The sequence below is a fragment of the Arthrobacter cupressi genome (assembly GCF_900099975.1).
GTDB lineage: Bacteria > Actinomycetota > Actinomycetes > Actinomycetales > Micrococcaceae > Arthrobacter > Arthrobacter cupressi.
The window spans coordinates 55,368-170,710 of sequence record NZ_FNEI01000002.1 but is presented as its reverse complement, the minus strand read 5'-3'; the positions used below and the strand labels follow the sequence as shown (position 1 = coordinate 170,710).

102 protein-coding genes and 1 pseudogene (2 of these 103 cut by a window edge) are annotated in these 115,343 nt (G+C 66.4%); 51 read left to right on the top strand and 52 right to left on the bottom strand.

The features are described 5' to 3' along the window. The 3 genes from BLP88_RS03185 to BLP88_RS03175 form a co-directional block, all read right to left on the bottom strand. A protein-coding gene (locus tag BLP88_RS03185) for an XdhC family protein (protein ID WP_074586853.1) crosses the window boundary here: on the bottom strand, positions 1-682 show its 5' portion. It extends 566 nt beyond the left edge of the window; the window shows 682 of its 1,248 coding nt (coding positions 1-682); it begins with the start codon at positions 680-682; the stop codon falls past the left edge of the window. Between the two features lie 147 nt (positions 683-829). After that, the gene (locus BLP88_RS03180; protein ID WP_218872283.1) at positions 830-2,383 is read right to left on the bottom strand and encodes an NCS2 family permease; all 1,554 of its coding nucleotides are present in this window, start codon (positions 2,381-2,383) and stop codon (positions 830-832) included. Between the two features lie 15 nt (positions 2,384-2,398). Beyond that, on the bottom strand, positions 2,399-2,893 hold the full coding sequence (locus tag BLP88_RS03175; protein ID WP_074586849.1) for a nucleoside deaminase: 495 nt from the start codon (positions 2,891-2,893) through the stop codon (positions 2,399-2,401). A gap of 349 nt (positions 2,894-3,242) precedes the next feature. Between BLP88_RS03175 and BLP88_RS03170 the strand changes: the two genes are divergently transcribed. Continuing rightward, positions 3,243-4,616 carry an 8-oxoguanine deaminase gene (locus BLP88_RS03170; protein ID WP_074586847.1) on the top strand — a complete coding sequence of 458 codons (1,374 nt, stop codon included), beginning with the start codon at positions 3,243-3,245 and terminating at the stop codon, positions 4,614-4,616. A gap of 49 nt (positions 4,617-4,665) precedes the next feature. On the opposite strand, the gene BLP88_RS03165 is transcribed toward BLP88_RS03170, so the two are convergent. After that, on the bottom strand, positions 4,666-8,331 hold the full coding sequence (locus BLP88_RS03165) for an ATP-binding protein (protein WP_074586845.1): 3,666 nt from the start codon (positions 8,329-8,331) through the stop codon (positions 4,666-4,668). 152 nt (positions 8,332-8,483) lie between these two features. On the opposite strand from BLP88_RS03165, the gene BLP88_RS03160 reads away from it, so the two are divergent. Then, positions 8,484-8,873 carry a hypothetical protein gene (locus tag BLP88_RS03160; RefSeq protein WP_074586844.1) on the top strand — a complete coding sequence of 130 codons (390 nt, stop codon included), beginning with the start codon at positions 8,484-8,486 and terminating at the stop codon, positions 8,871-8,873. A gap of 9 nt (positions 8,874-8,882) precedes the next feature. Then, on the top strand, positions 8,883-9,323 hold the full coding sequence (locus BLP88_RS03155; RefSeq protein WP_074586842.1) for an SRPBCC family protein: 441 nt from the start codon (positions 8,883-8,885) through the stop codon (positions 9,321-9,323). Between the two features lie 119 nt (positions 9,324-9,442). Here the strand turns inward: BLP88_RS03155 and BLP88_RS18895 are convergent, their stop codons facing one another. Next, entirely contained in the window at positions 9,443-9,619 is a 177-nt protein-coding gene (locus tag BLP88_RS18895; protein ID WP_162943758.1) for a hypothetical protein, read from the bottom strand. Between the two features lie 369 nt (positions 9,620-9,988). Between BLP88_RS18895 and pucL the strand changes: the two genes are divergently transcribed. From pucL to BLP88_RS03135, 4 genes are all read left to right on the top strand, one after another. Then, a complete protein-coding gene (gene pucL / locus BLP88_RS03150) occupies positions 9,989-10,900 on the top strand; it encodes a factor-independent urate hydroxylase (RefSeq protein ID WP_074586840.1) in 912 nt (303 codons plus the stop codon). A 208-nt stretch (positions 10,901-11,108) separates the two neighbouring features. Beyond that, positions 11,109-12,593, top strand: coding sequence for a nucleobase:cation symporter-2 family protein (locus tag BLP88_RS03145; protein ID WP_074586838.1), 1,485 nt, complete (start codon positions 11,109-11,111; stop codon positions 12,591-12,593). A gap of 90 nt (positions 12,594-12,683) precedes the next feature. Beyond that, positions 12,684-13,502, top strand: a complete 819-nt coding sequence (locus tag BLP88_RS03140; protein ID WP_074586836.1) for a MurR/RpiR family transcriptional regulator — start codon at positions 12,684-12,686, stop codon at positions 13,500-13,502. Positions 13,503-13,628: 126 nt separating this feature from the next. Beyond that, positions 13,629-15,170, top strand: a complete 1,542-nt coding sequence (locus BLP88_RS03135; RefSeq protein WP_074586834.1) for an NCS1 family nucleobase:cation symporter-1 — start codon at positions 13,629-13,631, stop codon at positions 15,168-15,170. A gap of 99 nt (positions 15,171-15,269) precedes the next feature. Here BLP88_RS03135 and BLP88_RS03130 read toward each other — a convergent pair whose 3' ends face one another. Beyond that, the gene (locus BLP88_RS03130; protein ID WP_074586832.1) at positions 15,270-16,025 is read right to left on the bottom strand and encodes an IclR family transcriptional regulator; all 756 of its coding nucleotides are present in this window, start codon (positions 16,023-16,025) and stop codon (positions 15,270-15,272) included. 210 nt (positions 16,026-16,235) lie between these two features. On the opposite strand from BLP88_RS03130, the gene BLP88_RS03125 reads away from it, so the two are divergent. The 4 genes from BLP88_RS03125 to BLP88_RS03110 are packed head-to-tail and all read left to right on the top strand — an operon-like array spanning position 16,236 to position 21,392. Continuing rightward, positions 16,236-17,672 (top strand): NAD-dependent malic enzyme, encoded by a 1,437-nt coding sequence (locus BLP88_RS03125; RefSeq protein WP_074586830.1) that lies wholly within the window; start codon positions 16,236-16,238, stop codon positions 17,670-17,672. Between the two features lie 14 nt (positions 17,673-17,686). Continuing rightward, positions 17,687-19,282 (top strand): malate synthase A, encoded by a 1,596-nt coding sequence (aceB, locus tag BLP88_RS03120; protein ID WP_074586828.1) that lies wholly within the window; start codon positions 17,687-17,689, stop codon positions 19,280-19,282. Positions 19,283-19,284: 2 nt separating this feature from the next. Beyond that, positions 19,285-20,550, top strand: a complete 1,266-nt coding sequence (locus BLP88_RS03115) for a DUF6986 family protein (protein WP_074586827.1) — start codon at positions 19,285-19,287, stop codon at positions 20,548-20,550. An 11-nt stretch (positions 20,551-20,561) separates the two neighbouring features. Further along, positions 20,562-21,392 (top strand): bifunctional allantoicase/(S)-ureidoglycine aminohydrolase, encoded by an 831-nt coding sequence (locus BLP88_RS03110; RefSeq protein ID WP_074586826.1) that lies wholly within the window; start codon positions 20,562-20,564, stop codon positions 21,390-21,392. A 101-nt stretch (positions 21,393-21,493) separates the two neighbouring features. On the opposite strand, the gene BLP88_RS19065 is transcribed toward BLP88_RS03110, so the two are convergent. Continuing rightward, on the bottom strand, positions 21,494-22,045 hold the full coding sequence (locus BLP88_RS19065) for a hypothetical protein (RefSeq protein ID WP_245679750.1): 552 nt from the start codon (positions 22,043-22,045) through the stop codon (positions 21,494-21,496). Between the two features lie 338 nt (positions 22,046-22,383). On the opposite strand from BLP88_RS19065, the gene BLP88_RS03100 reads away from it, so the two are divergent. Together BLP88_RS03100 and BLP88_RS03095 are read left to right on the top strand one after the other, a co-directional pair. Next, positions 22,384-22,848 carry a cupin domain-containing protein gene (locus BLP88_RS03100; protein ID WP_074586824.1) on the top strand — a complete coding sequence of 155 codons (465 nt, stop codon included), beginning with the start codon at positions 22,384-22,386 and terminating at the stop codon, positions 22,846-22,848. Positions 22,849-22,983: 135 nt separating this feature from the next. Then, complete coding sequence (locus BLP88_RS03095) at positions 22,984-24,354, top strand: ATP-binding protein (protein ID WP_074586822.1); 1,371 nt, start codon at positions 22,984-22,986, stop codon at positions 24,352-24,354. Positions 24,355-24,376: 22 nt separating this feature from the next. Here the strand turns inward: BLP88_RS03095 and BLP88_RS03090 are convergent, their stop codons facing one another. The 3 genes from BLP88_RS03090 to BLP88_RS03080 are packed head-to-tail and all read right to left on the bottom strand — an operon-like array spanning position 24,377 to position 27,100. Beyond that, positions 24,377-24,622, bottom strand: a complete 246-nt coding sequence (locus BLP88_RS03090) for a hypothetical protein (RefSeq protein ID WP_074586820.1) — start codon at positions 24,620-24,622, stop codon at positions 24,377-24,379. Between the two features lie 4 nt (positions 24,623-24,626). Continuing rightward, on the bottom strand, positions 24,627-26,519 hold the full coding sequence (locus BLP88_RS03085; protein ID WP_281186782.1) for a glycoside hydrolase family 15 protein: 1,893 nt from the start codon (positions 26,517-26,519) through the stop codon (positions 24,627-24,629). After that, positions 26,516-27,100, bottom strand: a complete 585-nt coding sequence (locus tag BLP88_RS03080; RefSeq protein WP_074586818.1) for an adenylate kinase — start codon at positions 27,098-27,100, stop codon at positions 26,516-26,518. Before BLP88_RS03080 ends, BLP88_RS03085 begins: the two co-directional genes overlap by 4 nt. 305 nt (positions 27,101-27,405) lie before the next feature. On the opposite strand from BLP88_RS03080, the gene BLP88_RS03075 reads away from it, so the two are divergent. Beyond that, positions 27,406-27,885 carry a hypothetical protein gene (locus BLP88_RS03075; protein ID WP_074586816.1) on the top strand — a complete coding sequence of 160 codons (480 nt, stop codon included), beginning with the start codon at positions 27,406-27,408 and terminating at the stop codon, positions 27,883-27,885. A gap of 93 nt (positions 27,886-27,978) precedes the next feature. Here BLP88_RS03075 and BLP88_RS03070 read toward each other — a convergent pair whose 3' ends face one another. From BLP88_RS03070 to BLP88_RS03060, 3 genes are all read right to left on the bottom strand, one after another. Then, positions 27,979-28,686: a response regulator transcription factor gene (locus tag BLP88_RS03070; protein WP_074586815.1), complete on the bottom strand. Its 708-nt coding sequence runs from the start codon at positions 28,684-28,686 to the stop codon at positions 27,979-27,981. After that, positions 28,683-30,557: a histidine kinase gene (locus BLP88_RS03065; protein WP_139163284.1), complete on the bottom strand. Its 1,875-nt coding sequence runs from the start codon at positions 30,555-30,557 to the stop codon at positions 28,683-28,685. Before BLP88_RS03065 ends, BLP88_RS03070 begins: the two co-directional genes overlap by 4 nt. An 83-nt stretch (positions 30,558-30,640) precedes the next feature. Then, positions 30,641-30,982 (bottom strand): hypothetical protein, encoded by a 342-nt coding sequence (locus BLP88_RS03060; RefSeq protein ID WP_074586812.1) that lies wholly within the window; start codon positions 30,980-30,982, stop codon positions 30,641-30,643. Between the two features lie 283 nt (positions 30,983-31,265). Between BLP88_RS03060 and BLP88_RS03055 the strand changes: the two genes are divergently transcribed. Continuing rightward, positions 31,266-32,594, top strand: coding sequence for an MFS transporter (locus BLP88_RS03055; protein ID WP_074586811.1), 1,329 nt, complete (start codon positions 31,266-31,268; stop codon positions 32,592-32,594). A gap of 22 nt (positions 32,595-32,616) precedes the next feature. Here BLP88_RS03055 and BLP88_RS03050 read toward each other — a convergent pair whose 3' ends face one another. The 3 genes from BLP88_RS03050 to BLP88_RS03040 form a co-directional block, all read right to left on the bottom strand. Beyond that, complete coding sequence (locus BLP88_RS03050) at positions 32,617-33,231, bottom strand: DnaJ family domain-containing protein (protein WP_074586809.1); 615 nt, start codon at positions 33,229-33,231, stop codon at positions 32,617-32,619. A 93-nt stretch (positions 33,232-33,324) separates the two neighbouring features. After that, complete coding sequence (locus tag BLP88_RS03045) at positions 33,325-33,822, bottom strand: SRPBCC family protein (protein ID WP_074586808.1); 498 nt, start codon at positions 33,820-33,822, stop codon at positions 33,325-33,327. Beyond that, entirely contained in the window at positions 33,819-34,178 is a 360-nt protein-coding gene (locus tag BLP88_RS03040) for an ArsR/SmtB family transcription factor (RefSeq protein WP_074586807.1), read from the bottom strand. The genes BLP88_RS03045 and BLP88_RS03040 overlap by 4 nt, the downstream gene beginning before the upstream one ends. Before the next feature lie 77 nt (positions 34,179-34,255). Between BLP88_RS03040 and BLP88_RS03035 the strand changes: the two genes are divergently transcribed. Continuing rightward, positions 34,256-34,822, top strand: a complete 567-nt coding sequence (locus BLP88_RS03035) for an MOSC domain-containing protein (RefSeq protein WP_074586806.1) — start codon at positions 34,256-34,258, stop codon at positions 34,820-34,822. Between the two features lie 21 nt (positions 34,823-34,843). Here BLP88_RS03035 and BLP88_RS03030 read toward each other — a convergent pair whose 3' ends face one another. Next, entirely contained in the window at positions 34,844-35,275 is a 432-nt protein-coding gene (locus tag BLP88_RS03030; RefSeq protein WP_074586804.1) for an SRPBCC domain-containing protein, read from the bottom strand. 286 nt (positions 35,276-35,561) lie between these two features. Between BLP88_RS03030 and BLP88_RS18890 the strand changes: the two genes are divergently transcribed. Next, positions 35,562-35,735, top strand: a complete 174-nt coding sequence (locus BLP88_RS18890) for a hypothetical protein (protein WP_175453480.1) — start codon at positions 35,562-35,564, stop codon at positions 35,733-35,735. Positions 35,736-35,868: 133 nt separating this feature from the next. Here the strand turns inward: BLP88_RS18890 and BLP88_RS03025 are convergent, their stop codons facing one another. Next, positions 35,869-37,794, bottom strand: coding sequence for an ABC transporter ATP-binding protein (locus BLP88_RS03025; protein WP_074587184.1), 1,926 nt, complete (start codon positions 37,792-37,794; stop codon positions 35,869-35,871). 107 nt (positions 37,795-37,901) lie between these two features. Then, entirely contained in the window at positions 37,902-39,635 is a 1,734-nt protein-coding gene (locus BLP88_RS03020) for an ABC transporter ATP-binding protein (protein WP_074586803.1), read from the bottom strand. A 157-nt stretch (positions 39,636-39,792) separates the two neighbouring features. On the opposite strand from BLP88_RS03020, the gene BLP88_RS03015 reads away from it, so the two are divergent. From BLP88_RS03015 to BLP88_RS02995, 5 genes are all read left to right on the top strand, one after another. Beyond that, positions 39,793-40,629, top strand: a complete 837-nt coding sequence (locus BLP88_RS03015) for an alpha/beta fold hydrolase (RefSeq protein WP_074586802.1) — start codon at positions 39,793-39,795, stop codon at positions 40,627-40,629. Positions 40,630-40,834: 205 nt separating this feature from the next. Next, positions 40,835-42,301 (top strand): MFS transporter, encoded by a 1,467-nt coding sequence (locus BLP88_RS03010; RefSeq protein WP_245679749.1) that lies wholly within the window; start codon positions 40,835-40,837, stop codon positions 42,299-42,301. Then, positions 42,291-43,007, top strand: coding sequence for an aspartate/glutamate racemase family protein (locus tag BLP88_RS03005; protein WP_074586801.1), 717 nt, complete (start codon positions 42,291-42,293; stop codon positions 43,005-43,007). Before BLP88_RS03010 ends, BLP88_RS03005 begins: the two co-directional genes overlap by 11 nt. A gap of 130 nt (positions 43,008-43,137) precedes the next feature. Next, on the top strand, positions 43,138-44,721 hold the full coding sequence (locus BLP88_RS03000; protein ID WP_074586799.1) for an alkaline phosphatase D family protein: 1,584 nt from the start codon (positions 43,138-43,140) through the stop codon (positions 44,719-44,721). 180 nt (positions 44,722-44,901) lie between these two features. Further along, on the top strand, positions 44,902-47,217 hold the full coding sequence (locus BLP88_RS02995) for a SulP family inorganic anion transporter (RefSeq protein WP_074586798.1): 2,316 nt from the start codon (positions 44,902-44,904) through the stop codon (positions 47,215-47,217). A 1,362-nt stretch (positions 47,218-48,579) separates the two neighbouring features. Here BLP88_RS02995 and BLP88_RS02985 read toward each other — a convergent pair. Further along, positions 48,580-49,317, bottom strand: coding sequence for a glutamine amidotransferase (locus BLP88_RS02985; protein ID WP_074586796.1), 738 nt, complete (start codon positions 49,315-49,317; stop codon positions 48,580-48,582). Positions 49,318-49,612: 295 nt separating this feature from the next. On the opposite strand from BLP88_RS02985, the gene BLP88_RS02980 reads away from it, so the two are divergent. Beyond that, positions 49,613-50,899, top strand: coding sequence for an ammonium transporter (locus tag BLP88_RS02980; protein ID WP_074586794.1), 1,287 nt, complete (start codon positions 49,613-49,615; stop codon positions 50,897-50,899). Between the two features lie 113 nt (positions 50,900-51,012). Here the strand turns inward: BLP88_RS02980 and BLP88_RS02975 are convergent, their stop codons facing one another. The 4 genes from BLP88_RS02975 to BLP88_RS02960 are packed head-to-tail and all read right to left on the bottom strand — an operon-like array spanning position 51,013 to position 54,735. After that, on the bottom strand, positions 51,013-51,345 hold the full coding sequence (locus BLP88_RS02975) for a putative quinol monooxygenase (RefSeq protein WP_074586793.1): 333 nt from the start codon (positions 51,343-51,345) through the stop codon (positions 51,013-51,015). A gap of 23 nt (positions 51,346-51,368) precedes the next feature. Continuing rightward, positions 51,369-52,988 carry an amidohydrolase gene (locus tag BLP88_RS02970; RefSeq protein WP_074586792.1) on the bottom strand — a complete coding sequence of 540 codons (1,620 nt, stop codon included), beginning with the start codon at positions 52,986-52,988 and terminating at the stop codon, positions 51,369-51,371. Then, complete coding sequence (locus tag BLP88_RS02965) at positions 52,985-54,490, bottom strand: sodium:solute symporter family protein (protein ID WP_084110730.1); 1,506 nt, start codon at positions 54,488-54,490, stop codon at positions 52,985-52,987. Before BLP88_RS02965 ends, BLP88_RS02970 begins: the two co-directional genes overlap by 4 nt. Next, positions 54,487-54,735, bottom strand: coding sequence for a hypothetical protein (locus BLP88_RS02960; RefSeq protein WP_074586790.1), 249 nt, complete (start codon positions 54,733-54,735; stop codon positions 54,487-54,489). The genes BLP88_RS02965 and BLP88_RS02960 overlap by 4 nt, the downstream gene beginning before the upstream one ends. A 204-nt stretch (positions 54,736-54,939) precedes the next feature. On the opposite strand from BLP88_RS02960, the gene BLP88_RS02955 reads away from it, so the two are divergent. Continuing rightward, positions 54,940-55,926: a LacI family DNA-binding transcriptional regulator gene (locus BLP88_RS02955; protein ID WP_084110728.1), complete on the top strand. Its 987-nt coding sequence runs from the start codon at positions 54,940-54,942 to the stop codon at positions 55,924-55,926. Positions 55,927-56,003: 77 nt separating this feature from the next. Here the strand turns inward: BLP88_RS02955 and BLP88_RS02950 are convergent, their stop codons facing one another. Continuing rightward, on the bottom strand, positions 56,004-56,651 hold the full coding sequence (locus BLP88_RS02950; RefSeq protein ID WP_074586789.1) for a TetR/AcrR family transcriptional regulator: 648 nt from the start codon (positions 56,649-56,651) through the stop codon (positions 56,004-56,006). A 106-nt stretch (positions 56,652-56,757) separates the two neighbouring features. On the opposite strand from BLP88_RS02950, the gene BLP88_RS02945 reads away from it, so the two are divergent. Further along, positions 56,758-57,810, top strand: a complete 1,053-nt coding sequence (locus BLP88_RS02945; RefSeq protein WP_074586788.1) for an agmatine deiminase family protein — start codon at positions 56,758-56,760, stop codon at positions 57,808-57,810. Next, positions 57,810-59,522 carry an amidase gene (locus BLP88_RS02940; protein ID WP_074586786.1) on the top strand — a complete coding sequence of 571 codons (1,713 nt, stop codon included), beginning with the start codon at positions 57,810-57,812 and terminating at the stop codon, positions 59,520-59,522. Before BLP88_RS02945 ends, BLP88_RS02940 begins: the two co-directional genes overlap by 1 nt. A 51-nt stretch (positions 59,523-59,573) precedes the next feature. On the opposite strand, the gene BLP88_RS02935 is transcribed toward BLP88_RS02940, so the two are convergent. The 3 genes from BLP88_RS02935 to BLP88_RS02925 form a co-directional block, all read right to left on the bottom strand. Then, entirely contained in the window at positions 59,574-60,605 is a 1,032-nt protein-coding gene (locus BLP88_RS02935) for an aldo/keto reductase (RefSeq protein WP_074586785.1), read from the bottom strand. An 18-nt stretch (positions 60,606-60,623) separates the two neighbouring features. Next, the gene (locus BLP88_RS02930) at positions 60,624-61,496 is read right to left on the bottom strand and encodes an NAD-dependent epimerase/dehydratase family protein (protein WP_074586784.1); all 873 of its coding nucleotides are present in this window, start codon (positions 61,494-61,496) and stop codon (positions 60,624-60,626) included. Between the two features lie 67 nt (positions 61,497-61,563). Then, positions 61,564-63,057 carry a PucR family transcriptional regulator gene (locus BLP88_RS02925; protein WP_074586783.1) on the bottom strand — a complete coding sequence of 498 codons (1,494 nt, stop codon included), beginning with the start codon at positions 63,055-63,057 and terminating at the stop codon, positions 61,564-61,566. 186 nt (positions 63,058-63,243) lie between these two features. Here BLP88_RS02925 and speB point away from each other — a divergent pair, with 186 nt between their 5' ends. The 6 genes from speB (at position 63,244) to BLP88_RS02895 (ending at position 69,546) form a co-directional block, all read left to right on the top strand. Beyond that, the gene (speB, locus tag BLP88_RS02920) at positions 63,244-64,239 is read left to right on the top strand and encodes an agmatinase (protein ID WP_074586781.1); all 996 of its coding nucleotides are present in this window, start codon (positions 63,244-63,246) and stop codon (positions 64,237-64,239) included. Next, complete coding sequence (locus BLP88_RS02915) at positions 64,236-65,702, top strand: purine-cytosine permease family protein (protein WP_074586780.1); 1,467 nt, start codon at positions 64,236-64,238, stop codon at positions 65,700-65,702. The genes speB and BLP88_RS02915 overlap by 4 nt, the downstream gene beginning before the upstream one ends. Positions 65,703-65,769: 67 nt before the next feature. Next, complete coding sequence (locus tag BLP88_RS02910) at positions 65,770-67,281, top strand: aminobutyraldehyde dehydrogenase (RefSeq protein WP_175453479.1); 1,512 nt, start codon at positions 65,770-65,772, stop codon at positions 67,279-67,281. A 29-nt stretch (positions 67,282-67,310) separates the two neighbouring features. Beyond that, a complete protein-coding gene (locus BLP88_RS02905; RefSeq protein WP_245679748.1) occupies positions 67,311-68,597 on the top strand; it encodes a D-arabinono-1,4-lactone oxidase in 1,287 nt (428 codons plus the stop codon). A 97-nt stretch (positions 68,598-68,694) separates the two neighbouring features. Beyond that, complete coding sequence (locus BLP88_RS02900) at positions 68,695-69,120, top strand: helix-turn-helix transcriptional regulator (protein ID WP_074586778.1); 426 nt, start codon at positions 68,695-68,697, stop codon at positions 69,118-69,120. 21 nt (positions 69,121-69,141) lie between these two features. After that, a complete protein-coding gene (locus BLP88_RS02895) occupies positions 69,142-69,546 on the top strand; it encodes a VOC family protein (protein WP_074586776.1) in 405 nt (134 codons plus the stop codon). A 166-nt stretch (positions 69,547-69,712) separates the two neighbouring features. Here the strand turns inward: BLP88_RS02895 and BLP88_RS18885 are convergent, their stop codons facing one another. The 3 genes from BLP88_RS18885 to BLP88_RS19020 all read right to left on the bottom strand — a co-directional run bounded on the left by BLP88_RS18885 (position 69,713) and on the right by BLP88_RS19020 (position 71,185). Continuing rightward, a complete protein-coding gene (locus BLP88_RS18885) occupies positions 69,713-69,871 on the bottom strand; it encodes a hypothetical protein (RefSeq protein WP_175453478.1) in 159 nt (52 codons plus the stop codon). 101 nt (positions 69,872-69,972) lie between these two features. Continuing rightward, complete coding sequence (locus BLP88_RS02890; protein WP_074586775.1) at positions 69,973-70,182, bottom strand: DUF6458 family protein; 210 nt, start codon at positions 70,180-70,182, stop codon at positions 69,973-69,975. Between the two features lie 199 nt (positions 70,183-70,381). After that, complete coding sequence (locus BLP88_RS19020; protein WP_217635130.1) at positions 70,382-71,185, bottom strand: DUF2637 domain-containing protein; 804 nt, start codon at positions 71,183-71,185, stop codon at positions 70,382-70,384. Between the two features lie 152 nt (positions 71,186-71,337). On the opposite strand from BLP88_RS19020, the gene BLP88_RS02880 reads away from it, so the two are divergent. Next, on the top strand, positions 71,338-73,650 hold the full coding sequence (locus BLP88_RS02880; protein ID WP_084110726.1) for a transglycosylase domain-containing protein: 2,313 nt from the start codon (positions 71,338-71,340) through the stop codon (positions 73,648-73,650). Between the two features lie 56 nt (positions 73,651-73,706). Further along, entirely contained in the window at positions 73,707-74,642 is a 936-nt protein-coding gene (locus tag BLP88_RS02875; RefSeq protein WP_074586774.1) for a hypothetical protein, read from the top strand. Here the strand turns inward: BLP88_RS02875 and BLP88_RS02870 are convergent. From BLP88_RS02870 to BLP88_RS02855, 4 genes are all read right to left on the bottom strand, one after another. Beyond that, positions 74,626-75,315: a GntR family transcriptional regulator gene (locus BLP88_RS02870; protein WP_074586773.1), complete on the bottom strand. Its 690-nt coding sequence runs from the start codon at positions 75,313-75,315 to the stop codon at positions 74,626-74,628. The genes BLP88_RS02875 and BLP88_RS02870 overlap by 17 nt on opposite strands. Before the next feature lie 172 nt (positions 75,316-75,487). Continuing rightward, on the bottom strand, positions 75,488-76,552 hold the full coding sequence (locus BLP88_RS02865) for a DUF6282 family protein (RefSeq protein WP_074586772.1): 1,065 nt from the start codon (positions 76,550-76,552) through the stop codon (positions 75,488-75,490). Between the two features lie 30 nt (positions 76,553-76,582). Beyond that, complete coding sequence (locus BLP88_RS02860) at positions 76,583-77,263, bottom strand: aspartate/glutamate racemase family protein (RefSeq protein ID WP_217635129.1); 681 nt, start codon at positions 77,261-77,263, stop codon at positions 76,583-76,585. Further along, positions 77,260-78,624: an MFS transporter gene (locus BLP88_RS02855; RefSeq protein WP_074586770.1), complete on the bottom strand. Its 1,365-nt coding sequence runs from the start codon at positions 78,622-78,624 to the stop codon at positions 77,260-77,262. Before BLP88_RS02855 ends, BLP88_RS02860 begins: the two co-directional genes overlap by 4 nt. 343 nt (positions 78,625-78,967) lie before the next feature. Between BLP88_RS02855 and BLP88_RS02850 the strand changes: the two genes are divergently transcribed. The 4 genes from BLP88_RS02850 (at position 78,968) to BLP88_RS02835 (ending at position 82,012) form a co-directional block, all read left to right on the top strand. Further along, complete coding sequence (locus tag BLP88_RS02850; RefSeq protein ID WP_245679747.1) at positions 78,968-79,321, top strand: hypothetical protein; 354 nt, start codon at positions 78,968-78,970, stop codon at positions 79,319-79,321. Between the two features lie 76 nt (positions 79,322-79,397). Further along, complete coding sequence (locus BLP88_RS02845; protein ID WP_074586768.1) at positions 79,398-79,979, top strand: AAA family ATPase; 582 nt, start codon at positions 79,398-79,400, stop codon at positions 79,977-79,979. 109 nt (positions 79,980-80,088) lie between these two features. Beyond that, positions 80,089-81,180, top strand: a complete 1,092-nt coding sequence (locus tag BLP88_RS02840; protein WP_074586766.1) for a type I restriction endonuclease — start codon at positions 80,089-80,091, stop codon at positions 81,178-81,180. A gap of 55 nt (positions 81,181-81,235) precedes the next feature. Beyond that, entirely contained in the window at positions 81,236-82,012 is a 777-nt protein-coding gene (locus BLP88_RS02835) for a nuclease-related domain-containing protein (protein WP_074586764.1), read from the top strand. A 13-nt stretch (positions 82,013-82,025) separates the two neighbouring features. Here the strand turns inward: BLP88_RS02835 and BLP88_RS02830 are convergent, their stop codons facing one another. The 4 genes from BLP88_RS02830 to BLP88_RS02815 form a co-directional block, all read right to left on the bottom strand. Further along, positions 82,026-82,883 (bottom strand): prephenate dehydratase, encoded by an 858-nt coding sequence (locus tag BLP88_RS02830; protein WP_074587172.1) that lies wholly within the window; start codon positions 82,881-82,883, stop codon positions 82,026-82,028. Positions 82,884-82,953: 70 nt separating this feature from the next. Further along, positions 82,954-84,177 (bottom strand): metal-dependent hydrolase family protein, encoded by a 1,224-nt coding sequence (locus BLP88_RS02825; protein WP_074586762.1) that lies wholly within the window; start codon positions 84,175-84,177, stop codon positions 82,954-82,956. Beyond that, the gene (locus BLP88_RS02820) at positions 84,174-84,644 is read right to left on the bottom strand and encodes a GAF domain-containing protein (protein WP_074586761.1); all 471 of its coding nucleotides are present in this window, start codon (positions 84,642-84,644) and stop codon (positions 84,174-84,176) included. Before BLP88_RS02820 ends, BLP88_RS02825 begins: the two co-directional genes overlap by 4 nt. Then, complete coding sequence (locus tag BLP88_RS02815; RefSeq protein WP_074586759.1) at positions 84,641-86,032, bottom strand: MFS transporter; 1,392 nt, start codon at positions 86,030-86,032, stop codon at positions 84,641-84,643. Before BLP88_RS02815 ends, BLP88_RS02820 begins: the two co-directional genes overlap by 4 nt. A gap of 101 nt (positions 86,033-86,133) precedes the next feature. Between BLP88_RS02815 and BLP88_RS02810 the strand changes: the two genes are divergently transcribed. Then, positions 86,134-87,012, top strand: coding sequence for a MurR/RpiR family transcriptional regulator (locus BLP88_RS02810; RefSeq protein WP_074586758.1), 879 nt, complete (start codon positions 86,134-86,136; stop codon positions 87,010-87,012). Between the two features lie 125 nt (positions 87,013-87,137). Here the strand turns inward: BLP88_RS02810 and BLP88_RS02805 are convergent, their stop codons facing one another. From BLP88_RS02805 to BLP88_RS02770, 8 genes are all read right to left on the bottom strand, one after another. After that, a complete protein-coding gene (locus BLP88_RS02805) occupies positions 87,138-88,409 on the bottom strand; it encodes a choice-of-anchor P family protein (RefSeq protein ID WP_139163283.1) in 1,272 nt (423 codons plus the stop codon). Between the two features lie 166 nt (positions 88,410-88,575). After that, complete coding sequence (locus BLP88_RS02800) at positions 88,576-89,526, bottom strand: patatin-like phospholipase family protein (RefSeq protein ID WP_074586755.1); 951 nt, start codon at positions 89,524-89,526, stop codon at positions 88,576-88,578. A gap of 238 nt (positions 89,527-89,764) precedes the next feature. After that, a complete protein-coding gene (locus BLP88_RS02795) occupies positions 89,765-90,595 on the bottom strand; it encodes an endonuclease/exonuclease/phosphatase family protein (RefSeq protein WP_074586753.1) in 831 nt (276 codons plus the stop codon). Between the two features lie 72 nt (positions 90,596-90,667). After that, positions 90,668-91,933 (bottom strand): glycosyltransferase, encoded by a 1,266-nt coding sequence (locus BLP88_RS02790; protein WP_074586751.1) that lies wholly within the window; start codon positions 91,931-91,933, stop codon positions 90,668-90,670. After that, entirely contained in the window at positions 91,933-92,535 is a 603-nt protein-coding gene (locus BLP88_RS02785; protein WP_074586750.1) for a TetR/AcrR family transcriptional regulator, read from the bottom strand. The genes BLP88_RS02790 and BLP88_RS02785 overlap by 1 nt, the downstream gene beginning before the upstream one ends. Before the next feature lie 61 nt (positions 92,536-92,596). Continuing rightward, positions 92,597-93,778: an ABC transporter permease gene (locus BLP88_RS02780; RefSeq protein WP_074586748.1), complete on the bottom strand. Its 1,182-nt coding sequence runs from the start codon at positions 93,776-93,778 to the stop codon at positions 92,597-92,599. 19 nt (positions 93,779-93,797) lie between these two features. Beyond that, positions 93,798-94,460, bottom strand: a complete 663-nt coding sequence (locus tag BLP88_RS02775; protein WP_074586747.1) for an ABC transporter ATP-binding protein — start codon at positions 94,458-94,460, stop codon at positions 93,798-93,800. Next, positions 94,457-96,043, bottom strand: coding sequence for a hypothetical protein (locus tag BLP88_RS02770; RefSeq protein ID WP_139163282.1), 1,587 nt, complete (start codon positions 96,041-96,043; stop codon positions 94,457-94,459). The genes BLP88_RS02775 and BLP88_RS02770 overlap by 4 nt, the downstream gene beginning before the upstream one ends. A 320-nt stretch (positions 96,044-96,363) precedes the next feature. Between BLP88_RS02770 and BLP88_RS02765 the strand changes: the two genes are divergently transcribed. Both BLP88_RS02765 and BLP88_RS02760 read left to right on the top strand, forming a co-directional pair. Beyond that, positions 96,364-96,600, top strand: coding sequence for a hypothetical protein (locus BLP88_RS02765; protein WP_074586743.1), 237 nt, complete (start codon positions 96,364-96,366; stop codon positions 96,598-96,600). Positions 96,601-97,257: 657 nt separating this feature from the next. Next, entirely contained in the window at positions 97,258-97,935 is a 678-nt protein-coding gene (locus BLP88_RS02760) for a GntR family transcriptional regulator (RefSeq protein WP_217635128.1), read from the top strand. A gap of 74 nt (positions 97,936-98,009) precedes the next feature. On the opposite strand, the gene BLP88_RS02755 is transcribed toward BLP88_RS02760, so the two are convergent. The 3 genes from BLP88_RS02755 to BLP88_RS02745 are packed head-to-tail and all read right to left on the bottom strand — an operon-like array spanning position 98,010 to position 101,707. Then, positions 98,010-99,332, bottom strand: coding sequence for an MFS transporter (locus BLP88_RS02755; RefSeq protein ID WP_074586741.1), 1,323 nt, complete (start codon positions 99,330-99,332; stop codon positions 98,010-98,012). After that, a complete protein-coding gene (locus BLP88_RS02750) occupies positions 99,329-100,927 on the bottom strand; it encodes an acetate--CoA ligase (RefSeq protein WP_084110724.1) in 1,599 nt (532 codons plus the stop codon). Before BLP88_RS02750 ends, BLP88_RS02755 begins: the two co-directional genes overlap by 4 nt. A 12-nt stretch (positions 100,928-100,939) precedes the next feature. Continuing rightward, positions 100,940-101,707, bottom strand: coding sequence for an enoyl-CoA hydratase/isomerase family protein (locus BLP88_RS02745; protein ID WP_074586740.1), 768 nt, complete (start codon positions 101,705-101,707; stop codon positions 100,940-100,942). Between the two features lie 99 nt (positions 101,708-101,806). On the opposite strand from BLP88_RS02745, the gene BLP88_RS02740 reads away from it, so the two are divergent. Continuing rightward, a complete protein-coding gene (locus BLP88_RS02740; RefSeq protein WP_245679745.1) occupies positions 101,807-102,712 on the top strand; it encodes a LysR family transcriptional regulator in 906 nt (301 codons plus the stop codon). A gap of 259 nt (positions 102,713-102,971) precedes the next feature. Further along, positions 102,972-104,294, top strand: a complete 1,323-nt coding sequence (locus tag BLP88_RS02735; RefSeq protein WP_084110722.1) for a DNA adenine methylase — start codon at positions 102,972-102,974, stop codon at positions 104,292-104,294. Here BLP88_RS02735 and BLP88_RS02730 read toward each other — a convergent pair. Next, on the bottom strand, positions 104,291-105,226 hold the full coding sequence (locus BLP88_RS02730) for a phospholipase D family protein (RefSeq protein ID WP_074586736.1): 936 nt from the start codon (positions 105,224-105,226) through the stop codon (positions 104,291-104,293). The genes BLP88_RS02735 and BLP88_RS02730 overlap by 4 nt on opposite strands. 181 nt (positions 105,227-105,407) lie before the next feature. Then, positions 105,408-106,598 carry a site-specific DNA-methyltransferase gene (locus tag BLP88_RS02725; protein ID WP_074586734.1) on the bottom strand — a complete coding sequence of 397 codons (1,191 nt, stop codon included), beginning with the start codon at positions 106,596-106,598 and terminating at the stop codon, positions 105,408-105,410. Between the two features lie 661 nt (positions 106,599-107,259). On the opposite strand from BLP88_RS02725, the gene BLP88_RS02720 reads away from it, so the two are divergent. The 8 genes and pseudogenes from BLP88_RS02720 to BLP88_RS02685 all read left to right on the top strand — a co-directional run. Next, the gene (locus tag BLP88_RS02720) at positions 107,260-108,063 is read left to right on the top strand and encodes a hydroxypyruvate isomerase family protein (RefSeq protein WP_074586732.1); all 804 of its coding nucleotides are present in this window, start codon (positions 107,260-107,262) and stop codon (positions 108,061-108,063) included. Positions 108,064-108,109: 46 nt separating this feature from the next. Beyond that, a pseudogene (locus BLP88_RS02715) lies at positions 108,110-109,003 on the top strand (2-hydroxy-3-oxopropionate reductase); the annotation flags it as partial. Between the two features lie 213 nt (positions 109,004-109,216). Then, entirely contained in the window at positions 109,217-110,995 is a 1,779-nt protein-coding gene (gene gcl / locus BLP88_RS02710) for a glyoxylate carboligase (RefSeq protein WP_074586729.1), read from the top strand. Positions 110,996-111,023: 28 nt separating this feature from the next. Further along, positions 111,024-112,208 carry a glycerate kinase gene (locus BLP88_RS02705; RefSeq protein ID WP_074586728.1) on the top strand — a complete coding sequence of 395 codons (1,185 nt, stop codon included), beginning with the start codon at positions 111,024-111,026 and terminating at the stop codon, positions 112,206-112,208. Then, positions 112,201-113,541, top strand: a complete 1,341-nt coding sequence (gene allB, locus BLP88_RS02700) for an allantoinase AllB (RefSeq protein ID WP_074586726.1) — start codon at positions 112,201-112,203, stop codon at positions 113,539-113,541. The genes BLP88_RS02705 and allB overlap by 8 nt, the downstream gene beginning before the upstream one ends. 10 nt (positions 113,542-113,551) lie before the next feature. Beyond that, on the top strand, positions 113,552-114,208 hold the full coding sequence (locus BLP88_RS02695; RefSeq protein ID WP_074586724.1) for a winged helix-turn-helix domain-containing protein: 657 nt from the start codon (positions 113,552-113,554) through the stop codon (positions 114,206-114,208). Between the two features lie 66 nt (positions 114,209-114,274). Further along, on the top strand, positions 114,275-114,742 hold the full coding sequence (bcp, locus tag BLP88_RS02690) for a thioredoxin-dependent thiol peroxidase (RefSeq protein ID WP_074586723.1): 468 nt from the start codon (positions 114,275-114,277) through the stop codon (positions 114,740-114,742). 407 nt (positions 114,743-115,149) lie between these two features. Further along, positions 115,150-115,343: the start of a PP2C family protein-serine/threonine phosphatase gene (locus BLP88_RS02685; RefSeq protein WP_074586721.1), read on the top strand. 943 nt of this gene lie beyond the right edge of the window; the window shows 194 of its 1,137 coding nt (coding positions 1-194); the start codon lies at positions 115,150-115,152; its stop codon lies beyond the right edge, outside the window.

Sequence of the window (115,343 nt, the reverse complement as noted above, 5' to 3'; positions counted from 1 at the left end):
GCATGCGGGCAGCTGGCAAGCGGCTTTCGACGAACAAGGTGATGGGCTGCGGTTCGGGTTCCTCACGGGGGTTATCCCAGCGATCCAGAGTGACCCAGCCGTCGATGCAGCCTTCAGGCGGCGCCAGCCGGATCAGGCCCGCGCGGCCGCCTTGAAGCAGCGGCTCCACCTGCGCAGCTGCTGCGAAAAGGGTTGCGGGATTGTCGCCCACCAGTTTGGCGAGTTCCGGCGACTCCATGGCCCGGAAACGCACGGGATCGTTGATCACCACCACGCCTCCCCCGGTATCGAGCCGGCGGATGAGGGCCAGGGCCGTTGGGGCCTCGCTGGGTTGTCCGGTTATCAATGCAAGCTCGCTGGATCCTGCGACGAGCGGCTGGATGTGGACCTCCAGTTCCCCTCCACAGGTGAGTCCGACGGCGAACGCGTCCTCGGAGCTGTAGCCGAACGACTCAAGGCGGGGGCCGCCGTCGCGCATTGCTTCCAGGGCCGCTTCAACCACGGCGCCTTCCACGCAACCGCCGGACAAGCTGCCCAGTATTTGGCCGTCTTCGGAGACCATCATGGACGTCCCCATGGGCCGCGGCACGGAGCCGCCTGTCCCCACGATCGTGGCCACAGCGCATCGTTGGCCGGAGACCGCAGGCCGCCAGCTGCCCAGTGAAGGCATCAGATCCAGCATGGAAATCACTTCCTTTACCGTGACGTTCCGGGCGGGAGGGCCCGCCCGGAACGTTTCGCGATCCTGCCCCTAGTCTTGTTCTTCCCTTGGTTTCTGGGAAGAAGGCGCACTGAGGCAGGCGGGACAGGGCATGTAAGGCCGGGGCGGCTAGATGCCCATCAGCGAGTTGATGGGACCACGGGCGAAGTAGATGATGAAGCCGGCGGTGACCGCCCACATGAGCGGATGAACCTTTTTCGCCTTGCCCGACGCCGCGTTGACCACTGCGAAGGAGATGAAACCGACGCCGATGCCGTTGGCGATCGAATAGGTCAGCGGCATGGTCACAATCGTGAGGAACGCCGGCAACGCGATGGAGAACTTGGTGAACTTGATCTCCCGGATCTGCGCCATCATCATCGCGCCGACCACCACCAGGGCGGCCGCCGCAACTTCCAGCGGAACCACGGAGGTCAGCGGCGTGAAGAACATCGAGCCCAGGAACAGAACACCGGTGACCACGGAAGCCAGGCCCGTGCGGGCGCCCTCGCCGATGCCGGCCGCGGAGTCGATGTAGACGGTGTTGGACGAGCCGGAGGTTCCTCCGCCCACCACTGCGCCCATGCCCTCAACGATGAAGGCCGACTTCAGCTTGGGGAACGTGCCGTCTTTGTGCGCCACGCCGGCGCTCTTGGCCAGGCCGGTCATGGTGCCCATGGCGTCGAAGAAGTTGGTGAACACCAGGGTGAAGACCAGCATGGTGGCGGCGAGGCCGCCGATCCGGGCGAACGAGCCGAAGGGGTCGAACTGGCCCACCAGGCCCAGGTCGGGGACGGACACCAGGTGACCGGAGAGCACCGGGGTGTTCAGGTGCCACCCGCCCGGGTTGTCCGCGCCGCCGGGACCGATCCGGAACACGGCCTCGGCAACGGCGGCGAGGACGGTTGTAGCGACGATGCCGATGAGCAGGCCGCCCTGGATCCTGCGTGCCACGAGGATACCCATGACCAGCAGTCCGACGATGAAAACGAGTGTGGGGATGGACGTGATGGATCCATCGTTGCCGAGCTGGACCGGCGGGCCACCCTTGGTGGCACGGACGAAGCCGGAGTCGACGAAGCCGATGAAGGCGATGAACAGGCCGATGCCGACCGTGATGGCGGCCTTGAGCTCCTTGGGCACTGCCTTGAAGATCGCCGTCCGGGCGCCCGTAGCGCCGAACAGGACGATCAGGATGCCGTTGATGACCACCAGGCCCATGGCTTCGGGCCACGTGACCTCCTGGATCACCGCGACAGCGAGGAAGGAGTTGATGCCCAGGCCGGCCGCGAGGCCGAAGGGCAGGTTGGCTACCAGGCCGAAAACAATCGTCATGACCCCGGCGGTAAGGCCTGTGACGGCGCCGACCTGCGCGGCCGAGAGCCAACCCCCGGCGACATCCGTGGGCGCGTTCTCTGCCGAGAAGCCGCCCAGGATAAGCGGGTTGAGGATGACGATGTACGCCATGGTGAAGAACGTGACCAGGCCGCCGCGGAATTCGCGGGCCAGCGTGGACCCACGCTTGGAGATCTGGAAGAACTTGTCCAGGAAGGCCGGCGGCTTCTTGCCGTTACCGGCGTGCGAAGTCTTGGGCTTTGCGTGTGCCGCTGTGGGCTCTGCGCCGTTGTTCCCGTTGGGGAGCAGCGCAGCCTGCTTTTCAGCGGAATTGTCCAGGATTGTCATTTCAGCCACCGGGCCCTAGTAATCGATCCTGGAATCGAGGGTGTTCCACGTGGTGAACGGCTGGATGACGGGCGGGGCCCCTGTGTCTCCGAGTTCCAGCCGGGCGACCGGCATCAGTTCGTCCCGGTTGTCATTCTCGAAGTATTCGTAGAAGACGGCGTCGTCGAAGCCGACGGAGGCGGCGTCGTGGCGGTCCGCGGCGAAGAACACGCGGTCGATGCGGGCCCAGAGCGCGGAAGCCAGGCACATGGGGCATGGCTCGCAGCTGGTGTAGAGGGTGGCGCCGCTCAGATCGAAGGTTCCGAGTTCGCGGCAGGCGTTGCGGATGGCGGTGACTTCAGCGTGGGCCGTGGGATCGTTGCTGGCCGTGACACGGTTGACGCCTTCGAAGGCCCTGCCGTCCGCGCTGACCACGACGGCGCCGAACGGGCCCCCGCTGTTCAGGACGTTGGCAGTTGCCAATTCAATGGAGGTGGCCAGGAACTTTTCGGCCGTGACGGTTGTACTCATTTGTGCGACTTCCTTTTGCTGTGGAAGCGCTGGCGACCGAAAAACACCAAGGGAACGGAACTGTGCCGCGGTTACCAGGCTTCAGCATTTGCGATGAAGGTTGAGTTACGCCTGGTAGATAGCTTCCCGGAAGACCGGGTGCCCGCCTTTGGCAGTTAGAGATTAGCACCACGCTGTGAGCCGCGCCATAGTTTTTTGAAAAATAAATATCGCGATGTGAAATCTTTGTTTCGCCGGTCTCACTAGGCAGACAGGAGCGCGCGACCCTACGCTGTCCGTACACCTGGATCAGCAGACAGGGCCTAACTGAGCTGGAACGCATACCGTCAACAGCCAAAAGGAGTCCCTCATGGCCCGTACCGCGTCAGTCCCTTCCCCGTCCAGGCTCTGGATCAGGAACCCGCTCGCCGTTTTCACCGCCAACGGCCTCGAGGCCGGCGGCGGCCTGGTGGTCAGCGAGGGAAAAATCGCCGAACTCGTACCCGCCGGCGGGCAGCCGTCCGCGCCGTGCGATGAGACCTTCGACGCCGGCCGGCACGTCCTGCTTCCGGGCCTGGTCAACACGCACCACCACTTCTACCAGACCCTCACCCGCGCCTGGGGGCCGGTGGCCAACGCTCCGCTTTTCCCCTGGCTGCAGAACCTCTACCCCGTCTGGGCGCGACTGACCCCCGAGAGCCTGGAACTCGCCGTCGAGGTGGCCCTCGCGGAACTGCTGCTCTCGGGCTGCACCACCGCAGCGGACCACCACTATTTGTTCCCCGCCGGCCTGCAGGACGCCATCGACGTCGAAGCGGCCGTGGTGCGCCGCATGGGCATGCGGGCCACCCTCACCCGCGGTTCCATGACGCTCGGCGAGGACGAGGGCGGGCTGCCGCCGCGGTCCACGGTGCAGGACCCGGAGACGATCCTGGCCGACAGCGAACGGCTCATCCGCCAGTACCACGAGCCCGGCGAGGGCGCCGTGATCCAGATTGCGCTGGCGCCATGTTCCCCGTTCTCGGTCACCAAGGAGATCATGGCCGAAAGCGCCGCCCTGGCTGAGAAGCACGACGTCCGCCTGCACACGCACCTGGCCGAAACCCTGGACGAGGAGGACTTCTGCCGGGAAATGTTCGGGCTGCGCACCGTGGACTACCTGGAGAGCGTCGGTTGGCTCGGCAGCCGCACGTGGCTGGGCCACGGCATCCATTTCGACGACGGCGAGATCGCCCGGCTGGGAGCCGCGGGCACCGCCGTCGCGCACTGCCCGACGTCGAACATGCGGCTCGGGTCCGGCACCGCACGGGTGCTGGAACTCGAGGCCGCCGGGGTTCCGGTGGGACTGGGCGTGGACGGATCGGCATCCAACGACGCGTCGAACATGGTCCTGGAGGCCAGGCAGGCGCTGTACCTGCAACGGCTGCGATACGGCGCGGACGTTCCGGTGGAGCGGGCGCTGGGCTGGGCCACCCGGGGTTCGGCGGCGGTGCTGGGCCGTGCGGACATCGGGCAGCTGGCGCCGGGCCTGCAGGCGGACGTGGCCATGTTCACGCTGGACGAGCTGCGGTTTTCCGGCAGCCACGATCCGGTGGCGGCCCTGTTGCTGTGCGGCGCGGACCGCGCGGACCGGGTGATGGTCGGCGGAACCTGGCGGGTGGTGGACGGCGCCATCCCCGGCCTGGACGTGGCAGGACTGGCGGCGAAGCACACGGCTGCGGCACGGAAGCTCATCGCCGGTTAGGCCGTGCTTGCGAAAGCGGCGATCCGGATCCTTCTGCGCACATGAGGTTTCAGTGCAGATGAGCCATCGCGGCCAGGTTTCCCTTGGCCCGATAGCAGCGCGCAGCTTCCGCCAGAGCGGCGTCACCCCTGGCACTGTCGCCGCGGGCGAAGCAAACGCCGGCCACTGTACGGTGCACGTCGCCGCGCAGGTTCAGCATCTCGGCCGGCGCCCATCGAAGCGCCTCAAGGGCAAGGACTAGTGCCTTGTCCGGATCTTTCGAGGCCATTGCAGACGCCGCCGCCGAGAGGGCCCTGGCCTCCACGCCCTCGGCAGGTGCGGTCGCGGCCGCCAGCGCGGCGAGCTCGGCAGCCTCTTCGGGACGCCCCATCTCGTGGAGCAGCAGCGACAGGCGGGCGGCGGACGTCGGCAAGTTTTGCCGCTCGCCAGTACGCCTGGCAGCGTCGAGCTGGGTCCGCAGGGCTGCCTCTGCGGTGGGGAAATTGCCGGCGAGGAGCTCGGCAGTTCCCCGGACTGCGGCCACGAACATAAGGAGGCGCGGTGCGTGCAGGGTTTCCTGCACGGCTCGTTGGGCCCGGTCGAACAGCTCCCGGCCCTCGTCGAAGCGGCGCTCCATTGCGTGAAGCCAACCCGCGTGGATCAACAATCCGGGGTGCTCAACACCCGGCAGGGCGATGGCCTCGATCTCCGGCAGGCACTGCCGCACCGGTACCGGGCCCGCGGCGAGCGCCTCCGCGAGCAACCAACGGTTCGCCATTTGTTCCCGGACACTCTTCGCCCGGTCTGCAAGTTCGATGTTGGCCCGGAAAGCCCGCTCCGCCTCGGTGAGGCGGCCCTGCCGCACCCGGACGCAGGCTTGCAGGAAGATCGCGCGGCAGCGGCCGCTGTCGTCATGGTGTGCGGTGAAGAATGACTCCGCCTCGGCGGCTTCCCGCCCGATCGACGATAGCGGCACGGGATCCGGACCGACGATGAACTGGATGCGGGCGTGCTCGAGGAGTGCCGCCCGTGCGGCGACGTCGTTGCCCGCGGCGGCTGAACGCTGGGCCAACTCCAGGAGGAGTTGCTGTGCCTCGGGGAACCGGCCGAGCACGAGATCGACCTCGGCCAGGCGCTGGGTAAGCGTCCCGCTCGCGGAATCGTCCCCGGCCATCATGGCCCGCGCCCGGGACAGAAGATTCCGGGCCGCGGTCTGATCGGATCTGGCGGCGGCGCGTTCTCCCGCGCGGGACAGGTGCGCGCCCGCCCGGGCCGCCAGGGACTCGTCGCCGGCGCCGATAGCCCGAAGGCTGAGTACGGCCTGCTCCAGGTGGTAGCCCACAATCTCGTCGAGCTCGGGTGGCCGCTCCGGCCCGCCGTCCTGGAGCCATTCGGCGTAGCGCCGATGCAGTGCGGCGCGGTCCGGGTGGGTCATGGAGCGGTATGCCGCGAGGCGGATGAGCACATGTCCGAAGCGGACCACGCCGTTGCTCCCACCCGTCAACAGGCGCCGGGCCTTGAGAGTGGAGAGATGCCGCTCAATGTAGGCCCGCGCCCCGTCCGGTAACAGCGCCGCCAGCGCGTCGCGGCCACAGTCGTCACCGGCCACCGCCGCGACTCTCAGCAGGTCCCGCTCGCCGGGACCGAGCCGGTCCAGACGCGCCGCGAGGAGGGCACGGAGCGAATCCGGGAGCGCGTCAAGGTCCGCCTCCTCGTGCGCCGCGAGGAGTTGTTCGGCGAACAGCGGATTCCCACGGGCGCGGTCGACGATGGCAGTGACGGCCTCGACGTCGATCCCGGGTGCCCGGCCCCGCAGCAACGCCGCCACGTCATCGGCGGGGAGCGGCTCGAGGACGAGCGCATCGGTCCATTCCGGCCGCTGGTCCAGCAGTTCGGGACGCCCCAGGCAGAGCACGAACAGCCGTCCTTTCCCGGAGCCTACTGCCTGGTCGACGAGGTCTAGCAGTGTCGGCTCCGCCCAGTGCAGGTCGTCGAGCACCAGCAGGAGGGGTTGCCTGGCGGAGAGTGCTTCCAGCAGCCGCACCGTTGCACGCAACATGGCGGGCACAGTCTCCGTGCCCTCGGCCAGACCCAGCCCGGCGGCCACTACCGCGGCGTCTTCCGGCACGAGCTCGGCAAGCGCCGGCCAGCCACGTTCGCCTGCGGCGTCGAGGAGGGCCTCGCGGAGCGGCAGGAACGTGATGCCCTCGCCGTACGACGCACAGCGGCCCCAGGCCACCAGGGCCTCGCCGTCAACGCTGTCGGCGAAGTCTGCGGCGAGCCGGGTTTTGCCGATGCCGGCCTCCCCCACCACGGTGAAGCGCCCCGGCACACCGGCCCGGCCGGCCGCCCGGAATGCGGTACGGATTCTGACCAGCTCCTCCGCCCGTCCCACGGTCGTGGAATCAAAGCGGAGCCTGCCGCGGGAGTCGTCCATCATCCCGATGACCCGCCACGCAGCGGTCTCACCTGGCACGGATACCACAACCGCCGCGCCGCGCACGAGCTGCAGGGTGCGCGGGCCCACCAGGACGTCACTGTCGCGTACGAGCCGCTGGAGCCGGAAAGCGGAGGTGACCGCCGGACCCGACACCATGTCAGCGAGCGACCCGCCCGATCCGCTGACCACGATGTCGCCGGTCTCGACGACGGCCCGCGCGGCATGCCGAACGACGGGCTCGTCGACAGTCGCGAGCCGGTCGCAAACCTCGACGGCGGCACGCACGGCCCGCACGGCGTCGTCCTCATGCGCCACCGGGAACCCGAAGAACGCGACCATCAGGCCACCCACGACCTGTTCCACGCGTGCGCCATGGGTGCGCAGCACCGCAGCGGCAACCTCGTTGGCACGCGTACCCGCTGCGGCCAGGGCTTCGGCGTCCGCGTCGTCGTCGGACGCCGGCACGATCTCAAGACCGACCACCGTGACCATGCGGCGCTCACGGGGCAGCCAGCCTTCGGTCACGACCCGCGTCGGGGAACGTTCCCCCAGCGAAGGATCCTGCCGGAGAACCGCTGCTTCGATCTCACGCAGCCCGGGGCCGGGCTCGACGCCAAGTTCGTCCACCAGACGGTTGCGGGCGTCGCGGTAGGCAGCGATCGCATCCGCCTGCCGGCCCGCACGGTAAAGGGCAAGCATCAGCAGGCCGGAGAGCCGCTCCCGGAAGGGGTGCTCGGCGACGAGCAGGTCGAGCTCGGCGACCAAACCATGATTCCGGCCCAGCTCGAGGTCTGCCTCGATGCGCGCCTCGAGCGCGGACAGCCTCAGTTCTTCCAAGGCGGTGATGGTGCCCTGGGCGAACGGGTGGAAAGCGAAGTCGGCCAGTGCCGGGCCGCGCCAGAGGGCCAGCGCCTCCGTAAGGAGCCTGGAGCGCGGCTCCGCAGGCTGGCCGGCGGCCTGGTCGAGGAGCTGCTTGAAACGACCGGCGTCAACGTCCCCCGGACTTATTGCCAGCCGGTAGCCGCTTCCTTGAGTGACCAACAGCGTCGGGTGGCCAAGGGCTTCGCGGTCAGGCTCGAGCAGCTTGCGCAGCTTCAAGACGTGCATCTGCACCACGGTGTTAGCGGTGGGAGGGGGCTGCTCGCCCCACAGCTCGTCGACAAGACGCTCGGAAGGGACGGCGTCACCCGCATGCAGGACCAGCATCGCGAGGAGGGCACGGGCCCGCCCGCCCGGTACGTCGAGGCGCCGGGTCCCTTCGCGAACCTCCATCGGTCCGAGGATGCGGAATTCCACCGACAGCCGCCTTCGCCAGATCGCCCCGTGCACCAATCTAGCACCGCCGGATCCCGGCCGGATCCGGCTTTAGCGAGGCGTTAGCGGCCGGGCGGACCATGGAAAAAGCCCCAGAGGGGACCCCCAACAAGAGAGAGCAAGGAGTGAGAACCATGAATGGAACATTCGTATTCGTCGGCAATTGGACGATCAAGGAAGGCAGGGTCGAGGACGCGAGGAAGGCACTGTCTGAGCACACCGATTTTGTCGAGATCAACGAGCCGCGGCTCATTTCATTCAACTTCTACATCGACGAGGACACCCGCCGCGTGACCTGCGTCCAGGTCCACCCGGACGCAGACTCCATGGCGACTCACATGCAGCTCATCAGCAAGCACCTTTCAGACGGCGTGGAGTGGATGGACACCACCGAACTCGAGCAGTACTACGGCCAGAAGTCGCCGCGGCTGGCCGAACTCCTGGAGCCGTGGTCGAGCCCGCACGTCCCCGAACGATACCTTCCGGAACACTTGGCGGGCTTCACCCGCAGCACGGTCCGCTAAGGAGGAGTGATGATCAGCATTGAGAGCAGCGAGTGGATCGGCCGACCCACGGAGGAAGTGTTCGCGTTCGTGTCCGACATACGCAACGACCCGCAATGGCACACCGACGTCCTCGAGGCGGAATACGAGGCGCCAGGACCGCTCGCCACCGGTACCGCCTTCCGGGCAAAGTTCAAGCCGTTCATGGGACTGTCCGAAGGGACGGGCACAATCACGGCGTACGAACCCCCGCGTCGGGTCGTGCTCACGGAGCGGATGGGCAAGTTCGAGCCGGTGCTGACGCTCACGGTGGAGCCCGACGGCGGCGGCTCGCGGATCACCCGCCGCCTCGACATGGAGCCACACGGGATGCTCAGGATCATGGCGCCGTTTACCGGTGGAATGATGCGCAGGCGTAACGAGGGCTTTCTCAGCAACCTCAAGCGGGTCCTCGAGACCGGACGCCGTTGAGCCGGCACACCCGGCACCGGCCGGGCTTCCGGGCACGGAAAAGCGGGCGGCACCTCCCCAGGTACCGCCCGCTTGATGGCTCTGTTGCGCAGAGTCCGTACGTCTCCTAAGGCAGGATCTCAGGGACGTTGCCGGCCGAACACCGGGAGCGCACGCAGCCACCGGGAGAACCCGCCTTTGGTGCGGTCGCAGTCGGCCGGAATGTAGAAGTCCGGGTCCGTGGAGCCGAACGGCAGGTACAGCTCCTGGCCGGGAGCCGGAAATTCCACGACGTTCTTATTCTCCTGCTGGTCCATCTGTTCCTCCTCGTTCGCAGTCCATCGTTTCCGTATTTCGGAAAACTTTTATTGTTATGTGGAAATCGTAAACAGGTTCCCGTGGCCCGTCAAGAGCCGGACCCGGCCGGATCCGTGCCGGCCGGTCACATTCGGAAAATTGCCGCTGATTGCGTGGACCTCTTCACAAGGTCCGAAACCCGCGCTAGTCTTTTCAGCAACTCGTGACTCAGGTCACGAAACCTGGGAGCAGCAGGCAGGGTCGTAATGAGCTGGCATCGATGGATGCCGGCTCTTTTTTGTTGCCGGCGTCCGCCAAAACAGGCGCCGCACGGCGCACGACACCACACGGTGGACGGGCTCCGCCCACCAGGAAAGTTGAGACAGACCATGAGCAGCAAGATCGTCCTCGGCAAGAACCAGTACGGCAAGGCGGAAAATCGCGTCGTCAAGATCACCCGCGACACCGACCGCCACGAGATCGAAGACCTCAACGTCACTTCCCAGCTCCGCGGCGACTTCAGCGCCGCCCACTTCGAGGGCGACAACGGCCGCGTGGTTCCCACAGACACCCAGAAGAACACCGTCTACGCCTTCGCCCGCGACGGCATCGGCTCCCCGGAGGAGTTCCTGCTCCGCCTGGCCAAGCACTTCACCAGCGAATTCGACTGGGTGACCGGCGGCCGCTGGGAAGCCGAGCAGTACGCCTGGGAGCGGATCATCGCCAACGGCAAGGAGCACGACCACTCCTTCGTCCGCAAGGGCCAGGAAGTCCGCAACGCCGTGGTGGTCCGCGAAGGCGATTCCACCTACGTCATCTCCGGCCTGAGCGACCTCACGGTCCTCAAGTCCACCCAGTCCGGCTTCGAGGGCTACCCGAAGGACAAATACACTACCCTGCAGGAAACCTCGGACCGCATCTTGGCCACCGCAGTCTCGGCCCGCTGGCGCTACAACAACGACGCCGTCGCCGAAGGCAGGATCGATTACAACGCCGCCTACGAATCCGTGAAGGCGCTCCTGCTGGAAGGCTTCTCCGAGCAGTATTCCAAGGCCCTGCAGGAGACCCTCTACCAGATGGCCCAGAAGGTACTGGACGCCCACCCGGAGATCGACGAACTGCGCTTCTCCACCCCGAACAAGCACCACTTCGTGGTGGACCTGAGCCCCTTCGGCCTGGACAACCCGAACGAAGTATTCTTCGCCGCGGACCGCCCATACGGCCTGATCGAAGCCAACTTCGAGCGCGACCTCATCTCCGACCCGGGCAACGCCTGGGACGGCATCGCCGGCTTCTGCTAAGCCGCTCATCAAAAGACCGGGGCGCCGGAGCCAGGGCTGAACATCGCCTGGCCCCGGCCGCCCCGGAACTCAGCCATACCCCAATAGGCCCCGGCCCTGCCGATCAGTGCCCGAACAGGCCCCCGCCCACAAGCCGTTCTTCGGCCCGGATTGTTAGCCAGACATATCAGCCAGACAAAGGTGTCTGCCCCAAATCAGGAAGTCTGCCATGAACACCAAGAAGAAAACCCGTCCCACAGGGAATGCCAGCACCCGGCCCGAAGACCAACGCCTGTCAATCGGCAGCTCCTTCGCCTACGGATTCCAGCACGTCCTGACCATGTACGGCGGAATCATCGCCCCGCCCCTGATCATCGGCGCGGCCGCCGGCATGTCTTCGCAGGACATCGGCCTGCTGATCGCCGCCTGCCTCTTCGTCGGCGGGCTCGCCACCATCCTGCAGACCGTGGGCATCCCCTTCTTCGGATCCCAGCTCCCGCTCGTCCAGGGCGTCTCCTTCGCCGGCGTGTCCACCATGGTGGCGATCGTCAACGGCAGCGGCGGCATCCAGGCGGTCTTCGGTTCCGTGATTGTCGCCTCCCTGATCGGCCTGGCCATCACCCCGCTCTTCGCGAAAATCATCAAATTCTTCCCGCCCGTGGTCACCGGCACCGTGATCACCACCATCGGCCTGACCCTGATGCCCGTGGCCGCCAACTGGGCCATGGGCGGCAACGCCAAGGCCGAGAACTACGGCAGCGTGGCGAACATCGGCCTCGCCGCCGCCACCACCGCCGTCGTCCTGCTGCTAAGCAAAGTAGGCAACGCCGCCATCTCGCGCCTGTCCATCCTGCTGGCCATGATCATCGGCACCGTCATCGCCGCGGTCACCGGCATGGCCGACTTCTCCAAGGTGGGCCAGGGCGAGATCGTCGCCTTCCCCACCCCCTTCGCCTTCGGCCCGCCCACCTTCGAGATCGCCGCCATCGTCTCGATGCTGATCGTCATCCTGGTCACCCTGACCGAAACCTCGGCGGACATCATCGCCGTCGGTGAAATCGTGGACACCAAGGTGGACTCCAAGCGCATCGGCAACGGCCTGCGCGCGGACATGCTCTCCAGCGCCATTTCCCCGGTCTTCAACTCCTTCACCCAGAGCGCCTTCGCGCAGAACGTCGGACTCGTGGCCATCACCGGCGTCAAAAGCCGCTTCGTGGTCAGTGCCGGCGGCCTCATCCTGGTGATCCTGGGCCTCCTGCCCGTCCTCGGCCGCGTGGTCGCCGCGGTTCCGACCCCCGTCCTGGGCGGCGCCGGCGTCGTCCTCTTCGGCACCGTGGCCGCCAGCGGCATCCGCACCCTGGCCAAGGTGGAATACCGCAACAACATGAACCTGATCGTGGTGGCGGCGTCCATCGGCTTCGGCATGATCCCGATCGCCGCCCCCAAGTTCTACGACCAGTTCCCGTCCTGGTTCTCCACCATCTTCCACTCCGGCATCAGCTCGGCGGCCGTCATGGCCATCCTGCTGAACGTGCTCTTCAACCACTTCAAGAAGGGCAATTCGGACAACCAGTCGGTGTTCGTGGCCGGAACGAACCGCGTGGTCACCGAAGCCGACCTCGCATGCCTCGCAGAAGGCGACCGCTTCGAAAACGGCAAGCTGATCGACTGCGACGGCAACGAGGTCCCCATCAAAACATCTGCCGGCCATTAGGAGGTTTCAACGACGACGCTTCATTTTTGAATGGTAAGAGCCGCCGGACACCAAGGTGTCCGGCGGCTCGCTTCGTGAGACGGTTGTTTCATGAGGATCGACGAGCGCATCGGACACCATTATCCGGAGCTGGGGCCGCAGGAGCAGAAGGCCGCAGACACCCTCCTGGACCACCTGGGCGACCTCGCCGTGTACAACGCCGCCGAACTCTCCCGCCTGAGCGGCGTCTCCAAGGCCACGATGAGCAGGCTTTTCCGCCGCCTCGGCTTCGCCGACTTCAACGAGGTCAAGGAACACACCCGGACGCTGCGCGCGAGCGGGGTCCCGGTGGCCGCCCACGAGGAGGGCGACCTCGCCGCGCACCTGGCGTATGAGCTGGACAACCTGCGCCGCACCTTCGAACAGCTCGACGCCGGCCAGCTCACCGCCGCCACGGAGGCGCTGGCCTCCGCCGGGCAGCTGCTGCTGATCGGCTTCCGCAACAGCTTTCCGCTCGCGCTGCACCTGCGACAGCAGCTGCTTCAGTGCCGCGGAAACGTCGCCGCCGCCCCGCAGCCGGGCCAAAGCATCGGCGAGGAACTGGCAGGGTACGGCGCGGGCGACGTCGTACTGTTGCTGGGATTCCGACGGCGGCCGGCGGCTTTCGCGGCCGTCCTCGAGGCGGCTGCCGCGGGCGGCTCCACCACCGTGCTGATCGGCGATCCGAGCGCCCGCCGTTTCGCGGCCAAGGCCGATATCTGGCTTGAGTGCCCGGTGGACAGCGTCTCGGCCTTCGACAGCTACGCCTCGGCCATGAGCCTCATGAGCGTTCTCGCCAACGGGGTGCTGGCGGTCCGTGCCAAGGCCGGCCGGGACCGGATCCGCGAGGCCACCGGACTCTTCAGCGCCCTCGGCGAACTGGAAGAGTGACCCGAGTCACATTCGGCGCGTAATACACAGGGTCTTCTTCCAGCAGAAACAGCTATGTAACATCCGTTCCACAAACTTGGGTTCATGAAACGGCCGATCCGGCCGCGAACTTACCGGAGGAACAACATGGCTGAACTTGAGACCGCGGCCGGCACCGGCGCCGGCGCCGTCAAGCACGGGTATGACCACCGCCTCGCCAACGAGGACCTCGTCCCCCTGGAGAAACAGGGCTGGGGCGCCTACAACATTTTCGCTTTCTGGATGTCCGACGTGCACAGCGTGGGCGGCTACGTCACCGCCGGCAGCCTCTTCGCCCTGGGCATCGCGAGCTGGCAGGTGCTCCTGTCGCTGATCATCGGCATCGTGATCGTGCAGGTCTTCACGAACCTGGTGGCCAAACCGAGCCAGAAGACCGGCGTCCCCTACCCCGTGATCAACCGCGCGATCTTCGGCGTCAAGGGCGCCAACATCCCGGCAATCATCCGCGGCCTGATCGCCATCGCCTGGTACGGCGTGCAGACCTTCCTCGCCGCGGAGTCGCTGAACATCATTTTCCTGAAGTTCATCCCCGCCACCCACGCCCTGGCCACGGACTACTCCTTCCTGGGCTTGTCCGCCCTGGGCTGGATTTCCTACGCGATCCTCTGGGTGGCGCAGGCCGCCGTCTTCTGGAACGGCATGGAGACCATCCGCAAGTTCATCGACTTCGCCGGACCCGCGGTGTACGTCGTCATGATCATCCTGGCGATCTACCTGGTCTCCCAGGCCGGCTGGGACAAAATCAGCCTTGACCTGGCGGCGGGCGAGCCGCTGGACTTCTGGGCCTCCATTCCGGTGATGCTCAGCGCGATCGCGATCGTGGTGTCCTATTTCTCCGGCCCCATGCTGAACTTCGGCGATTTCGCCCGTTACGGCAAGTCCTTCAAGGCCGTGAAGAAGGGCAACCTGCTCGGCCTGCCGGTCAACTTCCTGTTCTTTTCGCTCCTCACCGTCATCACGGCGTCGGCCACCGTACCGGTGTTCGGCGAGCTCATCACGGACCCCATCCACACGGTGGAGCGGATCGACACCCCGTTCGCGATCCTGCTGGGCGGCCTGACCTTCGTCACCGCCACGGTGGGCATCAACATCGTGGCCAACTTCATCTCGCCGGCGTTCGACTTCTCCAACGTTGCCCCGCACCGGATCAGCTGGCGCACGGGCGGCATGATCGCCGCCGTCGGCTCCGTGATCCTGCTGCCGTGGAACTGGTACAGCAACGCCACCGCCATCCACTACTCCCTGGGCATCCTCGGCGCACTGATCGGCCCGCTCTTCGGCATCCTGATCGCCGGGTACTACCTGGTCAGCCGGCAGAAGGTCTGGGTGGACGAGATGTACACCATGGATCCGGGCGGCAAGTACTGGTTCAGGAACGGTTACAACCCCAACGCCCTCAAGGCCGTGGCCATCAGCGGCGCCGTGTCCATCGCCTCGGTCATCATTCCCAAGCTGCTCCTCGACACCGGCGCCACCACGGTGGATGCCACCTGGCTGGGCAACTACAGCTGGTTCATCGGCTGCGGCCTGGGCCTGGTGGTATTCCGGTCCCTGGAGAAGAGCTCACCCATGATCAACCTCGACGCCGACGGAGTGGACGTCAACGACGGCTCGCTCAGCGACGACTAGGCATCCGATTCCATGACCGAGCGTACAGTTGAGGCCCTGAATCCGCGGATTCCAGGGCCTCAGCTGTACGTTCGCGCCGGGTTGGCTGCGGTTTCGGGCTCAGTTGCGGTTCAGCTCCACGGAGATCGCGTTGGCCGCCTCGCGCAGCATGGGCACGGCACGCTCGCCGAAGCCCTGGTCCACCCGGGTGACCGGGCCGGAGACGGAGATCGCCGTGGGGGTCGGGGCGTTGGGCACGGCCATGGCGAAGCAGCGGACGCCGAGCTCCTGCTCCTCTTCGTCGATGGAGTAGCCGCGTTCGCGGATCAGCTTGAGGTCGTGCAGCAGGGCGTCGATGTCGCCGATGCTCTTGGAGGTGGGGGTGGGCATCCCGGTGCGGGCCACGATCCCGCGGACCACCTCATCATCCAGCTGCGCCAGGATCGCCTTGCCCACGCCGGTGTCGTGGGTGTGGGCGCGGCGGCCCACCTCGGTGAACATGCGCATGGAGTGCGGCGAGGGAACCTGCGCCACGTAGATGACCATGTCCGAATCCAGCACGGCCATGTTCGAAGTTTCGCCCAGGCGGTCCACCAGGGACTTCAGCTGCGGGCGCGCCAGTGCGCCGAGCTGCTTGTTGGCGCCGTCGCCGAGGCGGATCAACCGCGGCCCCAGGGCGTAGCGGCGGTTGGGAAGCTGCCGGATGTAGCCCAGCGCCACCAGCGTGCGCAGCAAGCGGTGGATGGTGGGCAGCGGAAGGTCGGTCGACGACGACAGCTCGCTAAGGGTGACGTCACCACCGGCGTCCGTGATGAGTTCCAGCAGTTCGAAGACGCGCTCGACGGACTGCACGCCTCCCGAGGGCTTTTCGGCCATTCCGTTGTCTCCTATGGCTCGGAATCCGACAACTCTTATCCGCATCGTGAAAGAAGTTGTATAGGTCTTCAAGATACCGCACCAAACCCCCATGCGGTCACCTTCGGCGGAAAGCTTGTGTTTCCACTTTGTAGATAATAATATCCATAATACGAAAAAGCACTAGCGAGGCACACCGGTCCTTAAGGACCTGCAACAGGAGGACATTCAATGGCGAACCCGGGCCCCGGAAACTCAATTACCCTGCGCGTCGCCGCGCCGTCGAGCTTCACTGCCACCAGTGAGATCGCAGCGGCAGTCGCCGCCGCCGGCGCAGCCGTCACCGCACTGGACGTCACCGAGTCCCACCACGACACGATCGTCGTCGACGTCACGTGCAACACCACCGGCGAGGAGCACGCCGAAGAGGTCAAGAAGGCCCTGAACGCGCTCGACGGCGTCACGGTCCAGCACGTTTCGGACCGCACCTTCCTCATGCACCTGGGCGGCAAGCTCGAGGTGGTTCCGAAGGTGCCGCTGCGCAACCGCGACGACCTGTCCCGCGCCTACACCCCCGGCGTCGCACGCGTCTGCCTGGCCATCGCCGAGGATCCGGCAGCGGCCCGCAACCTGACCGTCAAGCGCAACACGGTCGCCGTCGTCACCGATGGCTCCGCCGTCCTGGGCCTGGGCAACATCGGACCCGCCGCCGCCCTGCCGGTCATGGAAGGCAAGGCCGCCCTCTTCAAGCAGTTCGCCAACGTGGACGCCTGGCCGGTCTGCCTGGACACCCAGGACACCGAGGAAATCATCCGCACCGTCAAGCTCCTGGCTCCCGTCTTCGGCGGCGTGAACCTCGAGGACATCGCCGCTCCCCGCTGCTTCGAAATCGAGGCCCGCCTGCGCGAGGAACTCGACATCCCCGTCTTCCATGACGACCAGCACGGCACCGCCATCGTCACCCTCGCGGCGCTCGTCAACGCGCTGCGCGTGGTGGACAAGAAGATCGCCGACGTCAGGATCGTCGTCTCCGGCGTGGGCGCCGCCGGCTCCGCCATCATCCAGCTCCTCAAGGCCCAGGGTGCCCAGCACATCATCGCCGCGGGCCGCTCCGGCGCAATCCACGCGGGCGAGAGCTACAACGACCAGCACCGCACCTGGATCGCGGAAAACACCAATGTCGAAGGATTCTCCGGCACCCTGCACGAAGCCCTGGTGGGCGCGGATGTGTTCATCGGCGTCTCCGCTCCGAACATCCTGGGCGAAGAGCAGGTCGCTTCCATGGCCGATGACGCCATCGTCTTCGCCATGGCCAACCCCACTCCCGAGGTGGACCCGTCCATCGCGTCCAAGCACGCCGCCGTCGTGGCAACGGGCCGCAGCGATTTCCCGAACCAGATCAACAATGTCCTGGCCTTCCCCGGCCTGTTCCGCGGCCTCCTCGACGCCGGGGCGAGCGACATCACCCCGGACATGCTGGTGGCCGCCGCGGAAGCCATCGCCAAGCGGGTCGCTGACGATGAGCTCAATGCGAGCTACATTATTCCCAGCATTTTCGACCCGCACGTGACGGCCGACGTCGCAACCGCTGTTGCCAACGCCGCGCACGCCGCTGCTCAGTCCAACGCAGCCCAGTCCACCGCCGCCGTTCCGGCCGCCGCACACTAGGAAGGACCCGCACCATGGCTCTTACCGTCACCGATCCCCGGCCGGTCGAACGTGCCGAAGAAATCCTGACCCCCAAGGCGCTGGCCTTCGTCGAGGAACTCCACAAGCGCTTCGCCGGCACCCGCTCGGAGCTGCTGGCTGCGCGCGCCGCCAAGCGCGACGAGGTTGCCCGCACCGGCAAGCTCGACTTCCTTCCCGAAACGAAGGAGATCCGCGAGGGCGACTGGAAGGTCGCAGAAGCCCCGGCCGCGCTGCAGGACCGCCGCGTGGAAATGACCGGCCCGGCCTCGCCCGCCAAGATGGCCATCAACGCCCTCAACTCCGGCGCCAAGGTCTGGCTTGCGGACCTCGAGGACGCCAGCACCCCCACGTGGGCCAATGTCATCGACGCCATCCTGAACCTGCGCGACGCCGCCACCGGCACCCTGGCCTACACTTCCCCCGAGGGCAAGGAATACCGCCTGCGCACCGACGCTCCGCTGGCCGTCGTTGTCACCCGCCCTCGCGGCTGGCACATGGACGAACGCCACCTGCTCCTCGACGGCGAACCCACCGTGGGCGCGCTGGTGGACTTCGGCCTGCATTTCTTCCACACGGCCAAGCAGCTCCTCCTGAACGGCCACGGTCCGTTCTACTACCTGCCCAAGATGGAGAGCTACCTTGAGGCCCGCCTGTGGAACGACATCTTCGTGTTCGCCCAGGACTACATCGGCATCCCGCAGGGCAGCATCCGCGGCACCATGCTGATCGAAACCATCCCTGCCGCGTTCCAGATGGAGGAGTTCCTCTACGAGCTGCGCGACCACGCCTCCGGCCTGAACGCCGGCCGCTGGGACTACCTGTTCAGCATCGTGAAGTACTTCCGCGACGCCGGCGAATCCTTCATCCTGCCGGACCGCGCCTCCGTGGTCATGACCGCGCCGTTCATGCGCGCCTACACCGAGCTGCTGGTCAAGACCTGCCACAAGCGCGGCGCCTTCGCCATGGGCGGCATGGCGGCGGTCATCCCGAACCGCCGCGAACCCGAAGTCACCGCCCAGGCCTTCGAGAAGGTCCGCGCAGACAAGACCCGTGAGGCGAACGACGGCTTCGACGGTTCGTGGGTGGCGCACCCGGACCTGGTCTCCACCTGTCAGGAAGTTTTCGACTCGGTGCTCGGCAGCAAGCCGAACCAGCTCGACAAGCAGCGCCCGGAGGTCTCGGTCACCGCGGCGCAGCTCCTGGATGTGCCCTCCGCCGGCGGCGAAGTCACCGAGGCAGGCCTGCGCCTGAACCTGTACGTCGCCGTCGCCTACACCGCTGTGTGGCTCTCCGGCAGCGGCGCCGTGGCGATCCACAACCTCATGGAAGACGCCGCCACCGCGGAAATCTCCCGCTCGCAGGTCTGGCAGCAGATCCGCAACAAGTCTGTCCTGGCCGACACCGGCAACACGGTCACCCGTGAGCTCGTCACCCGGATCCTGGGTGAGGAGACCGAACGGCTGCGCGGCGAGGTGGATGCCGAATCGTTCACCAAGTACTACGAACCGGCCAGCCGCCTGATCGCGGACATCTGCCTGTCCGAGGACTACACGGACTTCCTCACCACCCCCGCTTACGAGCTGGTGTAGGGATGGCCAAGCAGTCCCTGAACGCGGCGGACCTCGCCGCCATCGATTCCCAGCTCGCCGCCACGGACGAACTGCTGGAACGCAACTACCCCGGCGACAGCGGCAGCCGCCAGCCCGTGCACACCGTGTACGTACCGGCGGACCGCTTCACGCCGTCGCTCGCTTCCGAATGGGGCGCCCAGGCGCTCGCGACGGCGGAGCAGCACGGCGGGCTTGAGAAGCTCGGCGTGCTGCTGGGCCAGGAGCCCGGGCTGGCGGCCGCCGTCGCCGGCCGGGTCGCTGCCAAGCTGCGCAGCGAGCCGATCGAGGACCTGCGCCTGGACTTCGAGGACGGCTACGGCGACCGCGGCGACGAGGCCGAAGACGTGGCCGCCGTGGCGGCGGCGCAGGCCGTCAGTGAAGCCGTGGCCGGCGGTTCCGCCCCGCCGTTCATCGGCATCCGCTTCAAGTGCTTCGAGGCGCCCACCCGGGCCCGCGGCCTGAAGACCCTGGACCTCTTCGTCTCCACCCTGGCCTCCGCGGGCGAACTGCCCGAGGGCCTGGTGCTGACCCTGCCCAAGGTCACCACGGTGGCCCAGGTCAAGGCCATGGACTTCGCGGTTTCCCGGCTCGAGGAAATCCACTCGCTGCCGGCCGGCCGGCTGCGCTTCGAGGTTCAGGTGGAAACCCCGCAGCTGATCCTGGGCCCCGAGGGCACTTCGCCGGTGGCGCAGCTGCCGCACGCGGTGCCCGGGCGCATCAGCGGCCTGCACTACGGCACGTACGACTACTCGGCGTCGCTGCAGATCTCCGCGGAATACCAGTCCATGGAGCACCCGGTGGCCGATTTCGCCAAGGAAGTCATGCAACTGGCCGTGGCCGGCACCGGCATCCGCCTCTCCGACGGTTCCACGAACATCATCCCCGTGGGTGGGAACGTGGAGAACGCCTGGCAGCTGCACGGCCGCCTGGTCCGCCGTTCGCTGGAACGCGGTTACTACCAGGGCTGGGACCTGCACGCCAACCAGCTGCCCAGCCGCTTCGCCGCCACCTACGCCTTCTACCGCGAAGGCCTCCCGGCGGCCGCGGCCCGGCTGCGGAACTACGTCGAACGCACCGAGGGCGGCGTCATGGACGAACCGGCCACGGCACGCGCGCTGGCGGCGTTCATCCTGCGCGGCGTCCAGTGCGGCGCGGTGGGCACCGAAGAGGTCCTGGCGCTTGCCGGCGTCGAACTCCCCCGGCTGACCCATCTGGCACATCCGCGACTCGCCACCACATCGAACTAGAGGACTCATTCATGGGCAACTACTACTACCCCACCGGCGGCCTGCCGCCGCAGACCCATCTGACCACCGAGCGTGCCATCGTCACCGAGGCGTACACGGTGATCCCCAAGGGTGTGCTGACGGACATCGTCACCAGCCTCCTGCCGGGCTTCACGAAGACCCGTTCCTGGATCATCGCCCGTCCGATCTCCGGTTTCGCCACCACATTCTCCCAGCTCATCGTCGAGGTTGCACCCGGCGGCGGTGCTCCGAAGGCCGAGTTCGAGTCCGGCGTCGAAGGCGTCATCTTCGTGGTCAAGGGCACCCTGAACCTGGACCTCAAAGGCGAGAAGCACATCATGGAGGAGGGCGGCTACGCCTACCTGGCCGCCGGTGACGAGTGGGGCATCGAGAACACCTCCGACGACATCGCCACCTTCCACTGGATCCGAAAGGCCTACGACCGCCTGGAAGGCTACGAGGCCAAGTCCTTCGTCACCAACGAAAAGGACGTCGAAGGGACGGCCATGCCGGACACTGACGGCGTGTGGAGCACCCAGCGCTTCGTGCCCTCCGACGACCTGGCGCACGACATGCAGGTCAACATCGTCACGTTCCAGCCGGGCGGCGTGATTCCGTTCCCGGAGACCCACGTCATGGAGCATGGCCTGTACGTCCTCGAGGGCAAGGCCATGTACCTGCTCAACAAGGACTGGGTTGAGGTGGAAGCCGGCGACTACATGTGGCTGCGCGCCTTCTGCCCGCAGGCCTGCTACGCGTCCGGCCCCGGCCGGTTCCGCTACCTGCTGTACAAGGACCAGAACCGCCAGATCAAGCTCACCGGCGCACCGCTGCCGGGCTAGGCGTCCAGGTTCCGGGCCCCCGCCCAACTAGCTCGCAGTTAATGTCGTTTTGGAGCGTCAAAACGACAACAACTGCGAGTCAGTTGGGTGGGGCTTTCCATTTAACGCCACTGGCCGAGGCGGCGCCCCGCCCAGAATGCCAGCAACAGCAGCCCGACGGCAGCGATCACGTAGCCCGTTTGGGTTATCGGACCAAGGAAAGCGATGCCTGCGGGGCTGAACGTTTCGTTGGACAGCGGCGCATAGGCGAACCAGCCGAACGAGACCGGCTCGCTCCTGCCGACCAGGGCGGCCACCACGCCCGCGATGACCACCGCCAGTCCCAGCAAAGGTAGGACGACGGCCGCTTTGCTCCGGGCACTCCTGCGGAGCCCCGCCCCCATCGCCAGGACCAGCAGCCCGACGAGGGCAATCACATAGCCTGCCTGCGTCAGCGGGCCAAGGCTGGCGGCACCGGCCAGGCTGAAGAAATCGGGTGCCGGCCCGACAAAGCCGAAATCAACCGGCTCGTTCGCTCCAAGTAAGGCGGTCACCCCGCCCGCGATGACCACCGCGAGACCCGCCAAAGGTACGACGGCGGCCGTCGCCCTGGCCTTGCTGCCCGCCTGGTTGTCCGGCCGGCCCGGCTTACTGTTATCCCCCAAAGATTCCATGCCCGCCAGAGTAGCAGCGCCCCGCCGTCGGGCAGCCTTAAGGCGCGAAGTCGCCGGAACGCTGCGGGGTCGCCGCAACGTTCCGGCGACTCCGCAGGCTTCCGGCGACCCCCCGGCTTCCGGCGATTCGGGTGAATGGGCCAATCCGTTGACTCAAGTGCCGGCCGAGGCCATAATCCCTCGTGCCCGGGCAGGAGCAATTGATGGATCCCGGGGCTGAGGGGCGTCCGGGTGACAGTGTCCCGTGGTGCGGGGAACCCTGGCTGGGGGTGGCTGCCCACGCAACAACATCACACTGGGGGCCGGGCTGCCCCCAAGCAGTCTGAAGAGGATCCACCATGAAATGGACAAGGGCCACTGCCTCCGCCGCCGTTTTCGTTGCGGTTGCAACCCTGGCCACAAGCAGCATTGCCGTCGCCACCCCGGGCTCCGGGACCAGTGCCGGCCCGGCGGTCATCGGGACCATCGACGGCAGCCAGAAGACCGAGCAAGATGACATCGAATTCAAGACCAAGGGCGACGTCGCCGTCCTGGACTTCGAACTCACCTACGCGGTGGGGGCGTACTCCGGCTGGCACAAACATCCGGGCATCGTCATCGCCACCGTGAAGTCCGGCTCGGTCACCCGGCAGCTGGGGTGCACCACCCAAACCTTCGTCGCCGGCGACACGTTTACCGAGGTCGGACCCCACTTTGTGAGCAACCCGAGCACCACCACGCCAGCGGTCCTGTCCATCACACAGATCGTTCCGGCGGACCAGGTAGGCGCGCGGAGAATCGACCTCCCGGCCCCCACCTGCTGACGACCCAAAGCCGGGGTCGCCGGAGCGCTGCGGGGTCGCCGCAACGTTCCGGCGACCCCGCAGGCTTCCGGCGACTCCGCGCCGCCCCGCCGTGCCCGGGGCCGCGCCGCCGGCCCCCTGCTAGGGTCTCTGTCCATGGATGAAAATTTGGGGAAATTCATCAAGGACTTCAGCGTACTGGTGCAGCTGGCCCAGTCCGGGCGGGAAGAGGTTCCAGACGGAAACCAACTGTCCCTGGCGCTGACGGACCATCTGGGGACGGCCGCCACGGAGCTGTCCGTGGTGGTGGAGGAGATCCAGGCCCACCGGCTGGTGGACGTGGACATCCTGATGGAGTCGCTGGCCGCGGAGGATCCCGGACACCGACTGCTCGGGATCGGCGGCGGAAACCAGCGCAACCACATGTCCCTGAGCGACATCCTCCAGCATTCCCGGATGTACCCGTCCTTTCCGCTGGCCCAGCCGGACTACAGCAACCTGGCCATCGGACCGGACGAGCAGCGCCAGGTGGTCGCGCTGGGCCTGTGGCTCTTCAGGTACGACGGCGCACCGCTGGCGGTCCTGCAGCGCGAGGCCAACCCGCAGTACGGCCGGCACGCGGCCACGCTGGAGGTCATCGCCGGGGAAGCAGGAACGGCCGCGGCCTTCCTCGCCGAAATCCGCAGCAGCCTGGAGCGCAACAGCGTCTTCAAGGGCCAGGTCATCGCCCTGACCATGGGCGACTACGGTCCAAGCATGGGTGGGGTCACCTTCCTGCGGCGTCCGGAGCTGGCCAAACGCGACGTCATTCTTCCGGACGGGCTGCTGGACCGCGTGGAAGACCACACCCTGGGAATCGCCCGCCAGGCGTCGGTCCTGCAGGAGCATGGCCAGCACCTCAAACGGGGGCTGCTGCTATACGGCCCGCCGGGCACCGGCAAGACGCACACCGTGCGGTACCTGCTGAGCCAAAGCGAGGGAACGACGTCGGTGCTCCTCTCGGGCGGAACGCTCGCCCGGATTTCCGAAGCGGCACGGATCGCGAGGGCTCTCGCGCCCTCGATCGTGGTGCTCGAGGACTGCGACTTGATCGCCGAGGACCGCAACTTCAGCCATGGCCCGCAGCCCCTGCTTTTCGAGGTGCTGGACGCCATGGACGGCCTGGACAGTGATGCCGACGTCGCGTTCGTCCTCACCACCAACCGCGTGGAGACCCTCGAACGCGCCTTGGCGCAACGGCCCGGCCGGGTGGATCTCGCCGTCGAGATCCCGCTGCCCTCCGAACACGAGCGCGGAAGGCTCCTGGAGCTCTACTCCCCCGGCCTGGATTTCTCGACGGCGGCGCTTGAATCCGCGGCGGCGCTCACCGCGGGGACCACGGCATCGTTCGCCAAGGAACTGGTGCGACGGGCCGTGGTGGCCGCGGCACTGGCCGGCCAGGCGCCGTCGGACACCCACCTGGAAGGCGCCGTGGAAGAGCTCATGGCGGACAGCGCGGCGCTCACCCGCAGCCTGCTGGGCAGCTGAACGAGGGAAAAACGTAGCGTGCCTACGCCGCGGAGTCCTCCGGGGCACCGCCGGTCTCAGGCGCAGCCCAGGTGAGGTTGACCATGACGCCGTCGTTGTCTTCGTCGATCCTGAGCTGCAGTTCCTCCCCGAAGAAGAAGTCATGCTCAAGGTCCCGCCCGTCGATCCGTGCCGCCTCCGCGAGTTTCGTCATGGCCGAGGCCATCGCCCGGCCCCAGTCGTGGGGGTGCTTGCTGGACGCCTTCTCGAGGGCTGAATACCTGACCATGGTTTCAATTGTTCTCCGTTGCGGCCCGTTCTGCCAGAGCAGGACCGGACGAGGGACCGGTGCCCGGAGCATTTCCGATCGGCACGTTGCTGCGGTGCGCCCGGCCGCGGTCCAGTTGCATGGCGCTCGTCACGAGGGCGAAGTGGCTGAAGGCCTGGGGCATGTTCCCCAGTTGCCGGCGGGTCCGCGGATCCCATTCCTCGCTGAGCAATCCCACGTCGTTGCGGAGGGAGAGCAGCCGCTCGAACAGTTCGGTGGCTTCCCCGGCGCGTCCCGCGCCAAGCAGCGCATCCACCAGCCAGAAGGAACAGGCGAGGAACACGCCTTCACCGCCCGGCAGGCCGTCGTCGCTCTCTTCGTTGCGGTACCGCAGCACCAGCCCGTCCACGGTCAACTCGCGCTGGATCGCCTCGATGGTGCCGATCACCCGCGGATCGTCGTGAGGCAGGAAGCCCACCTTCGGGATCAGCAGCAGGCTCGCGTCCAGTTCGCGGCCGCCGTACGCCTGGACGAAGGTGTTGCGTCCGGCGTCGAAACCCCGCTCCATGACCTCCCGGTGGATCGTGTCCCGCAGGGCCGCCCACCGCTCCAGCGGCCCCGGCAATCCAAGGTCGCCGATTGCCTTGACCATGCGGTCCGCAGCCACCCAGGCCATCACTTTCGAGTGCGTGAAATGGCGCCTGGGGCCGCGCATTTCCCACAGCCCGTTGTCCGGCCGGTGCCAGATCTCTTCCAGGTGGTTCATGAGGGCCAGCTGGAGGGGCCAGGAATCGTCCCTTTTCCGGGCGCCGCCGTCCAGCAGCCCCGCCCTGGTCAGCGACAGGCAATCCAGCACCTCGCCCCACACATCCAGCTGCAGTTGCTCCGCGGCGGCGTTGCCTGTGCGGACGGGCAGCGATCCCTGGTAGCCGGACAACCAGGTGAGGGCATTTTCGGGGAGGCGGCGTTCGCCGTGCAGGCCGTACATGATCTGCAGGTCCGCGGGATCGCCGGCCACTGCGCGCAGCAGCCAGTCCCGCCAGGCGGCGGCCTCCTCCGTGTATCCCGCGGCAAGCAGGGACTGCAGCGTTAGCGTGGCGTCACGGAGCCAGCAGTAGCGGTAGTCCCAGTTCCGCGGCCCGCCCAGCTGTTCCGGAAGCGAGGTGGTGGGGGCGGCCACGATTCCGCCGGTCGGGGCATAGCTGAGCGCCTTGAGGGTGATCAGGGAACGTTCGACGGCGGCGTGGTAGGGACCGGCGTCCGCGCACCGTTGGGACCACTCGGTCCAGAATTGTTCGGTGTCCGACCGGGCGGCGGCGGGTTCAACGGACCGTGGCCGCGGCTGGTGGCTCGGCGCCCACGTCAGGACGAACGGTACGGACTCCCCTTCCCCGACGGTGAACTCGCTGATGGTGCGCATGTCCACGCCCTTGAGCGGCGCCGCGGTTTCCACGTAGACCGAGTCCGGACCGGCAACAGCCCTGATTCCTTGTTGGTCCCGCCGCACCCACGGCACCACATGGCCGTAATCGAAGCGAAGGACCAGTTCCCCGCGCATCCGCACGCTGCCACGGATCCCCTCGACAATGCGGACGACGTCGGCAACCTCGTCGCGCGGCGGCATGAAGTCGGTGACGCGCACGTGGCCTTTGTCGGTCTCCCATTCGCTCACCAGGACCAGGGTTCCCGGGCGGTAGCTGCGGCGGGTACAGCGGCCGCCGTCCACGGGCGCCAGAAGCCACCGGCCGGCGTCGGGAGTGTCCAACAGGGCCGCGAAGCACGCCGGCGAGTCGAAACGCGGCAGGCACAGCCAGTCAATGGACCCTTCGGTGCTGACGAGCGCCGCGGTGTGCAGGTCGCCGATCATGGCGTAGTCTTCGATTCCCGCGGGCCCGCCGGGGGCCGTGCCGCCGCTCACCCCCGGGTACCCAGGAAGGCCTCGACGGCGGCGATCGCCCGGTCCGTGATGGCCGCCCGCTCGCCGCTGCCGTCCACCTCCACCACGATGCCGCGCACCGAATACGCCGAAACCACCGGCTGCGTTTCCTCCCGGTAGAGCTCCAGGCGCCGCCGGATCACCGCGGCGGTGTCATCGCTGCGGCCCTGTTCCTGCGCCCGGTTGAGGAGCCGCTGCACCAGTTCCTCGTCGTCCGCGGCGAGCTGCACGACGGCGTCAAGGCGCTGTCCTTTGCCCGCAAGCAAGGCGTCGAGAGCCGCGAGCTGGGCCAGGTTGCGCGGGTAGCCATCCAGCAGGAACCCGTTCCCGACGTCGTCGCCGTCCAGGCGACGCGCGACCATCGCGTCGGTGAGCCGGTCCGGCACGAGCTCGCCCCTGTCCATGAACCGGCTGGCCTCGACGCCGAGTTCGGTCTGCTCCCGTACGTGGGTGCGGAAGATTTCACCGGTGGAAATGGGCAGGACGCCGAAATGTGCGGCGAGGTATTCGGCCTGGGTGCCTTTTCCCGAGCCGGGCGCGCCAATGATGATCATGCGGGTCATGCCTGAGCGTAGCAACGGACGGCCCCTTTGGCACCAGCCATGCAGGATCGCCGGCCCGGAAGGGCCCCGAGAGACCGCGCCCGAAACATTTATCCAAATGCCTGAATAATTACGTGCTAGCACGGAAGCGCCGCACCCTCCCCCGGGCGCACCATTGATTTCGGGCCGGGAAACCTGGCCCGAAGCGGAGGACCCGCACAGCAAGAGGGACCTCCACTGATCACCGGCAGGCCGGAACACACCGTTCAGGCCGGGATGCCCGTTCACATCCCCTCGGCCGGTTCACATCACACCCCAGGAGAGAAATGCGCACCAACACCCTGTCCAAGCCCAAGCGCGCCCGGATCATCTCGGTACTGGCCGTCAGCCTCGGCCTTGCCGGAGCCGGCCTGGCCCTCGGTACCCCTGCCCAGGCCAGCACCCTCTATTCCTGCACCGTCACACCGCTGAAGCCGATCTTCTCGCACTTCAACACCAGCGGCGTGAAGGTCCTCGACTACCGCATCACAGCCAGCTGCACGAGCAGCCGCTCGCTCTACATCCAGCAGCAGCGCTGGGAGGACGACTCCTGGCCGAACGGCGACGACTACCTGGGCGGCACTGACTTCAGCCGCTACCTCAGCGCCGGCACGAGCACCACCATCCACAACTACCGCACCCTGGTGGACGGCGAGCTCGGCTACGAAGAGGTCTACCAGAAGGTCCGCTTCAAGGTGGGCAGCGGCGGCGTTTGGTCGGGCTACACCGGTTGGCAGAACAGCGCGGTCCTCTCGATCTCGAACTAGTCCCCATTCAGCCCCCAACATGCGGCGACAAGCCGGCCCGGTTCTGCCGGGCCGGTTTCGCGTGTGCGGCCAGCTGCGTTTTCGCCTGTGCGGCTAGCGGCGGCCTCCGCCGGAGCGCAGGTAGCTCAGCACGGCCAGGACACGGCGGTGGTCCTCGGGTTCGGGACGCAGGTTGAACTTCACGAAGATGCTGCGGATATGCGCCTCCACTGTCCGTTCGCCGAGGAACAGGCAGCGGCTGATCGCCTGGTTGGTGCGGCCCTCGGCCATGAGCTCCAGCACTTCGAGTTCCCGGCCGCTCAGTTCCTCCGCACCCTGCCGGGGTTCCTGCGGACGCGAAACCAGGCGGGACACAAGCTCGGGGTCCACAGCGGTGCCGCCGGCGGCCACCCGCCGCAGGGCATCGAGGAAATCCTCGACGTCGGAGACGCGCTCCTTTAACAGGTAGCCCAGGCCCTTGGCCCCGTCGAGGCCAGTACCCTCGGCACCGGTGCCCTCCGCGCCCCCGGAGAACAGGGACATCGCGTTTTCCGTCTCCACGTACTGGGAGAGCAGCAGCACCCCGGTTTGCGGATACCGGCGCCGGATTTCCCTGGCGGCCTCGATCCCTTCCGTTGCGTACCCGGGCGGCATCCGGATGTCCACCACGGCGGCATCCGGCCGTTCGCGCTCAACGCAGCTGAGCAGTTCGGCGGCATCGCCCGCTTCGCAGACCACCGTAATGCCTTCCGCCTCCAGCAGGGCTGCCAGGCCCCTGCGCAGCAAGGCGGAATCGTCCGCGATGGCAACCCTCAAGGTCATGGCAGGCCTCCTTTCCCTTCGCCCGGCAGTGCCCCGGGGGCCGTTGCCGGGTCCAGGGCGAACGGCAGTACCGCCGTGACCGTTGTTCCTTGACCCGGCGGGCTGACGACGTCGAAGGTGCCGCCCAGCGCCGCCGCGCGGTCCGCGAGGCCCATCAGTCCGCCGTCGGGCCCGGGTGCGGCGCCGCCCCTGCCGTTGTCCCCGATCACCACGGTCAACCGGTCCGCGGCGCCGGTGGCGCTGGCACGGATCATGGTGGCTTCCGCGTGCTTGGCGGTGTTGGTCACGGCCTCGGCGCAGATGAAGTAGGCGGCGAGCTCAACGGCAGGGGGCACGGGAGCGGCGAGCTCCACGCGGACCTCCATGGGCACCGCGGTGCGTTCGGCGAGTGCGGTGAGTGCCCCGGCGAGGCCGCGTTCGCGCAGCGACGGCGGGTAGACACCGCGGGCGAGCTCCCGCAGTTCACCCAGGGCCAGGTTGAGTTCCGCGGCGGCGTGCCCGATCAGTTCCCGGGCATCGGCGTCTGCCACCAGCCGCCTGGCCCGGGCCAGTTCCATGGCGACGGCCACCAGGCGCTGCTGCGCGCCGTCGTGAAGGTCCCGTTCCAGCTGCCGGCGGCGGGCGTCCCCGGCAGTGACGATGCGTTCACGGGAGCGGCGCACTTCGAGCAGTTGTTCGCGCAATTGCTCTTCCATGTTCCGGTTCTCCAGGGTGAGGGAGGTGGCGCTGCGCACGGCTTCGAGCAATGCGGGCTGCTCGCGGAGTGCCTGGTCGAACACCAGCGCCCCCACCGGGGTGCCCTTGCGTTCCAGGACCATGGCCGCCCGTCCGCTGTGTTCCTCCGGCAGTTCGCGGGCCCTGCCGTGTCCGTCGACGAAACCCGGCCGGACCGGGGACCACTGCCACAGCTCCAGGCTCGGGTCCCGGACGGTCTTCCGCAGCGCCTCGGTAAGCCGGTCGCTGAGCGGGGCCGCGCCGATTTCCACCATGAGTTCGCTGAGGGATCCGCGGGCGAAGCGGTAGCGCCACAATCCCAGCAGGACCGCCAGGGGGATGACCGCCGTCGCGGGGTATTGCCACAGCAGCGCCTCGGAGGCCTGCGGCCCGGAGAACTGCACGACGGCGGCGGCAGCCCAGACGGTTGCAGCGGTTTTGAGGGCCAGGGCGAGGCCCAACGGCAGGAAGGCGCTCCGGTACGCCGGGGTGCCGGCGTGCCAGCGCACCGCCAGCAACAGCACGATGGCCAGGCCCACACAGATCTGCACCACGCGGGCGGCGTTGCCGATGGCCGTGGTGAGCGCAAGGTCATCCCACAGCAGGAGCAGGTTCCGCGCAGTGGATTCTCCCGCGGCAACATGCAGGCGCGGGTCGAAGAAGGCCCAGTTGGCCACGGCGATGGCCAGCCACAGCGAGAAGAAGAAGACCACGGCGCCCTGCTGGAGGCGGGTCTTGAGCTTCCCGGCGGGGAAACTCAGCGCCAGCTGCAGCAAGGGGGGCTGGTACATCAAGGTCAGGGTCACCCCGGCAGTGAAGGCGAAGGGATCGCTGGAGCGGCGCAGGCCGGCGGCCAGCCAGAGCCAGCCGGCAAGGACCAGCAGAAATCCCGGCCTGCCGCTGGGCTGGCTCCGCCATGCGGCCACACCCGAGAGGACCAGGCCCAGTCCCACGGCCAGGAACATCCCGAATTCAAGAAGGCTGAAGGGTGCCCTGTCTGCGATCCCGCCCAGGTGCACCACGCCCTGCGCGTTGAGCAGCCCGAGGGTCCGGGCAGGATCCTGGAGAGCACGGGGCGACCAGTCGACGGCAAGCAGCACGACGGCGGTCAGGCCGGCGGTGACCGCCAGCACCAGCGCCGTCTGCCGTGGAGTCACGGCAATTCCCCCTCCGCCACGGCTTAAGATTCCCACGCCGGCGGGCGGCGGGCTACTGGGAATTCAGCGGCGTTTCTGCGGTGTCAGTCTTCGCGCTGGAGCCGGGCCAGCGCCATGCGGCGCAGTTCGGCAAGGTTCCGCAGCAGGGGCGCGGCGGCTTTCAGCAGCGGCTCGGTGATTCCGGCGTCGTGGGTTCCGCGGTAGCGGCGGCTGATGTCCATGACGGAAAGGGCCACGGCCACCGGCGAGAGCACCACCGCGGCATAGATGAAGATCATCCAGGACAGCACCGTCAGGGGCGACTGGCCTCCGCTCAGCCAGCTCAGTCCGCCCAGCAGGCCCACCGTCCAAAACAGCAGGACTCCGCCCAGCACAACGCCTGCGGGAAAGTACTCGCTCCGCACCACATTCTTCAGCTTTTCCATCAGCCGAACCCCATCCTCAACACCCGGATCTCACAACAACCAAGACAAGTATGCAGCCGCGAAAACCCCGTTTTCACCGTTTTCGAAAAGAGGTGATGAAGCTAACTTCGCGACCCCCTGGAGGGGCCTGCGGGCGCCTGCCGGCCAGCCCCGGCGACGCGTGCTGTTGTGAGTCAGCTCACCGTGGAGTACTCTTTTTCTGAACCACATATCGTACAACCGTTCGTAATGCGAACAGATTAAGAACCCCAACACCCGTCTTTCAGCGCGGAAGGACCCCGGAATGACCAATCTCGCAAGCGGCTCCGCCGTCTCGGCCAGCGAGTATCAACTCAAGCGGGCCAGGAAGGCTGCCCTCGCGGCCTTCCTGGGCGGCGCCCTCGAGTACTACGACTTCTTCATCTACGCGACCGCCGCCTCGCTGGTCTTCTCCAGGATCTTCTTCCCGGCGGGCGATCCCACCGTTGCGCTCATCGCCTCCTTCGCCACTTTCGGCGTGGCGTACGTTGCCCGCCCGTTTGGCGCGGTCGTGTTCGGCCACCTCGGGGACAAGATCGGCCGCAAGAACACCCTGGTGCTGACCCTCGTGCTGATGGGTTCGGCCACCTTCCTGATCGGCGTGCTCCCCGACTTCACCACTGCCGGCTACTGGGCACCGGCGCTGCTGGTGGTCCTGCGCCTGATGCAGGGCCTCTCCGCCGGGGCTGAGACCGCAGGCGCCTCCGCCCTCTCCACCGAGGAAGCCCCCGAAGGGCGCCGCGGCTTCTTCGCCAGCTTCGCCATGAGCGGCATTTCCGCCGGCATCGTGCTGGCTTCCCTGGCCTTCCTGCCCGTGGCAGCGATGAGCGAGGCCGAGCGCCTGGCCTGGGGATGGCGCATCCCGTTCTGGCTCTCCGTGGTGGTGCTGGTGGTGGCTTACCTGGTCCGGCGCTCCCTTGAGGAACCTGAGGTCTTCGAAGAGAAGCACGACCACGGCGAACTGGTGAAGCTCCCCTTCGCCAAGATGTTCAAGACCCACCCGGCGCAGTTCTTCCAAGTGGCCCTGATGTCCTTCGAAACGGTCACGAACACCTTCATGCAGTCCTTCGGCCTGGCGTATGCGGTGTCCGTGGGTGTCCCGGCTTCGACCATGCTGTGGGTGAGCATCCTGGGCAACGTGATCGCCATTGCCTCGCAGCCACTGATGGCTTGGCTCTCCGACCGTTTCGGCCGGCGGCCGGTCTTCATCGCCGGCGTGCTCGGCTCCGGCGCCATGATCTTCGTGTACTTCTCGGTCATCTCCACGGGGAACATCCCCATGATCTTCCTGGCCAGCACGCTGATCACCGCGGGAACCTACTCGATGTCCAACGCCATCTACCCGGCCTGGTTCTCCGAGCTCTTCAACGTCAAGGTCCGCTACTCGGGCATGGCCATCGGCCTGCAGATCGGCATCCTCTGCGCAGGCTTCACCCCCCTGTTGGGCACGGCGCTCGTGGGCGCCGAGAAGGCCAACTGGGGCCCGGCAGCCTGGATCGTGGCCGCGTCCTCGCTGCTGGCGGTGGCCGGTGCGGTCTGGGCCCGCGAAACCCACAAGACGCCCCTGCGCCAACTGGGCAACCCGGTTCGGTAGAGCGCCCCGCTCAGCAACCCACTCAGCCGCCCCGGAACCGCCGCCACCATGGCCTGGCGGGCCGGGGCGGTGGCGGTTCCGGGTGCGCGGCGGCAGAGGCAGCCCGGCGGGCGTGCCAGCGTTCAAGTTCGACGGCGATGTCCCGGGTCTTCGTGACCACGGGCGGCCCGCCCAGGAGCTGGCGGCGGGCGTTGACCACCCGGGCGTTGAAGTCCTCCAGGATCTCCCGGACCCGGCCCTCGGTGGCTTGATCGTCGAGCACCGCATCAAGCCCGGCGTCTTCCTTGCGCAGCAGGATCGCCTCCGGGGCCAGGCCGCTGAGCTGCTCACGCTGGATCAGCCCTTTGACCCACCAGTCCGGATCGTAGTTTTCGCCGAGGCCGGGGATGGGTTTGCCCGCGTACTTGAGGTGGTCGAACTTGCCCTGCGCCATGGCATCGCGGATCAGGTAGTCGGCCCGCGCGGCGCTGCCGATCTTCCGGCGCTTGTCCTGAAGCTCGTCTTCCGCAGCGGCATGGGCCGCTTCCTCCGGTGTGAGCTTGCCGGAGGAGCGCGCCGCCCGGAGTTCAGCCGCACGTTCCAGGCGGCGCCTGGCGCCGGAGTCCCTGGCGTCGGGGTCCCTGGCATCGGAGTCCATAACCACAGGGTACTGCGGAGCTAAATGATGCGGACCTTAAGGACTAACGACGACGGCGGGGGCCTCCCGCCGTCGTCGTCCGCCGTTTGCGCTTCAGGTGCGTGAGTACTCGGCCAGGATGGAGTCGATCTGCCCGGCTGCTTCCTTCATGCCTTCTTCCATGCCCATCTCGAGCATCGTGGTCATTTGCTCTTCGGATGCGAAGTTGGACTGGATGGTCATCCGGGTGCGGCCTCCAAGGTCTTCCAGGGTGACGACGACGTGGCCGCTCCCGATTTCCTCGACAGGGGCACCGTTCTCGTCGGCGAAGCCGTCCTCAAGCTCAAGGCGGTATGGCCGCTCGATCCTGGTGAAACGCCACCAGCCGCGGGGTTTCTCCCCCTCGGGGGTGGTCATGTAGTAGCCGGCCTCGCCCCCGGGCGTGAAGTCGTGCTTTTCGAAGGTAGCCGGATAGCCGGGAGGGCCCCACCAGCGTTCAAGCCGGCGCGGGTCTTCCCAGACCTGCCAGACGCGTTCGACGTCGGCATCGAGCTCCGTGACCAGCGTCAGGCTGAGTGCCTCGGGATTCGTGGTGGAACTGATGACAGTCATTGCTGAATCCTTCCATTGTTTTTCGGTTCTTCCGCGAGGATGTCTGCGATCCGCTCGGCACGCTGCCGCCAGATCGCTTCGTATTCATCAAGCAGCCGGCGGACATTCTGCAATCCATCATGATTCCCCCGCACGATCTGCTCCCTTCCGCGCTTCTCCTTGCTGACCAGGGAGGCACGTTCCAGCACCGCCACATGTTTCTGGACGGCGGCAAAACTCATGGCGTACAACGCAGCGAGGCCCGACACCGAGTACCCCCCCAGCGTCACCCGGCGCACAATGTCCCGGCGGGTGGGATCCGCGAGCGCCTGGAACAGGCGGTCGATCCCGGCATCATCCAGATGATCTACAACCATTTGGTTGTAGGTTACGCCGGGCGGTGAGGCGAGTCAATGGTTCGCAGCCCTTCGGGCCCCGGAGGATAATTTGGGCCATGACGTACCGCTACGAGGTGGAGGTAGTGCACCTTCTCGTGTCGCCGGAACATGCCTATTTCGGCCGTGCCAAGGACGGGCCTGCCGAGGTCCCATCCACGGATGCCGGCCGCGTGGAGCTTGTGGCCGGCAAGGGAATTGTGGGCGACCGCTTCTTCGGCAAGGCGGCGCACATGGATGCGGCCGTCACCGTCTTCGCAGTGGAGGCCCTCGAGTCCATCGCCGCGGAACTCGGCGCCGGCCCGTTCGACCCCTTCCTGACCCGCCGCAACATCTTCCTGCGCGGCGCAGAGCTGGCGCCCCTGCTCGGCCACGACTTCGCCCTGGAATCCGGCGGGGAGCTGGTGCAACTTCATGCGGGGAGGCCGGCGCATCCCTGCGCCTGGATGGACCGGATGCTCGCGCCCGGCGCCCACAAGGCGATGCGTGGACGCGGCGGCATCCGTTGCCGGGTCTTGTCCGATGGCGCCCTGGAGCGCGGCCCGGCGGTGCTGTTCAGCCCTGTGCCGCTGGATCCGGAGCGCGCCGGCGAGGCGACGGTGCTTCGGCCCTCGCGGCTGCCGTAGGCCTAAGCCTGGGGCGGAAGCCTACCCCCGCTCCGCGATCTCCTTCACGCTCGCCACGAGCTGGTCCCACATGCCCTTGGAGTGCTCCGCTTCCTCGGGGCTGGCGTTGTTGTCCTGCGAGAGGGTCAGCTTGGTGCCGCCGCCCTCGTCCTCCAGCGTCCAGGTGAGCGTGTGGTAGTTTTCCGGCTTGTCTTCCTGGCCGCCGAGGGGGCTGAAATGGGTCATGACCAAACGGCGTCCGGGCTCTACTTCGAGGATCTCACCCCGGTCCGCGTACTCCTTGCCCTCCCACTCGCCGCGCCAGGTGATGCTGCTGCCCTGCGACCAGTCCGTCTCCACGTCCGCCCCGAACATGAATTCCTTGACCGCGGCGGGATCCGTGAGAACCGTCCAGACCCGGTCCGCGTCCGCTGCGATGGTGATGTCCGACGTCGCCACATAGTTGCCGTCCATGGCCCCGACCCTACTCCCCGGCCGGAGCAGCCGTAAGCCCTTACTGTGATGAGGATCACCCGGGCTTGTGATCCAGTCGATTGAGCCGCCGGGGCGGCGCCGGGCACCATGGGAAAGTTGGCCCGGGTTCACCCCCGGCCAATCCCTTCATCTGCTGGACGCAACGTGGCCAAAGCGGTGAGCTCGCAGAGCCGCCCCGAGGCTCGGGCGTTCATGGATCAGCACCACCCGGCTCCGCACTGGCGCGAGGCCGGCAACCGAATTCATGATTGGAAGCCGAAGAACAATGACGTTTGAAACTGCCGAATCCGTCACCCTGAAGATCTGGGACCGCACCGCAGTACACCACACCCTCGACGCCCTCGTGAACGAGCTCTCGGTCCGCCACGACACCTGCACCAGCAAGATCGCCGTCACCGCCAGCGGCCCCAACACCTTCACCGTGTCGGTCCCGGCCTAAGCGGCCCCGAGGGGCCCCGGTATAAGCGTCGTCCCGAGGGCCCCGACGCGAGCTTGCGAGCGTTGGGAAGGGACCAACGCGGCGCCCGGCGGCGGGAGGTTACCTCCCGCCGCCGCTCTCGTTAACTCCCCGATCAGACCTCCGCGGCCGGCGCCGCGAACTGGGCCTCGTACAGCCGGGCGTAGGCGCCGCCCGCGGCCAGCAGCCCGGCGTGGTTCCCCTGCTCCACGATCTGCCCGGATTCCATGACCAGGATGAGGTCGGCGTCGCGGATGGTGGACAGCCGGTGCGCAATCACGAAACTGGTGCGCTCCGAGCGCAGGGCCCGCATGGCGTTCTGCACCAGCACCTCGGTACGGGTGTCCACCGAACTGGTGGCTTCATCCAGGATCAGTACGGAAGGCCGGGCGAGGAAGGCCCGGGCGATGGTGAGCAGCTGCTTCTCGCCGGCCGAAATGTTGCCGCCTTCGTCGTCGAGCACGGTGTCGTAGCCCTCCGGCAGGGAGTGCACAAAGCGGTCCACGTAGGCGGCACCGGCGGCTTCCATGATGTCCTCTTCGGACGCGACCGGCCGGCCATAGGCGATGTTGTCCCGGATGGTGCCGCCGAACAGCCAGGTGTCCTGCAGCACCATACCCATCCGCCCGCGCACGTCGTCCCGGCGCATGGTGGCGATGTCCACGCCGTCGAGCGTGATCCGCCCGGCGTCCAGCTCGTAGAAGCGCATCATGAGGTTCACCAGGGTGGTCTTGCCGGCCCCGGTGGGCCCCACGATCGCGATGGTCTGCCCGGGTTCTGCCACCAGGCTCAGGTCCTTGATCAGCGGCTTGTCCGGCGAGTAGGCGAAGGAGACGTTCTCGAACACCAGCCGGCCGCGCGCCGCCGTCGGCGATTCGGCCGGCACCGGATCCGGGTCCTGTTCCGCGGTGTCCAGCAGCTCGAACACGCGCTCGGCGGACGCGACTCCGGACTGCAGCAGGTTCGCCATGGATCCCAGTTGCGCCAGGGGCTGGGTGAACTGGCGCGAGTACTGGATGAAGGCCTGGACGTCGCCGAGCTGCATGGCTCCCGCGGCCACCTGCAGGCCGCCCACCACGGCGATTCCCACGTAGACCAGGTTGCCGATGAAGGTCAGGGCGGGCATGATCAGGCCGCTGATGAACTGGGCCCCGAAACTGGCCGCGAAGAGTTCGGCGTTCTTCTCCCGGAATTGCTGCTCCACTTCGCGCTGCCGGCCGAAGACCTTCACCAGCGCGTGCCCGGTGTAGCTTTCCTCGATCTGGCCGTTGAGCTCGCCGGTGTTCTTCCATTGCGCCACGAACAGCTTTTGCGAGCGCTTGGCGATCAGCATGGTGGTCACCAGCGTCAGCGGCACAGTGATCATGGTGATCAGCGCCAGCAGCGGCGAGAGCAGTACCATCATGAAGATCACGCCGGCCACGGTCAACAGCGAAGTGACCGCCTGGCTGATGGACTGCTGCAGGCTCTGCGAGATGTTGTCGACGTCGTTGGTGACCCGGCTGAGCAGTTCGCCGCGTTTCACGGAATCGAAGTGGCGCAGCGGGAGGCGGTTGATCTTCGCCTCGATGTCTTCGCGCAGGCGGTAGACGGTGCGCTGCACCACGCCGTTGAGGATGTAGGCCTGCATCCAGCCGAACGCCGAGGCCAGCACGTACAGCACCAGCACCCAGAGCAGCACCGACGACAGGGCGGTGAAGTCGACGCCCTGGCCCGGTGTCAGCTTCATGGGGCCGAGCATGTCCGCCCGGGCGTCCTCCCCCGAGGCGCGCAGGCCGGCGATGAGCTGTTCCTTGCTGGTCCCGGCGGGCAGGTCCTTGGAGACGACGCCGGCGAAGATCAGGTTGGTGCCTTCGCCAAGCAGCCTGGGCCCGAGCACCTGCAGGGCGACGCTCGCCACGGACAGGACCAGCACGAGGACCAGCCACAGCCGCTCGGGCCGCAGGGTGCCCAGGAGCCGCTTGGCCGAGGGCAGAAAGTTGAGTGCCTTTTCGGCCGGGATGTTCATCCCGGCGAAGGGACCGCCGCGCCCCGGCCCCATCGGCGGCCGTTGCGGACGGCCCAGGCTGGAGTTCTCGGCCGGGGGCTGCGCTGAGCCCGATTGCCCGACGGCGGCAGGCCGGGTTCCACGGGTTCCGCCTGCGCCGCTCATGCCGCCTCCTCCGCCGTGAGCTGGGAGGAGACGATCTCACGGTACGTTTCGGACGTCTCCAGGAGCGAGTGGTGGGTACCGCGCCCGACGATCCTGCCGTCGTCGAGCACCAGGATCTGCTCGGCATCGATGATGCTGGAGACGCGCTGGGCGACGATCACGAGGGTGGCGCCGGCGGTGCTGCGCTTGAGCGCCTGGCGGAGCCGGGCATCGGTGGCGGTGTCCAGGGACGAGAAGGAGTCGTCGAAAATGTAGAGTCCCGGCTGTTTCACCAGCGCCCGGGCGATCGCCAGCCGCTGGCGCTGTCCGCCGGAGAGGTTGGTGCCGCCCTGCGACACGGGTGCGTCCAGGCCGCCGTCCATCTCCTGGACGAAGTCGCGCGCCTGGGCGATGGCGAGCGCTGACCACAGTTCGTCCTCGTCGGCGTCGGGCTTTCCGTAAAGCAGGTTGCTGCGGACGGTGCCGGAGAACAGGTAGGGCTTCTGCGGCACCAGGCCGATGTGGCCCCACAGGAGGTCCGGATGCAGCTCCCGGACGTCGACGCCGTCCAGGCGCACGGAGCCGCTGCCCGCGTCGAATAGCCGGGGCAGCAGGTTCACGAGCGTGGTCTTGCCGGCGCCGGTGCTGCCGATGATCGCCGTGGTCTGCCCGGCACGGGCTGTGAAGCTTATCCCCTCCAGCACCGGCTGCTCGGCGCCCGGATAGGCGAACCCGACGTCGACGAGCTCCAGTTCACCGCGGCCGGCGCTGCTGAGCACCGGGTCCAGCGGCGGCCGCACGCTCGACTCGGTCCGCAGGACTTCCCCGATCCGGTCCGCGGACACGGCGGCTCGCGGAATCATCACCGCCATGAAGGTGGCCATCATGACGGACATGAGGATCTGCATCAGGTAGCTCAGGAACGCGATGAGGGTGCCCACCTGCATGGAGCGGTCCTCGATCCGGAAGGCGCCGAACCAGATCACTGCCACGCTGGAAATGTTCAGGACGAGGATCACCACGGGGAACATGAGAGCCATGAGCCGGCCGGCACGCAGCGCCAACTCGGTGACGTCCGAGTTGGCGGCGGCGAAGCGTTCGGTCTCCATGCCTTCACGGACGAAGGCCCGCACCACGCGGATGCCGGCCAGCTGTTCGCGCAGCACGCGGTTGACGGTGTCGATCCTGGTCTGCATCTTGCGGAACAGCGGCACCATCCGCGAGACGATCAGCCCCACCGCGATCAGCAGCACGGGGACGGCGACGGCGATGAGCCAGGATAGCTGGGCGTCCTGCCTGATCGCCATGACCACGCCGCCGATGCTGAGGATCGGAGCCGCCACCAGGAGCGTGCACGTCATGAGGACCAGTTGCTGGACCTGCTGGACGTCGTTGGTGGTCCGGGTGATGAGCGAGGGTGCCCCGAAGTAGGCAACCTCCTGTTCCGAAAACTCCCCCACCCGGGCAAAGATCGCATCGCGCAGGTCCCGGCCGAGAGACATGGCAGCCTTGGCCCCGAAGTACACGGCGGTGATGGAACAGGCGATCTGGGCCAGGGTGATGAGCAGCATCCAGCTGCCCGTGCCCAGGATGTAGCCGGTATCGCCGGTGGCCACGCCGTGGTCGATGATGTCGGCGTTGAGGGTGGGCAGGTAGAGCGAGGCGATCGACTGGGCCAGCTGGAAAACGACGACGGCGATAAGCAGCCGTTGATGCGGCCGCAGGTACTGAACAAGGAGTTTCCAGAGCATCAAACCGCCCGTCCGTGAGTGCTTCGAAGGACAGTTTACGACTGGTTGCTGAGGGCAACTAGGGGGAAATCCCGGGCGATGCGCGCGACCCTCCACGGCGCCTCGCCGGGTTACGCTGGGGAGCGATCGTCACCGTCACCGGAAGGATGCTTTTGCCATGGCTTTTGTCACTGTCGGAACCGAGAACAGTACGGACATCGAGCTCTACTACGAAGACCACGGAAGCGGTCAGGCGGTGGTACTGATCCACGGCTATCCACTGGACGGCTCCTCGTGGGAGAAGCAGACCGCAGCCCTCCTGGATGCCGGATTCCGCGTCATCACTTACGACCGCCGGGGCTTCGGCAAATCCAGCAAGCCCACCACCGGATACGACTACGACACCTTCGCCACAGACCTGAAGACGCTGCTGGACACCCTCGACGTGAACGACGCCGTGCTGGTCGGCTTCTCCATGGGCACCGGCGAGGTGGCCCGCTACATTTCCAACTACGGTTCCGCGCGGGTGGCCAAGGCCGCGTTCCTCGGCTCGCTGGAGCCGTACCTGCTGGACCCGGAGGAAGGCACCGACGGCGTTCCGCAGGACGTGCTCGACGGGCTCCTGGACGCTGTGAAGGCGGACCGGTACGCCTTCTTCACCGAGTTCTTCAAGAACTTCTACAACAGCGACACCTTTCTGGGCACGCCGCGGCTCAGCGAGGAAGCCCTACGGGCCAGCTGGGGTTTGGCCGCCCAGTCCGGGGCCTTCGCCTCCGTGGCCGCCCAGCCCACCTGGCCCACGGACTTCCGGGCGGACATCCCCAAGATCGACGTCCCGGCCCTGATCGTCCACGGCACCGCGGACAACATCCTGCCCATCGACGTCACCGGCCGGCCCTTCTCCCGGGCGCTTCCGTCGGCTGAGTATGTGGAGATCGACGGCGCCCCGCACGGCATGCTCTGGACCCACGGCGCGGAAATCAACGAAGCCCTATTGGCCTTCTTGAAGAAGTAGCCTGCTCCGCGGAAATCTCCCTGTGACCGCCGGCCCGCACATGCGGGCCGGCGGTCATATTTTGTTTCCCGCCAAACCATTGAACTTTTGGGATCCCAAGATGTAACCTGAGTCACACACCCCCAGAGTGAAAACTAGTTTTCGCATCATGGAACAAGTCCGGAGGCACGGACGAACCCTTTCAGAGCTCAGTAAGGAGCACACCGTGGATAGAAAAGCATCCCCGGGAGCCGCCACCAAGCCACTCAACGGCTCGGACGCCGGCCCCCGCACAGGTTCCCTGGCGCAGCAAATCGAAGGCGCGTACCAGAGGATCGGCGTCACCGGCGCCCACCGCAGCATCGTCTTCATGATCCTCCTCGGCGTCTTCTTCGACGCCCTGGAACAAAACGCCGTCGGCATCACCGGCCCCGTCCTGCGTGAAGCGTGGGGCCTGGGCGGCGCCGAGATCGGCCTGCTCAACACCATGACCTTCACGGCCACCGCGCTCGGACGCCTGGCCACCGGCCTGATCGTGGACAAGTATGGCCGCCGCCAAATGCTGGTCATCAACCTCATCATCTTCGCGGGCGGCTCGCTCCTGTGCGCCGTCGCACCCAACTACCCCGTCCTGGCTGCGGGCCGCTTCATCGTCGGCTTCGGCCTGGGCGGCGAGATCGCCGTCGCGGTCATCATGATGGCCGAATTCTTCGCGGCAAAGCACCGCGGCACCGCCGTCGGCCTCATCAACGTCACGGCAGCGGGCCTGGGCAACATGCTCGCGCCGGCCTTCGGCATCCTCGTCTTCACCCTCTTCGACGGCCCGGACAAGTGGCGCTGGGTGTTCGGCCTGCTGTTCATTCCGGCCCTGCTGGTGATGTTCTTCCGCCGCTTCGTCCCCGAGACGCCGCGCTTCCTCGCTTCCAAGGGCCGGCTCGACGAAGCCAACATGGTCATCACGCGCCTTGCCCGCGGCAAGCTCTCCGGCCCCATCCACGATCCCGAGCAGTTCATCACCGCCGCCCCGGACCCCGTCGAAGCCAAGTCCACCGGCCACTGGAAGGACGCGTTGCGCGGCAAGCTGCTCAAGCGCACCGTGCTGCTGTGCATCGCCGTCTGCATGTCCTATGCGGCCCAGATTTCGATGCTCACCCTGATGCCCACCATCCTGGTCGCCCAGGGCTTCGAGGTGAAGACCAGCCTGTGGTTCACCCTCATCATGCAGTCGGGCTCCCTGCTAGGTGCGGCGACGGCGGCATTCCTCGCCAGCCGGTTGGCGCGCAAGAAGGTCCTCACCGGGGCTGCCATCCTGGGCTGCGCCGCCGGCCTGTCCATGGCGTTCCTGGCAAGCAACATCACCCTGGTCATCATCTTCGGCGTCCTGTTCAACTTCGCCGTGATCATCCTGAACACCACCATCTGGCTCTTCGCCCCCGAGCTCTACCCCACCCGTACCCGCGGCTTCGGCACCTCGATCATCCTGGCCGCGGGCTCGCTCTCGGGCGGCCTGTTCCCGCTGATCTCCGGCGCCATCTTCGACTCCGCGGGCCTGGGCGGCATGTTCACCACCCTCGCCATCCTGTTCATCGTGCTCGCCGTCGCCGTGCAGTTCCCGCCGGAAACCTTCGGCAAGCCGATGGAAGAGGACGGCGAGACATCCGGCGACGAGGAGGCAGCAATCTATGGGCACTGAGTCCGCCTCCAGCGCGGCCCGCGGCACGGTGCTGCTGGTCAACCCGAACAGCAACACCCGCACCACCGCCATGATGGCCGAGCTGGCCCGGGAGGCCCTCGCGCCGCAGCGGCTCGACGTCGTCGGGCTCACCGCGGCCGACGGCCCGGCGATGATCATCGACCCGGAGTCGCTGGCAGCTTCGGCGGCGCACGTCCGCACCGCGGTGCTGGACTACCTGGCGGGGCCCGACGGCGGTGCTGTCGCGGCGGTGATCGTCTCCGCCATCGGCGACCCGGGACGGGAGGCCCTGGAACTGGAGCTCAGCGAACGGGGCATTGCGGTGCTCGGCATCGGCCAGGGATCCATCCACCAGGCATCCCGGGGCGGCCGCCGCTTCGGGATGGCCACCAGCACCCCGCTGCTGGCGGATTCGCTGGCAGCACTGGTTGGCTCGCACGGGAAGTCGGAAGCCTTCAGCGGGGTCCGGCTCACCGCGTCCGAACCCTTGGTGCTCGCAGCGGATCCCGAACAGCAGTACCGGGAACTGGCCGCCGCCGTCGGGGATTCCACCACACTGGACGGCGCGGAGGCGGTGATCATCGCGGGCGGTCCGCTCAGCGAGACGGCGCGGCGCCTGGCGGAAACAACCTCCGCGGAGATCATCCAGCCGATTCCCAGCGCATGCTCGCTGCTGCTGGAGCGGCTGGGAGCGGTGGCGGCCTAGGCGCACCTTCACAGGACCGGCGTCCCCCTACCCAAAGGGGCGCCGGTCCTTTGTGCGCAACAGCGACAGTTCAGCTTGTATTCACAAGGCCTTCAAACCCTTTCAAAACGTGACACCTAGCGTGACAAGCATGACTATTTCACGCAGGTCCCTGCTCACCGCCGGCCTTGGCGCCGGCCTTGTCGTCGCAGTTCCCGGAGTCAGCAACGCCGCCGTCCCGTCCTTGGCAGGGCTCCGTACGGACCCGTTCAGCCTGGGCATCGCCTCGGGCGAGCCGTGGCCGGACGGCTTCGTCATCTGGACCCGCCTGGCCGTTGATCCGCTGGCCGACGACGGCCTGGGCGGCATGCCGTCCCGCGATGTCCCGGTGGAATGGGAAGTCGCCGAGGACGAGCGGATGGCACGCGTGGTCAAGCGCGGCGTGGCCATCGCTTCGATCGGCTCTGCGCACTCGGTGCACGTGGAATTACGCGGTCTGCAGCCCGGCCGCGAGTACTTCTACCGTTTCCGCTCGGGCCGCTACATCAGCCCGGTGGGCCGCACCCTCACCAGCCCGGCACCGCACGAGATGCCCGCGGCCCTGGCCATGGCCTTCGCCAGCTGTGCCCAGTACGAGCACGGATTCTTCACCGCCTACAAGAGCATGGCCGAGGACCAGCCGGACCTGGTGCTGCACCTGGGCGACTACCAGTACGAATACAAGAAGGATTCCTATGTGGTGGGCGGCGGCAACGTCCGCGACCACGACGGCCCGGAAACGGTCACCTTGGAGAATTACCGCCAGCGCCACGCCCAGTACAAGGCCGACGCCGACCTCCAGGCCGCGCACGCGATCGCGCCGTGGCTGGTGGTCTGGGATGACCACGAGGTGGACAACAACTGGGCTGACGAGATCCCGGAAAACCAGGACCCGGCCCAGCTGAACGACACGGCCGCGCATTTCCGCCAGCGCCGGGCGGCCGCCTTCCAGGCCTACTACGAGAACATGCCCCTGCGGCCGTCCGCACTGCCCTCTGGCGCGGACATGACCATCTACCGCCGCGTCCAGTGGGGCCGCCTGGCCAACTTCCACATGATGGACACCCGGCAATACCGCGACGACCAGCTGGCCGGCGACGGCTGGAAGAAGAACATCATGGAACGCTTCGACGAGAACCGCAGCATCACCGGCGCTGAACAGGAAAAGTGGCTCCTGGACGGCTTCAAGGCCTCCGAGGCCCGCTGGGACGTGCTCGGCCAGCAGGTGTTCTTCGCCGAGCGTGATCGCGCCCAGGCACTGGACGTCGACGACGTTTCGATGGACGGCTGGGACGGCTACGCCGCCTCCCGCCGCCGCATCACCCAGGGCTGGGTGGACGCCGGGGTGCGCAACGCCGTCGTCCTCACCGGCGACGTGCACCGGCACTGGGCCGGCGACCTGAAGGTGGACTACAAGAACCCGGACTCCCCCGTGGTGGGTTCGGAACTGGTCTGCAGTTCCATCACTTCCGGCGGCAACGGAAGCGCCACCGCCACGGACGTCACGATGGCCTGGAATCAGCACCTGAAGTTCTACAACGACCAGCGCGGCTACGTGAACACGAAGATCACGAAGGACTCCATGCGGGCCGACTTCCGCGTGCTGGACTACGTCAGCACTGCTGGATCCGAGGTGCGGACCAGGGCCTCCTTCGACATCGTGGACACGGTGCCGGGGCTGCAAGCCCGCGCCTGACTTCCGGCCGGGCGGCGCACGCGCAACCTCACCAACGCAGCCGCCCGGCTGAAAGTTCCTCTTTTTCATTGTGCGAAGTCAGTTATTTACAGATTTTGTTATAAGCGTCACAGAATGTTGTTACTAACGCCGTAAATTTCCTTGAGTTAATGGGCAACTATTCCCGAACCAAGGAAAACCATGCCACATTCATCAGAGACCGCCGCCGTCGCCAACGACGCCCACAGCCCGCCGCAGCAGAAACCCGGCACCGCCGGGGGCCGGGGGCGCAGGCCCTCCTGGCTGAGTTCCCTGGGTGCCGATTTTCCTGCATCCCTGGTCGTTTTCCTGGTGGCCCTTCCCCTGTCCCTGGGGATCGCCGCCGCCTCGGGTGCCCCCGTCATGGCGGGGCTGATCGCCGCAGCGGTCGGCGGCATCGTGGCCGGCAGCCTGGGCGGCTCCGTGCTGCAGGTGAGCGGCCCCGCGGCCGGGCTCACCGTCGTCGTCGCCGGGCTCGTGGCGGAATTCGGCTGGCAGGTAACGTGCGCGATCACCGCCGCGGCCGGCGTCGTGCAGTTCCTGCTGGGTGTCAGCCGGGTGGGACGCGCGGCACTTGCCGTGTCCCCCGTGGTGGTGAAGGCCATGCTGGCCGGCATCGGCATCACGATCATCCTGCAGCAGCTACACGTGCTCTTCGGCGGCCGTGCTGCCGGGTCCGCCGTCGAAAACCTCACTGCCCTGCCCGTGGCGATCACCAACCTCGAACTGCACTCGGCCCTGCTGGGGCTCGCCGTCGTCGCCGTTCTGCTCGGCTGGAAGTTCCTGCCCGCCGCCGTCCGGAAGGTTCCCGGGCCGCTCGCCGCCGTCGTCCTCATCACCGCGTTGTCCGTGGCGGTTGCGCCGGCCGTCGAGCGGATCAGCTTCAGCGGTTCACTGTTCGACGCCGTCGCCCTCCCCGCCCTGCCGGACGGCAAGTGGAGCGCGGCCGCCATGGCCGTAGTCACCGTGGCGCTGATCGCGAGCATCGAGTCCCTGCTCTCCGCAGTCGCGGTCGACAAGATGCACTCGGGTCCGCGGACCAACTTCAACCGCGAACTCATCGGGCAGGGCTCGGCGAACGTGGTCTCCGGCATGCTCGGCGGGCTCCCGGTGACCGGCGTGATCGTCCGCAGCGCCACCAACGTGGAGGCGGGCGCGGCAAGCCGGGCCTCCGCCGTCCTGCACGGAATCTGGGTCCTGGTGTTTTCGGTGCTGTTCGCCGGCCTGATCCAGCTCATCCCGCTCTCCGTCCTCGCCGGGCTGCTCCTGGTGATCGGGGCCAAGCTCATCAAGGTGGCCGACATCAGGACCAGCCACCACACCGGGGACCTCCTGGTCTACGTAGTCACCCTGGGCTGCGTCGTATTCCTCAACCTCCTCGACGGGGTCATCATCGGGCTCGCCCTCGCCGCGCTTTGCGTGCTTTGGCGGGTGCTCCGGCCCCAGATCCACGCCCACCGGCCGCCGGCCGGGACCCTCCCCTGGCGCATCACAATCGCCGGATCCTGCAGCTTCCTCGCACTCCCCCGGCTCAACCGCGTCCTCCATTCCGTGCCGGAAGGGCAGAACGCGGTCGTGGAAGTCAACGCCGACTACCTCGACCACGCCTTCCGGGAAGCCCTGCTCGCATGGCAGGAGCAGCACCGGGCGTCGGGGGCCTTCGTCGCCCTCGAGGAGCACGGCTCCACCGCACTCCGGGACGCCGCGGACCGCACACCGCAGCGCCAGGACCCGCGCGAATTCCCGCTTCCGCCCAGGAATTCCTGGCACGACGACGTGACGCCCGCCGTCCTGCCGGGCAGGACGTCCGACGACGGGCAGCCGCCGCTGCGCTCCATCCTTCTGGGGATCGACAAGTACCACCGGCGGTACGCGGACAAGGTCCAGCCCCTGGTGCAGGACCTGGCGGAACAGCAGGCCCCGGACACGCTCTTTGTCGCCTGCGTCGATTCCCGAATCAATCCGAACCTGATGACCAGCAGCGGCCCCGGCGATCTGCTGACGCTGCGGAACATCGGCAACGTGGTGTGCAGCGACCACCATGACGCCTCGATCGATTCGGCGTTGTCCTTCGCGGTCAAGGGGCTGTCGGTCGACTCCGTGGTGGTCTGCGGCCATTCCAACTGCGGCGCCATGAAGGCCGTGCTGGCCGACGCCGAAGGCCCGGGGAATGCCGCGATGGGTGCTGGGTTCGATGCCTGGCTCGACCACGCACGCCCGAGCTACCGGGAACTGATCGCGGGACATCCCGTGGCGCTGGCCGCCGAGGCCGCCGGGTACAGCCGCCTCGACGCGCTCAGCATGGTGAACGTGGCCGTCCAGCTCCGCAAGCTCGGGGAGCATCCGGTCACCGGGCCCGCCCTGGCCGCCGGCCGGCTGCAGGCCACCGGCCTCTTCTACGACATCCGCACGGCCCGCGTGGTGCTCGTGACGCCGGAGGGCATCGAACAGCTGGACCCCAGCATGGCGGTCCACTGAGTGGCGCGGCCCCGCATCCGCCGCTACCGGGTGCGGGGCCGGGCTTCCCGGCAGCCTGAATCGTTGCCGGCAGCTCATCACAAGGCGTGACTCTGTTCCTATGGAACGCCGACGACTACCGGCGTAACCTAGCGTCCAAACGCCGTGCCGGGGAGGTGAGCGTCTTGGCCAGGTACTTGGGGCACAGCGGCATTTCCCTGCTTCGCTCCGCTCTTCCCGCCCTTCTTGGCGCTTTAATATGGCTGGTGTGGCTCGCCGGCCCGTCGCAGGCCAGTGATCTCTTGCCCCCGGTTCCAGCGGAACCCTCAATATCCGGCGTCCCCACCATTCCGTTGCCGGCTGTTTCGCCGGCTCCGGACCTGGACCTGCTTCCGGCCCTGGCTCCGACCCCGGACCTGGTGCCTGCTCCGGAGCTGGTGCCGGACATCACCGTTCCTCCGGCCGTGTCCTCGTTACCGGCCGTCCCCACCATTCCCTCTCCTGCCGTTTCGCTGCCCCCGCCCCTCACCGGGATCCCGAAAGCAGTCATCAATGAGCTGCCGGGTGCCGTCGTAACACCTGTCGTCGAGGTGATTGATGCCGTGACGCCCGTGATTGACCGCGCCGTCGGGAACGGACCGACGCTGCCGGTGCCGACGCTGGCTGTACCCAGGCCGCCGGCCCTGGCTCCCGGCTCCGAGGCCGCCGCGTCCAGCGCCAGACCACCGGCGCTTGCTGCCGCCACGGCTTTCCGCCGTACCATCGCGGTTCCGCCAAAGGCCCAGGCCGCACCGGTAACGACCACAGGTTCGAGCCCCGGTTTCATCCCGCAGATGCTGGTCCTTGTGCCCGCTGCGTTGTTGGCGACCGCAGAAATACCGCCTCCAGCGGGTGCGCCGCCGGGCAAACCGCTCCCTCCATCCGCGCCCCCGGTCCAAGCCGGGGCAGCGAACGGACCACAGGGCGGTTCAGCCCATGGTGCCGCGGATCTTCCTGATCAACGGGCACTGGCACCACCAACGGGAACCACGGCCGTCCATGACGGCCCCCAGATTCCCGCAGCCGGACCATCGTTCGATCCGGGGTCTTCTCCAGACTGAGCAGGCCGTCCCTGCCCAGGCAGGCACCGACCACCTGCGCCACATCGCGCAGGGACAGGCCTCAGTCGAGAGAGAAGCCATGAGAGACCATATCGACGTTCACGACCGCAGCCATCGCCTCAATGCATTCATCGGCAATTGGCCCGACCCCATGCGGAAGGGAGCAAGATAGCCACCTGAAGACGTAGATCGACTGGAAACACAGATCGACGCCGGCCGTGCAGTCAGCCTGACTGCACGGCCGGCTCCGTCGTGGCCGGGCAAGTTATCACTGCCTTCCGGGCTATTGCAGCCTCGCGTAGCGGCTCACGAAATTCCGCAGCAGCTTCATCGGCTCGGTGACTGTGTGTTTGTGGGCCTCGATGATGAGCCGCCCTGCGTCGTCCGGCGGAAAGTAGCCCGCGTACCGGTAGGTGTTGATCCGCAGGGCGAGCCCGTCGGCGTCGAGCTCCGGATGGAACTGGGTGGCGTAGAGGTTCTGCTTGATCCGGAACATCTGCACCGGGCACGCAGCCGAACCGGCCAGCAGGACAGCATTGCCGGGCAACACGGTGCAGGCCTCCTTGTGGCCGACGAACGCGTCGAAGCGCTCGTCCATACCGGTCAGCAGCGGATCCTGCAGGCCGTCGGCCGTCAGCTTGATGGTCACCCCGCCCAGGGTTTCCCCGTAGGTGCGGTCGATGAGGGCGCCCTGGTGCCGGCCCAGCGTGCCAACCCCGTAGCAGGCCCCCAAGAACGGGAAGTCCTGCGCCACGATGCGGTCCAGCAACCCGGCGAGTTCGCGTTCCACTCGGTGCTGCGTTTCGCTTTTGTGCTCCGGGGGATCGCTGGAGGTGAAGGGGCTGCCACCCACAATCACGCCCGAATAGTCGGACAGCTCCAGGTCCGGCAACGGGCCGGCTTCGAGCCGGATGCGCCTGAGCTCCGACTCTTCCAGTCCGCCGAAGCGCAGGTAGGAGCGGTATTCCTCCTCCGCGGCAACGTCTTCGGCACGGGAGGCAAGCAACAGGAACGGCTTCACACAGCAAGTTTGCTCCCGTCCCGGACGCTGCGCCAGAGGCGGCAGGGCCGGTGAGCCGGGGTTTACACAGAGGAAACGTCACACCATGCGGGCCGCTGGAGCACGGCGAAAACGGACGCTGAAACATGGCTGAAACATCGCCGACACGCGGTCTTCACCTAACCCGGAATTCTGTAACTTGGCCGCAATTTTTTCCAACATTTCCTGAAACACGAGCCCTGAACCATTGATCCGGGGAACAAACGGGAGCAGCAGCCTCCCCGGGACGGACTTCTGACGGAGAAGGGACACGCACGTGCACATCACTGCGGAACAGATTTGGATGATGGTGGCGGCAGCCCTCACTCTCATGATGACCCCGGCACTTGGCCTCTTCTACGGCGGCATGACGCGTGCCAAGTCCTCCCTGAACATGATCATGATGAGTTTCCTCTCGGCCGCGATCGTCGGCGCGATCTGGGCGCTTTGGGGCTATTCGATGATTGGCGGCGAGGGCTTCCTCGGCCTGTTCGGCAACCCTTTCGCCCACTTCGGCCTGAGCAACCTCATCGACTCCCCCGACCTCATCAAGGTGGGCTACAGCGCCACCTTCGCGATCATCACCGTCGCCCTGATCAGCGGCGCGATCGCGGACCGTGCCAAGTTCAGCTCCTGGGCGGTCTTCGTTCCGGTGTGGGTCACCCTGGTCTACTGCCCGCTCGCCTACATGGTGTGGGGCGGCGGGCTGATGAGTGCCGGCGGCGCACTCACCCAGGTGTTCGGCCAGGTCATCGACTTCGCCGGCGGCACGGTCGTGGAGATCAGCTCGGGTGCCGCGGCATTCGTCCTGGCCCTGATCCTGGGCAAGCGCCACGGCTTCGGCAAGGACCCCAACCACCGCCCGCACAACATCCCCTTCATCATGCTCGGCGCGGCCCTGCTGTGGTTCGGCTGGTTCGGCTTCAACGGCGGCGCCGCCACCACCGCCGAGCAGGCAGGCCTGATCTGGGTCAACACCATGCTGGCACCGGCCGCCGCGATGATCGGCTGGCTGGTCACTGAGAAGGTCCGCCACGGCCACCCCACCTCCCTGGGTGCCGCGTCCGGCGTCGTTGCCGGCCTGGTGGCCATCACCCCGTCCTGCGCCAACATCAGCCCGGCCGCCGCCCTGGGTCTCGGCTTGGTGGCGGGTGCGGCCTGCGCCGTGTTCGTGGACCTGAAATACAAGTTCGGCTTCGATGACTCCCTCGACGTGGTGGGCGTTCACCTGGGCGCCGGCCTGATCGGTACCCTCGCCCTTGGCTTCATCGCCCTGCCCGTGGACGGCGTGGGCGGCGGCCTCTTCTACGGCGGCGGCCTCCAGCAGCTGATCGCACAGACCACCGCAGTGGTGATCACCCTGGTGGTCTCGGTGGGCATGACCGCGGCCATCGGCCTGGCCATCAACAAGACCCTCGGCTTCCGCGTCAGCCACGAGGCCGAGACCGTCGGCGTGGACCTCTCCGAACACGCCGAGACGGCCTACGAGTTCGGCGAAATGTCCCGAAGCCACTTCCACTCGGTGCTGCACGCGGCCCCGGCTGCTACTCCGGCCCGCGACTAGCCAGAACCGCGACCAGCCGGCCCACGGCGGGTACGGACGGTCTGAACCGGAACCTGACGAAAAGAGAACGACGGCGGGAGGGGCCCGCCGTCGTTCTCTTCAGTTGTGTGATGCTAGAGAGAATGCCGCGACTGGCGCGTGCCGTCCGTGCGGAGCGGCGAGCCCAGCACGGTAAAGCGGTGGCCGCCGTTGTCTCCGGAGAGCAGCGGCGCCGCCTCGCTGATCGCGGCCTGGACGCCCTCCAGTTTCAGGGAGTCCTGGTGCGCTTCGGCGGACTCCCAGAGCTCGCAGACAAACACGGTATCCGGGACGTCCTCGTTGATTCCTACCTCGTACAGCAGGCACCCGACATCCCGCAGCTCAGGCTTGGGCCGGAGCAGGATTTCCACGAGCGCGTCACGTTGGCCGGCCTTGGTTCCCAGGGTTCCCACATTCGCAAAGGTCATGGGGCCATGATGGCACGCTGCCGTCAGCCCACCGGCACCCCGTCCAGGAGTGTCGCCACCACCGCGGTGCGGGCCAGCTCCTCCGGACCCACGGCCAGGGGGTCGCGGGCGAAGACCGTGAAGTCGGCCCGCTTGCCCACCGTGATGGACCCGGCCACCGCGCTGAGCCCGGCCGCCGCGGCCGCGTGGGTGGTGTAGCCCTCCAATGCCATGAGGGGAGTGAGCGCCTGTTCAGGCTGCACGGGGGCGGTGCCCGGACGCTCCACGGGGCGGCGCAGGATGGAATCGGCCATCATGGCGCGCGGGTCGTAGGGCGTGATGGGCCAGTCCGAACCGAGCGCCACGGTGACCCCGGCCTCGCGCAGGTCCCGGCAGCGCCAGCCGCGGGCAGCACGCTCCTCGCCGAGCCGCACCGACCAGTTGTCGCTGCGGTCCGCCTTCGTGTGGTGGGTGCCGTGGATGGGCTGCATGCTGGCCGCCACCCCGAGCTCGGCGAAGCGTTCCACCAGTTCGTCCGGGATGGTCTCGATGTGCTCGATCCGGTGCGCCGCGAGCTTCCGGGCCTCGCCTGCGGCCTCGAGGGCTTCCAGCACGTAGCGCACGCCCTGGTCCCCGATGGCGTGGGTGGCAGTAGGGATGCCGCGCTCCACGAAGAAGCGCAGCGCCTTCTGGAAATCCGCCGGGTCCGTCCACACGGACTCCGTGTTCTCGCCGTAGACGTCCGGGTGTTCCAGCCAGGCGGAGCCGTTGTCGATGGTGCCGTCAATGAAGAACTTCACGCCCTCCACCACCCAGCGCCGCCCGCCGGTGCCCTGCAACGCCGCGATGTCCTCGAGCTCGGCCAGCGATGCCCCGGCGTTGGCCATGGGCGAGAAGCGCAGCCGCAGCGGCAGCTCGCCGTCGGCCTCCAGCCGGGTGAGCAGTTCAGCGGACCCGTCCACGAAGTCCATCACGTGCGTGGAGGTGATCCCGACGGCGGCCATCGCCTTGAGCAGTTCGCCGAGCCTTCGGGCACGGCCGGCCAGGTCCTCCTGCGGCATGACTTTCGTGGCCAGGTCCATGGCGCTGAACTCGACGAGGTACCCGGTGGGCCGGCCGTCGCCGTCGACGCCCACCGCGGACTCGTCCGGGAAGTCCACCGGCCCGGTGATCCCGGCGGCGGCGAGCGCCGCGGAGTTGACCACGGCCGAGTGGCCGTCCCGCATCCGCAGGAACATCGGCACCTGGCCGGTGGCGTCGTCGAACAGGCGGCCGTTGAAGCCGGTATCCGTGAACAGGTTGGGGTCCAATCCCCAGCCGGTCACCCACTCGCCGGGCCCGGTGGTGCGCGCGGCCCCTCCCACGATCCGTTGCACCTCGGCGAAACCGAGGTCCGTCAGCTGCGCGCCGCGGGCCAGTTCAAGGCCGAAGACCACGTGGGTGTGGCTGTCGTTGAGGCCGGGCACGATCGTGGCGTCCCCGTAGTCCAGCACTGTGGTGTCCGGGCCGCGGTACGCCTCCAGGTCGGCGGGACTCCCGACGGCGGCGATCCGGCCGTCCTTGACGGCGACGGCGGTGGCCGCCGGCGCTGCCGGGTCAAACGTTTCGGGGTCGAGGGTGTGGATGCGGGCGGCGAGGATCAGGGTGTCCGCCGGTGTCGTCACGAGGGTGCTCCTTGGCTGACGGGCGTCTTGGTCTTGAGGTCATCGAAGAGAGCGTCCACGCGGTGCTGTTCTGCCGCCGTCGCCGGTTTCAGGAGCGAGACCGCCAGGTACACGGCGAGGTTCACGATCAACCCGGCCACGCCGGAGGTGAGCCCTCCGAGCCACGGGATGGACAGCGGGCTGGGGTACATGATTTCCAGGACCGCGGCCACCAGGATGCCGGAGACCATGGCCGCGTTGGCCGCGGCGGCTGTGCCCCGGCGCCAGAAGATGCCCAGGAGCAGGGTCGGGGCCAGCTGGCAGATGGCCTGGTAGGACACGAAGGCGATGGCGATCAGGCCGGACACCTGGTGGGCCGTGAACAGTGCCACGGCCGCGGAGACCAGGGTGACGGCGGCGACGGCGATCTTGGCGCCCTTGGCGGATTCCACCCGGTGGTGGCTGCGGGCGCCGACGATGTCGTTGGCGATCTGGGTGCCGAGGGCCTGGAGGTTGGCGCCCACGTTGCCCATGGTCGCGGCCACCACGCACACCCCGGCCACGGCCACCAGGCCCGCACCGCCGATGCCGGCCATGATGAACCAGACCGTATCCGGCGCCTCGGAGACGCCGGGGACGCTGGAGGCGAGCAGGGACACGGTGGTGAGCGCGGCGGAGAAGATGAACATCAGCGGAGCGGCCTGCACCGCGGACTTCTGCACGGTGCGCGGGGTGCGCACGCTGAACATGCGCACGAACAAGTCGGGCCAGCACCAGGCGCCCATCATGCCGGTGAAGATCAGGGAGAACACGTAGAGCGGTCCGGCGGGGCTGCCGGGGCCGGGCAGTTCGAGCAGGGCAGGGGCCATGGCGCCGAAGCCGTGGCCGTTGTTGATCAGCCACACCAGCATGCCCACGATCACCAGGAAGCCGATGCCGTAGGCGAAGAGGCCCTGCACCATGTCGCTGATAATCAGGCCGCGGGTGCCCAGCTTGACGGTCCAGATCTGCCGGGCGGCGATGAACAGCACGCCGATCACCACGGCCAGGTACGGGGAGACCTGCCCGAAGGAGAGCGTGGAGAACACCAGGCCCAGGGACTGCATGCCGAGCACCACCCAGGGAACGGAGGCCAGCACGCCGATGATTGCGGCGATGACGCGCACGGAGCGGGAGTTGTAGCGCAGGCCGAGCAGGTCTGCCTGGGTGCGGAGGTCGTGGGTGCGGCCCCACTTGTTCACAGGGGTGCCGAGGAAGAACATCAGCACCACGCTGAGCAGCGAGTAGGACAGCGAGTACATGCCGATCACTCCCCCGCTGGCGGTCAGCCCGGCGAAGGCCACGAACACAGTACCGGCCAGCCAAGTGTTGAGGAAGGCCATGGTGCCGAACCAGGAGCTGAAGGAACGACCGCCGGTGGCGTAGTCGCTCATGGTGGCGTCGCCACGGCGGGCGCGGTTCATGACCACGACCACGAGCACGGTGAAGGCGAGGATGGCGCCGTAGCCGATGGCCATGTTCATGCCGTCACCTCTTCCGTGCCGATGGTCTTCCAGAGGGCGAAGAGGGACAGGGTCACCAAGGCATTGGACGCCAGGAAGTACCAGAAGGCGGACTGGCCGCCGCTGAAGAACCAATGCATGGGCGGGGCGAGCAGGATGAGCACGTCAAAGGCGAAGATCGCCCGACGGAGGCGGGCCCGGCGTTCCGGGGTGCTCTTGCGGCCGGGCGGGTTCAGGTAGTCCGGAGCTGGGGCGGACAGGGACATGGGGAAATCCATTCTTCCGGGGCGTCGTTGGCCGGAGGCGGGCGGGTCTGGGTTTTGGAGATTGGGGTGTTTTTGCGGATTTGCGGGAACGTTCCCGCAAATAAAAGTGTGGGACGTCACAGCGCGGTTGTCAAGAGACCGCGGAAACACCAGGCGGGCTGCTGGAGGCCGCCGTCCGGCGCCGGGCGCATTTAGGATGAGGGCATGGCGAGAACCCGGGCAACCATCATGGACATCGCGCGCGAGCTCGGGCTTTCGAAGACCACCGTCTCCAGCGCCTTGGGCGGAAGCGGCAGGATCTCCGAGGAGAAACGGGCCCTGATCCGCGAGACGGCTGACCGCCTGGGCTACGTGGCCAACCGTGCGGCGCGCAGCCTGCGGGTCAGCCGGGTGGGGACCATCGGCCTGTACATCCCGCCCATCGCCCGCAGCCTGGCTTTCTACATGGACTTCGCCTTCGGGGTCACCGAGGGCGCGGCCGCCGCCGACTATGACGTGACCCTCTTCGCGCGCGGCCTCACCCCGCAGCGGGCCTTCCACGTGGACGGCGTAATCGCAATCGACCCCTCCCCCGGCGAACCCCTGGTGGCGGCCCTGCTCGACGACGGGATCCCCACGGTGTCCGTCGGACGCTACACCGGGCCGGGCGAGGAGCGCGTCCTCGGCACCCTGGAAGCCCATCACACCGAGCTGCAGCTCCAGGTCCTGGACCACCTGCTCAGCCGCGGCCGCAAGCGCCCGGCGCTGCTCGCCGTCGACGATGCGATTTCCTCCTCCTGGGCGGTGGACACCCTCAACACCTACCTGGATTGGTGCCGGCGCCACGGCATCGAGCCGCGGGTCCACGAGGTGGAGGGCAACGCCACCCCGCGCGACCTCGTCTCCGCGGTCGCCTCCGCCGTGGATGCCGGACACGCCGACGCGCTGGTCTGCGGGGCGCAGGGGCATGCGGCGCAGAGCCAGCTCGTCCTCGAAAGCCGCGGCCTCACGGTGGGCAAGGATCTGGACATCGCCTCCTTCGCAGGCGCCGCGGCACTGGAAACCGGCAATCCGCTCATCAGTGCCATCGACCTCGCGCCCCGCGAGTACGGTGCGGCGGCCATTGAGCTGCTGGACGCCGTCGTCCGCGATCCCGGCGCCGGGCCGGTGCACCGCTGGTTCGACGGCGCGAGCGTGCAGCTGGCCGGCTGAAGCAGCCCATTTCTTGGCGCGCCCTGCCCGGAAACCCGCCTTGCCAAGCGGGGCGGGTGCCCAATAGTTGGGCTGGTTCAGCCGGCTGACGGCTGAAGCGAACCCCGGACGGCGCCCACCATGCCTTCGACGGCGCGGGCCAGGTGCGTGCCGCGGTCGCTGACCCCGCCCCAGCGCACCAGGGACTGGGCGGTGAGGCCGTCGATCATGCCCAGGATCTGCCAGGCGAGCGAGGCGGCGCCTCCTGCTTCAAGATCGCCGGTGTCAAAGTGGCCGCCGGCCACGCCGTCCTCCACCACGCGCTGCAGCACGGCCTGCCAGGCGTCCATCTGTTCGCGGACGCACCCGGCGAGGGCTTCGTTCCGGCGGCCGAGGGTCCAGGCCTCCACCCACACGGCGGTGACGTCGAGCCGGCTGCCGTCCATGAGGGTGCCGAGCAGGAAAGCCAGGCGCTCCACCGGCCCCGGAAGGGCCGCGAGCATGCCCGCCACCTCCTCGGTTTCAGCCGCCACGATCGCCGTGAACGTCCCGGCCACGAGGGCATCGACGTTCGGCTGGTAGTGCGCAACGAGGCCCGATGCCACCCCCACCCGGGAGGCGACATTGCGCAGCGTGATGGCGGAGAGGCCCTGCTCCAGGGCGATTCCGCGGGCGGCTTCGGTGATTTCGGCGGCGCGCTCGGCCGGGGACTTCCGGGTGGCGCGCTTCTGCGTGGTGCTTGACATCACAGACCAGTCTAAAGTAACTTTTCAGCATTATTGATCGCATGATCAACAAGCTTCGCAATCAACGAGCTTGCAGCAGAGAAGCTTGCAGCACAGAGGAGTCTTCATGGCTTGGAAAATGCCGGCCGAAACCGCACCCCACGAACGCACCTGGATGGCGTTCCCCCGCACCGGCCTGACGCTCGGCGACGATGCCGCGTCGGCCGAGGAAGCGTACGCTGCCTGGACGGCCGTCGCGCACGCGGTCGCCGAATTCGAACCCGTCACCATGGTGGTGGACCCCAGCGAGCGCGAACGCGCCGCCCGCATGCTCGGCAGCGGCATCGAACAGCTTCAGGCACCCCTTGACGAGTTCTGGATGCGCGACGTCGGACCCACCTTCGTGCTCGACGACGAGCGCCCCGGCGTGCTTGGCGCCGTCGACTGGGTCTTCAACGGCTGGGGCGCCCCGCAGTGGGCCGAATGGGAAAAGAGCGCCGGCATGGCGCGCTTCGTCGCCGAGCAGTCCGGCTCCGAGCTGGTGAGCTCCCTGCTGGTCAACGAAGGCGGCGCCATCCACGTGGACGGCGAAGGCACCGTGCTCGTCACCGAAACCGTGCAGCTCGACCCGAGCCGGAACCCCTACGCGGACAAGGCCCGGGTGGAGGCCGAATTGGCCCGCACCATCGGCGCAACCAAGGTCATCTGGGTTCCGCGCGGCCTCACCCGGGACTACGAGGACATGGGCACCCGCGGCCACATCGACATGGTGGCCACCCTGCCGGCCCCCGGGCGCATCCTGCTGCACTCCCAGGGCAACCCGGAGCACCCGGACTACGAGGTCAGCCGCAGCCTGCACGCCTTCCTGGAAACCCAGACGGACGCCGCGGGCAAGCCTTTTGAGATCGTCCAGCTGCCCGCCCCGGAGACCCTCCGCGACGAGGACGGTTTCGTGGACTGGAGCTACGTCAACCACCTGGTGGTCAACGGCGGCGTCATCGCCTGCGGCTACGGCGAAGAACGCGCCGACGCCCTCGCCGCCGAGATCCTGGCCGAGGCCTACCCGGGGCGCCGCGTGGTCACCGTGGACGCCCGGCCCATCCTGGCCCGCGGCGGCGGCATCCACTGCATCACCCAGCAGCAGCCTGCCCTGCCCGCCCCGAAGGGAGGTGTGGCGTAATGGCCCGCTTCGACGTCGTCGAGGCGTCCATCGCCCGGCTTCGCGCTGCCCTGGAATCCGGCGAAACCACCTCGCTTGAACTCCTGGACGCGTACCTGGAACGCATCGCGGCCTACGACGGCGAACTCAACGCCATGGTGGTCATGAACCCGGACGCCCGCGCCGATGCCATCGCCTCGGACGAGCGCCGCGCCCGCGGCGAGAGCCGGGGTCACTTGGAGGGCATCCCCTACACCGCCAAGGACTCATACCTGGCCAAGGGCCTCACCGCCGCCGCCGGGTCGCCGGCGTTCAAGGACCTCGTGGCGCAGCGGGACGCCTTCACCATCGAACGCCTGCGCGACGCCGGCGCCGTGCTGATCGGCCTGACCAACATGCCGCCCATGGCCAACGGCGGCATGCAGCGCGGAGTTTACGGCCGGGCCGAGAGCCCGTACAACGCCGACTTCCTGACGGCGGCCTTCGGCTCCGGTTCCTCCAACGGCTCTGGCACCGCGACGGCGGCCAGCTTCGGTGCCTTCGGCCTGGGCGAGGAGACGTGGTCAAGCGGCCGCGCACCGGCGTCGAACAATGCCCTGTGCGCATACACGCCCTCCCGCGGCGTGATCTCGGTGCGCGGCAACTGGCCGCTGGTCCCCACGATGGACGTGGTGGTCCCGCACACCCGCTCCATGGCGGACCTGCTGGAGTTGCTGGACGTGATCGTGGCGGACGACGCCGAGGCGCGCGGCGACTTCTGGCGCGTGCAGCCGTGGGTGGAAATCCCGAAGGCCTCCGAGGTGCGGCCGGAATCCTACCCGGCGCTCGCTCCGGCAGATCCCGACGGCGGCCGGGCGGCTTTGCGGGGCAAGCGTTTCGGGGTGCCGCGGATGTATGTGAACGCCGACGCCGAGGCCGGAACCGAGGGAGCTGCGGGAATCGGCGGACCTACCGGGCAGCGGATCGAGACCCGTGCCTCCGTGATCGATCTCTGGGAAGCCGCGCGGCGTGACCTGGAGGCCGCCGGTGCCGAGGTGGTGTTGGTGGACTTCCCCGTGGTGAGCAACTACGAGGGCGACCGGCCGGGCGCACCCACCATCGCCACCCGCGGACTGGTCAGCCCGGAGTACCTGCACCGCGAAATCGTGGACCTGTCCGCTTGGTCCTGGAATGACTTCCTGGCGGCCAACGGCGACCCGGCCCTGGATTCGCTGGCGCAGGTGGACGGCGCGGCGATCTTCCCGCATCCGGACGGTGCCCTGCCGGACCGTTACGACGGGTTCGACGACAACATTTCCGGCTACCCCGCCCACATCCGCTCCAACCCGGAGCAGCCGATGACGGAGATCCCGGAACTGGCCGCCGGTGTGCGGGGCCTGGAGCTGACCCGCAAACTGGACCTCGAAGAATGGATGGACGGGCTGGGCCTTGACGCCGTGATCTTCCCGGCCGCCGCCGACGTCGGACCGGCGGACATGGACGTGAACCCGGCCTCCGCGGACCTCGGCTGGCGCAACGGCGTCTGGGTGGCCAACGGCAACCTGGTGCCCCGCCACCTGGGGATTCCCACGGTCACCGTGCCGATGGGAACGATGGCCGACATCGGCATGCCCGTGGGCCTGACCTTCGCAGGCCGCGCCTACGACGACACCGCGCTGCTGGCCCTCGCGGCGGCTTTCGAAGCCACCGGCTCCCGCCGCACTGAGCCGCAGCGGACACCGCGGCTGGGCTGAGCTGAGCTGCAAGGGGCCGGGTAGCACCGGGCCCCTTGCAGCTTCCGGCCTTCAGCGGCCGCCGGCGATCTTGCGGCTGCGTTGTTCCTGCGCGTTCGGCCCGTACGGATACACCCCGAGCCTGGGGTTGCTCGCCCCGTTCAGCCGCTCGATGTCCTCGGTTGTCAGCTCAAGATCGGCCGCCGCCAGATTGTCCGCCAGCTGATCGCGTGTCCGTGCGCCCAGGATCACGGATGTCACCGCCGGCCTGCCGGCCAGCCATGCGAGGGCAACTTGTGACTGGCTGACGGAGTGCAACGATGCTGTCGCCTCGACCGCGTCGAGGACCCGCCAGGTGTGTTCGTCCGCGTTCCGGGCTTCCCAGGCTTCCATGCCGCGCTTCGGGTTCTCCCCCAGCCGGGTAGCCCCGGTCGGGTCCACATCGCGCCTGTACTTGCCCGAAAGCCAGCCACCGCCCAGCGGCGACCACGGCAGGAGGCCGATGCCAGCGTCGAGCGCCGCGGGAACAATCTCCAGTTCAATGTCCCGCACCAGCAGGTTGTACTGGGGCTGCAGGGTGACCGGAAGGTTCCAGCCGTGTGCCTTCGCCAGGTGGACGGCCTTCGTCAGCTGCCAGCCGAGGAAATTGGAGAAGCCGTAGTAGGCGATCTTTCCGTTGCAGACGGAGTCGTGCAGGAAGCGCAGGGTCTCTTCCAGCGGGGTGATGGGGTCCCAGGCGTGCATTTGGTACAGGTCGATCTGCTCAACACCCAGGCGCCGCAGGGAGTCGTCCAGTGCCTTGCCCAAATGCCGGCGTGACGTGCCGAGGTCATTGGGGCCTTGTCCCATCGGAAAACGTCCCTTGGTGGCGAGCACCACCCGATCCCGCGCGCCGCTCCGGCTGCCCAACCAACGGCCGATGATTTCCTCGGACGCGCCCTGGCTGTAGACATCGGCGGTGTCCAGGAGGTTGCCGCCGGCGTCGAGGTAGTCGTCCAGGATGAGGTGGGACGTCTCTTCGCTCGCCTCGGCCCCGAAGGTCATGGTTCCCAGCGCGTAAGCGGACACGACAGCACCGCTGCTGCCCAGTGTGCGGTATTCCATGCTGCTCCTTAGTTCGTTTCAGTCTTCAGTGGGCGTGGTCCGGTTCGAGTGGTAGTCGCGCCAGCTGTGCTCGGGCTCGTAGCCCAGCAGCCGGCGTGCCTTGTCGATGGACAACAGGGTTTCGTGCCGGTCCAGTTCCTTGACCACCTCGACGCCGGGAAAGACTTCGGCGGCCAGTTCCGCGCTTGATCTCTCCATGACCGTGTCCGAGGCAGCGATGATGAACGCCTCGAATCCCGGCTGCCCGTTCTCGAGGGCGCGGGCCACCACCTGTGCCCCGTCACGGGCGTCGATGTAGCCCCACAGGTTCCACTTCCGGAGCCTGGCATCGGCGTCGAAGGACCGGAACGCCTCATAATCCTCGGGGTCCATCACGTTGGAGAAGCGCAGGGCCACGATGCTCAGTTCGGGGTCCCAGCGCGTGAACTGGATGGCCATCTGCTCTTCGAGGTGCTTGACCAGCGAGTACGTGCTCTCGGGCCGGGCCGGGTATTCCTCGTCCACCGGGATATACGGCGGTGCGATGTCAAAGGGCAGGCCAAGGACGGTCTCGCTGGAGGCATAGACGATCTTCTTGATTCCCGCCCGTCGCGCGGCCTGGAAGACGTTGTAGGTGGAGAGCATGTTGTTTTCGAAAGTTGCGGCGTCCGGCGCCAATCCCGGGGCGGGGATGGCCGCCAAGTGCACCACCGCGTCGAATCCGCTGTGCCGGTCATCCAGGCCAAGGATGGCATCGAGGACCTGACCGTAGTTGCGCAGGTCAACGTTCACGTACCCGGGCCCCTTCCGGCCTTCCCGATCCAGGTTCAACACCTCGTGGCCGTCCTTCTTCAGGCCCCGGACCACGTTCCGGCCAAGCTTGCCGCTTCCGCCAGTGACAGCAATTCTCATCGCGCACTCCTCTGAAAGGGATGGTGTCGCTAACACTCTAGGCGCCACCCCCGGCTGCGTCGCGGGGTCAGGTGGGGAAATCCATGGCTTCGTGGATCTGCAGGGCAAACCACAGCTGGGCGAGGGTGGACGTTTCGCCCATGTCCAGCCCCGTCAGCTCGCCGATCTTCCGGATCCGGTAGATCACGGTCTGGCGGTGCGTGAAAAGCACGGCCGCCGTCTTCTGCCAGGAGCGCTGGGTGTCCAGGTAGACCTTCAGGGTGTGCATCAGGTCCGGTTCACGGCCGCGCTCGTAGTCAATGACCGGCCCCAGCAGTCGCTGGACGAGCGCGGCGCCCTCCTCATGGCTCGTCAGGCCCAACCAGGACGGCCCTTCGGGATACCGCACCAGTTGCCGGGCGCTGTTCTCCGCGGTGCCGAGCGACCACAGCGATTCCTGCAGTGCTGTCTGGATCCCGGACACCCCGGCCGGCGCGCTCACCCCGATCCGGACGGAGCCGCTGACCACGTGCCGCATCAGTTCCGCCGGGCATTCCTTCGAAACAAGGAGGTGCAGGCGGCCGGCCCGGTTCAGGCATGCGGAGGCGAATCCATGTCCCCACAGGTCCACGTGGACGTTGGCCAGGTCCCCGTTTTCCCCGGACATGGACACCACCACGAAGTCTTGCGCGGGGATGCCGAACTCGCCCAGCCGGCGTTCAAGTTCGGCCACACCGTAGCGCCCGTCGAAGGCCTGCAGGAGGAACTCGGATCCCAGCCGTCGCTGGCCTTCGAGCGCCAGCACCGTGCGGGACAGTTCGAGGCCCAGGACCGTGGCCGCATGGAGCAGGACCACCGCGTCGGGATGCTGCTCGGTGTCCGGCAGGACCAGCAGCAGGGCGTTCGCATGGGTGGGAATGTCCATCATCAGCACGTGCTGCTCCCCCATCCGCAGCCATTGGAAATTCTTCACCGTGCCTGGCGCCTTCCCCACCTTCCCGGCGAGCCAGCCGGACAGTTCCCCGGGCAGCTTCTCCCAGTCCGGGTGCCAGGGGTCCAGGCACCGCCGGTCGATGACGAAAAGCCTGGAGCCAAGTTCAGCGGCCAGGCCCTGCAGCAGGCGCCGCCCGTGATCGTCCGCCCCCGCCAACCGCAACAGGTCATAGATCCTGGCGGTCTGCCGCAGCCGGCGCGACTCCTCGATCAGGGAGGCCTCCGCCACCGTCCGGGCGATGGCGATGAACGGCAGCGGGTAGGGAATGTTGATGAGCGGAAGGGGCAGGGAATCGCAGGCCTCGATCAGTTCGGGACGGAGCTCCGGGGCGTGCATCTTTTCGCCGACCGCCAGCGCGCTCGCGCCCGCCTTCACCAGCTCCCGTGCGAGCTCGACCTGCCCCTCGGCGTCGGCCGGAATGGACATGCCGTTGGTCATCATGATTTCGCCGCCCGTGGTCCATTCCCAGAGCCGCGGCAGGTCCGAGGTGTGGGCCCAAGTGATGCGGTTTCCCATGCCGCCGGCGCCCGCCAGCAGGCGCAACCCCAGTTGCGGCTCGGCGAGCAGTTCCGCCACCGTCATGGCCATGGTCAGGCTCCGTTCCTTGTCTGCATGCCCTTCACCGGCCCGGAATTCCGGCGCTCTTAGACATATGTATAGGTGCCCCTGTTATTTGTAGTCAATCGCTCGATAGGCCACGTGACGCCGATCACTAATGATGGAAGGACCTGCAGAGGCAGCAGGCCCCCAGCGCAACGTGAAGGATTCTCCCCCATGACTGTCCACCAGCCCGTTGGCCCCGTCGACGCCACCAAGGTTCCACGCTTCGCGGGGCTTGGCACTTTCGCCCGGCTCCCGCAGATCGACCGCGTTCCCGACTACGACATCGCAGTGGTCGGCGTCCCGTTCGACGGCGGCACCTCCTTCCGTCCGGGCGCCCGCTTCGGTCCGGCGGCCGTCCGCGAGGCCTCGCGCCTCCTGCGCCCCGGCTACCACGTTGAACTCGACGTGGAACCCGTGCGGGAGGTCCAGGTGGTGGACGCCGGAGACATCGTCTGCACGCCGTACGACATCACCCGGGCCGTCCGCGAAATCGAGGAGCAGGCCCTGCCGCTCCTCGGCGAAGGCAAGCGGCTGATCTCCATCGGCGGGGACCACACCATCGCCCTGCCCATGCTGCGGGCCTTGAACACCGTCCACGGGCCCGTGGCGCTGCTGCACTTCGACGCGCACCTGGACACCTGGGACACGTACTTCGACCAGCCCGTCACCCACGGCACCATCTTCCGCCGCGCCTTCGAAGAGGGCCTGCTGGTCCAGGACCGCTCCATGCACGTGGGCATCCGCGGCCCGGTCTATGACCGCAACGATTTCCTCCGCGACCATGAGTTCGGTTTCCAGATCATCCGCTGCTCGGACCTGGACACCCTCGGAGTGCCCGCGGCGATCGAACAGGTGAAGGAACGCCTGGGCGACACCCCCGTGTACGTGTCGATCGACATCGACGTCCTCGACCCGTCCTACGCCCCCGGCACCGGCACCCCCGAAATGGGCGGGCTTCACTCCCGCGAACTGCTCGCCCTGCTCCGTGGGCTGGAGGGAATCAACATCGTGGGCGCCGACGTCGTCGAGGTCGCCCCGGCCTACGACCACGCGGACATCACTTCGGTGGCGGCGGCCACCCTCGTCTTCGACCTGCTCGGCCTGATGGTGAAGGGAAGCCGCGAGGACACCAACGAGCTGTCACTGGCCGCCCGGAGCGCATCATGAGCACCGCAATCGGCCCGCAGGCCGTCAAGGAGGTGCCCCGGCTGGAGGACAAGACCATCCAGCCCATCCCGCTGAACGAACGGCACGGCAAGCCCCGCGACCTGTTCACCATCTGGTTCGGCTCCAACATCATGATCATGACGATCGTGACCGGCGGACTCGCCACCACTGTCTTCGGGCTCGACTTCACCACCGCCGTCGTCGGGATCATCCTCGGCAACCTCATCGGCGGCATCTTCATGGCCCTGCATTCCGCCCAGGGGCCGCAGTTGGGCGTCGCCCAGATGATCCAGACGCGGGGGCAGTTCGGCTCCTTCGGCGCCCTGCTGATCGTTTTCATCGTGGTGATCATGTACGCCGGCTTCTTCGCCGCCAACCTCGTCTTCGGCGGCGAAGCGATGGCCGCGGTCTACCCCGGGATCGGCGTGGACTCCGGGATCGTGATCCTCGGCGTGGTGAGCGTCATCGCCACGATCTTCGGCTACCGGATCATCCACGCCTACGCGAAATTCCTCAGCATCGTGGCCGGCATCGCCCTGGTGGTGGCGTTCATCTGGGTCCTCTTCGTCAACGGCCTGCCCGCCGGGCTCCTGGAGCAAGGAAGCTTCAACTGGGCCGGCTTCATGGGCACCGTCTCCGTCTCGGCCCTCTGGCAGCTGGCCTACGCACCCTACGTTTCCGACTACTCCCGCTACCTGCCACAGGGCACCGGTTCGCGGCCGGCGTTCTGGGCGTCCTACTCCGGCTGCGTGCTGGGCACGCTCTTCCCGATGGTGCTCGGCGCCCTCGTGGGCTCGGTGGCACTCACCCTCTCCGGAGACCCCGCCGGCGCCGATATCGTCGGAGACCTCGGCTCGCAGCTCCAGCCCCTCACGGCGGTGATCATCGGCATCTTCTGCCTCGGGGTGGCCGCCTCGAACGCCATGAACCTCTACTGCGGCGTCCTGTGCAGCCTCACCGTCGGCCAGACCTTCAAACCGGACTGGATGCCCAAGGCCAAGACCCGCAGCGTGGCCGCCATCATCCTCTTCGCCGTGGCGGTGTCCGTGGCCCTGTTCGCCCGGGACAACTTCATCCTCTTCTACACCAACTTCCTGTCCTTCCTGATGTACGTCCTGGTGCCGTGGACGGCCATCAACCTGGTGGACTACTACCTGCTGCGGCACGGCCACTACCGCGTGGACGACTTCTTCAGGCGCGACGGCGGCGTGTACGGGCGGTTCAACTGGGTCGCCATCGGTTCCTACATCGCCGGCGCCCTCATCCAGATTCCGTTCACCGCCACCGCCGTCTACACCGGCCCGGTCGCCGCCGCGATGGGCGGCGTGGACCTCTCCTGGATCGTCGGGCTGATCGTCGTGGCGCCCCTGTACTACGCCGCGGCCCGCGTCGCCCGGACCCTGGGCAAAAGCTCGGAACCCGCAGACTCCCCCACCCCCGCGCTGGTGGGCGACGCGGCCTGAACCGCGACGCCGCCTGAGCCGGCGCCCACCAGCCCCACGACCACTCCGAAAGATTGGAACCACTGCCATGACCACCACCGAGACCGCCCTGCCGCGCGCTGCCTTCATCGTCCGTCGCGCCCCCGGACAGACCAGCGCCCCTGAACTGCCGCCATCGGGACACTTCATCAACGGCGCCTTCGTCCCGGGCGCCTCCGCCGACCTGCTCGATGTCTTCAACCCGTCCACCGGCGCAGTCCTCGCCTCGGTTGCCGCCGGCACGGCCGCCGACGTCGACACCGCCGTTGCTGCCGCCGTCGCCGCCCAGGCGTCCTGGGGTGGCACCACCCCGCGGGAACGCTCGGAAGTCCTGCACCGGATCGCGGACATCATCGAGGCCAACCGGGCCGTCTTCGAGCGCCTCGAGGCCGCCAACACCGGCAAGCCCGGAGCGGTCGCGGAGGACGACGTCTCCAGCACCATCGACACCTTCCGTTTCATGGCCGGCGCCTGCCGCACCCTGACCTCCCTGGCGGGCGGCGACTACGCCCCCGGCCACACCTCGGTGATCCTGCGCGAACCCGTGGGCGTAGTGGGAGTCATCACCCCGTGGAATTACCCCCTGCTGATGGCGGCCTGGAAGCTCGCCCCGATCCTGGCCGCGGGCAACAGCGTGGTCCTCAAGCCCTCGGAGCAGACCCCGCTGTCCACCCTGAAGCTCGCCGAACTGGTGGCCGGGCAGATCCCGGACGGCATCCTCAACGTCGTCACCGGACAGGGCCGCACCGTGGGGCAGCGGCTCTCCGAGCACCCGGACATCGCCCTCGTGGCCCTGACCGGCAGCGTGGCCAGCGGGCAGGCGGTGGCCGGGACAGCGGCCCGCTCCGTCAAGCGCGTCCACCTGGAGCTCGGCGGCAAGGCGCCCGTGGTGGTCTTCCCCGACGCCGACCTCGCCACCGCGGCCGCCGGGGTGCGGAACGCCGGGTACTGGAACGCCGGCCAGGACTGCGGTGCGGCCTGCCGCGTCCTGGTCCACGAATCCGTCGCCGAGGAATTCACCCGGCTCCTTGCCGAGGAGGTCGGCACCCTGGTGCTCGGCGCGCCGGACGCAGGGGACGACGTCGAGATCGGCCCGATGATCTCCCGCCAGCATTTCGAGCGGGTCAAGGAGGCACTCGCGGAGGCGAAGGCCGCCGGGCTGCGGACCGTCGTCGGAGGCTCGGCGCTGGATGGACCGGGATACTTCATCGAACCGACGGTGATCGCCGATGTTCCCACCGGTGCACCGATCGCCAGCCACGAAATCTTCGGCCCCGTGGTCACCGTGGAATCCTTCGCGTCCACGGAGGAAGCCGTGAAGCGGGCGAACGAAACCCCGTACGGGCTCTCCGCCTCCGTGTGGACCAAGGACTCGGGGCTTTCGTTCAGCGTCCCCAAGCAGCTGGACTTCGGTACCGTGTGGGTGAACGCCCACCTGGTCCTGGCCAACGAAGTTCCGTGGGGCGGGTTCAAGGGATCCGGCTACGGCAGGGACCTTTCCCTGTACGCCCTGGACGACTACTCACGGACCAAGCACGTCATGGTCAACCACGGCGCATGAGCGTTGAAGCAACTGATCGGAGCCTGACAATGAGCAACGCCACCGGCCGCGGCCTGGCAGACGCGGCCTTCCCGCCGGTCCCGTTCGGCACGGATGTGCCGTGGAGCAACTGGGGAGGGAACCAGCACGCCACGCCGGCATTCACCGTGCGCCCCACCACCGAGCAGGAGGCCCTGGACGCGGTGCGCTTCGCCATCAAGGAAGGACTCCCGGTGCGCGCGGTCGGGTCCGGGCACTCTTCCTCCCCGCTGGTCCAGACCGGCGGGGTGCTGATGGATATGTCCGCCCTGGCCGGGATCACCGGAACCGACCCGGGACGCCGCCGTGCACGGGCCCGGGCCGGCACCACCATCAACGCCTTCGGGGACCCGCTCTGGGAGCAGGGCCTGGCCCTGGCCAACCAGGGCGACATCGACAAGCAGCAGATCGCCGGGGCACTGTCCACCAGCACGCACGGTTCGGGGATCGGGCTGGGCAGCTTCTCCTCGGCCCTGCGCTGGGTCCGGCTCATCGACGGCCACGGGGAGATCGTCGAAATCGGCGAAGGCCAGCTGCGGGAACTCCGGGCGGCACAGGTCGCCCTGGGGACGCTGGGGATTTTCCTGGAGGTGGAGCTCGCCGTCGAGGACGCGTACTACCTGCAGGAGGAAATCACGTACCCCGAGTGGGACGAAACCGTGGCCGGCTGGGACGCGGACATCGCGGGCAACCGCCACTACTCCTTCCTCTGGTGCCCCGGGGAAGGGTCCGCGGAACTCCTGGACCTGCCCGGCGCACCCGGCGAGCGCATGGCCAACCGGAGCTACACGAAGCGGTACAACGTGGTTGAGCTGAAAGACGAAAGCGGGATCTCCGGCGTCGAAGGCAAGCGCCTGGACCGCTCCTACCGAATTTACCCGGGCGGCTTCACCACGCCGTTCCACGAGCTGGAATACTTCGTCCCCGTGGAGCACGGGCTGGCCGCCACTGAGGCCATCCAGGACCTCATCCGCACCCGGCATCCGGAGCAGCAGTACCCGGTGGAGGTCCGGTGGGTGAAGGCGGACGAGGGCTACCTGTCCCAGTTCCAGGGCAGGGACACCACGGTCATCACCCTCACCACCGAGCCTGGCACGGACTACTGGGCCTTCTTCCGCGACGCCGACGCCCTCCTGCAGGAATTCGAGCCCCGTGCGCATTGGGGGAAGATTCACTTCATGAGCCGGAGCCGCCTGGAACGGCTCTACCCCGGGCTGGACACCTTCCTCGAGGTCCGCAGGGAGTTCGATCCCCGCGGTGTGTTCCTCAACGACCACACCCGCGCCCTGCTCGGCTGACCCCGCCGTACACCACCAACGCGGTGTCACTGACGGCCCATGTTCCGGGGGCCGTCAGTGACCCCGCGTTGGCCTCCGCCGGGGCTAGACTTGCCGCATGACTCCCCAGGAACTGGCCAACCTGGCCTTTCTGCGCCGGGCGCGGGACCTGATCGACCGCGAATACGCCCGCCCGCTGGACGTGCCCACCATGGCCGCCGGGGCGCTGATGTCGCCGGCGCATTTCTCGCGCCAGTTCAAGGCCGCCTACGGAGAGACGCCCTACAACTACCTCATGACCCGCAGGATCGAGCGGGCCATGGCCCTGCTGCGCGCCGGCAGCACCGTCACCGACGCCTGCATGGAGGTGGGCTGTACCTCCCTGGGTTCCTTCAGTTCCCGCTTCACCGAGGTGGTCGGCATGACCCCCAGCGCCTACCGGGACCGGGAACACGAAGCAGTCAAAGCGATGCCGTCCTGCATCGCCCGGCAGCGCACCAAGCCGGACCGCAAGCCGAGCAGGATTGAAGAAGCGACCGCCTGAACGCCGCCCTACGTTTGAGGCATGAACATTTCACTTCAGTACTCACAGATCACTGTCAACGACCTCGACGAATCGCTCGCCTTCTACCGCGACGCCCTCGGCCTCGAAGTGCGCAACGATGTCGGCTCCGACGGGCAGCGCTGGGTCACCCTCGGCAGCGCCTCCCAGCCGGACCTGGAACTCGTGCTGTCCGAACCGCACGCCGGCCGTTCCAAGGACGACGGCGACGCCCTCCAGGTGCTCCTGACGAAGGGCGTGCTGCCGGTCATCGTGTTCCGGACCGACAACGTCGACGCCACCTTCGAACACCTCCGTGCCGCCGGCGCCGAGGTGCTCCAGGAGCCGATCGACCAGCCGTGGGGTCCGCGCGACTGCGCCTTCCGCGACCCCTCAGGCAACCACGTCCGCTTCAACCAGAAGTCCTAGTTCCCTGCAAGAACGGACGTTCCCTGCAAGAACGGACGACGCCGGCCCCTCCACGCGTTGGGCCGGCGTCGTGCGTTCCGCGAGGATCACCGTCGCGGCGAGGGTGGCTGGACCTTGGGAGCGGGTGTTTCCACTATGTTCGTCGGCCCACGTGCGGGCGTCCTGGCTAGTACCAGTACCGGCGCCCACCGAAGACGGGGCGATTGAGCGCGCCGAGAATAAGCAGGATGAGGCCGACGGCCAGCAAAATCCAGCCGATGGTGCTGAGGATGCCGATGTTGAGTAGCCAGCCGGCAATCAGCAGAATAAGTCCGAGGATGATCATTTCTTTCCTTTCGCGTTGTGGCGAAAACGGGCTTTCTCCGGCGGCGGAGAAACGAGTTGAACACGCGCCATGACTCCGAACCGCCGGTGACCGCAGCTGCCCTAGGTGACGGTATCCGGACCGTGTTCGACGACCGTGTGCCGGTGCGCCGAGAAGGCCATGATGATCGATACGATCAGGCCCAGCACGCCGACGGCCATGAGGATATAGCCGACCAGCATCTGATCAATGAACGGAATCAGTCCCGGAGCGAGGGCGAATGCGAGGATGGCCCCGAGGGCTATCAGGACAATGGATGCACCGATTCTCATGTTCTCCACTCCTTCCCTGCCGGTCCGCGGTCGAAGCCAAAGCAGACTGGCCATAAACTAAGTACCCTTACTAAATCAAGATTACCTGAACCGGAAGGAAAAGGGATGCTGGGGCATCGGATATTCCAAGTCCCCCTGCGCTCACTCCGCTGAGGGCAAAGGCCACACCTCAGGTGCGGCCTTTAGTGGACTAGCTGTACTAGCCCTTCGCCGCGCTCAGCCGGGGGTCGTCGTCGGGCAGGTCTTCCTGGCTCAGTTCCTCATCCGAGAAGCGGACGCCGGCGCCGTCCGCGGACGGCTGCTCCACCGGTTCCAGCGCCTGGACCATTTCCTCGTAAAGCGCCGGCACGACGTCGTCCTCCCGCCGCGCGGGGGCCTGCACGGGAATCGCAGCGGTCACCGGACCCGACCTTGGCGCAGGCGGGGCGTACGGGGGCGCCGGCGGCGCGTGGTGTTCAGGCGCACGGTATTCCGGCGCGCGGTACGCCTCCTCGAGCGCGGCCCGCTCCCACTCCGCCTGGGCAAGCTCCGACTGATCCAGCTCGGCCTGCTCGCGGTGCAGTTCGGCCACCTCCGCGCGCTTCTGGTACATGTGCACCGTGAGGTGGGTGATGGCCAGAAGAACCACGGGCGGCATCGCAGCCACCAGGGCCGAGACGATCGGCGGGATGCCGGAGCGGATCGCGTCCACGGTCAGGATGGCGTGGACGGAGTTGGCGGCGGTGGAGACAATCGCGCCGAAGAACAGCAGCGTCCACGGGTAGACCATGGCCCGGCGGCTGTGCCCGTTGAGGGCCACAATCGCCACCGTGGAGGCCACGATCATGCCGTCCACGATGATGGGCCAGATCCAGGCCAGGTGGGCCTCAATACCGGAGCGCTGCGCAAGGTCCGTCAGCGCCGCGAAGGACAGAATGAAGGCGCCGACGGCGATCACCACGGTGGTGCCGACCGCGGTGAGAAGTACGGCCTTGTGCGGCTCGTTGGGGATCCTGGTGTTCACCGGATGATTTTACCGGCCGGAACCGCCCTCGGATTCCGCTGTCCAAGGGCACCGCCGTGCCCTCTCCCCTCACCGAGGATTCCGGGCGTAGTCTGGCGTTAAGCCGGTAGAAGGGAAGCCGGACAGGCCATTGGCTGGGATGGGTCTGGGGCATGACGATGAGGAATGGTCCAAGGTTCAGTGTGGCGACGACCCTGGGAAGGGTCTTCGGATACTTCGTCCTGAGCGTGATCGCCGGGGTCCTGTCCGCCAGTCTCGTGGTGCCGGTCGTCGCGGCCACCGGGTTCGCCGTGGGCGGTTCCGTCTCCTATTTCAACGGCTTGCCGGCCGAACTGACCGTGGGTCCGCCGTCGCAATCGAGCAAAGTGCTGAGCGTGGACGGCAAGCTGATCGCCACGTTCTTCGCCGAGAACCGGGTGCCGGTCAAGCTGGAGAATATCTCGCCCTATGTCCGCAACGCGGTGATCGCCGTGGAAGACAACCGCTTCTACGAGCACGCAGGCGTGGATCCTCAGGGCATCATCCGGGCGGTCCGGGTCAACCTGGGCGGCGGCGACCGGCAGGGCGCCTCGACTATCACGCAGCAGTACGTGGCCAACGTGCTCAACGAGCAGCGCCTCGCCTCCGGCCGGACCGACGAGATCGTCCTCGGCAACCAGAAGACCATGCTGGATAAGCTGCGCGAGATCAAACTGGCCCTGGAACTGGAGAAGAAGTACACGAAGGAGCAGGTGCTCGAGGGCTACCTGAACATCGTCTTCTTCAACCGGGACGCCTACGGCATCGAGGCCGCGGCCCGGCTGTTCTTCAGCACGTCCGCCAAGAACCTCACCCTGCCCCAGGCCGCCCTGCTGGCCGGGCTTGTGAACAGCCCCAGCTACTACAACCCGCTCGTGAATCCGCAGGGCGCGGTGCAGCGGCGGAACGTGGTGCTGTCCAAGATGCTCGACCAGGGCATGATCGGGCAGAAAGCCTACGACGCCGCCACCTCCACTCCGCTGAAGCTGAAGGTGACACCGGCCCGGCAAGGCTGTGCCGGGGCCGCGATGGCACCGTACTTCTGCGATTATGTGTCCCACCTGATCCTGAACAACAAGGCCTACGGCGCCACGTTCGATGACCGCGAGAAGCTGCTGTACCGGGGCGGGCTGACCATCACCACCACGCTGGACAGCCGGCTGCAGGCCGCGGCCCAGAAGCAGGTCAACCTGTCCGCCGGCGCCAACCCGGACAAATGGGGCGCGGCGCTGGTCACGGTGCAGCCGGGCACGGGACGGATTCTGGCGATGGCGCAGAACACCGTGTTCCTTCCGGCGCCGGGGAAGTTCGATACCCAGCTGAATTTCAATGTCGATGCCCGGGACGCGAACGGCTATGACCTCAGCGGCGCGGGCGGCTTCCAGCCCGGCTCCACCATGAAACCGTTCACGTTCGCGGAGTGGCTGAATGAGGGCAAGCCGCTGAACGCGATCGTGGACGCGTCACGGCGGGTCTACCCCGTGGGGTTCCCGTGGCGTTCCAGCTGCGGCCGGCGGGTGCTGGGCGGTTACAGTTCCGCGCAGAAGGCCGCCAATCTGGGTGCCGACGACGACCTGCAGAACAACGACCCCGGCTACTACCGGCCGATGCCGATCAATTACGGCCTCTTCAACTCGATCAACACGGCTACCTTCGCCACCGCGGCCCAGCTCGACTTCTGCGGCATCCAGAAGATGGTGGATGCCGTAGGCCTGCACAGCGGCCTGGACCGGGCGCAGATCGACATGCACCAGATCGGCAACCTGCTCGGGGCGATCGGCGTCTCGCCGCTTGACCTGGCCAACGCCTATGCCACCTTCGCCAACGATGGCCGCTACTGCACGCCGATCGCCTTGGTCTCGGTGGTCGCGCCGAACGGGCGGCACCTGGCCGCCGACCGCGCCACGTGCCGGGACGCCGTGAAACCGGAGGTCGCCCGCGGCGTCAACGCAGTGCTCCAGGATGTCCTGATCCAGGGCTCGGGCTGGTACATCCATCCGAAGGTCCACGACATCATGCCCACCGCCGCGAAGACCGGCACGTCCAACACCAACGGCGCCACCTGGGTGGTGGGCTACACGCGCGGGCTCGCAACGGCGTCGTTCTTTGGTGACACCTCCAAGGGCCAGAAACGGGAGGGCCGGAACGTCACCATCAACGGCAAGTTCTACCGCGTGCTGGACGGCTACATGATCGCCGGCCCGCAATGGGCGAACTACATGGTGAGCGTCGTGCGGATGTACCCCGGCGGCGCGTTCCCGAACCCGCCGGAGTCCATGATGCGCGGCCCGGGCCCGCGGCCCAGCAAGGTAGGCCCGGCGCCGGAACCGGAACGGAAGGCGCCAGCCCTGCCCTCCTCCCCGGTGCCGGAGTCGTCACCCCCGCCTTCCCCCACGCCGGCACCCGCCCCCGAAACCAAACCCACCCCGAAACCGCCCAAGCGCTAACACCTGAGGGGCGTGCTAGTCTCCTGGCTCGGAACAAAACATTGGGGGTACGTTCCATGAGCCATACGGCGATTCATGCAACACGCGGCAAAGACCTCGGCGTCGCGCTGCTGGCCGGTGTCCTGTGCGGACTGATCGGGCTGGCGCCATGGCTGGTCAGCGGTCCGCGCCTGCCGCTGCAAAACCTGTGGGCCGCCGAGGTGCCGCCGGAAGCCATGCCGTTGTCCCTGCTGCCGTTGAGCCAGTACAAACTGGTGACGCTGGTGACCCTCCTGGCGGTCGGCGGCGCGGTGGCTGGCGTCGCTGTGCGGCTTCTTTTCCCGCCGCGCCGGTGGCCTCCTGCCCGACGACGGCCGCTCGCCTGGTGCGCGGCCGCGGGCGTCCTGCTGGTGCAGCTTTTTGCGACCATTCAGGCCTTCGCGGTGCTCAGGAACGGCCTCGTTGACGGTGACGCCGCATCGGACCTCTACTTCGGCGGGCTGCTGGCAGGGGTTATCGCCGCGATTATTGCCGGGCTTGTTGCCTGCCTGCTCCTTTCCGCGACGTCCCCTGCCGTAGTGGCGCTTGGGGTTGGCCTGATGGCGGTGCCGTTCGGGAATTGGGTCTCCGCGTGGGCGGCGGACACAGCCAGCCTCGGCCAGCTGACGCCGGCCTTCTTCGGGCTCATTCGCTGGCTGCCCGCTGTGCTGGTGGGCCTGGCCCTCGCGTGGTGCGGCTTCCGGCCGCCTGTCCGGGTCCTGGTGTGGGTGGCGGACCTCGCGCTGCTCTGGGTGGTCCCCGCCCTCTTCATCTCCGTCGACTACGTCCTCGGTACCAGGATCCGGCCGGGCGACCTGGCGGAAATGCTCCTGATGAGCCGGCAGATCCTGGCGGCGACCCTCGGCCCGGCCGGCGGCGGGGGCCTCAGCGTGCTGGTGGCCCTCGCCATCGGGCTGGCGGGCACCGTTGCCCTGGAGGTCTTGCGGAGGCGGAAGGTCACGTCGGTGGCGTGACCCTGGCGGAGTTCCGGGCCATGAGGCCGCGGGAGCGCATCAGTTCGTCACGGTACTTGCCGACATGGGATGCCGCCTGGGCAGCAGCGCGTGCGGGATCTCCGCTGGCAATTGCTTCATACAATTCCCGGTGTTCCCTGATGAGGTCGGCAAGGTCGCTCGCGTGCCGGAACAGCCAGTGCATGCGCCCTTGGAGCGGGTCCAGCGACGACCGCAGGAAATTGTTGTTCGCGATCCTGATGATTTCCTCGTGGAATTCGATGTTGGCGTGATAGCCGGCCATCTTGGCGCCCCGGGCCTCGCACCGGGCGGAGTGGTCGAGGAGATCCCGCAGTTTCTTGAGGTCCCCGGACGATGCGCGGGTGGCCGCGAGGCGGCAGGCGAAGACTTCCAGGAGCTCCCGCATCTCAAAGAGATCCTCGACGTCCTTGGCGCTCAGCGGGTTCACCTCTGCCCCGCGGGACCCGGGATCACTGAGGAGCCCTTCCTGCCTGAGCATCCGCAAGGCCTCGCGGACGGGAAGCCTTGAAACATAGAACTCCGCGGCAAGATCCCGCTCCACCAACCGGGTGCCCGGGGCATAGTGGCCCTCGAAGATCCTCCGGCGGATGGTTTCCCGGACGGTCTCGCGGAGGGGCTGCTGCTTGTTGTTGGGTTCATCTGCAGAAAACATGGTGTCCAATCCGCCGGTCCCCAATACTTGGTATACCAAGGAAAGCGATAGCGACGGCGGCTTGTCAATACGTCCCGGTTGCACTCCGGAGCCGGAGGCCCGGTGCCGGCCGTCCCCTTGCGTGCCGTGTGGCCGCACTGCCCGGCTGGCAATGCGGCCACGCGGCTTGCGGTCATTCGATGTCCAGCAGCCGCTCCGCATTGGTCTTGACCAGCAGGTGGATTTCCTCCGGCGTGAACTCAAGATCCAGCAAGGTGCTGATGAGGGTCCGCTGGCCCTCCAAGGGCGTCGGCCCCGAACGGATGCCGTAATCCGTGCCCAGGACAAAGTGCTCCAGCCCGATCTCGCGGATCTGCTTTGCCCACGGGACCACACCGCCGCTGAGCTCGGGCGTGCTGGCGATACCGGCAATTTCGTCGGCAAGCTCCGGCTCGACGTAGTAGTTGGTCCGCCGGAGACCGCGGTGGAACATCCAGTCCGACACGGCCCCTTCGAGAAGGGCGCCCTTCTCCACCAGCGCCTTTTGCTGGGCCACCGTCATGCGGGCCCGGCAGGGATGTGCCACAACGATCTTCCGGATCCCGAACTCGACGGCGAGGTCGACCAACCGGAACGCTTCGTCCACGGACACGTGGCCCGTATTCAGGTGCACCTCCGGCCGTTCCGCTATGAGTTCCAGGATCTCGCCCAGGTCATCGGAAACGGGTCCTTCCAACGGGATCCGGATGGCCCGTGGGAGCTCGTCCTTGGCGAACTTGGGGTACTGGTCAACAAAGCGCACGAGCTTGCCGTCAACAAAGCTGCCCTCGTGGATCACCATGTGGTGGGTGCAGTGCGCCCCGAAATGCACGAACCGCGCACCGGCCCCGTAGTGGAGGGCTGTCTTCACGGCCCGCGGATTCATCCCGCCAAGGACGCTGGTCAGGATAATTCCCCCGAACACCTCGATTCCGGGGACCTGGTACTTCGTGAGCTGGGCCGTCCCGGTGCTGACGCCCAGGGTGTGGTCGTAAAAAACGAGGGACTTCATCCCTGCGGCCTTTGCCTGCTCGGCGATGCGGAACGGATCCAGCCGGCCCGGGCAGGACTTAAGCCAGGGACCGCTGTGAATGTGGAGGTCGCTGGTTCCCCGGATCAGTTCGTCCGGGAGTTCCATGGAACGCTCGGCGAAGGTCTCCCGCGGAAGTTCGGAAAACTCGGCCAGCGTGGTTGAACGGGCATCAGTAGTAAGTGTCAAGACAGCGTCTCCTTTGTCGTGGGTAAAGGTTTATTGGGAGTCGACGCCGGCCATCGCCGCCCGCGTAAGTGCGAGCCGCGCAGCCGCGGGAACGGGCTCCACAATCGGTACGGTGAACAGCCTGCTGAGGGAAGCTGCGGCTACAGCAAGCGGACCGCCGCCTATGACGACCGCTTCGGCGCCGTCGTCGGACACGGCGGTTTCGCAGGCGAGCGCCAGCCGCGCTTCCAGCTGTTCCGGGTCCCGCATGAGTTCCGCAGGTTCTCCCTCCGTCAGCTGCAACCCTGCGAAAAGGTCACCGAAGCCGTAGTCAACAACCTTGCAGTGGATCGCCTTAGCCAGTTGCGGAGTGGTCGTCACGATGGAGAACCTGCGGCCTCCGGCAGCCGCTTCGATCATTCCGGCCTCCGCAATGCCGGTGACCGGCACCGGTGAGGCGGCTTTCAGGGCCTCCAGGCCCGGGTCCCCGAAAGCCGCCACAATCACGCCCGAGTACCGCGAAAGCTCCATGGACGCGGCCAGTTCCAAGGCGGCGTCAGCGCTGGCAGCGAGTTTGGCGTCGTCGTCGATAAGCGGAGCTCCCCACCGGGCCGTGGCACCCTCCACCGTCTGACCATCCGGCATGGCCGAACCGGCAATCGCAACCATGCGGCGGGTGGTCGCCCCGTTGGTGTTCGGATTGATCAGGAGCAGGGGCAGCGTCGCGGTCACGACGGCACCCGCGACTCAGTTCCGCTTTCCACTTCGGCAGGCGCCGCCGTCGTGTCCTTGCGGATAAAGGCAAGGATCAGGGCCACCGCAACGAACTCCACGGCCGCGATGATGAACAGCCCCGAGGAATACGAACCCGTGCCGGTCTTGATGGCCCCGAGGAACTGGGGCGCAAAATAGCCGGCCAGATTCGCGATGGAGTTGATGAGCGCCAGGCCCGCCGCGAGCGCTGTACCCGACATGAACCGCGGAGGCAGGCTCCAGAACACCGGGATGGAACCCATGGTGCCCGCTGCGGAAAGGGCCAAAGCCAGGATCACCCCGACGGCACTTCCTGCATCCTGCGCGACGGCAGCCAGGACGAGCCCCAGTGCGCCGACGCCCGCAGCGGTGGCCGCGTGCCATCGTGCTTCGCGCCGTCGGTCGGAAAGCCAGCCGTTGAGGATCATGCCGCCCCACCCGAAGACGAAGATCCCGGACATGATCCACCCGATGGTGGTGAGGTCCGTGAAGCCGGCCGCGGACATGAGGCTGGGTCCATAGAAGGAGAGCGTGGCGTTACCGCAGATGATGCAAAACAGCGTCAGGATCAGGACCCATACTGTGCGGGTGCGCAGGGCCGCACTGAATTTGTGCTCGCGGCCGCTTTCGGCGGCTGATTCCAGGTCCAGTTCGTAAGAGACGTGTTCGCGTTCCTTGGCGCTGAGCCACTTGGCGTTGGCGGGCTTGTCGGTCATGACGAAGACGGCGAGGATGCCGAGGACGATGGAGGGGAAGCCTTCGATGATAAAGAGCCATTGCCAGTCCGCCATCCCCATGGCGCCGTCGGTCCGGGTCATGATGAGCGCGGCCAGCGGACTGCCCATCAACAATGCGATCGGCGAGGCGGACATGAAGATCGCGATCGAGCGCGCCCGGCGATGTGCCGGCAGCCAGAAGGTGAGAAACAGGATCAGGCCGGGGTGCAATCCGGCTTCGAACGCGCCCTGCAGGAATCGGAGCACGTAGAAATGCCATGGCTCCGTGCAAAATGCCATGAGGACCGACACAACGCCCCAACCGATGGCGATCCTCATGATGGTTTTGGGTGCACCGATTTTCTGCAGCAGCAGGTTGCTGGGCACTTCGAACAGGAAGTAGCCCAGGAAGAAGATTCCGGCGCCGGCGCCGTAGATCGCGTCGCTCCAGCCCAAATCGTCCAGCATCGTCAGTTTCGCAAAGCCCACGTTGACGCGGTCGAGCCAAGCCAGGATGTACACGATGGTGGCGAAAGGAAGTATCCGGAAGACAATTCGCCTGAATGTTCTGTTCCGCTCTTCAAGAGTGGATTCAGGAATCGGCGCAGAGTCAGCTTGGGGCATGATTGCTCCTCCATATTCCAACATGCGAGAGATAAATTTCATTACACGAAGAAAATTAGGCCCAGCCGAATTGCCCGTCAAGGAAAAGGGGCCCTGGGATCCCGAAGCCGCTTTCAAGCCTTCGGGATCCCACGGTCATCTGATTCCGAAATGGAATTGCCGCCGAATTGCAAGCAAGGCGCCCTTGAAGCAATTTCGCACAGGACGCGAAGATCAATAAATGGGGCGTCGAATCGGCATGGCGGTTGTTCAGTGTCTGGTTGTAGTGGCGGTGTGCGGCGCCCTCGGCTCTTGCTCCAGGTATCCCGTCAATCCACCGCCGTGCTTTCCGCCGAAGTATTCAGTGCAACCCACAACTGCCCGGCCCGGCGAAACAATCACGGTTTCCGCCCCGGATGCCACGTGCAACCCCAGCTACGGGATGGACGCCAGGATTGAAGTTTCCGTCACCGACGCCGCCGGCACCGAGGTCTTCAAGAAGACAGGACCAATGAACAACGACGGCGGATTTGCCTTCACGTTCAAAGTCCCGGCCGGGCTGAAACCCGGCAGAGCCGGCGTCACCGCCGTGCCGTACGGACTCGACTGGTGCGATGACACCGGGAAGAACAACCGCCTGAGCCGGCAGAAAACCGGGGACGGCATCGCCAGGACTTCCTGCGTCATTCCCGTCGTTCCGCTCACGATCAGGCCGTGAGCTGTGTCTCACCTTGGCGCGAATCCGGGACAATCCGGCAACCCGCCTCGTTGAATAGAGGACGAGGGGAGGCCACATGCTCATTGTCCTGACAGGAATCGACGGCGCAGGAAAGTCGACGGCGGCCCGCGCCTTGCGTGAATCGGCCGAGGAAGAAGGCACAGACGTCCTGGTGCTCAGCAACCATGCCGGCAGGCGCAGGATGTCGCTGCTCAGCGCCAGGTTCGGTGTCCAGTTGCCACCACGGCTGGCCGATACGGTGGAAACTTCCATCCGGGTCACCAACGTGCTGATCTCTCATGCACGGGCCCGGCGCTTCCAGGGCCTGGTGGTGATGGACCGGCACCTGCATTGCCAGTTGGCACTGCGCGAGGCCAATGGGCTCCCCCGTGGCTGGCTGCTCCCCCGCCTTCTCGAGGCTCTCCCTGCTCCGGACGTCGTCGCCCATTTCGACGTCGACCCCGAACTGGCCCATCAGCGCATCCAGGCCAGGGGCACGGATGAGGAATCATTGGAGGACCTGTCGGCCTTCCGCGCGGCGTACCGTTCGCTGCCCGAATACCCGGGCTTCGCAGAGATCGACGCCGGAGCCCCGCCTGCCGAGGTCCTTGCGAGGGTGAAGCGGGCCGCAGCGGTGGATCAGAAAGCGGCGGCCTAGGAATTTCGGCCTGCGTTCACTGCTTTGGAAATTAGCCCCGTTAGTCTCCCGTTTTGTCTGATGCCTCGGCTACTGTGAGTTCGATCGAGCATCAACCGTAGGGGGCTAAATGGAATTCGCAGAACGACTCACGTCCTTGGCTGCAAAGGTGCGCCAGCAACGGGGAGCCATCGAGACCGAAGAAGCAACAAAGAACGCTTTCGTCATGCCGTTCATCTCCTCAATCCTGGGCTATGACGTATTCAACCCGCTGGAAGTGGTTCCGGAGTTCACTGCCGACGTTGGAATCAAGAAGGGTGAGAAGATCGACTACGCAATCGTGAAGGACGGCGAAGTCCAAATCCTCATCGAATGCAAGAAATCGGTCGGCCCCGTACGGATCGAGCATGCTTCACAGCTGTTCCGGTACTTCGCTGTTACTAACGCCCGCATCGCCATCCTGACCAACGGCGAAATCTATCAATTCTTCACCGACCTCGACGCCCCTAACCGGATGGATGCCAAGCCTTTCCTGGTGTTGGACCTGAACGACATCGACGAGTCCCTTATCCCGGAGCTCCAGAAGCTCTCGAAGGAAGTTTTCGACCTCGATTCAATCATTAGCGCGGCAGGAGAGCTCAAATTCATCGGGGAACTCAAGCGAACCCTGGCCGCACAGTTCAAGGACCCAGAAGATGAGTGGGTGAAGTTCCTGACGGCACGGGTCTACACGGGCCCATACACGCAGAGGGTACGGGAACAGTTCACAGTCCTTGTAGCCAAGGCCGCAAAACAGTTTCTCAACGATCAAGTGAATGAGCGGCTCAAGAAGGCGTTAGGGGCCCAGTCGTTTGTGGTTTCAGACGCGACTGTGGTAGCCCCTGAGGTCACCAGTGCACCGGCGGTCGAGGCAGATCTCGCGGAAGCGGATGGCATCGAAACAACGCTCGAGGAAATCGAGGGCTACCAGATCGTACGAGCAATTGTGTGCAGCGAGGTGAAACCGGCGCGGGTCGTCCAGCGCGATGCAAAGTCCTATTTCGCCGTCCTTCTCGACGACAACAACCGCAAGCCGATCGCGCGCCTTCATTTCAACCGTGCGCAAAAATACATCGGCCTCTTCGACGCAAATAAAGAAGAAACCCGGGTGCCCATCAACTCCCTCGAAGAGATCTATGAGCACACCGAAGTTCTCCGTGCCAGCGTAAAGAGCTATCTCTAAGGAACGCTACGGGGCCGCCATGACCGCCCCGTAGCCTCCGCAACCGGAGTGCACCATGTCCGACAATTCACAACTGCGTCGCCATATCCCGGGTCAAGCCGTTATCAATCAGGTCATGGCGCTCCAGGAAGCCGTTCCGGCTCAAGCGGCAATCGGCCGAATACTGGGGGTCAACCCGCTAACGACCGAGGCTAAACCTTGGTACCAGGGCGCAACAGCCGAAATCGCGGTGGGGAAGGTCCTTTCTGGTTTGGGCCCGGAATGGACTGTCCTCCATGCGGTCCCCGTCGGCGTGGGCTCCTCAGACATCGATCATGTAGTAATCGGCCCCGGCGGTATCTTCACTCTCAATACCAAGAACCATTCGGGCCACTCCGTCTGGGTGGCCAGCCGGACCCTCATGGTTTCCGGCTCGAGAACCCGGCATATTCCGAACTCCGCATACGAGGCGCAACGGGCTTCCAAGCTGCTCAGCTCAGCGCTCGGCATGCCCGTCTCAGCGACGGGCGTTCTGGTGATCTTCGGCGCGAAAAACCTGACAATCAAGGAGCGGCCCGCCGACGTCGTCGTCCTCTCCACCCAGCAGCTCGTGCGCTGGCTACGGCGACGGCCACAGCTGCTGTCCAGGTCGGAGACCGAACGGATCGCAACGGTCGCCGCCAATCCACGGACATGGCATCGGAACCCTCAACCCGCGAATGATCCCGGCGCACTGCACGCTCGGTTCCTTGCCCTCCAGCAGAAAGTCCAGCGGGCGGCACTGATACGCGCGGCCTGGGTTCTGGTAGCCGCGTGCCTTTTCGTTGCCGCGATTCTCAACTTGCCTTTCTAGGAAACCCCGCCGTTCAGGAAGCGTCCGCGTGCCTCGCGCGGTAGGCATCGGCGGCATACACGCCGAGGATCCGCACCTCCGTGGTGAAGAACTCGAGTTCCTCCAGTGCGCGGCGGAGCCGGGGATCTTCCGGGTGCCCCTCGACGTCGGTCATGAACATGGTGGCGGCGAATTCATTCCCTACCATGTAGCTTTCCAGCCGGGTCATGTTCACGCCGTTGGTGGCGAACCCTCCCAGTGCCTTGTAGAGGGCGGAGGGAACGTTGCGGACGCGGAAGACAAAACTCGTGATCGCCGGACCTGGCAATTCCTTCTTCGTGGGAAGCGGCCGCTCCTGCGTGAGGACCACGAAGCGGGTGGTGTTGCTGGGATCGTCCTCGACGCCGGAGGCCAGGACCTCCAGTCCGTACAGTTCTGCGGCGAGCGGCGGAGCGAGGGACAGTTTGCGTGGATCGTTCCAGTCGCGCACTTCCCTCGCGGACCCGGCGGTGTCCCCGGCGATGACCGGTTTCAGCCCCGCATCCCGGATGATCCGGCGGCATTGGCCCAGTGCGTGGATGTGGCTGTGCACCTCGATGGCTTCCTCAAGGGTGGAGCCGGGGATGCCCATCAGGTCGAACCGGATGGGGAGGAAATACTCCCCGACAATCTGGAGCTTGGATTGCGGGAGCAGGGCGTGGATGTCCGCCACCCGGCCGGCGATGGAATTCTCAATCGGGATCATCCCCAGCTCCACGGCCCCCGTGGACAGCAGTTCAAACGCATCCTCGAAGCTAGCGCAGGGCACGCTTTCGGCGTGGGGGAACATTTCCCTGCAGGCGAGGTCCGAGTTCGCTCCGGGCTCTCCTTGGTAGGCAATCCTTTGAGTCATGACGCTCATCATTCCATTGAGCCCGGCCGCGCAAGCAATCGCCCGCGCGGCCGGTGACACACCCTAAGCCCTACCGCGAAACCACCGCGCCGTCCTGGATGAGGTACTCCAGGTGTTCGCTGATGTCGGCGAGCACGGCGATGTCCGCCACCGGGTCGGCGTCCAGGACCAGCAGGTCGGCATCCGCTCCGGGTGCGACGACGCCCAGCTCGCCTTCGCGCCCCAGCAGCAGGGCCGCCGTCGTGGTTGCCGAACGGATGGCGTCGATGGCGGGCTGGACCTTGCCGAGCAGCCGGAACTGTTCGTTCTGGTGGCGGTGCATGCCGCCCAGCAGGTCCGAGCCGAAGACGAGTTTCACGCCGGCTTCATGGGCGCGCGCGATCGCTTCCAGGCCGCTGCTCAGCACGGAGTCCACCTTGGCCCACATCTCTTCGGTGAGGCCGAATTCCTTGCCTTCCTCCTTCAGCGCCCAGTAGGTGACCAGCGTCGGCACCAGGAAGGCGTCCTTCTCAAGGAAGAGGCGCAGGCTTTCGTCGTCGAGCAGGTTGCCGTGCTCGATCGAGCGGACGCCTGCCTCGAGCGCGCGGTTGATGGCGCGGGCGGTGTAGGCGTGGGCGGCGACGTACCGGTTGGCGGCTTCGGCTTCCTCGACGGCGGCCCGCATCTCCTCCATCGAGTACTGGGTGGAGTCGATGCGGTCCGTGGGAGAGGACACCCCGCCGGAGGCCATGATCTTGATGTGGTGGGCGCCCTTGCGCAGTTCGTCGCGGGCGGCGGCACGGACGGCATCCACGCCGTCGGCCACGCGCCCGATCCCGCAGCAGCCACGGCCGTTGGGATCGTGGTCTTCACCGGGCAGGCGCATGTCGCCGTGGCCGCCGGTCTGGCTGAGGGCCTTGCCGCAGAAATGCAGCTTGGGGCCCTCCAGCAGCCCTTCGCTCTGGGCCAGGGCCAGGCCGAAGTCGGCGCCGGACAAATCGCGGACGGTGGTGAAGCCGCGGCGGAGCATCTCCCCCATGATCCTGGCGGTCTGCGCGTAGACGTACGACGCCGGGGTCCAGGTCAAGGAGCGGAAGTCGGCGCTGGATGCCACCACGTGGACGTGCGCATCGATCAGGCCGGGAATGACGAACTTGCCGGTCCCGTCGATGGTCCGGGCACCCGCGGGAGCCTCGGCGTCGAGCCCGACGGTGCGGATCTTGCCGTCGACGCTCACGACGTCGGCAATCGAGTAAGTACCCGCGTGGACGTCCAGGACGCTGGCATTGCGGATGACAAGGGCTGTGGTGCTCATGGGAGAAGGGAATCCTTCCGGATGGTTGACGGTTCGTGGGTGAAGGCGGCGGCGAGTTCTTCCGCGCTGGCGGCGAGCACCGCCGTCGCGGTTTCCACGCTCTGCTGCGAGTAGCAGCCCTCGGCGTCGAGCAGCGCGAGGACACCAACCACGTCGCCGTCCTTCAGGACGGGAAGGTTGATGACGGCACCGCAGCCCAGGGACCGGATGAGTTCGACGTCGGTGAAGACTTCGGCGAGTCCGGCTAGGTCGGCTGCCAGGAAAGGCCGCTTGTCCGCGATGACCGTGCCGAGCCAGCCCGGGGAGATTTCCACTGTCTTTTCGACGCCGAGCGGGTACTCCTCGGGGTGGCTGGTGAAGACGCGCCGGAGGGCCGAGCGTTCGGCGTTCCATTGCAGGGCGGTGAACAGGATGACGCCGGGATTCCGCTTCAGGGAGTCGAAGGCGTCCTGGAAGGCGGCGGTCATTTCAGGCTTCCTTCGCGTACGGATTCGTGTTCGGCGCGGGCGTTGATGTCTTCCAGGGACTTACCCGCGGTGGACGCTCCGAAGATCACCACGCCCAGCACACCGATGGTGAGGACCACTGTGGTCATGGTGAACACCCCGCCGAAGCCGAGTGCCGCAGAGAAGATGCCGATGATGGACGGTGCCAGGATGCTGCCGATGCGGCCCACCGCACTGGCCATGCCGACGCCGGTGGCGCGCATCCAGGTGGGGAACAGTTCCGGGGTATAGGCGTAGACGCCGGCGTACGTTCCATTCAGGAAGAAGGAGAGCGTTGCGGCGGCCACGAGGATCATGCCGGAGTCGTTGGACTGGCTGAGCCAGAAGGCGCTCAGGGCGGAGCCGGCCAGATACAGGGCGATGGTGTTCTTGCGGTCGATCCGGTCGCAGAGCCAGGCGGCGGAGAAGTAGCCGGGGATCTGGGCCAGGTAGATGATGATCGAGTATTCGAAGCTCTTGGTCACGGTGATGCCCCGGCCCACCAGCAGGGTGGGGATCCAGGAGAAGAAGCCGTAGTAGGAGAAGGTGATCACGAACCAGATCAGCCAGATCACTGCGGTGCGGCGGCGCAGGGCCTTGGACCACATGAATTTCAGGGCGTTCCAGAGGGTGACCTTCTGCTGGTGCCGGGCGATTTCTTCTTCGGCCGGTTCCAGCGGGGCGAGCGGCTTCCGGGTGGCCTTGACAACGCTGGCTTCGAAGTCGGACACGACGCGTTCGGCCTCGGCCGTGCGGCCTTGGCTGAGCAGGTAGCGGGGCGATTCGGGCAGGCTGCGGCGCCACCAGAGCAGCAGCAGGATGGGCACGGCAGTGATGACCTGCGCCCAGCGCCAGCCGTCGTCGCCCAGCGGAACCACGAAGCGGCCGATCAGGGCGGCTCCCACGAAGCCGAAGGAGAAGAAGCCTGCCAGGGTGCCGATGAACCAGCCGCGGCGCTTGGGCGGGATGAACTCGGACAGGAACGGGGCAATGATCACGCTCTCGGCACCGGCGCCCAGGCCGGCCAGAACGCGCGCCACCAGGAACACCTCGAAGTTCGGCGCCATCGCGGCCACCACGGACATGGCGCAGTAGAACGCCAGGGCCCACAGCATGACCTTCTTGCGGCCGAAGCGGTCCCCCAACCAGCCGGCCAGAATGGCCCCGAAGAAGAAGCCAAGCGGAGCAGCGGAGCCGACCAGGCCGAGGCTGGCGTTGCTGAGGCCCCACAGTTCCTTGATGCGCGGCAAGAGGAACGCCACGACTGCCCCATCCATGCCGTCGAACGAGTATCCGAGGCCTCCGATGAGGAGAAGCTTGTAGTGTGGTCGACTGAGTGACAACCGGTCCAGACGTGCGGTGAGGGACATGAGATTCCTGCCAAAGTGGGCGAAGTTGTACATTTTGGAGAATTTGCACAAGTCTGTGCAGATGTATCGAAGGTACGGGCAAGTGTGAGGCAGGTCAATAGGTGAACCAGGAAATTAACTCCTCAACGCTGACCGAATGGCTGGACAGCCGTGTCCAGGGACGCAAGCTCGCGGCCCGGCAGTTGCAGGTGATCGGCATCCTCCGCTCGCAGCCGCGGCTGGCCTCCTATGGCTCGGTGAGCGACATCGCAGCCGCGGCGGCGTCGAACGCGTCCACTGTGACACGGACCGCCCAGACACTGGGGTTCAAGGGCTGGGCGGACTTCCAGTTCGAGCTCCGCTCCCGCTTCCTGGCATCCCTGAGCGCGGTGGAAGTGGCGGCCCAGCACAACGGCCACATCAGCAGCCCGGCCCAAGCGGCGGTGTCCACGGACCGCACCAACCTCGCCCACCTCGAACGCACCCTGGACCCGGACACCGTGCACGCGATCGCCCAGGCCATCGCCGGTGCACGGCGGACCTTCATCATCGCCGCCGGCAGCTACGCCATTCCGGGCAAGGCGCTGGAGCACAACGCGATCATCGCCGGCCACGACGTGCGGCTCCTGGATGCGGATGTCGCGGCGCTAAGCAACGCCGTCGCGCGGCTGACTCCGGAGGATCTGGTGATCGTCATCAGCCTGTGGCGGGTGTACGACAGCACCCTGCGCGCCATTGAGGCCGCCCGCACGGTGGGCACGCCGATCGCCTCCATCACGGACAGTGCCGGTTCGCCGGTTGCGGAGCACGCCACGCAGCGGATCGTGGTGCCTACCGAGGGCGCGGGGTTCTTCCCCTCGCTCACCGGCGCGGTCGCCGCGGTGCAGGCGATCGCCGTCGAGCTCGCTTCGCTGGACCGAGAGCGTTCCACGCAGAACATCGGCGCGGCCGAACGGTCGTGGGAACTGATGAAGATCATGCACCCGCGGTCGAGCTCCTGACGCGTTAAGCGCCTCCGGCCGCGCAGCTGGTGAGCTGCGCGGCCGGAGGCGTTGGTGCGGGGGAAAGCAAAAGGGGTGCCGCCGCGGATTGCGCGGCGGCACCCCTCCCCCCAGACTTTGGGCGCCTAGTTCCTAATGGCCGTGCCTGAATAGCCGATCTGGATGGTCGATCCGGTCGGCAGTCCGCCGATCGACTGGTTCAGGACAATTTCGACCATCGTGACCATGATTGCCGCGGAGGTCTTGGTCACCTTGTGCAAAGTAACCTTGCCCAAGCCCGGCACCTGGACCACGGTGTTCGGGGCCACTGAGGCATTGATCGCCGGCAGGCCGGTGATCCTCAGGTTGGTGAACGTGGAGGTGTCGGTCAGGGTGACCAGGCCGCCCGCGGTGGCACGGCTTGCGCTGGTCTCTGCCTTGATGGCATCAGCCTGGATGACGCCGCTCAGGACGTTGAGCCCGGCGAGGGAGTTCGTCACGGTTCCCTTGACGGCGGGGCTGACTACGGTGGTGGTGGTCGTCGTGGAGGCGCCCACCGTTGCAAGACCCGGAACGGTGGCTCCGGCCAAGTTCACCGTTTGGGTCCCGGCGCCGCAGCTGAGGGCGGCATAGGCGGTGGGACCCGAACCGAGCAGCCCGGTGGCCAGGATGGCCTTGGTGGTAAACCCTGCGCCGGTGGCGTAGCCAAGCTGCGGCGGCGTCAGCTTGGCGAGGCTGACACCGAGGCGGATGTCCGTCCCGGCCTTCACGCCCGCGATTCCAGCCTTGAGGACCTCGACCCGCAGCGCCGTCGTCGATACCTGGAAAGTACCGTTGACCAGCTTCTTTTCCTGGCCATTCAGCGTAATTTTGCCAAGGGAACCCAGGAGCGGAACATTGAGGTCAATCACCGTATTGGGAGCCGGGTTGGCCGCCACGGACAGACCCAGGACTTTCAGGTTGGCAATGTTGGTCTGGTTGATACCCGAAAAAGCACCGGCGGTGTTCTTGTCCGCGATGCTCACGGACGAAATGGTCCCGGCCGTGATAAGTCCGCCCAGCAGATTGGCGCTGCCCACAACAGACCGGCTTTCGATGCGTTTGCCGGTCGCCGTTTCCAGCGTCCTGACGCTCGTTGCGGCGGCACCCACGGCACCCACTGCAGGCACATTCAAAGCTGCGGTGCTGTTGCTGGAAGTCAACCCCGTGAGACCGGTGCAGCCAATCGATGAATTAGCCGTGGGACCCGACGTAAGGGTCTTGTCAGAATTGAAAATGTAGGAACCGTATGCGATTCCCGAAAATCCGGTGGTGACCTGAGCGGGTGTAATACTCGGAGTCGCCGCCGTCGACGGGGCCAGAGGCCCCGCAACCACAAGCGCGAAGGCGCCGGCCAGCGCGGCCAGTGTACGTTTCATGAATTCCCCCAGAGATAGCACGAGTCAATTTTTCGCGGTAATAGCACCGTACGCCCGCCAGTACAGGCGAACAATAGAAATCACGGCGATTTGCATCATAGCGATCATTTGCCCGGCAATTACGTAACTACTCGGAACGTAATGAATTCCGTGTTTTCCCAAACCGTCAGCACCAGAATTCATTGAGCTTTCCGGCAAGCATTCTGCCCTGCCCGTACCCGGCCCGGGCGGCAGACGGACGCAGCGACAGATCCATCGCGTTGACGCCGAACAGGTGCTCGGAACCGCTGTCCGGGAAGATCGTTTCCACGCGGCTTCCGCCCGCGCGCAGCCCGTCCACCTGCGTTGCCAGGTCCATGCCCCACTCCGCCGGGGTCCGGGTCCTGCCGCCAAACGGGGACAGCACCAGGACCCGCGCATACCCCGCCGCGAGGTCGGCGTTCTCGGCGTTGGACCGGTAACCGCCGTCGATGTAGCTGCTGCCTCCGATGCCATAAGCGAAGCCACTGGAACAGCTCGCCGCCACGGCATCCGCCAGGTCCACGCCGCTGTGGCGGTCGAACACCACCGGTTCGCCCGTCCCGGCATTGACCGCCGTGAGGCGCACCGGCTGTGCCGGCCAGTCCTGGCTGGGCAGCCGCGACGCGACGGTGGCCCGCCACCTCGCCTGGGCAGACGCGTCCGACGACGGCGGCAGCTCAAGTGCCGAGGCCCCCATTCTGCGGCGCATGTCAGCCGCATCCCCGGCGGCGGCGATGATCCGGTCGGTCCTTTCCAGATGCTCGCTCACCTGTCCCGGGCGGGGGCGCCCGTCACTCCCGGGTGATGCGGGCTGCTGCCGGGCCGGGGCTGGCCGCTGGTGGGGCGGGGCGGCCAGGATGTCGGCAAGGAGTTGCGCCGGACTGGCGCCGGTGATCTGGGCTGCGGCCGTCGATCCGGCCGAGGTGCCGATGATCAGATCGGCGCCGGTCACGTCCAGCCCGCCATCGAAGAGGCCGGCGACGACGCCGATCAGCCAGGCATTGCCGGTGGAACCGCCGCCGCCAAGGACCAGGGCCCGGGTCGGCAGCGTCCGTGTCCGCGCGGACGGCAGGGAGGAAGAAGGTGTTGTGTTCATGGGAGTCGCCTTTCGCGAATTGCCTTGGGTGGCGCTCCCGGAGGCGGCTAGCCCAGCCGCGCGATCGTGGACTGCAGGGGAGCACCCATTGCGGATACTGCGTACATGGGTCTCACCTCCTGCCGAAAGATCACGATCACCGAAAACGCTAGCACCTCCGCGGCGAGGGGCGCCACAGGCCCGGCACCGAGGCAATTGGCACAAAGCCAGCCGCCGCCAAACCCACGGCGCGGCAGTGTCAGTAGCGGATGTCGGCCTGCAATGCGTAGTGGTCGGAGGGGTAGATGCCTCCCACCGGCGCGGTGCCGAGCAGGGCGGCTGCGAGCGGGTGGCCCGCGCCGCCGCGCCGCGGTGCGGCCGTGAGGATGTAATCGATCCGGCGGTCCGGCCACAGCAACTGCACGGCCCACGGGTTCGCATTGGACCACGTAAAGCCCCGGCCTCCTCCGCCGGCCACCTCCCACGCGTCGTAGAACGAGAGGCCCTTGACGGGCGCGGCGGCCCGGCCGGTCAGCAGGCGCATCTCCTCGCTGTCCGGATCCGCATTGAAATCCCCGGCCACCACCAGCGGGGTCCGCTCGTACTGGGAGGCGTGCGCATGGGCGCAGAATGCGCGCACGGCATCCTGGCGGTCCTGGCTTTCATCGAGCCACCACGCATCCATCACGGCACCATGAACCTGGATCCGGCCCCTGGGCCCGTCGATCCGGGCGCTCTGAACCCGCAAACTGCCGAAGGTGTGTCCCTCGGTGGAGCTGATGGGCCATCGTGACATCACGGCGACACCGGAGAGTGCCGCTTCGTCTTCCTGCGCGGTGACGCCGTTGAAGGCGTGGTGGGGCATGCCGAGCCGGTCAGCCAATCTCCTGCACTGGCTGTCCGCGCCTCTTGCCCAGGATTCGGTCAGCACAAGGATGTCGGGCCGGGCGCTTTCCAGGGTGGCAAGAATGGCCGCTTCCCGCTCCTGCCAAGGACCATAGAGCCCCCACACATTCCAGGTGACGATGCGGGCGCTCGTCTCTATGAGCTCGCCGTAAAACTGCGGAGGTATGTCCGGTACCTGGGCCATGCACCCATACTGCACGTTGCCGGCGGAACCCGCATCCGCGCGGCAACACAGCCTTGTCCCCGCTTCGGGAGCCTACTGCGCGGCCCCGGCCTGGCCCTTGTGCCAGGCGGGGAGCAAGCCCTCCAGGGCATCCACGCCTGCGGCGGCTCCCCCGGCGGCGACGTATCCGGCCGCGACCCGGCGGGCGCCGTCGGCCTTGCCGATGGCCTCGCGGACCGCGGCGCGGAGCGATTCCGGGGTGAGCTTCGCGGGCCGGAGCCGCACACCGGCGTCGGCGGCCACCACCCGCGCCGCCACCTCGTTCTGGTCGCGGCCGAACGGGACCACCACCACGGGCACGCCCTTGGCGAGCGCCTTCTGGGTGGCCCCCATGCCGCCGTGCGTCACCGCCACCGCGGCCCGTTCCAGCACGGGTCCGTGCGGGATGAAGCGTTCCACCCTGGCGTTCGCCGGCACGGAACCAATCCCCTCCGAACCGGACGCTGGCAGCGTGGCAACGACGGTGAACGGCTCCTCGGCCAGGCCTTGCAAGGCGGTGCGCACGAGTTTCTCGTCGGCTTGATATTCGGACGATGTCGTCACCAGGACGGCCGGTTTGTCGATCTCGTCGAGCCATGCGGGCCGCTCCTCCGCGGGCTCCCACGGGAGCGCGCCGATCATCCGGACTTCCGGCCCCCAGTCCGTATGGGCGTATTCGAACGGTTCCGCGGTGGTCAGGAGCATGAGCGGGGCCCGGCGGAAGAAGGCGTCGGCGGTGCGCAGGGGCGGGAGCCGGCCGCCGCTGGCGTCAGCGCGCATGCTGTTGATTCCGGGCATCATTACCTTCTCGACGGCGGCAATCACCAGGCGGCGGACGACGGCGTCGCGCGCCCTCCCCAGCGGTCCGGACATCGGCGCGAGGCCCGGCCCGAACGGCGGGGTTCCCTTCGATTCAAGCGGCGGGATGAAGGGGCTCACCGTGGCCCACGGAAGTCCGGAACTCTCCGCGACGGTGCCGGCGCCCCACGCATTAATGTCCAGCAGCAGGAGGTCCGGGCCGACGTCGTCGAGGGCCGCTTTGAAGTCCGGGGCGTCGAAGCGGGCCCGCGAGGTGAAGGTGTCCACGCTGGACGCCAGCGCTGACTTGACCGATGTGGCCAGGTAGTCCCGGTGTTCCAAGTCCAGCAGCCGCTGGTCAACGGGCGCGGCGTGGAAGCCGAGCGTGCGCATCGCGGCGACCTGGCTGGGCAGCGTGCGCAGATGGACGTCGTGGCCCCTCGCCTTCAGCTCCAGCAGCAGCGGAACCAAGGGGAAAAGGTGGCCAATGGCGGGTGAGGTGTAGGCGAGGACGGTGGACATCAGGGTCTCCGGGTGAACGGCTCGAGCATCTCGAGCAGGGAAACGCAGACCTGGTCGCGGCTCAGCCCCGCATCGAGGCGGAGGAGCTTCCAGGTGTAGACGTCGCACAGGGCGACGAACTGGGCGAGCCGGCGGTCGCGGTCCGCCCCGTGCAGCTCCTCCAGGAACGGGGCGAAGACCCGCGCGCACCATTGCCGGTGGTACTGCCGCCCGCCCTCGGTGATCCGGGTCAAGACCGGGGACGCGTCTTCCTCGGCGAGCAGCTTCAGGGCGAGGGCCGCCGTCGTCTCGTAGTGCTCCAGCAAATTCCCGACGGCGGCACGGACGTCCCCGGCAGGTGCGGCATCGCGCTGGCTGGCCACGTTCGCCGCGGAGTATTCGGCGGTGGCGTTGATCAGGGCGGTGCGGTCGCCGAAGCGCCGGATGACGGTTTGGACGGTGACACCCGCTCGCTCGGCGACGGCGGCCAGGGTGACGCCGGCCAGCGGCCCTTCCATGAACAGATCCAGGGTCGCCTGGAGGATGCGGCGCCCGGTTTCGGCCGCAGAGGAAGCCCGTTTGCTCATGTCATACGAGCGGCTCTGCGTCCCGCTTGAATTCATGTTAGTTAGACTAACTCCAATTCAGGAGGGCGTCTAGGGGCAGGCTCTACGGGAATCCCGTTCAGAGATCCCTTAGCGATGAATCCGCGTCCAGGCGGGCGAGCCTCGCCACGTGCCCCACCGCGCCGACGCAGAGAAACAGCGGCACGCAGAGGAGCGCTCCGGCCACAAGCAGCCAATTGGGCGTCGCCCAGGCCGCAACCGGCAGGAGTTCAAGCTGGAGGCCATTGAAGACGGCCGTGCCAAGCAGCGAAGACACCGTCCCGAGCGCCGCACCGACGACGCCGATGATGAGCCCCACGGCGGCCAGCTCAACCATGTAGACACCCGCGATCGAGCCGCCGGACCAGCCGATTGCCTTGAGCAGGCCCACCTCGCGTGCACGCTGCTTGATCCAACTGCCCCCAACCGAAACGCCCACCCCAAGGCAGAAAATCACCAGGACGCCGCCGATCACCCAACTGGCCAACTGAAGGAGCGCAAACAGGCCCGATAGCGAACGTATCTGCCCGGCAACGCTATTGACTGAATAGCCGAGTTCGCGGATTTTGTTCTGTACGTTCACCACCTGCTCGGCAGAGTCGACGCGGACATAGGCCCGGGGAAAGGTGATTGCCTTGGCGCTATCCCTGGCGTTGGAGAGCGTGGACTTGAGCAGGGTACCGGAGACATAGGCCGCCTGTGCGCCGTCCGTGCCCGGCGAAGAGTTGTCATAGATTCCCGCCACCCGGAGGGTGATCGCGGCAGGTTCCCCGTGGCCCGGAGCAATCTCCTTCGTGTAGACGAACGCGATTTCCTTGCCGAGGAACTTCGCATAGCTCTGCCCTTGGCCCATGTCAGGAAGGAGAATGTCTTTCCCACCCGGTCCGCCTGCGGGAAGGTTTCCCTCCACCAGCTTCGGGGTGATTCCACTGATGAACGGCGTCCCCGTGAAGGCGCCGGGATTGTTCGGGGTTGGCCAGTTCTCGGGCTCCTCAATGGCCAGGTCAATCTGCGCCCAGCCGGACGTACCGGCGACGTGCTCGATCCGATCGAATTCGGCCAGCGAGTTGTCAGTGATGTCGCGGGCAGAATCCGGGCCCACCGACGTCACCTCAACGTAGTTCAGGGCCGAGTTGGTGGTGATGTTGTTGGAATAGGAACTGATGCCCGCCCCCACCACGCTGTCCGCAAAAACGAACGCACCGATGCCAAGGGCCATCAGGACCGCAAGCGGCCGCAGTTTCGAGAGTGAAAGCTGCACCGCTCGTCCGGTGAATACCTTATACCTGTTCAACGAGTACCTCGCTCATGGGAAGCTGACGGTGGGCAATGTGTTTGAAGACCTCGTCGTGAGAGGCGACCAGGACTCCGCATCCGCTCTCGGCGCCGCTTCGCATCGCTTCGAGGATGGCCTCGGTGTTGCTTGCGTCGAGGCCGGAGCTCGGCTCGTCGGCAAGAAGGACTGAAGGCTGATTGATGAGGGCTCGGCAGAAAGCGACCCTCTGCTGCTGTCCGCCCGAAAGCCTTTTGGCTTTCCGGTCGGCCACCGCCGCGAGGCCGAAGCGTTCCAGCCGTTGCATGACGGCCTCTCTGGACAACTGCCGACTGCTGGCAAGGACGATGTTTTCCAGTGCGGTAAGTTCCGGCAGCAGGTTGCTGCTCTGGAAGACCATCCCGATTTCCTTGGAGCGCACCGTCGCGGCCGCACGGGGGGATGCCTTGGTGCGGTCGTGTCCGTTGATCCATACCCTGCCAGCATCGGGCGTGGAGAGCAGGCCTGAAATGTTCAGGATGGTGGACTTGCCTGAACCGGACTCGCCCCGGAGCCAGACGATCTCCCCTTGCATGACATGAAGGTCGACGCCGGCCAATACTTGGTGCCGCCGCCCGCCCTCGTCAGCAAACGACTTGTGAATGTTTTCCAAACGTAGGACCGAAGTCATTTGTTGTCTCCGAGGTTGTAGGCACCGGGAACGGCGATCATGGCCGCCGAGAGCGATAGGCTGCACTGTGAATCTGGGTCCGGCTCCAGGCGGTATAGCGACGGAAATTCCTTGCACCCCTTAAGCTTCCGAAGCTCTTCCGCTGCGGCGTCGAAGTCATCAGAGCCCAGGCCGGATAAACTGGCGCTGGTCATCGCCGTGAGTGCGCGGAAGTAGTTGAGGCCATTCGATCCGGGTCCCCGGATCAGCTCTGGGAGCTTGGCCTGCACAGCGGGAAACATTGATCTCACTTCCGCACTGTTAGAGAAGTACATCGAATTCGTGAGGGCCAACAGTGCCTTGGAAAGTGGTTCTTCTGCCGCGGGGTCAGCGCCGAATGGTTCGAGCCGGGCAAGCTTCACGTCGGGATCTAGCTGCGCCAAAACATCGATCAGCTCGAGGTATTCACCCAAATTGGCTTGGGTCACCTTTCCGGCAACTCCGACCCTCCCCCGTTGAACGACCGCGGAGTAGTTGCGCCAGGAGTCAGATCCCGAGCGCTTCAGGGCGACAAGGGCCTTGAGTTGGGTAATCACATCTGCCCTGGGATCTTCAATTGCGCGCACGAGCTGGATCCTGGTTTGTTCTCCTGCGACTTCCGGGAATTCAGTGTCGAGGAGTCTTGCAGCGAGGTACGTTCCATGGACTGATCCGTTGTCCAAGGCAGACGAGCGAATCAGTCCGTTCCCTTCATCCAATCTTGAGACGACATTTTCTTTGACAATCCGCTGACGTTCGGCACGGGCGTCGAGCAATTCCATGGATCGCAGCATCGAGTCGATCAGAGCATCATCATCGACTTGGCCCGATTCGAGTATTCGAACGATGTGGCCTTTCGCGTCATTGGGAACGAGCAGGTCGCGGTCGAATTTGATTCTTGTTTCAAGTGCAGCCTGGAAATCAAGGGTGGATTCATAGTCGGATGGCAGCTTCTTAATATCCACGGATTTCAGCGCCGCTTCCAATTCTTCAGGTCCTTGAACCTTGAGTGCCGCAAATGAATCGAAGAGCCGCCATAACAGGTAGGGCTTCTCTTTGATGGACGCTATGTCGACAGACTTAAGCCGGGAGACCACTTCCCGCTCAGGCGCCGACCGGTGACCACCCGACCAATCACGCATCCTACCGAGGTCAATCCAAAACCAGAGGGCGGCAATCTCTGCCCCCACGTCTTGTTGCGTGGGAGGGATGGCCGCGTCTGCCAACTTCTTTTCCAAGATCCCAGGCAACTCTCCGCCCGTTGCTTTGAGGACTTTGAGCGCAGACCAGAGGGTCAATAGATCCGCCGTGTCCTGCTTGCCCAGGTCATCATCCACAACTTTCCTTGCATCGCCCGCTGTTAGCAATGACGGGCCCAGATCGTCCGAATAGAGTGCCGTCGTGTAGAGGTCTCCACGTTCCTGACCCGCGGATTCGGGCATCCTGACGAGCCCGTTTGCACCTTGGAGCTTCACCAGGTCTTCCTTAATGGCGGAGACATCGTTGCCTTCCGCGAAAGGACCGGCACTGCAGGCAGCCAAGCCAAGCACGGTCAGGGTCAGCAACGACAGACGTGTGAGGCTCCGTGCACGGTTCGAATTGCGACGACCAACACGCATACTTGTTTTCACTGCTACAGTGCCGATCTCTTCGTTAGACGTGCGCGGAAGCAGTTCGCAGGTTGCCGTAGTAGTAGGCAGTTGCCGCTACGTCCGCACCCAGGTAGAACGATCCCCATCCCATGCAAACAGTCCCGCTCAGGTACGACCCCCTGGCGCCGTTGCTGTTTGTCCACTGGATTGTCGCGGGGTTACTCGTTCCGGAGCCCGAAACGTTAACGCCCTTGATGCTGATGGAGCCAACACCGTACTGGTAAAACGAAGTAGTGTTCCGGATCCAGTTCGGCGAAACGTTCATTACCGCCGACGAAGCGAAGCTTCCACACCCGCCTTTGGCAACGGATTGGATCCACATATTCGCAGTTATGGGCTGGCCGTTGTCAAAATATGCCGTCCCCGAACCGCTGGTGGCCTGTGCGCCGGAAGCCACACCGACTGCCAAAAGCGCAGTGAGTGCAATTGCGGCACTCGCCTTTTTCAGATTCCTAACCATTTTCATGTAGTCCCCCAATATCTGATTTTCGCCCGTTGGACGGAGCAGGTGCCCCTGCGGGCAACTCGAGATTATGCCAATCCATGGAGAAACCAAAACCATCCGACCGGTTTCATCTTGACTTGAAATGCGTGCTCGTTTCGAGCTAAAGGCCCCCTGTTGAGAGGCGGAACTAACTCCAAGCAAAATGGCATCTAGAGGCGTAGCTGAAGGAACCAACACCGGACCGCTGGAACAAGGTATTGGTCAGCCTCCGGCTGGGCAAGGCGCATCAGCAGCAATGAGGCGAAACTTCCACACCCGCTTTCGAAAACAGGCTGGGCGTTCGCCGCAATTGGCGGGCCGGCAAACGGCACGCCCGGAGCATCACCAGCCTGGGCACCGCAGACCGCTCCGAGTGCCAACATCGCAATGAGCGCAAATGCGGCATTTGCCCATCTCAGTTTCCTAGCCAATTCCAAGCCATCCCCCAAAATCTGACTTCATCCCTGCACAGGCAATGCGCCCCTGCACGGCATCACGAGGTTATGCCAATTCATGGACAAACGTAAACAAACCATCCGGTTTGCTTTTGTCATGGGACCCGGAACCAGAGGAGGATGACCCCGGCGTGAGATCGGGGCGGGGTTGGCTAGCTCCGCCCAGTCCTGTCTGTAATATTTGATCTGTGGTCATATCCAAGCGAGTAGAGCCGACACTGCTGACCGATCAGGTGTATGCCATGATCCATGAGGCGATCCTGAATGGAGATCTTCCCGCCGGCTCCCGCCTCCGGATCCGGGATCTTGCCGCGCAGGTAGGCACCAGTGTGATGCCGGTCCGCGAAGCGATCCGACGCCTGGAAGAAGCGGGCCTGGCCGAGCGCGAACCCCACAAGGGCGCCGTGGTAAAGAACCTCTCCCTCAAGGAACTGGCCCACGTCTACGACGTCCGCCGCCTGCTGGAAACCGAGGCCGCACGCCTGGGCAGCCAGCACATCTCAGCCAAGGACTGCGACAGGATGCAGGCCCAGTACGAGCTCATGCGGACCGCCATTACCGAGGAGCGCGTCGTCGCTGTCCTCGACCACGACGAGGAAATGCTCTCGATCCTCTACGGCGCCGCCGGAAATCCCGTACTCGTGAAGATGATCCGCGACCTGTGGCAGCAGTGCCGGGCATACAAGATTGTCGGCGCGAAGGCCCGGCTTGAGGACCGGGACGATTCCCTCTGGCGTTACCAGGAAGAACTGCTCGCCGCGGCCCGCAAGAACGACGCCGTCGCCGCGGCCTCAATCAGCGACGCGTCACTGACAGACGCAAGCGACCGCATTCGCGCAGGGTTGGCGGCGCAGGCCGAGGCGTAGATCGACGCACAAAGGGACTGGCGCTACGGGAATTCCCGTAGCGCCAGTCCCTTTTGCGTAGCGGCAAGAACGAACTACAGCACCGTCGTCCGTGATAGGGACAGGTTCTTCGTCTCGCGGAAGAACAGGATCACGACGACGGCGGACACCACCGCGACGCCCATCAGGTAGAACGCGGGAGCCAGCGGAGTACCGAAGCCGGCCACGAGGCCCGTCGCCACGAACGGCGCCGTTCCGCCGAAGAGCACGTAGGCCAGGGTGTAGCCGATCGCCGAACCGGAAGCCCGGACCGAGGACGGGAACATCTCCACCAAAGCGGGAACGTTGGAGGTGCCGATCACCGCCACCAGGGCGCCCAGGATGCTGGTGCCCACGATTGCCCAGCCCAGGCCGAGCGGCATGATCGCGAACGCCGGGATGGTCATCACCACGAAGCCCAGGCAGGCGAACAGGAGCATGGTCTTGCGGCCGAAGCGGTCACTGGCGCGGGCGGCCAGCGGGCAGGTGACGGTGTAGACGAGCATGGTGACCATGCTGGTGATCATCGAATCGGTGCTGGTGTAGCCCAGGCTCGAAGTCATGTAGGCGATCATGTAGCTGCTCATCAGGTAGTACGCCACGGCGTTGGTGATGCTGTACCCGAAGAGCGTGAAAATCTGCCGGGCACACATCCGGACGGCGTCGCCAAGCGGCCGCTTCGCCACCTCGCCCTTCTTCTCCAGGCCGCGGAACACCGGGGTGTCGTCCACCTTGGAGCGGATGTACAGGCCGATCAGCCCCAGCGGCGCGGCCAGCAGGAACGGGATGCGCCAGCCCCAGGACTGCAGGTCTTCGGCGCTGAGGGTGGCCGTGATCGCGGCTCCGAGCAGCGCACCGGCCACGGAGGCCAGGCCCACGGTGGCGGGAATGACGCTCGCATAGGTGGCCCGCTTCCCGGCCGGCGCGTATTCGACGATGAACGCCGAGGAGCCGGTGTATTCGCCGCCCGTGGTGAAGCCCTGCACGGCGCGGAAGATGAACAAAAGGATCGGAGCCCAGACGCCGATCACCGCGAACGGCGGCAGGATGCCGATGCAGAACGTCGCCGCGCTCATGATCAACACGCACAGTCCCAGCATCTTGTTCCGGCCGATCCGGTCGCCGTACCGGCCGAAGAACGCCGCCCCGAGCGGCCTGGCGATGAACCCGCCGGCGAAGATCGCCCACACGGCCAGCAGGGCCGCCGTCGTCGAGTAGCTCGGGAAGAAGAGTTTGGCGATCGTCACGGACATCACCGCATAGGCGGCCGAATCGAACCATTCCACAAAGTTCCCGACGGCGGCCGCGGCGGCGACGCGCTTGAGGCTGCGGCGCGGTGAGGCGTCCGTTTCCACGGGGTTGCTGGTGAGCGTGTTCATGAGTTTTGTCCTTCGCGTTGGGGAGAAGAAGGGACGGGGTGCGGGAGTGCACGGAGTTGAGCGCGCTGGACCTTTCCGGTTGCTGATTTTGGCAGCTCGGGAAGGTATTCGATGAATCGGGGGTAGGCGAAGCGGGAGAAGTGTTCCTTGACGTGGTCCACGATCTGCCGGTCCAGTTCAGGCCCGGAAGAGTGCCCCGACGCAAGTTCGATCCAGGCCTTGACGGACTGGCCGCGCAGCTCGTCCGGAACGCCGGTCACGGAGACGTCGCGGACGGCGTCGAGTTCGCGGATCACGGCTTCCATCTCGTAGGGGCCCACGCGGTATCCGGAGGTTTTGATGACATCGTCCGTGCGGCCGAGGAACCAGAAGTAGCCGTCTTCGTCCTCGTAGGCCTGGTCCTTGGTGTGGTACCAGTCGCCGCCGAACGCGGCATCCGAGGCCTCCGGCATGTTCCAGTAGCCCAGCGGGAACTGCGGGTTGGAGCGGGCGCGGAGGCAGACTTCGCCGGCCTCGCCGCGCGGGACTTCCTGTTCGTTGTCGTCCAGCAGCTTCACCTCCCAGCCGGGCAGCGGGCGGCCCATGGATCCGGGCTTCACCGGGACGTCCGGGAAGTTGCCGAGCAAGGGGTAGGACTCGGTGGAGCCGTAGTAGTCCTGCAGGGTCACGCCGAACTGCGCACGGAACCAATCAATGAGCTCAGCGGTGAGCGGCTCGTTGGAGGAACAGACCGTCCGCAGGGACAGCGGGAAGCGGGTTCCGGCGTCGGGCACGTCCTCGCGCATCTTCCGCAGGAAGGTGGGATTGACCAGGGCGCTGTCCACGCCGTGGCGGCTCATGCTGGCCAGCATGGCTGCGGGGTCGAAGCCGCCGGCGGGCCGGAAGACCAGGTGCGTGGCGCCGAGCCGCAGCGGGCCCATGAGCTTGGCCATGGACCAGGCCCAGTCCCCCGCGCCGTAGAAGACGTCGCCGTCGCCGATCCTGTGGCAGTACTCGAACTCGTTGTGGCCCAGGAGCGTGCGGTGGGCGTGGACGATTCCCTTGGCGCGGCCGGTGGTGCCGGAGGTGTAGAAGATCAGCGCGGGATCGTCTGCCCTGGTTTCCGCGTCCTGGAATTCCGCGGACGCTGCGGCGATCTCGGGGCTGTCGATGTCGATGAAGCGGCACTGGTAACCCTCGAAAAGGTGCCGCGCGGCGCCTTCGGCGATGATCACGGTGGCGCCGCTGTCCTCCAGCCGGAAGCGGATGGGCTCGGCGGCCCAGAGCAGCGACATCGTCACCAGGATGGCGCCGGTGCGCAGCACGCCCAGGTACGCGGCGGGCGTGTCCGCGCGCTGCGGTAGGAGCACCGCCACGCGGTCGCCTTTCCTGACGCCCACGGCGTGCAGGGTGGCGGCGATCTGCCGGGAGCGGTCCTGGATCTCGCCCCAGAGGACTTCGCGGCAGCCTTCGACGGCGGAGTCCAGGATGATGGCGCGCTTGTCCCGCGGGTGCCGGTCGGCGACGTCGGAGGCCATGTTGTAGAGCTCCGGAACCTCCCAGCGGTGGCCCTTCACCATGGCGGCGTAACGGTCTTCGGTGAGTTGGGTGGTCATAGTGTTTGCGCCTTAGCCCTTGCGTCCGGCGAGGAAACGGGCCATTTCGCGCTGCGGCTCGCCGGTACCGTAGGCCTCGCGGTGCACGCGCTTGGCTTCGGCCATGGCGTCGCTGAGCTCGTCCTCTTCCAGGCTGCGCAGGCGGCCCTTGGTCAGGCGGATGGCACCCGGAGGAAGGAGGCTCAAGCGGTTGGCGAGCTCCTTCGCGTACTCCAGCACGGCGCCGTCGTCGGCCAGGTAGTTGAGCAGGCCCAAACGCTGCGCTTCCGCGGCGTCCACCAGCTCGCCGGTGAGGACGAACTGGGAGGTCTTGGACTTGCCGAGGATGCTCCACATGGCCCAGATGCCGGTGATGCTGGGGATGCCGGAGAGGACTTCGGGCTGGCCCATGCGGACGGTGGAATCGCCCACGCGCAGGTCGGTGAGGAGGGCGTACTGGAAGCCGGAGCCGGCGGCCACCCCGTTGACGGCCGCGATGGTGATCTGGTCCAGGTTGCGGACGGCGCGGTAGAGGCGGTCGAAGCCGTCGATCCAGGCCTCGGCGGCGGCGTGGTCTTCGGGGTCCATGGTGGTGGTTTCGGCGAGGTCCTGGCCGGCGCAGAAGGCACGGCCGGTGCCGGTGAGGATGACCACGCGGATGTCCTCGTTGCCCTTGAGGCCTTCCAGGTGGTCGATGAGTTCGCTGCGCATGGATTCGGTCCAGGCGTTCAGTTTTTCCGGGCGGTTGAGGGTGATGACGGCGGTCTGGCCGATCTGTTCGAAGAGGACGTCCTGGGACATGGTGTTCCTTTGTTCTTGCTTGTTCTTGTGTCCCATCAGAGCACCGGGCGATGTGACCCGTCTAACATCAAAATCCACTCGCCGTGATACCAAACTGATATGGTGCCGGGCATGGATCTCCACCATCTCAAGTACTTCGTGGTGCTCAGCGAGGAGCTGCATTTCGGCCGGGCGGCGCAGCGCCTGCACATGGCGCAGCCGCCGCTTTCGCAGCGGATCAAGGACCTGGAGAAAGAGCTGGGGGTGCTGTTGTTCCACCGGCGGCGGACCGGCGTGGAGCTTTCCGAAGCCGGGGCGTTGCTGCTGGAGCATGCCCGGGCCGTGCTGGACAACGTGGCGATGGCGCAGGAGTCGATCCGACGGATCAGGCCCGGCGCCTCCGGTGTGCTGCAGGTGGCGGTGCCGCCGGATACCAACCCGGTGGCTTTGTCCGCGATGGTGTCTTCGTTCAGCTCGATTGCCCCCGACGTGCTCCTGAACCTGCACGAGCTCACCACGGTTGAACAGGTGGAGCGACTGCGCGACGGCGAACTGGACGTTGCGGTGGTCCGTCACCCTTTGAACGCGGTGGGTTTTGAGTCGGGGCCGGTGTTTTCACGCGCGCTGGGGGTGGTGCTGAATGCTTCGCATCCTTTGGCTGCGTTGGACGCGGTGCCGCTGGGCGAGCTGGCAGGGAACCCGTTGATCATCTTTCCCCGGCACATGGCTCCGCCGCTCTACGACTCGTTCCTGCAGACGTGCCGGGATTCGGGGTACCTGCCGGCGGCCATTGTGCACGCCCGCAACCAGCACTTCACCCACGGTCTGGTCCTGGCCGGCCGCGGCGTGCATTTCAACGAGGAGCCGTGGACGCCGCTGCCTGCCGGGATCGTGTGGCGACCGCTGGTGGGCGATCCGTTGGCCTGGCGGACCTCGGCGCTGTGGCTGAAGAGCCGGCGGTCAACGGAGACGGATGCGTTCGTGGAGGCAGTGGGGGTGGGGCTGAGGGCTGGTGGGCACGGGTAGAGCTACTGGAATAGTCGCTTGGAGATAAGTACCAGCGGCGTCAGGAACTTTGAGACGCCGTTGAGACGTGAGCGGAACCGGGTTGCCTTTGCGAAGGCCCTGGTCAGCTTGTCAACGCTGTCCAACCAGTACTCCACGACGCCCCCAACGGCTCGGCTCCTGGCTCCCGGCTCCCGGCTCCCGGCGGGCAGTGGCGGAATGAATCAGCCAAGATGCGTCCGATTCCCGTTCCGGCAGCTCAGGCTGAGAGAATCTCTTAATGAACGAGATTAACCTTGGCTCCCAAGCATCAGTGGCCGAGATACGGCCTGTTCACTACATGGGGAACAAGTCCCGGTTTCTCGATGCCATCGAAGCGGCCGTGTCTGAAGTCGCGGCGCCCGGAACCGCTGCCTGCGACCTCTTTGCAGGGACCGCGGTGGTTGCACGACGTTTAGCAATGAGCAGGCCTGTGATCTGTTCGGACATTCAGGCGTATTCAACAGTCTTTGCACAAGCACTCACGCAACCTCGCGCTTTCACCTCAGCCGAAGTTGACTCACTCAAGGAAGCTGCTCAGGATTGGCTAACCACAACGGAGCGAGAGATCCAAGATCTGTTGCGACTTGAAGAGCGAGCAATGACGAATGCTCAAACAGATCCGGGAGCTTTGGCAGACATTATCGAAAACGGTTCATTGGCCGTCTCCGGTCGGGGCTCGATGCAGCTCCAGTCGGCCAAGGAATCAGCACATGCAGTCCTTCGCGAGCGAACGGCAACACTCACACGCTACTACGGAGGAGTGTATTTCTCGTACCGCCAAGCTGCCGCAATGGATGCTCTCCGAAACGCGTTTAAGGCGATCTGGGGTGATGTTAGCGACGTGACTGCACTGGCGGCTTTGCTGGGTGTCGCCAGCGACCTTGTCTCTACGGTAGGAAGTCACTTTGCTCAGCCGGTTCAGCCCCGTACAGCTGCCGGAAAGCTGAAGCGGAATTGGATCGCCCCGGTCACGCGCCGGCGGGGATTGGAGACACTTCCTGCGTTTGATGCATGGCTTGCCAGATACGCCTCACTGCCTCCCGCACTGTACGAGTGCCGCGCAGTCCAAGCGGACTATCAGTCAACCCTCGCAACACTCGGACCTGAGGTCGGCGTTATCTACGCAGATCCTCCATATACAAGAGACCACTACAGCCGCTTCTATCATGTCCTCGAGACAATCGCTATTGACGACGACCCCGGCGTCACGCCCGCCCAAGGGTCGTCTCAGCCGAGCCGGGGCTTATATCGGGAGGATCGGCACCAGTCTCCCTTCAGTATCCGCACCCAGGTGGTTCCGGCGTTTCAAGAGTTGTTTGCAAACGCGAAGCGCCTCGACGTGCCACTGGTCTTGTCCTATTCACCGATGAGCGAGGGGACGAAGGCGAGGCCCGAGACTCGGCTGGTATCGATCGACAGTCTCATGTCATTGGCGTCCGACTACTTCGCAAACGTTCGCCTGCTTACGATGGAGTCCTCTTCCCACAGCCGATTCAACCGGGTTGAAGTGAGCGCGGAAGCGCTCAGCAGTGCCGAAGTGCTGATCGTCGGCTCGAACTAGAGAGCGGGCAGAGCGACATTCCACAGTGGCGAATCGGGCCAAGCCGTCTGAACCTGAACCGCGTTAAAGCGGACACGGCGCTTGCGGTCCGGCCGCCCGTGCCAGCTGGCAGCAAGCAGCTGATCGATGGCTGCGTAACCTGGGTCTTCAGGCAGGAGCAACGAGTAGAGGAACTCACCAGTTGCCAAACGAAGGAAGACCCCGATCGGTGGCCCAGCTGTGGGGTAAGCACGCCCACGTGCAGCGGCGAGCTCAAACCGGTAGTTTTGGCTGACGACCTCGACGCTCGGGCGGCTCTCCATCTCGCCGACCGTTCCACTGGAGTCCACGTGGTGCAGCGAAATTCGACGATGGGAACCAACCTTTGCCCCGAAGAATCCCTCGTAATTCTCAAGATCAAAGTTCGCCTGGGCCCAACGGTCACCCGCCTTGGGGATCTCCGCGACCAGCACCTCCTCAACGGAGGGTACGACAGTCGGTCGAGCTGGGGTGGTGATGTGTGTAGTCCGCAAGCTACGCTCGTTGCCGGTGTTTTGCTCAGCCCTGTCGCGCACGCGCGGGTCCGTGATTGGCAGCAGGTGGTCAGTGACCGAAGTGAGGAAAGCCTCGATCTGGGACAAGGCATCCTGCTTGTCTTCTCCGGTCAGCTTCAGGGATACAAATGCCTCCCAGTTGGACCTAAGTCCGCCCATCGTAAGGTTGCCTGATCCCACGATGAGGCTTAGGTACTTATCATGCTCAAACCACGCCATCTTCGGGTGGAAAAGCGAAGGCGTTGGGCTCATGAACGCTCGTACATCCAGCCGCGGCCGTTTCGTTGAGATCTCAACGAGCTTGTCGACCGCGGGCGGATCAGTTATTGAGTCCGTGCCGACGAAGAGCCTGAAATTACCGGCAAGCAGAAACTCGTCGAACGCATCATCTTCGAGCATGCTCCTGACACCATTGGAATTAGCCCAAGCAAAGATCCCACCACCGCGTTTGGCTCCAATGGACTCGATTAGTAAGTGCTCTAGAAGGTAGCCTCCTACAGAGCCCGCGATCTGAAAATTGAGCACCAGTCACCGTTCCATCCCTGTCGTCCCCATCCTAACGACGATAAACGATAGGAACTCAGATTTGGGCGAACGCGAACCCTTCGCCAGGGAATGCGTCCCAGGCCGCGCCCAAGCGCGGGAGCGCGAACTCCTCGATAGTTCGTAGGCTCTGCTCGATGCCAACCCATCGCCGACCAAGCCGTTGTGAGGCAACCGCCGTCGTACCAGAGCCGAGGTAGTAATCAAGCACTACGTCACCGGGATCAGTCGCTATTTCGATGATCCGTTCCAGCAAGCCCAGGGGCTTCGGCGTGTCGAAGGCCTGCCGGTCAGGAAACTCACTCAACAAGCTCCGCTTGGCGCTGCCAGTGTCGCCAACCTCGTCTGCAGGCCAGATCGTGAATGGCGCCAAACCGGTCACTTCGCTCTGAAATCGCTTGAGCCGCGGCTTCCCATTACCACCGCTAGGCCAGTAGACGCGGCCCTGCGCGTCCAACTCGGCCAGCCGATCCGCGGTATAGGCCCAGCACCGGCCCGGAGGCGGAGCGTGGTGGACACCTGTGGGCGTGACGACTGAGTAGAACTGACTGGACGTCGCATGTCCGGCCTGCACGCTCATCGGAATTGATCGCCAGGGCCCCCGAGGATCGTCGTCAGGGTTGCTGAACGCCCCTTCGTCAGGCAAACCGTTTCGGACCTTCTTCCAAGCCTTAGGGCCAGCAGGTGCATAGACATGGATGTAGTCATGCATCGAGCTGAAGGCCTTGCGGTTCTCGCGAGTTGTACGCTTCTGCCACACAATGGTCGCAACAAAGCAATCCTCTCCAAACACTTCATCCAGGACGCATCTAGCTCGATGTTGCTCGGAGTCGTCCAGATGAAGCCACAGGCTACCGTCGGGCGCAAGAAGTTGACGCGCGGTGACAAGATGGTCGTGAAGCGCCGTCAACCACTCGGCACGGTCAGTGCGATCGCTGTAATGCGCGAATCGTTCACCCGTATTGTAGGGCGGGTCTATGTAGCACAGCTTGACCGCGCCAGCTACCGACTGCTCGCCCGTCGTGGCAAGCAGTTCATCTAAGGCTTTGCCTGCGTCGCCATGAATGAGGAGACTTCCGGCTCGTTCACCACGTACAAGCTGCCCCCTAAGGTCCCACTTCGCCCGGGCCGGCGACGAGATGGGCGACAGCGATGTTGATACACCGGGGTTCTTGCCAGCCCAGAGCAGCTTCGCGGACGACGGAGGTCGGCGATCGTACAGGGACAACGGAAGCGATTGACGGCCCAACGTACGGCTCCGATCCTTAATCTATAGTCCGATTGTTACCTGGCTCGAGCGTATTAGAAGCCACCGACATGGAAGGCACGGCAGTCGATCTCGACCTATTGGCGAGGAATGGCGCTTGCCTCCCACCGGTCATTTCTGATGGCCAGGCGCCGAGATCTCAAACGAAGCCGATCAACATATTCAAGCCGGAGAAATCTTACCGTAGGGGCGCTTCGTCTTAGCTCGGGCCAGCTGCCAAGCTCGCGCAGATGCAGTTTTTCCTAGTGATGGTGAAAGGCGACGAAAACGATCCGGCCACGGTGCGCCCACCCGGGGTGGCGCAGACTTGAGGGCCCTCCTTACCGAAACGACCCCCTGACGGCTGCATTTCTTTCGAGATCACAGCGAGTCCGTAAGATCTTGCCACCAAGATTCGCCCGAACCTCAATGAACAGCACAGTTCCCCGCAACCCATCCGCGGCTGGTCCACCAAGCGCGCACAGCCCCCTTTGGTATCCCAACCCGCCCCTCCCCTTGACTCCCCCGCCCCACCTTCCCTACACTTTTCATAAAGCAGAATCTAAATTCCACAAAGCGGAAACAAGCAAGAGAAGCCAAGCGGAACCACGGTCCAAAGCCCCTCCTCGGAAGGACACCTACGATGACGTACACAGTGAACTGCTCCATCCTGCTGACGGAGCTGCCCCTGCTCGAGCGCCCGGCCGCCGCAAAGGCAGCCGGTTTTGACGCCGTCGAGTTCTGGTGGCCGTTCGAGACCTCCGTCCCCACCGACGCCCAGGTCACCGAATTCGAAAACGCCATCAAGGACGCCGGCGTACAGCTCACCGGCCTGAACTTCAACGCCGGCAACATGCCCGGCGGCGACCGCGGCCTGGTCTCCTGGCCCGCCCGCTCCTCCGAATTCCAGGACAACATCGACGTTGTCGCCGGCATCGGCGAACGCCTCGGCTGCAAGGCCTTCAACGCCCTCTACGGCAACCGTGTTGACGGCGTCTCCGCCGAAGAGCAGGACGCCGTCGGCGCCGAAAACCTCGCCAAGGCAGCCCAGGGCGTAGCCCGCATCGGCGGCACCGTCCTCCTCGAACCGGTCAGCGGCGCACCCAAGTACTCGCTCCTCACGGCCGAAGACGCACTGAAGGTGATCGCCCGCGTGAAGGAGGAGTCCGGCGTCGGGAACGTCAAGCTGCTGGCTGACTTCTACCACCTGGCAGTCAACGGCGACGACGTCGCCGCGGTCATCGAGAACCACGCCAAGGACTTCGGCCACATCCAGATCGCCGACAACCCCGGCCGCGGCGCCCCCGGCACCGGCGAACTCCCGCTCGGCGAATGGATCGCCCGCAGCCGCGAACTCGGCTACGAAGGCTACATCGGCCTCGAATACAAGGAGCCGCAGGAGACCGCCTTCGCCTGGGCCATCCGCGAACGCTCCAACGCCCGCTAGAGCGGCCTAAGCACACGCCAGCACACCCGAGTTAACACAGACTTCCAGTAAAGGATCCACAATGAGTAACGTTGCAGTCATCGGCCTCGGAATCATGGGCCTGCCCATGGCAATCAACCTCGTCAAGGCCGGCCACACCGTCACCGGTTTCAACCGCAGCCAGGACAAGATCGAGAAGCTCGTCTCCGAAGGCGGCAAGGGTGCCAGCAGCATCGCCGACGCCGTGAAGGACGCCGACGTCGTCATCACCATGGTGCCGGACTCCCCCGATGTTGAGGGTGTTGTCAGCGGCGAAGAGGGCGTGTTCGCCAACGCCAAGCAGGGCACCCTGTGGATCGACGCTTCCTCCATCCGCCCGGACGTCGCCGTCCGCCTCGCCGAAGCCGCCAAGGCCGCCGGCATCCGCCCGCTGGACGCCCCGGTTTCCGGTGGCGAGCAGGGCGCCATCGACGCCGTCCTGTCCATCATGGTGGGCGGCTCGGCTGAAGACTTCGCCGCAGCCCAGGACGTCCTGAACGCCGTCGGCAAGACCATCGTCCACGTGGGCCCCTCCGGCTCCGGCCAGACCGTCAAGGCTGCAAACCAGCTGATCGTGGCCGTCAACATCCAGGTCCTCGGCGAAGCCATCGCCTTCCTCGAGGCCTACGGCGTGGACACCGACGCCGCCCTCAAGGTCCTCGGCGGCGGCCTGGCCGGCTCCAAGGTCCTGGACCAGAAGGGCCAGAAGATGCTGGACCGCAACTTCGACCCCGGATTCCGCCTCGCCCTGCACCACAAGGACATGGGCATCGTCACCTCCGCAGCCCGCGAAGCCAACGTCTCCATCCCGCTCGGCGCAGCTGTCGCCCAGCTGGTCGCCGCCACCGTCAACCAGGGCGACGGCGGCCTGGACCACTCGGGACTCTTCAAGCAGGTCCTGCAGCTCAGCGGCCGCAAGTAAGCCAGCCCCGAGGTTGAGTGCTCACTAGTGGCGGGAATTCCGCGGGAAAACCCACCACAAGTGAGCACTCAACGGGAGCGGCAGCCCCGCTAAGGCGACGCCACAAGCACAACCCGGGCAGCCGCCGTCGTACGCAAACGACGGCGGCTCAGCCCGACACACCCAAAAACAGCCCCAAACGCGGGGCGAACCCAGACTTTCAAGGAGCACACCATGGCTAAGATGCGCACCGTTGACGCGGCGATCGCCATCCTGGAAAAGGAAGGCGCCACCGAGGCGTTCGGCCTGCCCGGCGCAGCAATCAACCCCTTCTACTCGGCAATGCGGGCCCACGGCGGCATCCGCCACACCCTGGCCCGCCACGTCGAAGGCGCCAGCCACATGGCTGACGGCTACTCCCGCGCCGCGGACGGCAACATCGGCATCTGCATCGGCACCTCCGGCCCCGCCGGCACCGACATGATCACCGGCCTGTACGCCTCCTGGGCCGACTCCATCCCGATGCTCTGCATCACCGGTCAGGCTCCGGTGTCCAAGCTGCACAAGGAAGACTTCCAGGCCGTGGACATCGAGTCCATCGCCAAGCCGGTCACCAAGTTCGCCATGACCATCCTGGAGCCGGGCCAGGTTCCCGGTGCCTTCCAGAAGGCCTTCCAGGTCATGCGTTCCGGCCGCCCGGGCCCCGTGCTGCTGGACCTGCCGATCGACGTGCAGATGGCCGAGATCGAATTCGACATCGACGCCTACGAGCCGCTGCCCGTGGAGAAGCCCAAGGCCTCCCGCAAGCAGCTGGAAAAGGCCCTGGACCTGCTGACCGCGGGCGAGCGTCCGCTGATCGTGGCCGGCGGCGGCGTCATCAACGCCGGCGCCTCCGCGCAGCTGGTGGAACTGGCCGAGATCCTGAACATTCCGGTCATCCCCACCCTGATGGGCTGGGGGGCCATCCCGGACGACCACAACCTGATGGCCGGCATGGTGGGCCTGCAGACCAGCCACCGCTACGGCAACGAAAACTTCCTGCGCAGCGACGCCGTGATCGGCATCGGCAACCGCTGGGCCAACCGCCACACCGGCGGCCTGGAGACCTACACCGCGGGCCGGAAGTTCGTGCACATCGACATCGAGCCCACGCAGATCGGCCGCGTGTTCTCCCCGGACCTGGGCATCGCCTCGGACGCCGGCGCCGCCCTGGACGGCCTGCTGGAGATCGCCCGCGAACGCCAGGCGGCAAAGACCCTGCCGGACTACACGGCATGGGCCGCCGAATGCCTGGAGCGGAAGGGCTCCCTGCACCGCAAGACGCACTTCGACAACGTGCCGATCAAGCCGCAGCGCGTGTACGAAGAGATGAACAAGGCCTTCGGCAAGGACACCACCTACGTGTCCACCATCGGCCTGTCCCAGATCGCCGGCGCGCAGATGCTGCACGTCTTCGGCGCCCGCAAGTGGATCAACGCCGGCCAGGCAGGCCCGCTGGGCTGGACCGCCCCGGCCGCCCTCGGCGTCGTGCGCGGCAAGCCGGGCGAGAACGTGGTGGCCCTGTCCGGCGACTACGACTTCCAGTTCATGATCGAAGAGCTGGCCGTGGGCGCGCAGTTCAACCTGCCGTACATCCACGTGGTGGTGAACAACTCCTACCTGGGCCTGATCCGCCAGTCCCAGCGCGGCTTCAACATGGATTACCACGTGTCCCTGGGCTTCGATAACATCAACTCCCCCGAAACCATGGGCTACGGCGTGGACCACATCAAGGTGGTCGAAGGCCTGGGCTGCAAGGCCATCCGCGTGGAGAACCCGGCAGACATGCCCGCCGCCTTCGACAAGGCCAAGGCCCTGCGCGACGAGTTCCAGGTTCCGGTGGTGGTTGAAGTGATCCTGGAGAAGGTCACCAACATCTCCATGGGCCTGGAAATCAACGCCGTCAACGAGTTCGAAGAGCTGGCCGAAACGGCCGAGGACGCCCCCACGGCCATCCTCGCCCTGCAGAAGTAACCAGCACCAAAGTACAAGGAGGTACGGAATGCGCGTGGTCATCGCCCCGGACAAGTTCAAGGGCTCGCTGTCCGCCCCGGAGGTCGCCGGGCACCTGGCCGCCGGCCTGCGGGCCGGTTTCGCCCGCGCGGCCGGGTCCGCGGAAGCGCTTGAGACCACGCTCATTCCAGTGGCCGACGGCGGCGAGGGAACCCTCGATGCCGCCGTCGGCTCCGGCTTCACCCGCCGCAGCGCCACAGTCACCGGACCGCTCGGCGAACCGGTGACGGCGAACTTCGCGGTCCGCGGCAACCAGGCCGTCATCGAAATGGCGGCGGCCTCCGGGCTGGCCCTCCTGCCGGAGGGTCCGAACACCAAAACGGCGAAGGAAGCCAACAGCATCGGCACCGGCGAACTCATCCGCGCCGCCCTGGACCTGGGCTGCCGGAAGATCATCCTCGGCGTCGGCGGCAGCGCCAACACCGACGGCGGCGCCGGCTTGCTCCAGGGCCTCGGCGCGGTGCTGCTGGACGCGGACGGCAACGAACTGCCGCCCGGCGGCGGCGCCCTGGCGCGCCTGGACCGGATCGACTTCTCCGGCCTGGACGTCCGGCTGGAGGCCAGCCGATTCGTGCTGGCGTCCGACGTCGACAATCCCCTCCTCGGCACGCTCGGCGCCCCGGCGGTGTTCGGTCCGCAGAAGGGCGCGACGGCGGCCGACGTCACCGCGCTGGATGACGCCCTGGCCCGCTTCGTCGAAGTCCTCGGCGAAGAAATCGGCGACCGCGCTCCCCGTGCCGCCGAGGCACCGGGCGCGGGCGCGGCCGGCGGCGTGGGCTACGCCGCCATCGCGGTCCTGGGCGCGGCACGCCGGCCGGGGATCGACGTCGTCCTCGGATTCACCGGGCTCGCCGGACAGCTGGCCGGCGCCGACCTGGTGATCACCGGCGAAGGCAGCCTGGACGAACAAAGCCTGCTCGGCAAAACCCCCATGGGCGTGGCCCGTGCAGCGGAAGCCGCGGGCGTCCCCGTGGTGGCCGTCTGCGGCCGGACCACCCTGAGCCAGGAGCAGCAACACGACTCCGGATTCCGGCAGGTCCTCCCCCTGACCAGTCTTGAATCCGACGTCGAAGTATGTATAAGGGAAGCAGGAACCTTGCTCGAAACGCTGGGACGGACCATCGGCGAACAGCTGGCGGCCGGGTCCCGCACGAAGGAGTCTCTCAATGTCTGAAACCTTTGACCTGGTCATCCGCGGCAAGCGGATCCTCACCACCGCGGGTATCGCCGCCCGCGAGGTCGGCGTCCGCAATGGCGTGATCGCCGCCATCGAACCGCTGGGCAACGGCCTGGCCGGCGCCGAAATCATCGACCTCGCCGACGACGAAACCCTCATCCCGGGCCTCGTGGACACCCACGTCCACGTCAACGAGCCCGGCCGCACCGAGTGGGAAGGCTTCGCCTCTGCCACCCGCGCCGCGGCAGCCGGCGGCGTCACCACCATCATCGACATGCCGCTGAACTCCATCCCGCCCACCACCAACGTGGACGGCCTCAAGCTCAAGCGCGAGGTGGCCGAGGACCAGGCGTTCGTGGACGTCGGATTCTGGGGCGGCGCGATCCCCGGCAACAAGGCCGACCTCCGCCCGCTGCACGACGAGGGCGTGTTCGGTTTCAAGTGCTTCCTGCTGCACTCGGGCGTGGACGAGTTCCCGCACCTGGACGCGGACGAGATGGAAGAGGACATGCGTGAGCTGAAGTCCTTCGACTCGCTCATGATTGTCCACGCCGAGGACTCCCACGCGATCGACCGCGCCCCGCACCCGGGCGGCGACCACTACGCCACCTTCCTGGCCTCCCGCCCGCGCGGCGCCGAGAACAAGGCGATCGCCGAGGTCATCGAACGTGCCCGCTGGACCGGCGCCCGTGCCCACATCCTGCACCTGTCCTCCTCGGACGCGCTGCCGATGATCGCCTCGGCCAAGCGCGACGGCGTGAACCTCACCGTGGAGACCTGCCCGCACTACCTCACCCTGATGGCCGAGGAAATCCCGGACGGCGCCACCGCCTACAAGTGCTGCCCGCCCATCCGCGAGGCCTCCAACCGCGAGCTGCTGTGGAAGGGCCTGGAAGAGGGCACCATCGACTGCATCGTCTCGGACCACTCCCCGTCCACCCTGGACCTCAAGGACCTGGAGAACGGCGACTTCGCCGTGGCGTGGGGCGGCGTCTCTTCCCTGCAGCTGGGCCTGTCCCTGATCTGGAGCGAGGCACGGCACCGCGGCATCTCCCTCGAACAGGTGGTGTCCTGGATGTCCGCCAAGCCGGCCGCCCTGGCCCGCCTGTCCAACAAGGGCCAGCTGGCCCTGGGCTACGACGCCGACTTCGCCGTGTTCGCCGCGGACGAAGCGTTCGTGGTGGACGTCAAGAAGCTCAAGCACAAGAACCCCATCACGCCGTACGACGGCAAGGCGCTGTCCGGCGTCGTCCGCAAGACCTACCTGCGGGGCTCGGTGGTGGACGGCCAGACCCCCGGCGGCAAGCTGATCCGCCGCGGCGGCGTGTAAGGCGGACGCGATGGCCGTCAACGCCCATTCGCTTCCGCCGGCCGGCGCGCGCCAAGCCCTGCGCGCCGGCCACCAGGGCCTGCGTCCCGGTCTCGGCGCCAGGTCCGGGTCCCCTGCCGCCCATCAGGGCCTGCGTCCCGGCCTGGCTCCGGGGGTCCAGGCCCGCGGCCTGGCCGTCTGGGTGGAGCCCGCCGAGGGCCAGGAGATCGACCCCGAAATCTGGGCCAAGGCCGCCGAAGCCGTGCTGGCCCGGGCCCGCCGTTTGGCGCCCCAGGCCGAGCTGCACCTGCGGCACGGCGCCGCCTCCGGCGTCGTCGCCCAACCGATCGCACTGTCCGCCCGGCGCAGCAACCTGGCCGTGGATCTGGCGGCGGACACCGTCCTGCTCGACGGCGTCCCGGTCACCTTCACGTTCATGGAGCACAAGCTCCTGCGCTACCTCGTGGAGAACCTTTCGCGTCCCATTCCGCGTGAAGAATTGCAACGCTTCCTTGAGTCATTGGACTGCCCCGGCGCGGCGTTCCGTTCGATCGACGTGTATGTTGGACGCGTCCGGCGCAAGCTGGGCTCAGCCCGCAACGCCATCGCCACAGTACGCGGAGGCGGCTACCAATTCGTGCCCGGACCCGGGTCCACGGTGCGCGGGCCGGCGGAATACTGCATCTAGGCAGACCGTTATTTGTATGAGAGATCGCCGGCCACGGCGGTTACCCGACCAGTCAAGGATCACAACATGACCCAGAAACTCCTCGCCGGAACCCAGGCCCCCGATTTCGCCCTGCTCGACTCCACCGGCCAGAAGGTTTCGCTCTCAGATTTCCGCGGCCGCAACGTGATCGTGTACTTCTACCCGGAGGCCTCCACCCCCGGCTGCACCACCGAAGCCTGCGACTTCCGCGACAGCCTGGCCAGCCTCCAGGGCTCCGGCTACGAAGTGCTGGGCATCTCCCCGGACGCTCCGGAGAAGATCGCCCGCTTCGTCGATGAATTCTCGCTGACTTTCCCGCTGCTCTCCGACGAGAACCACGCCGTGGCACTGGCCTACGGTGCCTGGGGCGAGAAGCTGGTGGACGGCGAAGTGGTGGACGGCCTGGTCCGCTCCACCGTGGTGGTCAACGGGGACGGCAACGTTGTCCTCACCCAGTACCAGGTGAAGGCCCAGGGCCACGTCGCCGCGCTCAAGGAAGAGCTGGGCCTCTAGCCCTTCCCGGTTTCAGTGCATCAAGGAGTCCCTCCCATCCCGGGAGGGACTCCTTCTTGTTTGCCTGGACTGTTCTGCCCATCGCAGCTGCCCGCGGAACCGTGGAAGGATGGCGCGGAGTGGGCCGGAACCGGGGGAAGGCATGGACAGTACGCGGAGCGAGTAGCTGGGTGGGGCGCACGTGACGCGCCGAAATCGCCGGAAAGCTGCGGGGTCGCCGGAAAGCTGCGGGGTCGCCGGAACGCTCCAGCGACCCCGCAGCGCTCCCGCGACCCCGGGCAGGCCAGGCCTAAATCCGGAGCCGCCGGAACGGATCAACTCCGTGCAATGCCAGCCCATTTTTCGAGAGGCCCCGACTTGGTTTGACTAAAAGTGACAAACCTCCTGTGACGGGAGTTAATGGTGTTATGTCTTCTGCTCCGGTTCAGCGTCGCGCAGTCGTCATCGAGGACGACGACGACATCCGAGGCTTGCTTGTGGTGGTTCTCCGGCAGCTCGACTTCGACGTGGTGGAGGCACCGGACGGCCTGGCAGGCGTCGAAACCGTCCGCGACATCCAGCCCGAACTGGTCACCCTGGACGTGAACATGCCGGGCATTGA

Coding starts and splice junctions, on each gene's coding strand:
- BLP88_RS03110 (WP_074586826.1), top strand. CDS start 20,562: ATGGGCAACTACTACTACCCCACCGGCGGCCTGCCGCCGCAGACCCAT.
- speB (WP_074586781.1), top strand. CDS start 63,244: ATGACTGTCCACCAGCCCGTTGGCCCCGTCGACGCCACCAAGGTTCCA.
- BLP88_RS02830 (WP_074587172.1), bottom strand. CDS start 82,883: ATGACTCAAAGGATTGCCTACCAAGGAGAGCCCGGAGCGAACTCGGAC.
- BLP88_RS03095 (WP_074586822.1), top strand. CDS start 22,984: ATGGATGAAAATTTGGGGAAATTCATCAAGGACTTCAGCGTACTGGTG.
- BLP88_RS03075 (WP_074586816.1), top strand. CDS start 27,406: ATGCGCACCAACACCCTGTCCAAGCCCAAGCGCGCCCGGATCATCTCG.
- BLP88_RS02950 (WP_074586789.1), bottom strand. CDS start 56,651: ATGTCAAGCACCACGCAGAAGCGCGCCACCCGGAAGTCCCCGGCCGAG.
- BLP88_RS02905 (WP_245679748.1), top strand. CDS start 67,311: ATGAGCAACGCCACCGGCCGCGGCCTGGCAGACGCGGCCTTCCCGCCG.
- BLP88_RS02795 (WP_074586753.1), bottom strand. CDS start 90,595: ATGGCCCAGGTACCGGACATACCTCCGCAGTTTTACGGCGAGCTCATA.
- BLP88_RS02845 (WP_074586768.1), top strand. CDS start 79,398: ATGCTCATTGTCCTGACAGGAATCGACGGCGCAGGAAAGTCGACGGCG.
- BLP88_RS03025 (WP_074587184.1), bottom strand. CDS start 37,794: ATGGGGCCGGGGCGCGGCGGTCCCTTCGCCGGGATGAACATCCCGGCC.
- BLP88_RS02785 (WP_074586750.1), bottom strand. CDS start 92,535: ATGAATTCAAGCGGGACGCAGAGCCGCTCGTATGACATGAGCAAACGG.
- BLP88_RS03080 (WP_074586818.1), bottom strand. CDS start 27,100: ATGACCCGCATGATCATCATTGGCGCGCCCGGCTCGGGAAAAGGCACC.
- bcp (WP_074586723.1), top strand. CDS start 114,275: ATGACCCAGAAACTCCTCGCCGGAACCCAGGCCCCCGATTTCGCCCTG.
- BLP88_RS02735 (WP_084110722.1), top strand. CDS start 102,972: ATGAACGAGATTAACCTTGGCTCCCAAGCATCAGTGGCCGAGATACGG.
- BLP88_RS02840 (WP_074586766.1), top strand. CDS start 80,089: ATGGAATTCGCAGAACGACTCACGTCCTTGGCTGCAAAGGTGCGCCAG.
- BLP88_RS03100 (WP_074586824.1), top strand. CDS start 22,384: ATGAAATGGACAAGGGCCACTGCCTCCGCCGCCGTTTTCGTTGCGGTT.
- BLP88_RS02740 (WP_245679745.1), top strand. CDS start 101,807: ATGGTGCCGGGCATGGATCTCCACCATCTCAAGTACTTCGTGGTGCTC.
- BLP88_RS02790 (WP_074586751.1), bottom strand. CDS start 91,933: ATGTCCACCGTCCTCGCCTACACCTCACCCGCCATTGGCCACCTTTTC.
- BLP88_RS19065 (WP_245679750.1), bottom strand. CDS start 22,045: ATGGAATCTTTGGGGGATAACAGTAAGCCGGGCCGGCCGGACAACCAG.
- BLP88_RS02875 (WP_074586774.1), top strand. CDS start 73,707: ATGAGCCATACGGCGATTCATGCAACACGCGGCAAAGACCTCGGCGTC.
- BLP88_RS02870 (WP_074586773.1), bottom strand. CDS start 75,315: ATGTTTTCTGCAGATGAACCCAACAACAAGCAGCAGCCCCTCCGCGAG.
- BLP88_RS02945 (WP_074586788.1), top strand. CDS start 56,758: ATGGCTTGGAAAATGCCGGCCGAAACCGCACCCCACGAACGCACCTGG.
- BLP88_RS02855 (WP_074586770.1), bottom strand. CDS start 78,624: ATGCCCCAAGCTGACTCTGCGCCGATTCCTGAATCCACTCTTGAAGAG.
- BLP88_RS18890 (WP_175453480.1), top strand. CDS start 35,562: ATGACGTTTGAAACTGCCGAATCCGTCACCCTGAAGATCTGGGACCGC.
- BLP88_RS03060 (WP_074586812.1), bottom strand. CDS start 30,982: ATGGAAAAGCTGAAGAATGTGGTGCGGAGCGAGTACTTTCCCGCAGGC.
- BLP88_RS02800 (WP_074586755.1), bottom strand. CDS start 89,526: ATGAACACAACACCTTCTTCCTCCCTGCCGTCCGCGCGGACACGGACG.
- BLP88_RS02705 (WP_074586728.1), top strand. CDS start 111,024: ATGCGCGTGGTCATCGCCCCGGACAAGTTCAAGGGCTCGCTGTCCGCC.
- BLP88_RS02835 (WP_074586764.1), top strand. CDS start 81,236: ATGTCCGACAATTCACAACTGCGTCGCCATATCCCGGGTCAAGCCGTT.
- BLP88_RS02775 (WP_074586747.1), bottom strand. CDS start 94,460: ATGACTTCGGTCCTACGTTTGGAAAACATTCACAAGTCGTTTGCTGAC.
- BLP88_RS02730 (WP_074586736.1), bottom strand. CDS start 105,226: ATGCTCGAAGATGATGCGTTCGACGAGTTTCTGCTTGCCGGTAATTTC.
- BLP88_RS03000 (WP_074586799.1), top strand. CDS start 43,138: ATGACTATTTCACGCAGGTCCCTGCTCACCGCCGGCCTTGGCGCCGGC.
- BLP88_RS02895 (WP_074586776.1), top strand. CDS start 69,142: ATGAACATTTCACTTCAGTACTCACAGATCACTGTCAACGACCTCGAC.
- BLP88_RS02960 (WP_074586790.1), bottom strand. CDS start 54,735: ATGTCCCTGTCCGCCCCAGCTCCGGACTACCTGAACCCGCCCGGCCGC.
- BLP88_RS02805 (WP_139163283.1), bottom strand. CDS start 88,409: ATGAAACGTACACTGGCCGCGCTGGCCGGCGCCTTCGCGCTTGTGGTT.
- BLP88_RS02825 (WP_074586762.1), bottom strand. CDS start 84,177: ATGAGCACCACAGCCCTTGTCATCCGCAATGCCAGCGTCCTGGACGTC.
- BLP88_RS03125 (WP_074586830.1), top strand. CDS start 16,236: ATGGCGAACCCGGGCCCCGGAAACTCAATTACCCTGCGCGTCGCCGCG.
- BLP88_RS03145 (WP_074586838.1), top strand. CDS start 11,109: ATGAACACCAAGAAGAAAACCCGTCCCACAGGGAATGCCAGCACCCGG.
- BLP88_RS02915 (WP_074586780.1), top strand. CDS start 64,236: ATGAGCACCGCAATCGGCCCGCAGGCCGTCAAGGAGGTGCCCCGGCTG.
- BLP88_RS02930 (WP_074586784.1), bottom strand. CDS start 61,496: ATGAGAATTGCTGTCACTGGCGGAAGCGGCAAGCTTGGCCGGAACGTG.
- BLP88_RS03170 (WP_074586847.1), top strand. CDS start 3,243: ATGGCCCGTACCGCGTCAGTCCCTTCCCCGTCCAGGCTCTGGATCAGG.
- BLP88_RS02995 (WP_074586798.1), top strand. CDS start 44,902: ATGCCACATTCATCAGAGACCGCCGCCGTCGCCAACGACGCCCACAGC.
- BLP88_RS03090 (WP_074586820.1), bottom strand. CDS start 24,622: ATGGTCAGGTATTCAGCCCTCGAGAAGGCGTCCAGCAAGCACCCCCAC.
- gcl (WP_074586729.1), top strand. CDS start 109,217: ATGGCTAAGATGCGCACCGTTGACGCGGCGATCGCCATCCTGGAAAAG.
- BLP88_RS02755 (WP_074586741.1), bottom strand. CDS start 99,332: ATGAACACGCTCACCAGCAACCCCGTGGAAACGGACGCCTCACCGCGC.
- BLP88_RS02910 (WP_175453479.1), top strand. CDS start 65,770: ATGACCACCACCGAGACCGCCCTGCCGCGCGCTGCCTTCATCGTCCGT.
- BLP88_RS03030 (WP_074586804.1), bottom strand. CDS start 35,275: ATGGACGGCAACTATGTGGCGACGTCGGACATCACCATCGCAGCGGAC.
- BLP88_RS03005 (WP_074586801.1), top strand. CDS start 42,291: ATGGGCACTGAGTCCGCCTCCAGCGCGGCCCGCGGCACGGTGCTGCTG.
- aceB (WP_074586828.1), top strand. CDS start 17,687: ATGGCTCTTACCGTCACCGATCCCCGGCCGGTCGAACGTGCCGAAGAA.
- BLP88_RS02955 (WP_084110728.1), top strand. CDS start 54,940: ATGGCGAGAACCCGGGCAACCATCATGGACATCGCGCGCGAGCTCGGG.
- BLP88_RS03135 (WP_074586834.1), top strand. CDS start 13,629: ATGGCTGAACTTGAGACCGCGGCCGGCACCGGCGCCGGCGCCGTCAAG.
- BLP88_RS03040 (WP_074586807.1), bottom strand. CDS start 34,178: ATGGTTGTAGATCATCTGGATGATGCCGGGATCGACCGCCTGTTCCAG.
- pucL (WP_074586840.1), top strand. CDS start 9,989: ATGAGCAGCAAGATCGTCCTCGGCAAGAACCAGTACGGCAAGGCGGAA.
- BLP88_RS03115 (WP_074586827.1), top strand. CDS start 19,285: ATGGCCAAGCAGTCCCTGAACGCGGCGGACCTCGCCGCCATCGATTCC.
- BLP88_RS03020 (WP_074586803.1), bottom strand. CDS start 39,635: ATGCTCTGGAAACTCCTTGTTCAGTACCTGCGGCCGCATCAACGGCTG.
- BLP88_RS03035 (WP_074586806.1), top strand. CDS start 34,256: ATGACGTACCGCTACGAGGTGGAGGTAGTGCACCTTCTCGTGTCGCCG.
- BLP88_RS02890 (WP_074586775.1), bottom strand. CDS start 70,182: ATGAGAATCGGTGCATCCATTGTCCTGATAGCCCTCGGGGCCATCCTC.
- BLP88_RS02900 (WP_074586778.1), top strand. CDS start 68,695: ATGACTCCCCAGGAACTGGCCAACCTGGCCTTTCTGCGCCGGGCGCGG.
- BLP88_RS02695 (WP_074586724.1), top strand. CDS start 113,552: ATGGCCGTCAACGCCCATTCGCTTCCGCCGGCCGGCGCGCGCCAAGCC.
- BLP88_RS02965 (WP_084110730.1), bottom strand. CDS start 54,490: ATGAACATGGCCATCGGCTACGGCGCCATCCTCGCCTTCACCGTGCTC.
- BLP88_RS03160 (WP_074586844.1), top strand. CDS start 8,484: ATGAATGGAACATTCGTATTCGTCGGCAATTGGACGATCAAGGAAGGC.
- BLP88_RS03070 (WP_074586815.1), bottom strand. CDS start 28,686: ATGACCTTGAGGGTTGCCATCGCGGACGATTCCGCCTTGCTGCGCAGG.
- allB (WP_074586726.1), top strand. CDS start 112,201: ATGTCTGAAACCTTTGACCTGGTCATCCGCGGCAAGCGGATCCTCACC.
- BLP88_RS18895 (WP_162943758.1), bottom strand. CDS start 9,619: ATGGACCAGCAGGAGAATAAGAACGTCGTGGAATTTCCGGCTCCCGGC.
- BLP88_RS03140 (WP_074586836.1), top strand. CDS start 12,684: ATGAGGATCGACGAGCGCATCGGACACCATTATCCGGAGCTGGGGCCG.
- BLP88_RS02925 (WP_074586783.1), bottom strand. CDS start 63,057: ATGGCCATGACGGTGGCGGAACTGCTCGCCGAGCCGCAACTGGGGTTG.
- BLP88_RS02750 (WP_084110724.1), bottom strand. CDS start 100,927: ATGACCACCCAACTCACCGAAGACCGTTACGCCGCCATGGTGAAGGGC.
- BLP88_RS03130 (WP_074586832.1), bottom strand. CDS start 16,025: ATGGCCGAAAAGCCCTCGGGAGGCGTGCAGTCCGTCGAGCGCGTCTTC.
- BLP88_RS02745 (WP_074586740.1), bottom strand. CDS start 101,707: ATGTCCCAGGACGTCCTCTTCGAACAGATCGGCCAGACCGCCGTCATC.
- BLP88_RS03015 (WP_074586802.1), top strand. CDS start 39,793: ATGGCTTTTGTCACTGTCGGAACCGAGAACAGTACGGACATCGAGCTC.
- BLP88_RS02820 (WP_074586761.1), bottom strand. CDS start 84,644: ATGACCGCCGCCTTCCAGGACGCCTTCGACTCCCTGAAGCGGAATCCC.
- BLP88_RS18885 (WP_175453478.1), bottom strand. CDS start 69,871: ATGATCATCCTCGGACTTATTCTGCTGATTGCCGGCTGGCTACTCAAC.
- BLP88_RS02720 (WP_074586732.1), top strand. CDS start 107,260: ATGACGTACACAGTGAACTGCTCCATCCTGCTGACGGAGCTGCCCCTG.
- BLP88_RS02935 (WP_074586785.1), bottom strand. CDS start 60,605: ATGGAATACCGCACACTGGGCAGCAGCGGTGCTGTCGTGTCCGCTTAC.
- BLP88_RS03180 (WP_218872283.1), bottom strand. CDS start 2,383: ATGACAATCCTGGACAATTCCGCTGAAAAGCAGGCTGCGCTGCTCCCC.
- BLP88_RS03175 (WP_074586849.1), bottom strand. CDS start 2,893: ATGAGTACAACCGTCACGGCCGAAAAGTTCCTGGCCACCTCCATTGAA.
- BLP88_RS02815 (WP_074586759.1), bottom strand. CDS start 86,032: ATGTCCCTCACCGCACGTCTGGACCGGTTGTCACTCAGTCGACCACAC.
- BLP88_RS03050 (WP_074586809.1), bottom strand. CDS start 33,231: ATGGACTCCGATGCCAGGGACCCCGACGCCAGGGACTCCGGCGCCAGG.
- BLP88_RS02975 (WP_074586793.1), bottom strand. CDS start 51,345: ATGACCTTTGCGAATGTGGGAACCCTGGGAACCAAGGCCGGCCAACGT.
- BLP88_RS03155 (WP_074586842.1), top strand. CDS start 8,883: ATGATCAGCATTGAGAGCAGCGAGTGGATCGGCCGACCCACGGAGGAA.
- BLP88_RS02880 (WP_084110726.1), top strand. CDS start 71,338: ATGACGATGAGGAATGGTCCAAGGTTCAGTGTGGCGACGACCCTGGGA.
- BLP88_RS02940 (WP_074586786.1), top strand. CDS start 57,810: ATGGCCCGCTTCGACGTCGTCGAGGCGTCCATCGCCCGGCTTCGCGCT.
- BLP88_RS03045 (WP_074586808.1), bottom strand. CDS start 33,822: ATGACTGTCATCAGTTCCACCACGAATCCCGAGGCACTCAGCCTGACG.
- BLP88_RS03055 (WP_074586811.1), top strand. CDS start 31,266: ATGACCAATCTCGCAAGCGGCTCCGCCGTCTCGGCCAGCGAGTATCAA.